Consider the following 115,343-nt stretch of genomic DNA (forward strand, 5'->3'; position numbering starts at 1 on the left):
TTTTGCTCTTTCGAAACTACATCCTTTGGTAAAGATTCTAGTATGACACCTGAGATAATTAATAATCCAATTAAGATCCAAAATGGTAATCTAAGTGGTTGAATAGGAAAATATTGTAACATGAAAGCCGCAATTGCTGGTCCAAGACCAAAGCCAACTAGTACAGTAACTCCTGAATATTTAATGGCTTTACCAATTTTTTTGGGATCTGATTGTCTAATTAGAAAAGCCACAGACGTACCAGTAAACGAACCATACGCAATTCCCTCTAAACTTCTTCCAACATATATCATCCACGCTTCAGTACTACCAATCATGAGTAAAGTTGAAACTATTGAAATCAAAATACTAATGTTAAGAACTTTTTTCAGTCCCCAAGCACTTCCTTTAGCCCCCACAACAAGTAGAGTCGGTAAGAGGAATGCAGCATAGATTGCAAACAAAATCGTAATTTGCAAACTGTTTAATTGATAATATTCGCTATACAGCGGAAATAATGGTGTTACAAAAGTTGCCCCGCAAGACATTAATAATATAATTAATAACATTCTTTTCACATTCATTTTCCTTTCTAAGACATAATTTTAATTCTTATCTTTTATAACCTTATTAACAATTTACCCTATAATTGCCATTCGTTTCTCTTTCGGGAATGTTCATTCTTAAATATACAAACTTATACAACTCCGCGATTAATAGAAAGGATATATTTACTTTTCCACAATATCACGATTTGTGAAGAATCGCAGTTAGGTAACTTGATTAATATAAAAATTTCAGTCTGAATACTTGCTCCAATAATTGTATTTTTAATTAACGCTTGTTTCGAAATTTTGTTATATAAAACTATAATTATATTAATTTTCGATACTTTTATTGTTTACTAGTTCTAATCTTCAGTACAATTATTAACCTCCATCGACCTTTATATTTATAACATATCGAGAACGAACGGTAAAGAATTATTTTTTACCGTTCGTTCTCGATAGTTCATAATCAATAAGTAGGAATAAAAAAAGTTAACTGCTTTTAGTTAACTCGTTTTCTTTCACAAAAAGATTGTAGAAATCTGTTGGAATTTAATAATTTTTTTTTTCAATTGTATGTAACCCTTTTCAGTCATTTTTTCAAAAAGACTTTAAAAGTAATGTCATCAAACTAAAAATAATTAATCTAATACTGAGAGTGTCGTATCAATCACATTTTTTAGTTTATTTTTATCGTTAGTTGTTTTGACTAATACTCGTAAACCTACAAAAGAATTATGAAAAAACTGAGATAGTTTTTCTATATCATGGTGATTAGAAATTTCTCCTGATTTTTGTCCACCTAACAGTATTTCAAGGATCATTTTTTCTGTTTTAGAAAAATTTTGTTCAATTTTTTCTGCTACTTCTTGATCATGTAAAGTCAACTCAACCGCACTATTCACAGTCAAACAACCAATTGACTTTTCGTTATCTTTTGAAATGGCCATTTCTAATAAACCTCTAATAGCATCTTTCGCAGTTGGTGATTTCTTAACTTCTATATCCATTTTTTTCTTCATATTGTTATCATAATGTTCCAATGCTTTAATAAATAAGGTATGTTTGTCACCAAATGTATCATATAAACTTCTTCGGTGAATCCCCATATGAGTAACAAGATCTTGCAATGAGGTTTTTTCGTAACCTTGATACCTAAATAGTTCAGTTGCTTTTTGTAAAACTTCTTTTTCATCATATTCTTTATGTCTGGCCACGCTAGTACCTCCTTTTGAAAGATTATAGCATATTTAAAATTAAACAATGAATAATCAGTATTTGTTCTTTTGCTAAGCGGTATATTTGTTTATTTGTTTTGCCCTTTTCGATCAATCCTATAAACCCGTATAAAAAGACACTACCGGAGTGTCTTTTTTCCTAAGTATTTCTCTTCTTTCTAAATACTTATTCAACCGGCTTTATCATATTTTCTGGTCTTACAATTCGGTCGAAATCTTCTTCTGATAAATAACCTGTTTTTAATGCAGCTTCTTTGAGTGTAGTGCCTTCTTTATATGCTAACTTAGCAATCGCAGCTGCTTTTTCATAACCAATATGAGGGTTTAATGAAGTTACTAGCATAAGTGATCGATTTAAGTTTTGTTCAATAACTTCTATATTTGCTTCGATCCCCTTCACGCAATGATCATCAAATGAGGTAATTGCGTCTGAAAGTAATCGCACCGACTGTAAAAAATTATAGATAATCACTGGTTTAAAAACGTTCAATTCGAAGTTCCCTTGACTCGCAGCAAATCCAATTGTCACATCATTTCCCATAATTTGTGTAACAACCATCGTCAGTGCTTCTGATTGAGTTGGATTCACTTTCCCTGGCATAATTGAACTTCCAGGTTCATTTGAAGGGATTGTTATTTCACCTATACCACTTCTTGGACCACTCGCCATCCATCGTACATCATTAGCAATTTTCATTAAATCTGCTGCCAATCCTTTTAAAGCTCCATGAGTATAAACGATTTCATCATGACTTGTTAATGCTTGAAATTTATTTTCTGCAGAAGTGAAACAGAATCCGGTTAACGAACTAATTTCCTCAGCCATCATCTTACCAAAACTAGGATGTGCATTGATCCCTGTTCCTACCGCTGTACCACCAATAGCAAGCTCAGCAATAAATTTCATACTATCCACTATCATTTGCTCATTTTTTTCAAGCATTCGATGCCAACCACTAATTTCTTGACCTAAAGTTAACGGGGTTGCATCCTGTAAATGTGTTCGACCTATTTTAATTGTATTTTTATATTTATCCACTTTTTCTTTAAAAGTATTTTTCAATTTACTTAAAGCAGGTAACAATTGCTCATTTAATGAAAGGGTGCACGCAATATGCATTGCAGTCGGAAATGTATCATTAGAACTCTGAGACATATTGACATCATCATTAGGATGAATTATCTTTTCACTACTATTCACTTCTAAGATTTGATTCCCACGATGAGCGATCACTTCATTAACATTCATATTAGTTTGTGTACCACTTCCAGTTTGCCAAACAACAAGTGGAAAATGATGGTCATGTTTTCTTTCTAAAATTTCATTTACGGCCTCTACAATTGCGTCTGCTTTTTCACTATCCAATTTACCTAGTTTTTTATTTGTTATTGCTGCACTTTTCTTAATTAATGCCAAAGCATAAATTAATTGAATGGGCATTTTCTCTGAGCCAATTTTAAAATTTTCAAAGCTTCGTTGTGTTTGTGCTCCCCAAAGTTTATCTACTAGTACTTTTATCTCGCCAATTGAATCTTTTTCAATACGATAATTCAATTTTCCGCCTCCTAATTTGTATACACTAGTAAAAGATAATAATATTTAAAAGTATATTATGAAAGTAAATACTATTTTTATGTCTTCCATATTCCGAAAATCAGTATCTTACTACACTTATTCTGCATTTTAATCAAACTTTTACTTAAGTTATTTTAAGTGATAACTACGATGAATAAGAATCTCTTAAGTTTGAATACCTCCTATACCTTTTAAAGTATAAAAATTTTTTTATTAATTAAACTTCACAAAATATATCATTTGCTAAATTTGAACATTTTACTTTATGCTATTTAACCAGTTACATTAGATTATTGATATTACCAAAATCGTTCCCTTAATCTGCACGATCAATCAAGCCTCCACATCGAATCTCACAATTGGGTTCTAAGATGTCTCGTTATTTCATAAGAGTCTCCCTAATCTTATTTTCAAAACTGTTATAAAAAAAATTTAAAATTTTATAGAGTGTGAGTGTTTTTTGAGAATAGTTGGAGTGTGTATAATCCATACTAACGTTATGAAAAATGTACATTTAATTATTAGATGAGGTGATTAAGAATGGTCGTATTATTTACGTCGAAAGCTACTACTTCTGGTGGTCGCGAAGGAAGTGTTAAATCAGATGATGGCTTGATAGATTTACAATTAACTACGCCAAATGCAAATACTAATAAGGTTGGATCTAATCCTGAACAACTATTTGCAGCTGGATATTCAGCATGTTTTGATGGTGCATTAAACTTTATTGCTAAGAAAAACAAGCAAAAAATTGAGTCATCTATTACAGCAGAAGTTAGCTTATTAAAAGATGAAACAGATAACCCTTTTTCATTAGCAGTTACGCTAAATGCACAAATTAAAGGTGTTCCACAAGATGTTGCAGTAGAACTTGTGAAAGAAGCGCATGGTTTTTGTCCTTATTCGAAAGCATTAAAAGGCAATGTTGATGTTAAGTTGAAAGTTAAAGTTATCGAATAGTTTCAATAGGAACAAGAAATTTCCCGAAAACTTGTTACAAATTAATTAACAATCTGAAATTGACTAAAAAATTTTAATTCATTGCCTATAAAAAATTCCTATTAATTTTTAAAGGTAAATAAAAGAGCTAATCGACATATGTCGATTGGCTCTTTTATAATTATTTATTCTCTTTCCGAAAAGATATCTGGATCCAATGAAAGTAAAGTATTCAAACCAGTTCTTTCTTATCAGTCAAGTTCTCTTACTTGTATTGGTAGCAAAATTTGCTCTATTTTTGCTCTATGGGGTTCATACTGTGATGGCAACATCAATTTTTCACCCATAGTTTTTTGGGATTCATCATGAGCAAATCCTGGAGGATCAGTCGCAATTTCGAATAGAATTTCACCATGTTCTCTAAAGTAAATGGCATTAAAATAATTTCTGTCTTGAACAGGTGTGACACCATATCCATTGGATGAAATGTATTTTTGCCAATCCAATTGATCCTTGTCATCACTTGCTCGCCATGCAATGTGGTGTACTGTTCCAACACCCATTTGCCCACTTCCACTACTAGTTAATTTTACGTCGATAATATTTCCAATATCCGCAGTTGAACGATATCGCGCAAAATCTCCCTCTATACCAACTATTTCAAGTCCCATTACTTTTTCTAACAATTCAGCTGTTTTGTTAGGCTGGGTAGAAAATAAAGTTGCACCACCAAAACCTTTGATAGCAACTTCAGGTGTAACTTCACGGAATGTCCAAGTATTGATTTCACCTTCTTCCCTTTCAACAATTTCTAAGTGAAGACCATGAGGATCATCAAATTGCAAATATTGTTCTCCAAAGCGATTCATGATTGTAAAAGGAACATTGAATTTTTCTAGTCTTTTTTTCCAAAATTCCATAGCCCCATTTGGAACTACATATGAAGTAACTCCTACCTGACCATCTCCAATTCTTCCCTTGTGAGCTCTTGCCCAAGGGAAGAACGTAATAATTGTTCCTGGTTTTCCACCTTCATTTCCAAAATAAAGGTGATAAGTACCTGGATCATCAAAATTGACTGTTTGCTTAACCATACGCAACCCTAAAATTCCTGCATAAAAATCTACATTTTCCTGAGGAGCTCCTACGATTGCTGTGATATGGTGAATACCCATTGTTTTCTTACTCATTTTTCGACACCCCTTTTAAATTAAAGTTCTAGTTATTAAAAGAAACTTGATAACTTTATTTGTGCCTAGACTATAAATAAAAACGATTTAAATTATTTTGCATTTAAGAATTATTAATTCGATATACTTTAGAATAAAAATGTATCTAAAGCATATTTACCAGGACCGGTTAAAACTACACTAATTGCAACTACTAGTAAAGTTAGGTTATATTCATATCCATTTGATGTTGCCCATATTCCGTTTGGCGCATGAACCTTAATAATTGCCATTGCCATAGTTCCTGCAATCAAAATTCCTGCTACAGGTGTTAAAAGTCCAAAAGCAAACAGTATTCCGCCAATTAATTCTGCTAGCCCCGCGATTAGCGCTATTGTTACTCCTGGTTTCATGCCAATCGATTCAAACCATCCACCAGTACCTTTCAATCCGTATCCACTGAACCAACCAAATAATTTTTGAGCACCGTGCCCAATGAATAATAAACCAATTACTAAACGAATCATTAATAAACCAACATTTATCACGTTAAATCCTCCTAAAATATATTTATCTCGAATTCGAGATAATGTAGTAAAAAAAATTAAAATTTAAACTTTATTTCTTACTTTTTTCATAAGCTTCACAAAAGTATAAGTCTCATCTAAATCTAATGAATCAAACATGCTATTAATTAAATCGTGGTATTTCGGCATAATTTGGTTCATCAATTCATTTCCATCATCAGTTAATTCCACATGTATTACTCGGCGATCATCCGGACATGGAATTCTGCATAATAAACTTCTTTGTTCTAGCTTATCTATTACATAAGTCATCGAACCACTTGAGACCAATATGGAATTTCCAATTTGTTGTATTGTTTGTTTCTCTTTTTGATATAGTACCTCTAAAACAGAAAACTCAGTTATACCTAAGTTGAATTTTGCGATTTCGTCTTTTATTTGGTCATGAATTGCTTTAGATGTTTGCATTAAGAGTAGAAATGGTTGATTTTTACATTTCTTCTCCATTAATTTCAACCCTCCTAAAAATTATTTCGAATTAAAATATCTTGAATACGAGATAATATTAATACTTATTATTTTTTTTGTCAATAGCCTTTTATATTTTGTGTTAAATAAAAATTTTTAAGCTAGCTCACAACTTTATGTTTAAAACACCACCTATTAAGATAAATGGTAGAGAGTTCACTATTTGAAAAGAAGTATGCGATTTTCACAAGTAAAATTCTATAGTATCTAAATGTATCGCAATAGAAGTTGGTAAGAATTACTAAGATTACTATTAGTACTCCTGAGTTGTTGTATCTGTATTAAATCGTTTATTATGGGAATGAGCGGTTTTTTATTCGGTTTTCTCTCTTATATAATTGAGTAAAAGCAATAAGCTATTTTGGGATGTTTTTGATACCATCCTCTTTAAGTAAAAATAAATTAGTACATTAAATAATATCATCTAGAATAGAGAGAAGTGAAATGATGGAATTAAGAGAATTGGAATACTTTATAGCTATTTGTGAGGAATTACATTTTACAAAGGCTGCAGAGAAATTAGGAATTTCACAACCTGCTTTAAGCCGTCAAGTGAGAGCCCTAGAAGATAGATTAGGGGTTCGTTTATTTGATCGATTAGGTAAAAAAATTGCCATTACTGAGGCAGGTAAGATTCTAAAAGAAGAATCCGAAAAAATATTCACTAATATAAAATATATCTATGAACAAATTGGAGAGCTTCAAAAAGTAAAAAGGGGTAAACTGATCATTGGTGCAATGTCGGAAGAGTTAAGTCAGCTTGCGTCTGTAATTTTCCTAGAGCTTCATCGAATGCATCCCTATTTACAAATGAAGATCATTATGTCTGATAATATTGAGGATAGAGTTATTCAAAATGAAATCGACATAGCATTGACACACATGTCTTTAGAGAATGAACTGTTATCAAATATCCCTTTATATAATGAAGAATTTTATTTAGTTGTTCCTTTTGACCATCTTTTAGCTGAAAGAGAAAAAGTTGATTTTGAAGAGATTAAGGACATTCAACTTGTCCTAAGTCCTATAAACCACAATTGCCGAAAATTAATTGATGATGCCGCGACATCTATGGGATTTGTCTTCAAGCCAATCATAGAATTAACTGATGTTAATTCCATTTTGAGTATAGTAAAAGCAGGAATTGGAGCTACCATACTTCCCAATACTCTTCTCACTTCGGAGAATTCTGAAGCCCTTAAAGTAATTAAAATAGTGAATCCTGTAATTACTAAGGAAATTGCCATTGTACATCATAAAGAAAAGTATATTGGATCTGCTGCTAGAAATTTTATGGACTTGTTGGTTGCATATGTGAAATTGACAAGTCTTGAAGTAGGAGGAACTGATAATATTTTGATTAATTCATAAAAGTTCATCTAAAAAACTCCCCTTCCATTAAGCGAAAGGGGAGTTTTTTTCAACGTTATTATTTTTAACGTTTATTAGACAATTTTATTCTGTGAACACTGCCACCTTGAGTTCCGACAAACAAATATTCTTCGTCTGGAGAAAGTTCAATTGCTGTAGCATTTCTATTCTCGAGGCCCTCGGATAAATTAGACCAAGTTTTTCCTCCATCCACACTTTTTAACAGACCGCGACCTCCCTTAAGCAATCCATATTCATAAAAGGAACCCGTGGCTGCATAAACGATATTATTGTTATTAGGCGAAACTATAATATCATTTACATATATGTTGAGCTCATCAACACCCGCACCTTTTGCTTTTTCTATTGTTTTCCCCCCGTCATTGCTTAGATATAAATGGTTTCCACCGATCACTAAATGGCTCGGATTGTGTGAGTCAATAGCAATACTGCTTACCGGTATGTTTTGAATTTTTTGGAATGATTGACCCATATCATTGGACAAGAATAGACCGTCATTTCCACCTGCCCAAATCCGGTTAGGATTGTTAGGATCAGCGGATACTAAAGCTGTAAATTTGTGTTCATGCTTAATTTTTTTCCAATTCTCCCCAGCATCTTTACTGATATATATACCTGTTTCTCCGCTCGCTGGGATAACATATGAGATCATGATTTGTTTCGAGTCAGCTGGGTTAATCAGCATGGCAATTGGGACTCCGCTATCTTCAAATTTCAAATCCCATTTTTCTCCACCATCATTACTTCGGTATACGTTCATAGTCCCAAATGCACTAAAGCGTATCTTGTAAACGACATTAGCCTCTGTTGGAGAAGTAGCGATTTGATACACTTGTTCTCCTACTCTTCCTTCACCTTCCGCCGCTCCCCATTCTAATGTTGCGGAATCAACCTTGCTTTGAATTGGTAACGCTGTCATGTACGTGTTGGAGTCAGTCCCGGCAAGTAACTGATATCCTTTAGAGTTCCGAGTAATAGCCAGGCCGTAAACCGTTGCTCCAGGAATACCGATTCGTTTATATGATTCACTTTTATCCTGAGTTCCATATATCCCTGCCTGTTCAGAAGATACATATATTGGTCGAATCCCTTTAGGAGAAGATTTTGGCCCAATGGCGAAATCGACTTCATAGGAGTTAGACCCAGGAAGCGGTTTTTTCCAAGTTTCCCATGTTTTTCCTTTGTCGCGACTCACCATTATTCCATCATAACCAGTCCCTACATAAATATCGCCTTCCAGAATCTCTAAGTGAGATACATTATTAAATGGTATTTGAGAGTGAGTAAGTTCTTTCCAATCTTTACCTTTGTTATATGAAGCGTACAATCCGCCACCAAAAGTGCTAACAATTAGCATACTTTCATTGCCTTCGATCTCTTTTGTACTTCTAAAAGGAAAAGGTGGCTGATACAATAGCTCAGATAAAGATGATCCAGAGAATACATCTTTAAATAAGTAAACGCCATCATAACCTGCTGAAATATATAGGTCGTTATTCAGAAGAATTGCATTATTAAGAAATCCCCACCATCCAGGTAGCTTCTCCCAACTCATTCCTCTGTCCAAGCTAACATAAACTTCGTTACTCGAAACAGCAACCAGTTTTTGCCCACTTTTATCAATTACTAAATCAGATATCTCGATGTTCGGAAAAGATAAAGTGTTCCATGTTTTTCCCCCGTCTTTGCTTGCTACTATTTTACCAATATAAGTTGGATCACTATTTTTAGAATTAATAGCCACATACATATTTTTTTCATCGGTAGGATCAGCCAATAGATCAGCAGCTACTCCTCCTGCTACAGGGAAATTTCTATACTCATGCCAAGTTTCTGACCTATCTTCAGTACGGAACAATGATAGAGTCGATGAAGGTAAAACTGTCATGTCCTTAGGATTTTTCAAGTCAAAATTCATCAGTCCTGCATTAGAGTAAGGGCCAATAGATTTCCAGGTTGAAGCGTGTTCATTATCTGTAGGTAATTTTTCCAGAAAACCAGAACCTATTATTGTAGATTCCTCATTAGCTGAATTTTTGACTGTGGTACTTGCATCAATCCGATATATTCCCACTTCATTTGTTTGAACTTGCAACTTCCACCAGCGATCATGATCTAAGACAGCAGTCACTTCATTTGTTTTTCCACTTGGAGTTCGTACTGTTACTTTAGGAGCTTGTGTCAGATCAACCGGGCTGAAAATATAGGCAGTTGTTTCACTCACAGTTGATCCAATTGGATCAGGTGATGCAGTAATTCGGAAATGCCTTGCAATTAATTTGTATGGCACGCGTAAATGCTGCGAATCTTTTGCAGATTGGATATTTCCTTCTACCCAACCTGAGATATCCGTATCTTGATTCGGTCGATTCATGTTAATATTCACTTCAACATTGACCTGTTTACCTGGTTCAATATGAATATGAGATGGATTCATAGTAACGGCCGCCCCGGATTTTGTATCGTCTTTAATAGTGAGATCCATATCAACTGGTACATCGCCTTTATTATTCAAAGATAATGAAGCATTTCTATGAATCTCCGAATCTTTCAAATCAGCAAATCCTAAATTTAATGCATTAGGAGAGGCTATAACCTTGGTTTCCGCTGCAGCCTTTACGTCCAGTCTTCCTGTTCCTTGTGTAAGCAAATCATATGATGCCAGCGGTTTTGCGGTTTCTTTTAAAGCGCTAGAAATTTCGCTAGCATTCCATGACGGCTTAAGTTGTTTCAGAAGTGCAGCTGCACCCGCCACATGAGGAGCAGCCATGCTTGTCCCGCTTAATTTTGTATAACCTGAATCATTACTTTCTGTCTTGATAAATGTCGAATTGATTTCAACGCCTGGAGCGACTAAATCAGGCTTTGCTCGAAATTCGGAATGACCACGCGAACTAAAGTTTGCAATTTGATCCGTTATGTCTTTTCCTGAAATCGTAATTTTAACAGGTCCTTTAGCTAAATAAGACTTTAATTCCCCAGCTTTTGATCCATTAATTTGCATAGCGACTAGCGATTCTAACTGGCTGTCTAAAGTTGAACTTGTCAGGAATTGATGTTGTGGTTGTAACTCATCAAAAGAGTTAGTTGTATATTGAGATGGAATAGTATCTCCTAATTTAAAAACAGGTCCAGTTTGCTCAGGCGTGAAAAAAATCGCAGAGACTGCCCCTTTTTCTTGTGCTGTAATCGCCTCTGTCCGTCCATCTGAACCTAATGGTAATTGAATTAGTACAATTTTTCCTTTTACATCTAACCCATTATAGCTTTCCATTCCACCTTCTCCAACATCCACCAGATCACGAGTAATTGCTGTATCAGGTAGATTAGCAGAAAACCCAAGGCGAGTAACGGATAAATTCTCTTCAAGTGGTGCAACCATCTTCGCGTCAGGTACTTTGATACCGCTTACACTTGCACCAACAGCAAGTACCCCCTCAGCAATAGCTGGAGCACCAATGGTACCATAATCAGGTCCTGCATTCCCTGCTGCAGCGACAACAACTACACCAGCATCAACGGCATTTTGGGCAGCTTGGGAGATTGGATCACTGCCATCCCCAGGTCCACTTATGCTCATATTAATGATATCAGCCGGGAATGGATTGTCCGGAGAAATAGACGCTTCAATTCCTGCAATGATATCAGATGTATTTCCTATACCGTTTTCGTTTAAGACTTTATAAGCTGTAATCGAGGCGTCTGGTGCCACACCCGTCAATTTTCCATGCGCAGCAATGATTCCCGCGACATGAGTACCATGTCCATAGTCATCCATAGGATCATTATCATTATTGACAAAATCATATCCCCCAACTACTTTATGCTCTGAACCGAACGCCCCACCGAGGTCAGGGTGGTCATAGTCCACACCAGTGTCAATGACAGCGACTGTGACTCCTTTCCCAGTAACTTCTTGATTTTCATTGTCATGCTTAGACCAGACATCAGGGGCACCGATTAAAGGAACACTGTTGACTAAGTCTGCGTGATATTCCTGATCGGGATAAATTGCCTTTACACCTGGAAGGGAACGCAGTTCATCAACTTTGTTTTTGGGTACTTGTAATGAAACTCCGTTAAATATGAACGTATATTCGTTAGATTTGTTGAATGGAATCTTCTTTTCTATTATTTCTTGTATTACTTTCCAATGAGACTGTTTCAAATTCTCAGTTTGTTCTTTTATCTTTCTTACTATTGTTTTGGAAACAGTTCCAATATGTTCTAATTGAGGCATGGTTTGAATGGCAGGAGCTCCTTCCATTTCGACCACAACACGTGTCATCGCATCATTGGGACTAGATCCTTGCGCCTCACTTATTGGAGCATCAAAAATAAATTTAGCATTAGATATTACTAGGGCTGAAGCAACTATACAAGTCGCAGTTCTTCCCTTGTACCACTTAGTTCGTTTTTTCATCTTTTGCATCACCTCTAACAAAAATTACATTTATGGACAGCGGAATTAATCCGTTAAAAAAACAGATGAATTAGACTTTTCTAAATGTTAAGGTTATTATATGGTGATATAATTTTCTGGTAAATGACATTCTTGTTATGATAATGATTCATTTTAGTTATTAATAAAAACGAATAAAATACAAAACTATATCGCGAAAATAAATATAAAATTATTTTTATAAACTTTTTTGTGAAAAACAAATTTAGTTTTTTAAATTGAAAAGTTCTCTATTTAGATGAAGAATTACTAAAATGTCATTTTGTTACAACTTTATTTAAGGATTTGTCCTCTTGGTGTCTGAAAAACTTTATCAAATCATTTTGTTCAAATTGTTAAAATCACAGTTATTAAGATGAGTATTAAAACCTTATGTTTAATAAATTCAAAGAATATTAAAAAACCTGCTCCGATTTGAGAACAGGTTTTTAATTTTCCTAGGATAGCTCAGCGTATTAATTACTCATATTATTTTTAGCAATTTCTGGATTATAAATTGAATAATGATCCAATTTTATATTTTGATTCTTTAAAGGAAAAACAAATTTAAGCAAATTGGAACCAATAGAATAAGTGATTATTTTTTCGTTATTTGAAGTAGAATACTCTGAACTTGGAGACCCAAAATAATATTTTATATCATTTATAGATAATTCTTTTAAATGAGGATCAAAAGATCGTAATTCAAATATTTTATGGCCTTTTTCATATCCAATTACTACGTATCTCTTAGGATAGGTGCTAAATGTTCCTTTAGCAGCGGCAACATAACTACTACTCGCTTCTTTTCCCCATTTTTTCCTTATTGCTTCTATATTCGTATTAAGGACATTAAATTGGGCATTTATGATTTTTCCATCTTTAGCTTTTGTTGCAATATTCATAAGAAGAGAGTTATTGATATTACTAGTCTCATTGTTATTAGCAATAGTTTGTTTAATTTGTTTATTTAAATTTGAAACATTTACAGGTGAAACCTTATTATTACTAAGTTTATACTTTTGTTTCAATGTCAAAATCTTATAGACACTTTTATTTATTGTATCCTCTGAGATTTTGTGATTCTTAACTGCTGTGTATAAACTGTTGTAAATTGTTCTAACATTTTCTTTTCCATGCCCAATTAGAATAATATTACTACCAGCATTTATTGACATTACTGCCGCATTACCTAAATTATAGTGTTTACCAATAGCTCCCATTGACATATCGTCAGTTATAACTACACCATTAAATCCATATTGCTTTCGTAATAGATCAGTTATCACAGTTTTTGACATTGAAGCAGGATACTTAGAGTCTACTTTCTTTACTAATATATGCGCTACCATCACCATATCCGCATGATTCTTGATTGCATTATTGAAAGGAATTAATTCAAATTTTTTTAAACTTGATAAATTTTTATTTACTATAGGTAGTTCTAAATGCGAATCTACGGAAGTATCTCCGTGCCCAGGGAAATGTTTAATGACAGGAATAGTATTGCCTTTACGTATTCCCTCCATCATACTCTCACCCATTTTAGAAACTACACTTGAATTTGAACCAAATGAACGATCTCCAATTACTGTGTTTTTAGGATTACTTTGTATATCTAATACTGGTGAAAAGTCAGTATTGAATCCAAATGAAGATAACTCTTTAGAGATCATATTCCCAATATTAAATGCGTATTTTGCATTATTTTTATTTCCAATTGTTCTTGCAGAAGGAGTATTTAAAACTGTTGAAGGCATTCGATTTACCCTACCGCCTTCCTGATCGACAGAGATAAATAAAGGAACCTTGTTAGTTTTATTAAGTGTTTTTATATCATTTGTTAGATTTACCAATTGACTAGGACTTTTTATATTAGTACCAAAAAATATAAAGCCTCCTAATTTATAATTTTTAATCAGATCACTTGCATTAATTGATGTTGTTCCATCAAAGCCAGCAATAATCATTTGTCCTATTTTTTCTTTTAGTGTTAATTTATTAACTTCATCTTGTATTGAGTCTGATTTTGAAACGATTATACTGTTTTTAGCATTTGCTGAGGCATTCAAAAGTTTTTCATTATCTTTAATATGTTTGTTTTCGGCGCGAACTTCTGAACAGCCTGATAATAATAGGAAACTGCTAATCGCAATCATCGATATTTTTCTAATATTTCTTTTCATAATTTCACCTCTTTGAATTCCTAATAAACTAATTGATGTCCCTTTGACTTTGCTTTCGAGTAAATAATAGCAAATGGATGTTTCGAAAATATAAACATTTTGTATTTTTTAATTTACATTTGTTAGAAAAGTCAATTACAAGAAAATAATCATTCATTTCAGAGATTTCTTGGATGCGGATATGAAACCCTGCTAATACTAGGTGAAATTACTATTTTTTTGAATACTTTTTTATGACGATAAAATACAAAAGTTGCAAGTATAATACTGATGATCGCAATTATAAAGTCTAACCAAAATACAGCAGTCACATCGATATTTTTTGCTAATTGTCCTGTAATAAATGGGATTACTATGAATGCAGAACTTGATGCGGTACTTACATAAGCCGATATTGTTGCTTTGTTTTTAGGGAAGAATTCTACTATTACTGTAATACACAATTGAAATAAACCTGCCGTTGTAAAACCGATAAGAAAAGAACATATTACTACCAAAATAGGTTGGTGGCTAAATAATAATATCAATAAAGATAAAGAAGTTAAGAAAGGATACAAAATTAAAATTACGATTGGACTTACAAACCGATTGATAACTATTGCAATTATTAAAACGGAAATAAGAGATCCAATGTTGAAATAACTCAATAACTGAATAGATTCAGTTCTAGTCATATCAAGAATACTAAGACCATATGTGGGGAGCCAAACTTGTACAACCATAAATAATGTTGTAGTTGTAAATCCCATAAAAATGGTAGCTAGGCCTTCCTTCCAAATAGTTGGTTTTATTTTGATTCGATTTTCTTCATTGATGTAATCTTCATCACTTTTAATAGTATTCTTAGGAAAACGAACTGAAGATAAGAAACTTCCGTTAATAAAAAAGATAAAAGCAAGTACAAAAAATGAATATCCGTAATAAATATTATGATTAATAATATATGAAATTATGATTGGCAGAATCATAGCCCCAATTGATATAAATGCTTTAATTAATACTGTAGATAATCCTGAATTTTTTGGAAATGCTTCAATAAGTGCAGGATATGCTCCTGAGTCTAATATCGAATTACTTACCCCAGCAATCATGGCAATAATAAAAGCTATTTCATAAGTAGGTGCTAGTGGTATTCCAATTAAAAATATTAAATATAGAAATGAAGCTGTTACAACAAGTGGCTTTCTGCCGAATTTGTCTGAGAGCCTACCTGATACACTTAAAGTGATTAATTTACCTATTCCAATACCTGAAACTAAGATACTTATTCCAGAATTATCCGTATTTAATTGTGTTGTTAGAAAACTCATATTAGATGAAAAAATGATATTAATCATACCTAATAGGAAGTAATCCATATATAACCCTATAGTCATACCTACATGTTGAGTTTTCATTGGATCCCCCAATTAAATGTTATACTTTCGATTTTTAGTATTTCTAGTTAAAAACTAGCTAAACTTTTTTTATTAGGTCAAGAAAATACTTTTGTTTGGCAAATTTGTCCATTCTAGGTCAATTAGCTATGATTCTTGAATATTGTTAATGGTCTATAAACAGAATAATGAATCAATATAGTTCTAGATGTGCAAAAAATCTTCAATTCGAGATATATTTTTAAAAAAATCCATTATTAATATTCCCATTATTACCTGTAAGGTGAATTTTTACGATTATAAATTCATTAAAAAACTTTTATATTTATTGTATTAATGCCTTATTCTATTGTAAAAATGATTTCTTTTGGAAAAATATCTCGAATTCGAGATAATGATAATACTTATCAATCTTGTTGTCAATAACAAGTAATATTATAAATTTATAGATCTATTTCTAAGTGAAATAAAGGTTTACAGCTTTTCAACTTATATCATTTTAATCCTTGTTTTATTTTATTAAATTTTTACGCTTATTTTTAACTATCCCTTCACCTAACTATAATTTTCCTTTTAAGAGTTTTTAGATATCATTTTAATAATCAAAATAGTTACTGTGAAGGGATTTTATTAATACTGGGTTCAATTCTTTATTAAATAGGTTTAAAAATTATCTTTATTCTATTTCTTCTCTATCAGTGACTGTAACCTTTACTTTAATACTGCCAAGAGATTTCGATGTTAGTGGAAATTCATTTTTTTTTGTCATTAATTTCCATGATTTATAGTTATTTCTAAACATTTCTTCTTCTAAATGAAATACATCCAACTTTTTACTTATTCCTTTTGAAAAAGTCGTACGGATTTCCTTTTTGATTTCTTTTTCAGCTTCATTTTGTAAAACTTTATTGCTGACTTTGGCGTTTAACTGAGTTACAGTTGCATGTACTTTAATATTCATATTAAATTTTGGAACACCTGATTTGTTAACCTTAGAATGAATCTTAATAATTGGGTCTTCAATTGGAAGCAATGCTTTTATTTTTGGATTCTTTTTGTTAAGAGATAGAGGTGTACGTTCTGTATTCCGATCAACCCACCGTAATCCTTTTAAATCATCTTTGGATAACCATTGTGGTTTTTTTGCTTTATAAAACAAAAAAGCTCCATTTACATTCATCATTGGCATATTTTTGTCATCTTTTTTCCACAGTTGATCATTTAAACCAAGTGTTGGTATGATAATTGACGCACTAGGTTCATTTATAAGTGAAGCGAATTCAACTAATTTCATCGGTGATATTAAAGAATGTTGTTCATAATTTCCATTCGGTAAATGTAATAAAGTCATAATTGGTGAATTAGGTAACATAGGTTCAACTGCAAAAATTTTATCTATTGGTTCTTTTGTAGTATAAATCCAAGGGGTAAGTCTTGCATCTACAAATCGCTCAAAAGTATCCAAGGATTCCTTTACATGTTTTTTACCTAAGGCTGATTCTTTAAACACTATCGAACTAATCTGACCAAATATTGTCCTTTGTTGAGTGCTATTGTATAAGTCGTTCCAAGCCATTGCAAATGTTGTTCCTTTTCCTTTACCAATCCAAATATTAGGACCTTCAGCTCCACTACTTGCTTGTTCTGATTTACCAATCGTTGCAAAATCCAAAACTTGGACATATATAACGAATTCATTATTTACATAATCTACTCCAAGAGCTGAAACATATGTTATTTGACTTAATTGTTTTAGATCCCAACATCCGGTTAAAAGTAAAATAGGAGCAATTAGTAGTATTAACCTCCGTTTCAATTTGACTTATCCCCCTGTTGACGGCCAAGTTTCGTATATAAAAATTTTGGACTCTTTCTCATAAATGTTTTTGGAAGCTGAATTAAACCTTTTATGTAGTCACTGTCACTTGGATTATTAAATGAAGACATGTACGGCACTCCAAAGGATTTTAACGTCGAGACATATACTAATATTAGAAAAAGAGCAAGCACTAAACCTGGCAAACCTAAAATACAGGCCATTAAAATACTTATAGCTCTCATTAAAATAACAGCACTTCCAAAAGATTGGTTTACAATTAGAAACTGAGATATCAATGTAATTGCAACAATTACAACTACATTCGGAGAAGTAAGTCCTGATCGAATCATAGTTTCTCCTACAATTAACGCTCCTACCACAGTCACAGTTTGACCTGTTGATTTCGGCAAACGCAAACCTGCCTCGTACAGAATTTCAAAAAGAATAGTCATTATAATTACCTCCATCCCTGGAGAAAATGGTATCCCTTTACAATTAATTGAAATTGTTGCAAGTGCTGGAAACGGTATCTGATCTTGATGAAAAGATACCATTGCAATGTAAAAACCAGGAAGTAAGACTGAAATTAATAATCCTAAATATCTTAATAATCTTTCAAGTGTCACAAAATAATAAGGCATGTACAAATCTTCAGCGGATTTTAGTAAAAATTGTAAATTAATTGGTGCGATTAATGCCGCTGGAGCACCATCTATTAATATACAAAAGCGGCCTCGTTGCAGTGACTCCACTATCATATCTGGCCTAGTATTATAAGATAATGACGGGATAATCGAATATGGTGAATCTGATAGTAACTCCTCAAGAGGAGAAACCCCATTTAGAATGTCTACTTCTATTGAATTAAGTCTGTTTCTTGCTTCCGCTATAATATTTTCATTTATTACATCTGAAAGATAGAGTAATGAAACGCTAGTTTGACTTCTTTTACCGATCGTAAATATTTCATTGCATAAAGTAGTACTACGAACTCGTTTTCGAAGTAATGCCACATTTGTTTCTAGAGATTCTGTAAATCCGTCACGAGCACCTTTTATTGAAACCTCATATGTGGATTCCTCAGGTTGACGTTGTGGAATTTTTGAAATATTTAATGAACATAGCTCACCAGTTTCTTCAAATAATAAAATTAATTCACCAGAAAAAACTTTCAATGTAATTTGGTGATTAGTATCTTTTTCACTACAAATGATGGGAATTAATTGTAAAGTATTATTTTGGAGATTAGGTAAAACAAACTGGTTCATATGTATGGTATCAATCATTCCACTAGAATAGACAAAAAGCACACGTTCACTTTTAGAAATATTATTTAAGGTATGAACTTTTATTTGAACATCTGCACAGTTGCTGAATAGCTTTCTTATTTTTTGTTCATTTATTTTTGAAATGGGACTCACCCACCTTTTGGTTTTACTTTAAATTTTAAAACAAAGAGTACTAATAAAATTGACATGAAAAAGATAACAGGTACAAAAATAGGGATATAATTATATTTAAAAAATGAATGAAGATTTAAATCCGTAATTGGAATACAGATGACAGCTAATAAAGCAAAACTTAAAGTCCATAACAATTTTTTTTGCGTACGTTTTGATCTAATATTTAAAATATCTATACATAAGTACAAGGTTAAGGCAATTCTAATAAAGGAAACTGACATAAATTGATAAACAGCGATAAAGTCTACATGTTGAATAAATTGACCTATTCCTAGAAGTCGCCATTGCTCATAAACAGGGTAGCGCATTTTTTCTGATAATTGAGGACCAAATAATGAGATGGAATAAAATAATGGAAAAAGTGTTGATAGTAATATTAAAAATCCTAAAATAAATAATTGCCAGAATTTTACTCGCTTTTTGATGTGATGTTGGACTAGTAATAAAAACAAGATTTCAATATATCCTCCTGCAATAAAGAAGCTCCCTTTAAAAATAGGATTCCAACCATTTTGCAAAATCGGTTTCATCCAATTTATGTGCATAAATTGGATATTTGCTCCATCAAGAAAAAGTTCAAACAATAGAATAAAAGGAAAAAGAAATACTGATATAACAGCAATGGATGTTATACCCGCTTGAGCACAATATGTGCAGATAATTAATAAACATACTTCGATGACAATTATTGGTGTTTTCGGTAAATATATTATCGTGATCCAATCTGAGATGTTTTTTAAAGCAATGTATGAATTTATCAATAGAAAAGCTAATAATGGGATTACAATGATAGAATAGGCTAAATTTCCATATCGTTGTTTGATCAGTAAGGTGATGGATTTTTGTTCTGTTTTTATCATGATGTAATATAAAATGCAAAGCCAGACTATTAGAGCTGGAAATGCAATAACTACAGATATCCACGAATCTCGACCTGCTGTGTCAAGTAAGACTGGAATCAACAAAAAATGGTGCATAAGTATACTGGAAAATAGTACGAGGATTAATGCTCCACTAATGAAAATTTTTTCATTATTCATGAGCAATACCTCCTTTTTCTACTTGTAATTTATTTCATGAACATGTATATATTTTCCATTGATACAATAAACTATGCATCAAAAAACTGCAGCCTTACCATCCAAGAAAAGTGGTAAAAGCTGCAGTTTATTTTTATAGTTATCAGAATTAAAATCATCTACTTTATTAATTTATATAATTAGCTTTTACTTTCGTGTGCTTCAAACAATTCAAGCATGTATTGAATGCATAATCAATATGCTCCACCGTGCTCACTTGCAATTTATAATACGTAATATACACTTACTTCTGCCAGAAATAATAGACGCTATTTCATTTAGATGCTATTGGTATTCCAATTTTAAAAATTAGATATAGAAATGAAGTTGATACCATAAGTTGATTCCTGCCTATATATTTGAAAGCCTACCTGACACACTTAATGACATTAATTCCCAATTCCAATATCTGAAGCCAAAATACATATTCCTATATTTTCAATATTTAATTGTGTTGTTAGAAAACTCATCTTTAATCAATATATATAGAGGTCATAGCAATCGCCTAATGTAAAGAGGCTATTAGTAAAAATTGAATTTACCGATAGCCTCTAAGTCCACATTAATTCTGTTGTTCTATTTTAATTCGTTTTGAAAGTAGCAGTTAAATTGATCATTTTTTCCTTTTTTTTATTATTTTAATACCTTAATCATGCTTGTTATGACACCTATGTGTTCAGATACATGTGATACATTATAAAAAAGTAACTCACCAATTGTATTTCCATTTAGAAAATTTTCATTTACAGGAGTATCAAGCTTATCTTTCAAAGTCTGGTTGATATATTCAAGCTGTTCCTCTAACTGTTCAATTATTAAATCCAATGTAGGCGGTTCTTCTTTCCAATCAATTGGTTTTGTACCATAAGCAAAAAATGTTTGATAGTTTTCTGGAAGAAGTTTTTGTTGATTAGTAAGGTGCAGAACAAAGTTTTCTGACGAATAAAGAATATGACCAATCTGCCAATGTATACTATTATTAAAACCTTTAGGTACATCATCTCTTTTGTTTTCAGGACATTTTTTAATTAAATCAAATAATTTTTTATATTTTTTATTTAATAAATGAAATACAAAAGAATTACTCATTTTATGCCTCCAGAAATTTAGTAGAATTTTACTAAGGTACAGCAACCTTGTACTTACCACCACTATGCTCGGTCAGAGTGAATCGTTTTCCCTTCATGGAATAGTCGGTCTAATATTACTTCTTTCTCTTTGGCTGACACGGTGTCCGCAACTAATTTATAAATTCCTGTTTTGCCACCTAGAGGGGAAACATATCGCTCCACATGACTTTTCCCTAAAGGGCGGTCGTAATAGCCTGGTACATATTTGTCCAGCATGACCTGCATGGCTTCTGTTGCCTCAGTTAAATCGGTTACTGGATATATTGTTCCTTCAATTATTACACTCATATAAGCGGTATCAGTACCAGCGGGTATAGGACTAGTAATTGTCCCATAACTCTCTCCTATTGTGAAACAAGCAAGTGGGTTCTTCTCAATGTAAGTGATTTTTCTTCCTTCTGCTGCCCCATGAAAATAGATGGCATTATTCAACCAAACGAAATTGAGAGGAATGACATATGGGACGTCTTCTAAGGATAAGCCGAGAAATGCAGTTTGAGCATGTTCTAAAAAGTGATGAATTTTACCACTATCAGTACACTTTCGTTCTTGATTGCGAAGTTGAAACATCAATACCATCTCCTTTAATGTTGTTTTCAAGTACTTGTAGCAAATAGTGCGAAGTTTAAAACCCGAGAAATTTTCAACTTCAGTCGTCGTAGTTAACTGTCCTCTAAGTTCTGGACCTACAATCACAAGGTGACTCATATTGCACGAGTTAAGTAAATTGCTTCAGTTAACCTGGCAGGGCATATACCAACTAAAACTGGTTATACATTTTTGTTCCACCTATTATGGATACACATATATAATCCTCCTTCATTAACTTGAAGTTAATTGTAAAAAAAATGACCAATTTGAACCATAGAATTTAAATAGTTAAAACTAGAAAAATTTCATGGAATTTGTAATTTGTACTATATGTATCCCAACGTTCCAATAGTAACTATTTATTGAGCACTATTCGGTCAAAGTATGATGCCGACTATCGAAAAGCCTGGTATAACTTCACTTCACGTCAAAAAAGCGACATTCCCGATGGGATGCCGCTCTTCAATTTAGGCTTACAGAAGCTGGAATTGTACTACTGTCCTTTCCACCAGTAAAAACTTCTAAGTCATAGCTCATTAACTTATCGAATAATTTTACTAAACATTATTTATATAAATCATTTAATAGACTTTCTATACGATTATATTTTTCTATGTATGAATTCAATAAATCTTTAAAAATATTAGCTGCAGCTCCGATATGCTTTTCCTTATGATGGATAATGGTTACTTTTCTTTGAAGAGCTGGTTTGATCCGTATTGCTCTTAATTGACCATTATCCTCTAAATTAAAAAGTGTTTTTGATAGGATCGTAGCTCCTCTACCTTCCTTAACTAGACTTACAATCGATTTTGTATCTGTCGATTCAATAATTGGTTCTATCATTATCTCTTGTTTTCCACATATACCATCAAACCATTTTCTAAAACTATGATCTTTTGGGTTTAATATTAAAGGTATATCTTCAATATCTTTTAATTCTAGATAGTTCCTGTTAGCAAATAAATGACCTGAAGGTACTACTAGATAAAATTCCTCATCATATAAAGGAATAATATTTAATCGGTCATCCTCTTTAGGCATGATTGTTAATGCCAGGTCAAACTCGTTTTGCTTTATTTTTTCAACAACATCATCTAATACAAAAAACTGCAATTGTATTTGTGGATACATGGAATGAAACTCTAGTAATGCCATTGAGGCTATATGACTTAAATCACCTGAAAGTGCACCAACTATTAACTTACCTCTATTTAGTTTTTGTAACTCCATTAGTTGATCATTAGCGCTTTTGATCGTATTGAAAATTTTTTGCGAGTGTTCTAGTAAAACCTTGCCTGCTTCAGTAAGTGCTATTTTTTTACCTAATCTATCAAAGAGTCGAATACCAAGTTCATCTTCTAAGGCTCTGATTTGATAGCTTAAGGTAGGTTGGCCAATTCCTAACTTATATGCTGTCTTTGTAAAATGCATTTCCTCACAAATTGCCATAAAATATTCTAATTGTTTCAACTCCATGTTTTTCACCAACTTTGTCTTATTCATCATCTGTTTAGTCGACTGACTTTCATTGTTTTTGTGAATAAAAAAACTCCCCACTAATAATAAATTTAATTAGAACCATATGAAGTTACCGAATATACCTTGTTTTCCAATAGCAAGCCTCCTTAAACATTAATGATAGACTAGGCTTAATATTAGGAGTTTTCTGAATTTATAACAATACAAGATTTTCGATTAGAATGATTTATATTTTTGATGAAACAAAATTCATAGATTCTTGTACAAAATTCAGTGTCATTTGATTTAGTGGTCATATTCATGTGGTAATTAGACAAAAACATTAAATTGTGGGTTACAAAAAAAATTACATTATTTGAAAATGTGATAAATCTAGTAAATCATTTGTCTTTTTGTATTGTGAAGTTATTCTATTTCTTATAAATAATTAGATAGATAAAAAAAATTATAAACCTTTTGAATTAAAGATATTTCGAATAAAATAGGATAAAAGAAATAGAGCTTAGTTCAGGGTGGAAAGTGTCACATTCATACCATGATCTATAAAAGACATAATGCAAGACCTTTGAAACTATCATCCATGTATGCAACTTGCCGGTATACCCATAATATACCTACAGCTTGGTAAACAACTCTTACCAGCTAAACAATTCAAGAAAAACTCAGGGATTGAATCTTGATTATGAAAAGTCTTCTAATCGGAACAAAATCTGCTAGTTTACTATAATGAAATGAAGCAAATTTTTCTGACAAAAGTGAAAAGTTCTTCGTTTAATTTACAAAAAAGAGCTTACAATAAATGCTTCGAAAAAAAATTCATGGCAGGCCAAAGCTAATCCTAAGGCATTGATAGCAGTATTCAACGATCTATTTTTTTTTCGATTAAACCGTCTATAAAATAAAAATGCAGCCCAAATTATTACAAGGCTGCATTACTTTCTATATTTTTTTGTAATCTACCGTGTGAGACGAGAATAAGCGTCCAATCGGATTCGTTATCGAAGTCGGATGATGTAGAAATCGCCATCCCTACTATTTTAAAAGCCATTGTACCTTCACTATTTGACGAACACTTTCAAAAGAGGGGCTTTTTTATTCACTTTGTTACTAAGACAATAATTTTTTGTATACGGTGATGATTCCGAAATGTAATCCTTCATGATATAAGTTATAACGGATCATCTCCTCAGGAGTATTCAAATCGAGTCCCGTTGACGTTGTAAGGGTCGGTGCCCTTTCGTTCAAGCGGCCAGTCAACGCCTCTCGAACTCTCTCATGTTGTCCTTTCAAAAGGCTCTCCAGTTCCGCTAAAGTAGGCAATGGGACCGAATCATCAATATCGTCCAGCGGCGACTTTCCGTTTGGAAAGCGTTCCAAAAACCCTTCAGGGAGATTCATAGAAAGATTTAATTTTAAAAACGCTAAAAATTCAGTAACAGTATAAATGTGACCTAGCTGCCAACGGATAGTATTGCGGAAACCTAGTGGTATTCGATCTGCTAACTCCTCAGTTACGCCCTCCATAGCTTCTAACGTTTGGCTTCTAATGAATTCTAGTTGGTCAAAAAGATTTTGTTTCATTTCTATCTCTCCTTTACTTTTAAATATTGCTCATTTTGAGGCTAATTATATGGTTTAAACTCTTACAGGAAATTTGATCATCACTTGAAATTGTGCATTACTCTGTTACGCACGTTCATTTTGAATGGTCCGCCCTTCATGAAACATACGATCAAGGATTATATCTTTTTCTTTAGCCGACACGGAGCTTGCGTTTAATTTATAAATTCCGGTCTTACTACCTAATGGGGAAACATATCGTTCCAAATGGGGTCGCCCCAGCGGTCGATCATAATAGCCAGGCACATATTTGTCCAGCATGACTTGCATAGCTTGCGTTGCCTCGTTTATATCAGTTAAGCGAACCAAGGATCCTTCGATGATAACACTCATATAGGCTGTGTCAGTTTTTGCTGGTATCGGACTGGTAATTGTCCCATAATTCTCGCTAACGGTGAAGCATGCCAGAGGGTTATTTTCGATGTAAGTGACTTTTCTCCCTTCTTCTGCTCCATGAAAATAGATTGCGTCGTTCAGCCAAACGAAATTGAGTGGAATGACATATGGGACGTCTTCTGAAGATAAGCCAAGGAATCCAGTCTGGGCATGTTCGAGAAAGTGCTGGATTTTAACGGTATCAGTACAAGTACGTTTCTCATTACGAATGGGAAACATCAAAATCATCTCCTTTTATCTATTTTTAATCGTTCCATGGCGTTTCATAAGAATAATCCAATACAGTGGTCATATTTTTCGTTACGGTCCAATGCGAAGTATTCCAAATAGATTTCTTATTACTGAAATATAAAATTTGTTGTGAGGGATTCTAGATGCCAATATCTTAAGCATTCTAGAAGGATAGTACGCTATTCAATGACTTTAACTATGTAATAGTCAACGTCGCTACTTGGATTATCATTTCGAATTTCCAGTATTAATCAGGTCTACTTTTACTTTTATTTTAAAATTCATGTTAGAGTAAGTTTCGTTCCAGTTCAAATTGTTCCAGTTTTCATATGATAATCGATTACGAACTAACGATCCGATTCCGATAGGATCTGTCTGATATTTTTGCAATTTGATTAACAGCTTTTTGGAATTGGTTTTTATATAATTTTCAACCTGTTTTTCCAATTGTCTTTGATTCTTATCATTACTTATATCCATTGTACCTGTGTATTCAAGGACGCTTCCTTTAATATCTAGATTTACTTCACCCGTCATATTCTTTCTATTGCTTGTTTTCACTTTTTTATTATTTTTTGAATTGATATCACTTAAAAAAAGCTGAACATTATTTCCTGATTCTTCATCATTCATACTAATCATTAGACTCCCATTTTTTATGTCCCCGCTTAATAAATTAAGGATCTGTGTTTCAATTAAAGTTAGTCGTGTAACATATTGATCTCCTTTAAAAGTACCCAAGCCCTTCAATTCAATGTTCTCGCCTTCATATGAAAAAACTGGTAAAACCGGGTCAATTCCATCGTCGTAATAATCTCTTAAAAAACGGTATTTATTAGTATTTAAAACTTTATTTTGAGTGCCCAATTTTTCGAAGAAGCTATAAAGGTATTCGGCATTATCTGGAACAGAGGGGATTTTTTTTTTAAGAAGTTCTTCACCTTTTCCCTCGACAATCGCAAATTTAACACGAGTTCCGAATTCTGGATCCCTTGTAAACGTCTCAATAATATTTATAAGTCCTTTTTTTGACAGTTCCTCCCCAAAGAGTATCGCACTTTGTCCTCCAACTATCTTTAAATTTGTTAAATTTTGAAGTTTGATGAAGGTGTCATGAGATGATTTCCCATCAGCAGTTAGAGTCTGAGTACCAGCCTTTCCTTCTTTAGAAACAGTAGGAAATAGGACAGTTGTTTTAATTGGATTTTCTTTATTATCAGACATATCGAAAGCAACAGATTCAAGAATTGCTAATTCTTCAATAATTTTACTTCCTCCGCACCCTGTTAGAAACAAACAACATATTGCGATCATTACAATCATTTTATTTTGCATGTTCTGTCTCCCTATTAATCCGATTTTTAATAATTTGAGTAAAAAGGATGCATAACACAAAGATCGGTAATGCCCAAGCTATACCAATTGCACAATAACCAAGCCACATTAACCACTTTTCGACATTCACCAAGGAATCTGGGATCAATGCGAGGATAAAACCACTTGCTAGTATTATGAATATCCAGAAATTTGGCTTTATACTTTTAATCATATTTCCAAAAATTTGCTGAGCTCCCCAGAAATAGATAACAATTATTGCTAATAACTTGAAAGCAAAAACGGAAAAGCAAAGATTTTCTGCTCGTGAAAGGAAAGCAACTTCTGTATATTCAAACAAAGTCATAACAGGGAATATATCATTTAATATTTGTTTGAAGCTAAAAAAGCCAAAGCATATAAAAGTGATAAGTAAATAAGTTACGGTGGACAGAAAATTTCCAATAAAAAGAGCCTTTGTCCATTTTTTTTCTACCATTGGGAAAAAAAGGATGGAAACTTCAATCCCCAAAAATGCTGTATAAACATGAACTGCCCCCTTAAAAAAATCTGTATCTCCTTTAAAAAAGAAAGTCGTATAACGTGCAAAATCAAATTCAGGAATCAGATAAAATAGCAAAAAAAGCATGGGTTGCACGAAGGCGCATAAAACCACAATTGCCTTAGTCATCTTGTAGATTCCACCTCTTAATAATTGAAAACTAATCAATATAAAGAAGGCGATAAAAAGTGAGACAGGTAAAGCTGGAAAAAACATCATTTTGAATATGAAGATATAAAGCCTCATAATCATGCTTGCAATTCCAATCCAAACACCAATGATAAACAAATAGAAAGGCACCATGACCCATTTAGGAACCGTAGCCTCAATGATTTCAAAAATTGACCTACCATTACCTAGCTTATAAATTATAGCAATCATCGAAATATTAATATTAACAAGTATGGCAATGAAAATAATACTTATCCAGCCATTTGTTCCGAAATATTCGGCAACTAATCGAGGTAAACTATACAAGACAAGACCATTTTGAATCGTATAAATTAGTATTGATAATTGAAGTGGATGGAGTCGTTCCTTCATATGATCACCATTAATTCCTCTCTTTTTCACCATCGTTTTGCATCATAGATTGTGTAGCTTGCCCCTTCTTTATTTTATAAAAGGGCCCTCTCACAATACTATCCATCCAATCTTTGAAAAAGGTTGGAGAAATCGGCATAAAATAAGGTGATGATAAATTTGTTAACCCAGTTAAGTGGATGATTAATATTCCTAAAGCGAAAAAAATCCCAATATTCCCTAACAGTCCTGCCATTAAAATAAAAAAGAATCGAACCATTCTAATGGAAGCACTCATAATATAACTTGGTACAATGAATGATGCAATGGCCGATACAGCTACAACAATTATCAAGATATTACTAGTAATCCCAGCTTCAACTGCTGCTTGGCCAATCACAATACCGCCTACAATTCCTATTGTTTGACCAATTTTTGTAGGAAGTCTCGCACCCGCCTCCCGTAGTAGTTCAATTACTATTTCTAAAAATATAGCTTCAACGATTGGGGGAAAAGGTACTCTACTCCTTGACTGCATAATGCTTTGAAGTAGGGAAAGTGGAATCATTTCGTAATGGTAAGTACATATAGAGACATAAAAAGCTGTGAGTATTAATGTAATAAATAAAGCCATGTATCGCAGAATCCTAACCCCTGTTCCTATGATCCAAGGCTGATTATAGTCATCTGCTGATTCAAAAAAATCGAAGAAACTAGATGGGGTACAAAAAATATTAGGACTATCATCTACAAGTCCAATTACTTTTCCCGCATATAATTTTGTGACAGCTATATCTGGTCTTTCTGTGGTATAAAATTGTGGGAATGGCGAATTTTGATGATCATCAATTATTTGAATTAAAACATTGGAGTCTGTTATGGAATCAATTTTAACTGATTGAATCCTCTCTTTTAGGTTTTTCACGACATCCGCATTTGCAATACCCTCTATATAAATGATAAGCACTTTTGTTTTTGAAATTTCACCAACAGATAACTTAATCATTTTTAAGCGAGGACTTCTGACTCTTCTTCTAATCAGCGAAACGTTCGTATTTAATACTTCATTAAAAGAATCATGTGGCCCATTTATGACAGTTTCTGATTCAGATTGTGAAATGGAACGTTCCTCAAAGCCTGATACATTTATTAAATATGTATTGCCCCTAGTGAACAATGACACATTACCTTCTAATATTCCATTTATTACTTTTTCTTGATTGTCTTCACGTTTAAAGAGTGACTGTTGAAAAGTTTTATCGAAATTACTGAATGACATTTCTCTTAAGGGTGAGAGTATTTCCCACTCTAATGTTTGTGAATCTACTAATGAGCTAAAATAAATAATGTGAATTTCATCCTGATTAAATGAGCGATGAACAAGGTCAAAACAATTCTCTAATTCTTTAAGTGTCTTTTCGTAAGTAGCTACTTTAAGAGTCTTTTCAACAGTATCTGAAATTGTTTTTTCATAAGAAGCTACTTGTTTATTACTATCCAAACGACGCGTATTATGTAGATTAATAAAACCTGTAGCCTTTTGTAAGAGAATCTTAATCTTTTTGATTATTGTTCGAAACCGACCCATTAAAGTACCATCCTTTTAACAAAATATAATTTGTATTATTTACCATCAACACTACAAATATGTATTTATGCCCTTTCAAAATACATAGAAAAATAGTTCATTAATATAATGATTTTCAGATTTGCTCATCACTTCTTGAAGGATCAGTGCAAATAAGTACATGAGGTTTACTCTAATTTAACAAATAAAAAAAGACTGCTTGACGCAGTCTCTTTGATTTTCAACTAACACATCGTGAGTCAAAATGTAGTTGATATGTATGGTTCAAATTTGAATATTTTTTGAAAATCTAGTGAAAATTAGTTTTCATATTCAACTTGAACTTCTATATTAAAAAAGATCCTAATCATATCACTTTTTAGGATTTTATTCGAATCGTAACTTTAGTACCTTTACCTATAATAGACTGAATAGTTATCCCATAACTTTCACCATAGTAAAGTTTAATTCGTTTATCTACATTATTAATTCCTACACCGCCAAGTTTTGATATTTTCATTTTGTTAATCGAATTCAATTTATTTGTATCAAAACCAATTCCATTATCTTGAATGAAAAATAAAATGTGCTCAGCATCTTTTTCTATGTGTATCGTTATTTCACCATTATCATCGGATTCTCGTATTCCATGATAAATAGCATTTTCGACAATAGGCTGTAATAAAATTTTGGGAATCTTCACATCATTTAAAATAGGGTTATAGTTAATAGAATATGATAATTTTTCTCCATATCTTTCTTTTTGAATAAATAAATACTGTTCAACATGCTCTATTTCATTTTGAATTGTTGTAAATTCATTTCCACCACTCAAAGAAAGTTGAAAAAATTTAGCGAGTGCTTTTGTTATAGATATTACACGTTCTTTTTCTTCAAATTCTGTCATCCAGACAATTGTATCAAGTGTATTATATAAAAAATGTGGGTTAATTTGACTATGTAATACACTTAATTCGTGTAGTCTGATATTTTTTTCTTTTTCCTCTATTTCAACTAATAAATTCTTTATTTCTAAAACCATCTTATGAAAATGTTTCGATAAACTAAAAACTTCAACACTTGCATTTGAACTTTCGGTGAAATCTATATTAAAATCACCTTTTTCTACAACCTTCATTAATTGCTCAAGTTGATAAATTGGTTTAGTAATTCGTTTGGCGAGCAAAGTAGAACTCATTATAATAATTAAAAGCATTATAATTCCAACTACAATTATCGTAATAAATAACTGGTTTCTAAATTTGGATAACTCATCCAAGAAACTTATTCCTATTATTATCCAATCTGCATTTTTTACCTTATAATGTTCAGTTAAAACGTTTTTGCTCCTGGTATAGCCTTCTTTCATTTCTTTGATTTTTACAAGGTATTCTCTTTTTTGTTTATTCCCAAAATAAGAGGGATCTTTATGATAAATAACTTCTTCTTTTGAATTTAAGATAAATGCAAACCCTTTTTTACCTAAATATATTTCCTTTAAATAATCTTCAAGGACCTTATATTCAATATCAATTAATAAAACGCCTAAACTTCGATTATCTTCCCCTATTACTTGACGGGTCATTGAAATTACCCAATTATTTTTTTTCGATGGAAATTTTTGCAATCGAAGCGAAGAATGGAATGGAATATTATCACTCTTTATTGTCGAAACATACCAAGATTCTTTCATTATATTGGTATTTATATCATTTAATAAATCCCCTTCATTTGAAAGAACTTTGCCATCTTTACTTACAATTAAGATCGATTTTATATATGAATCTGACGATTTAACAACTTTTAGAAAGCGCAAGGCATTTCTTTCGCTTTTCTTATTTCCATTTTTAATAAAGTTTTTCACTTCATTATTCTCTATTATTAAATCAGAAACATTCTTTAGTTTATCTAAATACATTTCGATATAAGTGCCACTTTTTTTTACTGATGATTTCGTAGTTTGAATGGATTCTTTTAATATTAAATTTGAAACAACATAATACAATAAACTACCAATAACCAACAATGTAAGTAGACTAATGATTACATAGGTAAGAGCAATTTGTACTTTCAATCTTTTTCTTTTCATTTATCCTTTATTCTTTCTTTAAATTGATTGGGTGAAACTTCATATCTCTTTTTGAATGAAGTACTAAAATAATTTGGGTCATCAAATCCGACTTTTTCACTAATTTCATATATTTTTAAATCGGAACTTAATAATAATATTTTTGCTTTTTCTAACCGAGTACTAATTACAAATTCTTTAAAAGAAATTCCAAATAATTGTTTAAATAAACTACTACAATATCCAGTACTTATATTTAATTCAGATGCTAAATATGGTAATGAAAATGAAGGATCTGAAGCATTTTCTTCTATTAATTGAATAATTTTATCTTTATAATTATCTTCCCCACTTATAGCGTTTTTTTCCATTATTCCTTCTACAAGTAAATTCACTTCTTCTTTTTTTAATCTTAATTTTAACTTGTCTACTAATTTAGATAAAAGTTCTTGAATATCATTTTTTGAAACTGGCTTTAAGATATAATCATCAATTCCAATTTTCAATGCAGTTACCGCATACTCATAGTAATCATAACCAGTAATAACCGCTATCAATACATTTTCATTTATGTACTTTATTTTTCTTGCAAACTCTAAGCCATTAAGTTTAGGCATATTAATATCCAATAGGACTATATCAGGCGTATATTTATCAAATTGCTTTAATGCTTCATTTCCATTTGAAGCTTCATATACTTCCGTTATTGATAATTCTTCAAAATTAACAAACTTTTGAATACCTTGTCGGATAATTGGTTCATCGTCTACAATTAACAATTTATACATGCTTTCCTCCTTTTTATGAAAAGGGATTATTTGCATTTCGAATAGTTCAAATCATAAAATAATCTAACTTTATTAGTTTTTAACAAAATCGATTAAATATCCGTCACCTTTTTCTTCTAATTGATCAGTTGGAATAAATCACAAAAAAATAAAGGTATGTTGAATTAGATTAAAAAATGGTTTTGTTTTGAGAGACAACAAAAAGAAGCTATGATTAAAATTCATAGCCTCTTTTTGTTATCATTTTTAGCAAGCATTTTTTTAGTACTACAAGTTCATCGGATTAGATTCATCCATATTACTCGAATTCATTTCCATTACAAAGTCCAATTCATTTGAAATGGCTCTATCCCTTATTGTTTCTTTAAATTTATTTGGAGAAACTCCATATCTTTTTTTGAATGAAGTACTAAAATAATATGGGTCTTCAAATCCGATTTTTTCACTTATTTCATATATTTTCAAATCTGAACTTAGTAATAATATTTTTGCTTTTTCTAATCGATTACATATTACGAATTCTTTAAAAGAAATTCCAAATATCTTTTTAAATAAACTACTACAATATCCAATACTTATATTTAATTCATTCGCTAAAAATGATAAAGAAAACGAAGAATCCGAAACATTTTCATCTATTAATTTAATAATTTTATCTTTATAATTATTTTCTCTTATTATAGGATTCTTTTGCATTATTCCTTCTAAAAGGCAATTTACTTCTTCTTTTTTTAATCTTAATTTTAACTTGGACACTAATTTAGATAAAAGTTCTTGAATATCATTTTTTGAAACTGGTTTTAAAATATAATCATCAATTCCAATTTTTAATGCAGTTACCACATATTCATAATAATCATAACCTGTAATTATTGCTATTAATACATTTTCATTCATGTTCTTTATCTTTTTTGCAAACTCTAAGCCATTGAGTTTAGGCATTCTAATATCCAATAGAACAATATCAGGTATATATTCACAATATTGCTTTAACGCTTCATTTCCATTAGAAGCTTCATATACTTCTGTTATAGATAATTCTTTAAAGTTAATAAACCTTTGAATACCTTGTCTTATTATTGGCTCATCGTCAACAATTAGCAATTTATACATGCTTTACTCCTTTTTATGAAATAGGAATATTTGCATTTCGAATTTCACATAACTTAGTTGTTTAGTAATTAATTTTTATCATTTTTTTTAATAATAAATTGGTTAAGATTAATAATTATTTCTTAGAGGCTAAACACACCGTTTTCTTCTTAATGTCAAAATAAAAACCCCTAAAGCTGTAGTAGCATTAGGGGTTAATTTTTGAAACTAATGTTTACTTAATGATGTCTAGACTTCGCCTTTAAGATTTTCTTACCTTTATGTTCGGTCTAACATCGTGAATGTAAAAACGAATGTGCTCACTATAAGGTCAATCATAATCATTCTCCGGACAGCCCCCACAGAGTTGAACGCGCCGCTGAATGACATTTATTAGTGAGCTTTGAGGCTTGCATTAGTCTAATCTTTAATCCAATATATACTGCGGAAACCGCCAATAATTTATCATTTTTTTTTCATTGAATTAATCAATGTCAATCGTGTTGTGGAATGACGAGCAACCGGGTGCGCATTTTCCACCGACTTCCTTTATCGCAACGTCTTTAATGCCGTGCGGAGTTCAGAAATCAGATATTCTGGTTGTTCCCATGCTGCGAAGTGTCCGCCTTTAGGAAGTCTGTTGTAGTGGATAAGATTCGGGTATGCTTTCTCTGTCCAGCTTTTCGGTGCAACATAAAGCTCATCCGGAAATACACTGACTGCAACTGGGATCTTGACACCTTTGACGCCGAAGAAGGAGATTCCGGCAACCGTGTTCTCCCAATATAGACGAGATGCAGAAACAGCTGTGTTCGTTAACCAGAATAGTGTGATATTGTCAAGAACATCGTCGCGCGTAAGTCCTTCATCTACTCCGGCAAAAGATCTTGAGATTAAAGCAAGGCTCTTCCAATCGTGGTCAAGCATAAAGGCTGCCAAACCGACCGGAGAATCGACTAGCCCTGTCAATGTTTGCGGGCGAGTTCCCATCAATGACGCGTACGCGAATTTATTTTCAAGCACTTGCTCAGCCGCTTTTTTCTCTTCATCTGAGAGTCCAGACGGTAGCGGGTTTCCTGACCAAATTGCCGCATCAACATCAGGCGGAATCACGGCGGCCATGTTAGTGTGAATGCCTATAAGTCCTTCTAGTTCCTGAACACCCATGAAATCAACGACAATCGCACCCCAGTCACCGCCCTGAGCCGCATACTTTGTATATCCAAGGCGAGTCATCAACTCTCCATACGCACGGGCAATGTGTTTAGGATCCCAGCCTGTTGTAGTCGGTTTTCCTGAGAACCCGTACCCAGGCATCGATGGAATCACCAGATGGAATGCATCTGATGCACTTCCACCATATTCCGTAGGATTAGTTAGAGGTTCAATAAGCTTCATCTGCTCAATAATAGAACCTGGCCATCCGTGCGCAACAAGTAGTGGCATAGCATTTTCGTGCTTTGAACGAACATGAATGAAATGAATGTCCAGACCATCGATCTCAGTAATGAAATGCGGCAAGGCGTTCAACTTCTTCTCGATCTTGCGCCAGTCATAATCAGTCGCCCAATAGCGTGCTAGTTCCTGCATCGTCGAAAGTTGAGTACCTTGGGATTGATCCAAGACCGTTTCCTTCTCAGGCCATCTAGTAGCGTTAATGCGTCTTCGCAATTCGATAATTTCCTCTTCTGGAATATTAACATGAAACGGACGAATGGTGTTTTTGACTTGTTGTTGTGTCATTTTTAAATCTCCTTTTAATTGGTATTGGATTTTGATTTTGTGTTGGCCGAACCAACAATAACGGCGATTTGAACGCCTTGGAGTTATGCAACGAAAAGTTCTGTTGGCCCTCCATAATAAGTTCACGTATTAACTATTCTTTAAAGGTTCAATTTAGGTGAATCCAAACTATGGTTTTTAGGATCATGTTTTGCCAACTAAATCACGGTATTAGCTACATAACTTACCTCAGGAAGCGCTCCTCAATTGGATTTCCATTTTCAATCAACAATCAAAGGATTCCTCAGCAGAATGAGTATAAGACATACGACGATTAACCGATTGCTCGAACATTTCACTAAAGCGTTTTAATTATCCAAAGGAACATAAATATTCCCTTTAATCTTGAGTAGTTTCTCGTGATGATTATCATGTCTTACCGACGGAATTCTTTCCGAAATATAAGCTCTTAGTTAATTCTAAAAGAAATAGCTTTTATGAAACATGGAATTTAAATAGATAAAACTGGAATAAAATCATGTAACATATGTATTCCAATTATCTAACGGATAAATATTGGGTTTACTTTAGTGATGATAAGTTATTGTTCGATATGGAGGAGAATTTACAAATGATAAGATTTCGTTTATTTTTACGATTATTTTTTATGTACATTGAAATATCTTTTTAGCTTTTTTACTACATAATTAATGTGAAGTTATGGAACAGCAAAGAAGAGGCTGTGGTATGAATTCATACCACAGCCTCTTCTTTAAACCATCTTAAAAGTCATTTTTTAATTACCAAACCTTCATTTATCTCAAATAGTTGGAAATCTTCTTATGTTGGAATATTTATATTATTCATTTACTCTATTTTCAAAAGTATGAATATGATTATTATCTAAACGATAATATTTGAAGTGCATTCTTGTGTTTTGAACGGACGGATATAATGAATGTTCAGCCCAGCTATCTCGCTGAAGAATTGAGGTAGCGCGTTAATTTTTGCTGCGGCTATTGGCCAATTGTAATCAGTAGCCTAATAGAATGCTAGTTTGTTCATTGTTGATACCTGTATGCCTTGCGATGCAACTGGCACTGTTTCATTGTCTCTAAATTTCAACTTGTGAAAAGAATAAATAAAAATCCTATATTTATTTTCAAGTTTGTAAATCATTTATTTCAAAAGCTACTCGAATACCAGCTTCAATTGCACCTTGCATCCATCCAGGCATTGTTGATGTATGCTCTCCTGAAAAATGTACTCTACCTTCGGGTGTAGCAATATAAGGCCCAAGTTCCTTCAATTGATCTGGTTTTAACATCGAAACTGCCCCAGCCGCATAAGGATCCAGTGTCCAACTATAAGTGAATCCTGAAACAAAAGCTGAATATACTTGATTACCAAATAAATATGAAAGATCTTGTAAAGCTTGCTGAATCTGTTCATTTTCAGACAGACTGTCCCAATATAAAGCATCGTCCTCCCAGGTATAGCTAGCTACGATTGTTCCAGGGCCATCGGAACCTAAACAACTGCTAGGATAATAAGTAAATCTTATTGGGAGATCAGTAATTGACATGCCTCCATATAAGCCGTCTTTTTCCCAAAATCTTGAATTAAATTGCAAACCTATCTTTGTTGATGCCATATAATGAATTGTTCTAATAGCTCTCCATTTGTTATATGAAAAAGAACTATGAGGTATGACATCTACAAAATTAAGAACAGAGAAAGGTACAGTAATAATAGCCAAATCTGAAGAAGTTTGAAATGTTTCATTACTTTTTATATTTAATGTATGAATCACTACTTGATCTTTATCTTGAACTATTTTTGTCATCTTTTGCCCATAAAAAATATTACTCTTTAATTGAGTAAGAAATGACTTTGGTAGCTGATCATTACCACCTGTAATTTCATAAAAAGTAGGGTTGGAAAAAAATATCATAAATTCTCTAAATATTGCTGTAAATGCCAATTCCGGAAAACCCCTTGTACCCAAATTAACTTTAATTGATTCAACTGCACCTTGTGATAACGAAACGCCAATGGGGTTATATTTTAAAAATTGTTCCATAGAATATTGATCATAATTATTTATTATTTTTTCCCAATTTACTCCAGGGTTTTGATTAATAAAGTCTATAATCGGGGTAATAACTAAATTTAAAAGTTGATCAGAATTTAGACCTCTTTCCGAAGCAGCTACCGGAAAACCTAATATATCTGGATTTTGATCATATTTCTCCTTTGTCGTTTTAACACCATTCACATAAAACAAATCATTAGATGTAGTATTAATAAATTTATTTGTCGGTAAATTAAATTTATTAATATATTCAATAACAAGTTGATGTGTTTCAGGGATGCGCATTGCTCCATAATCCATGTATTGATCATTAGTAAATGCTTTACGCTCTGTATATACTCTCCCACCTACACGATTATTTGCCTCTAGTATTATAACTTGATGACCTGATTCCTTTAATAAAGAAGCAGCTACCAATCCAGACAAGCCAGCACCAACAATTGTAATTCGTTTTGGAGAAGTTGCTTTTTGTAATCCATTACGTATTATTGAAATCAACTGATCATTAGATAGACTATTGATTGAACTCATAAGAACCCACTCTTTCTTTGTATTTGGTATATAAAATTTTATTCTCGCCTAAACATAATTAGAATGTTTAAGGGTTCTCAGGTGTTTTTTTAGCTATGCTAGTCTCCAAAACGGCAGGCCGAATCTTTCATTCAAAAAAAAAACACCAATATTTAAGTTAACGATGTTACAACAAACAATATATGCCATCTCATATATTCTACGATTGCTCCACCAACAACAGGTCATTTTGCTAGACCTAGCAATACTGAAGACAAAATCAAAGCAATGTCTTTATCTTGTAGCTTTATAGGAATATAACCGTTGATTAGTATGAATAACTTGGCTAGTACTTCTGCACTTAGCTTGTTTGTTTACCAAAAGATGCAATTTCCTAAATAATAAAAATCTATTAAAATTTCAAATCCTTCATCAAGTTCGTATGTACTTTACGGTTTTACTTTAAATGCTTTCACTTGCTTATTCTGAACCAAAAATATTAAAGTAAGAAAAGAAGTAGGGAGGCGATACAATGCTTAAAAAAGGAAAATGCATGTATTGTGCTGAAGAAACACACTTAGCTCCTGTAGAAATTTGGAACATACCAGGTAAGTTCAAATACTATTGCCAAACTCATTACTTCCAAGTACTAATTTCCGATGAACGAGATAAGCAGGCATTTATTGATTACTATAGGAATGAAGCGACAAGAAGTTGGCTTTGTACCGATGGCTTAAAATTATATAATCGATTAACACAAAATAACCCTGCATCCACTTAAGGATACAGGGTTTTATGACTTTATTGGTTGTCTAAAAAATAATATTACTGAACGCTTTCTTTTAATTTTTTTCGAAGTTCCTTCATTATTTTTTCATTTTTCTTTTCAATCTTTAGCTCGATTTCAGCTAATGCATATCGATCACTTGATATAATTTTTTTATTTTCTTCTACTAATTCATAAAAATTTCTTCTTTTAATTCTTCCCATATATTTCTCATCCCTTGATTACCATTTTTTTAATTAATCATTAACTATTCCATCTATCAGGGTCTCTTTAAGACCAACTTTATCTATATATGAATTCAATAAATTAATAAAAATATGACCGGCAGCTCCGATACGCTTTTCCTTATGATGAATTATTGTTATATTTCTTTGAAGTGCTGGGTCAAGCCTTATTGCTCTTAATTGGTCATTATCTTCTAGATTATAAAGTGTTCTAGATAGAATTGTAGCTCCTCTACCTTCCTTAACTAATCTAATGATCAAGCTTGTATCGGTCGATTCAATAAATGGTTCTATCATTATTCCATTATTTCTACATAAAGAATCAAACCATTTTCTAAAACAATGGTCTCTAGGGTTTAATATTAGTGTTATATCTTCAATATCCCTTAACTCTATATAATTTCTGTTAGCTAATCTATGCTCGCAATGTACGACTAAATAAAATTCCTCATTATATAATGGAATAAGATTTAACCCGTCACTTTCAGAAGGCATGATTGTCAATGCTAGATCATATTCGTTTTGTTTTATTTTTTCAACAACATCATCTAATACAAAAAACTGCAATTGTATTTGTGGATACATAGAATGAAACTCTAGTAATGTCATAAAGGCAACATGACCTAACTCGCCTGATAGTGCACCAATTATTAACTTCCCTCTACTAAGTTTTTGTAATTCCTGTAATTGATTATTAGCACTTTTGATTGTGTTAAAAATTTTATGTGAGTGTTCAAGTAAAATCATTCCTGCTTCAGTTAGTGCTATTTTCTTTCCTAATCTATCAAAAATTCGTATACCAAGTTCGTCTTCTAAGGCTTTGATTTGATAGCTTAAGGTGGGCTGGGCAATTCCTAATTTATCTGCTGTCTTTGTAAAATGCATTTCCTCACAAATTGCCATAAAATATTCTAATTGTTTCAACTCCATGTTATTCACCCACTTTGTCTTGTTCATTATCAGTTAGTATGTAATCGACTACTTTTCTAATAATAAGATGTCCACCATACAGTCAAATATGGCGAACACCTTTCAACTTTTTATTGTATTCTCTAGTTTAAAAAAGTACTTTATTAATCGAACTTTCCCAAAAAAATATATAGTTGATAAAGAAAATTTCCATTTTATTTATTTCTTCTTCCTTTAAATTAATTTGTTGAGTTACATTTTGCAAAGGTAATGTAGTTTAAAGTGTTTACTTTCCAAAATATAAACTCTTTGTTAATTGTAAAAGAAATAGCCAACATCCAACATATAATTTGAATAGGTAAAACTATAATAAAATCATGTGTTTTGAAATGATTATCCGATTGTTATGATTAAAGTAGTTACATTGTGCTAATAAATGTGCAAGGTTTACGTGAAACCTTAGTAGACTAAGACAACAAGTTGGCGCATGGAATAGAGAGTTCATTAGATTGCCGGCACTGGTTTAGGGGCCTTTCAATGCAAGCCTAGTACATTAATAATCTAATGTCTCAAAAAGGATGCCGCTCTTTTGGTTTAGAGCCTAGGTTATATCGATTCAGTTACTTCTTAAGGAGCCTGGTTACTCTGGCTCAAATCCTGCTCAGCATCTCATTGGTAATAGTGCCGGTCATAGCAGTTTTGTCTTTAGCCTTTATAGTTGCGTGTCCTTCTTGTCCGATATTCTTGAGACCAGTGTATTCTACGTTGATTCAATCTATAAAGATTTTCCCGATGATCGCGGCTCGTCGGCTACAGATGCTTTGCTAGATAAAATAAACCCTATAAAAAAAGAACATATTCTAAATTAATGAATATGTTCCTTACAAATAATATCTTTTTCATGAACTTCCATTTAATAAGTAAAATGTTAACTAAAACTTTTTTAATCTATTTATAAACAACTACATTTTTTTCTTCAAACTTATATTTCTTTTCAATAAATACTTGGTGCCATAACATAAATTGCAAGACAGTCCATATTTTTCTACTATTATCCTTCTTATTTAAACGGTGCTCTTCTAGTAATTTGTAGAGATAAAATTTATCAAATATATATTCTGTTTGACTTTCATGCAAAAGATTATTTGCCCAATCATATAATTCGTCTTTAAGCCATTGATTAATCGGAACAGGAAAACCAAGTTTCTTTCGATCTATTACATGATTAGGTACTATTCCTCTCATTGCTTCTCTAAATAGATATTTTGTTGTTCCGTTGAAAATTTTTGAAGAGACAGGTAATTTAGACGCAACTTCAAATACTTCCTTATCCAAAAATGGTACTCTTAACTCTATAGAGTTTGCCATTGTCATTTTATCCGCTTTTACTAAAATATCTCCTCTTAGCCAAGTATGAAGATCAATAAACTGCATTTGATTGACGAGAGGTTCTTTTTTAACAAAGTTATAGTGTGGTTCTAAAATTGAACTATATTTCACTGAGCCATCATGATTTAAATAAATCTTTTTCTTTTCAGCCTCTTCAAATATCTTTGCATTCCCAATATACCTTTCTTCTAACGGAGTGCATCCTCTTTCAATAAAACTTTTCCCTTTCATTCCATCAGGCATAATTGTGGAGAAATATTTTAGCACGGTTTTTAATTTAGTTGGTACATTTTCAAACATTTTTAAAGAACTAGGTTCTTTATAAATATTATAACCACCAAATAATTCATCGGCTCCTTCGCCTGATAATACTACTGTTACATGTTTTCTTGCTTCTTTCGCTACAAAATATAATGGAATCGCTGAAGGATCGGCTAATGGGTCATCTAGATGCCAAATAATCTTTGGTAATTCCTCGATATATTCATTTGGAGTTATAAACCGATGTATATTCTCAACATCTAGAGCTAAAGCTGTCTCTTTTGCAACATCGATTTCACTATAACCTTTATTTTCAAATCCAACTGAAAATGTTTTTAGATTAGGATTAATTTGACGAGCAAGTGCAACAATTGCCGTTGAATCAATACCACCTGATAAAAATGAACCTGCAGGAACATCACTTCTCATGTGCATAGCTACAGAATTAGTCAGTACATCTCTAATATCTTTCATTACTTTCTCTTTGGAATGATTCACTGGTGAAAATGATGGTGCCCAGTAAGTTTTTAAACTTATTTGTTGATTTAGTTTTTTTATGAAATAAGTACCCGGTTCTATTTTTTTTATTTCACTATAGATTGTATTTGGTTCAGGTACATATTGAAAAGATAAATAATGTTGTAATGCTTCGTCATTTAATATTAATGAACGTCCTTCGATATTTTCTACAACTTTATTAATAACTTTACTTTCAGAAGCAAATACAATATCATCATCTGTTTCATAATAGTATAAAGGTTTTATTCCGAACTGATCACGTGCGCCAAATAAGGTCTTTGTCATTGAATCCCATATTAAAAATGAGAACATTCCACGCAGTTTATTTAAAACTTTTTCATTCCATTCGATAAAACCGTATAGTAATACCTCAGTATCTGAATTAGTTTCAAAATGATATCCTAATGTTTCAAGTTCTTTCTTTAACTGTTTATGATTATATATTTCTCCGTTAAATACGATCCAAAATCTTTCATTTTCCGAATTTAAAGGTTGATGCCCATTTTCAACATCTATAATGCTTAATCGTTTAAATCCAAGTGATAGATAATCGTCATGATAATATCCTTCATCATCTGGTCCTCTATGAGTAAGTATATTATTATATTCTTTGAATAATTTTTTATTTACTTCGTATTTCTTCTTTGATGATAATATTCCTACGAATCCACACATTTTATCTACCTCTATTTTTATATTTATCACTTGCTTAACTACTTTATAAGAATAGTGTTTAGATGTTTCAAAACAATAAACAAATGAGGTAAAGATGTAAACTTTTTGAAACATGCTGTTATATCTATTTAATGGTATTATTTATAACTTTTTATTATTCAAATTAAAAAACTATTTTTTAATAGTTAGTATGTACGTCACGAAATTATTTTTATTATTCATAACTTTTACTTTTGTAACAAGTAATTTTTTTCCAGTTGGACTCCAAGATATCGGACCTGATATTTCATCTAAATCTGTTGAAAGCTGTGTAATCTTTTTTGAATCAACATCTACCATAAATAATCCTCTTTCACCTTTACCCGTAAAAACAATCGGGAATGCTACTTTTTTTGAATTCGGCGACCAGCTTAAACCAAAAATTTGTGTACCTTTTGCCAATGTCGTTGTTTTTCTACCTTTTGCATCGGTAATAAATAATTCTCTTTTCGTTTGAGAAATTTTACGAACAATCGCAAACTTCTTTTGATTTGGTGACGGAATCACCCATTCAACATTTGATCCACCAAATTTTTTCTTTAACGAATATTCAATATCTGAGTTTGGATTTACTTTTGTTATCTTACCATTAAGGTTTGCGTTATAGATTTGATGATCAATTGTTTGATAATTAATCTCTTTGTTATTTAGCCAGCGACCTTCTGTAGAAAATGCAAAAAGTTTATCAACATCAGAAACCTTTATCTTTTTCTCATTCATTAAATCAATAATATAACCAGTTCCAGTTGTACCATCGCTCGATTGTTTGTAAAAAATATGTTTTTTATCTGGTGAAACGATTGGTCCTATCTGTCCATTCTCTTCACCAGATATAATTTTTGATACTTTTGTATTTAAATCAAACGAGTAAAGATTAATGTGGTATGTATATTGACCATTAAATGTCATTGCTGTTTTCGGGAGTTCTGTATTTTTCTGTTCGACTAATATGGTGTCTTTATTTAACCAATCTGTGCCTTGAATACCCTCATAACGGACGATATTTTTTAAAGCTAATTCATTAGTCACCACATCTTCTTTCCCAGTTAGCACGGTTATTTTTTTATTATTTTTCTCGATGATCACATTTTTATTTTGCTGCTGTAACCAACAACCCGATAATATAAAGACAGAAGTTACAGTCAAAATCATCCAAAGGGATAGCTTCTTTTTTTTCATCAAGTCATTCACCTACTACTTACACAACTCAAATTTTGTATTCTAAATATTTCATTAAGATATCCATTTTATAAAGTTATATGCTTTTTGCAGATAGTCATTTTGAATATATGAAGTTGCCATTTTGGTGTTAATTTGTCATAAATTGTACGTTGTTTTGACATTTTTATTGAATTAATCCAGTCCCTTTTATTTCTACTTTGGATTGAATAGTAAAACTCAGTTTAGGATATTTCTTGTCCCATAAATCCATGTTTCTATTTTCACTATCCCTTGACATATATCTTAGTCCAAAACCTATTGGATCTATTTCTTTTTTCTTTATTTTAGAAAGCAAGTTAGTAGCTTCAGCTTCAATTTTATCTTCTACTTGCTTTCTTAGATCAGCTATTTCACTTTCACTAATTGTTGCCAAACCAGTAATTTTTTCTTCAATATCAGCTTTAATCTTAATCATATACTTTGCTTTTATACCTCTATCCTTATCTATTAGTTTGTATTTTGACTTGCCGTTTTCCAAATTGATAACGTATATTCCATTCTTATTTCTTAAATTTAGGTTACCGTTATAGATTCCAGTTGTTAAGAGTCGAAATGTTTCTGATTCGTTTGAACTGAGCTCCATTAACATTTTATATTTATTAAATAGTGCAATTTGATCAACCGCTAATTGAGTTTTTTTCTTTTCTACAATTGGCATTGCAATATTTATACCTTCTTCAGTTTCTCTTCTATATGCATCAAAAAGAAACAAAGAATCAATATATGGAGATTCAGTTTTACTAAAATCAAAAAATGATTTCAAAAAATTTCCAGATACCATTTCTTCTGCAGGCTTAAAATTTAGCACTTCAAATGCATTTGGTTTAGCCATACTTAAATACGATGTCATTTGGATATCCGGTCTTCTTACAAAGAATTCCAATAATGGTTGTATATTACTTTTGGCTAAGTTTTCACCAATTAAAATCGAATTATTATGGCCGTATACTAATTCTTTATCGATTTGTGACTTCATTAAACTAAGACCTTCTGTGATTGAATCTGAATTTGATGAAAGAATAACAAAATCTGATTCTGGTTCTTTCGGATCCCCCTTGGGAATTGCTACTTTTATCATAACTTTATATTTTTTGTCGGATGTATCAGATTGATCGATACCTATCGAAGTTACAAATGCTCTTTTATCAATATCCTTAAAAGTACAGCCAGATAATATAAAAGTTGTAAGGATAATTAAAAAGTTAAATACTAAGAAGCGTGTCTTTTTTTTATGGAAACATATATCAATAAGATAACTAATAAAAAATTTGAGATAGCAGAGTAATTGAAAAATATTATAAAATATTTTATTATTTCTTGTTCTTTTATTAGAAGCTGTATGATTGTTGTTAAACAAATAAAGAAGGAAATTAATATCCATTTATACATTCCTCGATAATTTAAATTTAGTGTTTTAAAAAGCTCTAACGAAGTATGCCAGCAAAGTATGATATATATTAAGGAACAGAAAATTTGTACATAAAGTATTATGTAAATCACTCTTTCAACAAATAGATATTCAAATTGCATACTGTCGACTGTTGTTAGCCAAACAAAAACTTCTTTACTGACACCTTTTAATCCCAAGTATCCAATTGGTATAAAATAACTACTCAATAGTATAAATATGCCAAATAAAAAGATCCCTATGATATATCTTTTTTTTATAAAATTGATGTTTATTTTCTCATTAAAAATAATTAAGTTTGAAAAACCAGTAAATATAAAGAGGGCAGCAGTAAATGAGTTGAATTTAGGAAGATGCTTAATGTAAGTAACTGATTGATAGATAGAATCTTTGAAAATATAAGGATCACTCAAAAATCTGGCAGTAATAAATAATATTATTGGGATATGTAATAATACGATTACTTCAGTGACGTATAATAAAGATTCTGTTTTAAGTAGTATTGTAAAAATGATCAATGCTAGAAATATAAAATAAGTTACCATTAAAGGGGTTTGTGGGTTAATAAATAATTTGACAACTTGAATTAATGCGATAATATACAGTGCTCCCGTCAAATACCAAAAAATTAAACTATAAATTACATACCACTTTCTAACCCAATTAGGTACCACATATTTCAATATTTGATTAATATTTTGTTCAGGAAATTCAACAAAAATCTTTTTTAAAATATAAATAAAAAGTCCACCAACTATAATTGCTAGACCAATACTCAAAATACTACCGTTTAAACTATTCTTATACATTATTTGAGGCACAAAGATCGTTATACTTAAAATCGCATTTAAATAAAAAAGATATGTAATATATCGTTTTCCTAGCAAAAATAAAACACCTCGTTACTCAACTATTATTAAAAAGTGAAAAATATGGCTTACCCAAGGATCTTAAATTACTTAAATAACAAAGAATGCCTAATACACTTACTATGACTCCAACCATTCCAAATAAGGATGCAAAAATTATAATTGGATATCTAACAATCCTAATTGCTTGGTGCATAGCATTAATTGGAATACTAAATAGAGATATTGCTACAAGTGAAACAACTATAATCATTATGTCCCCTACTAAACCAGCCTGTGAAGCAGTTTGACCTAATATTAATCCCCCTACAGTTGTGGCAGAAGAACTTATTGATTTGGGTAGTCTTAAACATGCTTCGATTAAAAACTCTGACATTAGCATTAAAAAAAGTATCTCAATATATGAAGGCAGTGGTACTGACATTCTACTTCCTGCAATAAGTAAAGCGAATTGAACTGGAAGAACCTCCGGAGAATAAGAGATAACAGCAACATAAATTGCTGGTAGTAATAAAGTAATTAAAAATGCCACATATCGTATGAAAATAAGGAACTTTGCTACTATAGAAAGCTCAACTACATCATCCATTGATTTAAAAAAATCCAAAAAAGATGCTGGACCAATAAGAGCCCATGGTGTCCCCTCAACAAAGATGATAATTTTTCCAGTTGAAATACTTTTTACAACTCGATCTGGACGTTCAGTTGTTAGAAAAAGCGGAAATAACGTCCACTTTTTATTAATTAGTAATTTTTGTAGCTGCCCACATGACTGTAAGACATCAACATTTATCCTTTTTATTTTTTCTTTGAGGTTTTTGTATACGCTTATATCAATTAAGTCCATATCGTATAAAATAAGTATATTTGTCTTTGATTGATTGCCTATAATATGGTTCTCAACCTGTAAAGTACTCTTTCTATATCGATTTCGAATCATATTTAAAGAGATATCAATTTTCGCATTTAAGCCGTCTTTTGGACCCTGTAATACATTTTCCTCGGTAGATTCACTTACTGTACTTGAACTGAAATTACTTAATGTAACAGAATAATTTAGTTCATCTAAATTTATGATTACGTTGCCATTTAGAATCTTTTCAACCATAATGGCCTCATCTGAAACTATTTCCCAACCCTTTAATGTTTCAAGGTAATTTTTATATAAACTAAATGAATCATCTTCATAAAAAGGTGTAATAAGTAATTCAGTAATCTTATTTTCATCGCAAACGGAAAGTAAGTAATAAAAAGTTATAATTCTATCATACTTTTTAAGACTACGTTTTTGAAAATCACTATTATTTTGAATTGACCTAAACTTCATCTTTTTCACCTCATAATTAATTTGTACTAATATCGATTTTGATATTCTAAGTAAAGGAATATTAGCTTTGTAACTTATTATCATCAACTCTAAAGCAATAGGTTGAATATTGCCCGCCAACTACTGTGAAGGATGACACAAAATACCAGACAATATTGAAAAAGATACTGACACCGATCATAATTACACTTAAGACAAAAAAGCGACTGTTCATTTAGAACAATCGCTTTTTGTTTTTTAGTATGTTATTTCAAATATGATTAAGATAATACTGGAGATGCATCGCTTAAATTACTAAAATTATGATTTATAATTTCTACAAGTTTAAATTCTTTGTTCTCATATTCAAATTTCAATATACAACAATTGCCAATTCTGTCTTGTTGTGTAATGGAACTAGTATGTTCCCAACATCTCATGAAATTTCTACAAGCTGCTCCATGTGATACAGCTAATACCACTTCATTATCTTCTTCCATTATATTTTGGCAAGTAGTTGCAATTCTTTTTTGCAATTCTATTTGATCCTCTCCACCAAACTTAACAAAGAAGTCACCATAAGGCAGTTGTGGATTTAAATCTTCACTTTCACCTTCAAAAGTTCCAAAATTCCATTCCTTTAATCCTTTTAATCTTGAATAAGGCAAATCAGTCACAATTTCTAACGTATCACTTGCTCTTTCAGATGTGGAACAATAGGCATGGTCGAAAACAATATTGTGATCTTTAAAATATTTTGCAGCAGTTTCTGCTTGTTTAATACCTAATTCCGTTAGTGGTGAATCACACCAACCTTGTACTTTTCTTCTTTTATTAAATAATGTTTGTCCATGTCTCATTAGATATAACGTCTTTTTCATTTCTTTTCCCCCTCATTGATTCTTAAAAGAACATTTAAATATCAAACTTTCGGGTATACTACAATTTGACCATTGCAAGTTCGATTCCATTATATATCATCTTACTTTCTTATATTATCAATATATTATTTATAAACGTTATCATATTCCTCTTAAATATTTGCCTATTACTCTTATTTAACGTACAAAATGACAAGTAATTCCTAAAAGTAACTACTTAGTATACTAAGAAATAAAAAACAACCATACTTCTAATAAGAAATAGGTTGTTCTTTATAATGTGAGCTTCTTGAACGAAACACTAATAATTTGGTAATAATATATATTAAGTTAGTTAATTTTTATCCTTCAAAAAATCAATTATCCCATCAACAATTGAATTTGTTGTGTTTGTTTGAAATTCTTCTGAAGTCATGCGTGCCTCATCAGTAGAATTTGAAATGTATCCAAGTTCAAGTAAGATAGCTGGCCTTGTGTTCTCTCTTAATACATAGTAATCGCCAAAACTTACACCACGATCTCGTGCATCCAAACCATTTTTAAATAGTTGATCGTGTATTAACGCTGCTATAGGCTCGTCCGATTTTTTATTATAATAACTTGTTATCCCTTCAACTTCATTTGTAAAAAAGGCATCAAAGTGGATACTAACAAATAAGTCTGCATTGTTGTCCTCAGATATTTTCACACGATCTGCAAGAGAAACTTTCACATCATCATTACGGGTTAATATAATATTTGCACCCGTTTTTTTTTCTAATTCATTTTCAAGATTTTTGACCATTGCTAAAGTTACATCTTTTTCATTTGTTCCATTCTGACCACTTGCACCTATATCTTTTCCACCATGACCGGCATCAATTACAATTGTTTTACCTGTCAATATCTTTTCAGTAGTGCTATTATCTTTATTTCCTGTCGATGCTTGTGCGGAATTTTCTTTATTTATAGATATTCCATTATCTTTAAGTTTAAAGATTAAAATTACCATTATAATTGATATCATTACTAATAATAAATTTCTTCTCCTCTTTTTTTCCTTTCGTCTCATCGAATTTCCCCCCTAAAATTACTATCTATCATTCAGATATTTAATAGTTTAATTCTTAATAATGAAGACAAAATCAACTTTAAATAAAGTTGAAATGAAGATTGATCAATTTCAAAGACGTCGATCATTCCAAAAATTTAATTGAAAATGTTCGTTCGGGTTATATACCTTAAGTGCATACCCTTTTGCTTTTAAAAAGCTAATTATTTCAGGAAGTGCTTCCAATGTTGTTTGCTTTTCATGTAATAAAATGACTTCTTTATTTTTGGTTGTTTGCTTCTTCACTTCATTTAAAATGTTGGAAGGATTCGCAGTATTCTTCCAATCATTTGTATCTACATTCCAGTCCCATATTTTTAATCCTGCGTTAACTGAATCATTGCGAAGTTTTTGGCTCATGCTCGGTCTAGATCCATATGGAGCACGGACCAATCGAGTATTTTCACCAGTCAATTTATTAATAATTGATAAAGTTTGTTGCATTTCTGAAACAAAAAGACCTTGTTTGTATAATCGATCATAGTTATGAGTCATACTGTGAGCCCCAATATAATTACCGTCTTGAACTGCCCTTTTTACAACATCTCGGTGTTCATTCAAGTTTTTTCCTATCATAAAGAAAGTCGCATGTACTTTTTCATTCTTTAATACTTCTAGAATTTGGTTTGTCAGCGCACTCGGTCCATCATCGAATGTCAGATAGACTACTTTCTGATCTTGTTTAATTTGTTGTTTGATATTTGGTTGAATTAAATTATTTACTTTCTTCTGTTCATTAGGTTCGTTTTGACTAGTTTCTTTTGGTTTACCTGGTTTCTCATTTGTTGAGTTAATAGCATTACCAGCTGTGTTATGCTTGGCTCTGTTTTTAGAAGTCTTTATTTGTACCTGTTCGCTTTCGGCACTTTTTGCTACATTTTCAACAGCAAATCCCTTCAATTTACCAATTAAATAGTAAATAAGCGAGAGTAGAAGAAAGACTGCACATAAACTTAAAAATGCTCTTTTTAACACCCTTTTTTTCTTTCTTTTACGAGATTTCATCTCTCCTTCACCGTACTCTCCACTCCTTGAATATCTTTATAAATCCTCTTATTAATAAAGATAAAGGTTCCAAATAAAGATGAGATAAAGATGAAATGAAGATTGATGAAGATTGATAAAAATTAACAAAAAAGACCAAAATTCCGTTTGTTACTGTTTCTAAAGATTGAAAAATCGTAATTTGGATATGAAAAAGAGACCACTTTAATGGTCTCCTAGAAATTTCTATATTCTTCTACTCGTTTAGGTAGGTCATTACTCTGTTTTGTATAATATCCGCCACACTTTCCGCGGATTTTTGCCCCTTAAAATAGCTATTGGCTTCTTCCTCTATGATTGTTCTGATTTTCTCATTCCATCGAACTTGTGTATTCGCCTCAGAAATCATTTGTTTCAAAGGTTCAAGTGAAGCTTCTGAAACTGTTACAGTGCTGCCCTTTCCTCCATTACCTTTTATATTATCTACTTTTCCTTCTATTACATCGCTAAATTCCTTCTCATTTGCCGCGATATTCACAGGAAACATACCACTTATAGATTGAGTTTGAACCTCATAAGAAAGTAAGAATTTCAGGTAATCCCATGCTTCCATTTTGACAGTTGAATTTGCATTCATCGCATACTGATCGTAACCAGAGAAGGTAACACCCATCTCTTTTTCAGAAGAATGCGGAAAATCGTAAATGGTCGCACCATTCTGATAGTAAATAGCTGAACGCATCGCATAATCTTTTGCAGAATAGATTGGTGAGCTTGTAAAATACGTTGTTTTCTGCACACCGAGCTGGTAATCCGATAAAACGCCGTCGTCATACATTTTTTTTACTCGTTTGAGTAAATCAATAAATAACGGAGAATCAAATCTGGCTTCCTTTTTCTCGGTATCAACAAGTTTGTCGTAGTTTTCATTTGAGAATACCAAGGGATTTAAGATACCTTCAGGTGTAACTTGCATCACAGTATCAAGTGTCCCTTTTGACTTTAGCTCCTTGCTTATTTCTGTAAATCGACTCCATGTCCAGTTTTGGTGGTCATCTATTTGGAGACCTGTTTTTGAAATCGCTTCCTGATTCGCAATTAATGCACCTAATGAAAAATGCGTGGGCAAAACGTAAAGACCACCGTTTATTTTAGAATGTTCAAGAATGTTCATGTAATATTGACTTTTCTCAAAAGACGTATCTTTTTCAATGTATTGATTGAGATCAACAAAGGCATTTTTAGCAATGTATCGATCGATTGGCAAACTTTGATCGTTCAAGATGAATAAATCTGCACCTTTTCCAGATAACACTTCTGTCGTCGTCTGTGAAACGTATTTCTCAAGTTGAAGAAGAGATATCCCTCCACCGCCAGAAGCAAAGCTTTTCAGTTCGATTGTAATATTTGGATGTTTTTTTTCGTATTCCTTCGCTGCCAATACAAAGTCTGGGTGTTTCCCTAAGACTGAGATGGTTATCGTTTTTTTCTCATCCTTACTTACCTTTAACGAAAGATCTTCTCTATTCACAATATTATTACTATTTTTCGAATGATTTTGTTCTGAGATATTGTTATCATCTTTTTGTGTTACGCCACTACTACAAGCGAAAAGACTAAACATAGTTATTAAACTCATCATTAAAGACATTATTCTTTTCATTTACTCATCTCACTTTCTTTTTTTCACTTATTGTAAGAATACCCGCCTTAAATAAAGATGAAATGAAGATGAAATGAATTTTTTTAAAAGATTAATAAAAACTTTATCATAATAACTGATCGGCTAATTTTATGAACATTAGCCTAAAATAAAAAATCGCCCTTTTTAAAAGGCGATTCAACAGAAGAAAAATATACTTAATTTTTCCAAACACGTTTTCACTTATTTTTATTTAAGCAAAAGTAAAATAATACGCCATCCGATGTATTCATGACACCATACTTCGCATCATGTAGTTCTAATATATTTTTTGAAATGGCAAGACCTAGCCCAGTACTACCTTCTGTTCGTTGCCTTGAGGTATCTCCGCGATAGAAACGGTCCCAAACCCTATCTAATTGGTCTTTGGGAATATGTGACCCTTTATTTTCAACGTATACTTTCACTTGCTCATCCTCTATTTTCGTTGAAATATAGATATGTTCATGATCAGGGGTATAGCGGATGGCATTTGTCATATAGTTCGTAATGACTTGTTCAATTCGATGTTCATTTGCGAATACTTCGATTGATACTAAATCTTTATGAATCGTTAGTTTCTTTTTCTCAATTTCTAAAGATAATTGACTACAAATCTGTTCAATCACTTTATCAATAAAAAATGATTCCATTTTCATTTTATACGTTCCAGATTCGTATTTTGCAAGTTCAAGCATATCAACGATTAATAAGTCCATCTTGTCTACTTCTTTTTCCATCGCTTCAAAATAGTAGTCCTTCTTATGACTAGCAACACCGTCTTTTAAGATTGAAATACAACTTTTCATAATACTGAGTGGGGTCTTCAATTCATGAGAAACACCTGAAATGAATTCTTTTCTTGTATTTTCTAATTGTTTTTCTTTCTCAATATCTTGTTGTAGTTGTGTAATATGTGAATGTAGCGTATTCGAAAGTAAATTTATATTCTGAGATAAGTCGCCAATTTCATCTTTCGAACGATATTCTATTCGTTCTGAAAAATCTAAGTGAGCAATTTTTTTAGTTGAATCGTTAATTCTTAATAATGGTCTTGCAATTTTTATTGAATAGTAAACGGATGCTAAAATTGTAAGTAGTAAAACAAATGCAATTATATAGACAAAATAGTCTTTTACCATTTGTACTGCTTCATCTACTGGTTGTAAGGAGGCCATTGCATAAATATAATTTATTTCACCCTTTTCATCCTTAAGTGGATCAATAAACAATTTATACTTTATGCCATTTTGTTCATAATCAAGCGTTTTGAACGTTTCGTACTTATTTTGTTCATCAAACAATAAATTGGTCTGAAATTCATTGATACGATCCATAAATAAACTATTACTATATATGATGCTCGAAACGTCATTCCGATTAGGAATTCGTACGTCTCGCACGACTCCCTTTAATCGATTGATATGAAAATTAGTATTATATTTTTGAGTTAAATCAACTATCTCTTTTAATTTATAATTTTTATTATCAGGTTGAATCTCTTTATCGATGTTAGTCCAAATAAATTGATTTACCCAGTATGTGTTATTCTGTAACGAATATAGATAAAATGGGATAATTCTATTATTTTTTTCAATCGTAAAAAGATCAACAGAATCGCCTTTTGAAATAGTAGGAGGATTTTTCAACACATCTTCGGTTTTTATTAATTGATACAGTGGTATCTTTAATATTTGTTTTGTATTCTTTTTATTTGCTTCTATCTTAATTTCCGCATAAAAATCATTAGCTGACTTTATATTCCCATTTTGATCTAATGTTGTTATCCATGTATTTTGAGTGCGATAAAAGTCTTGCTCTAATTGCTGGATTGTTTGAAGGTTGCCGCCCTTTTTTTGGTATTGTTTCTCAAAAGATTCGATACTTGATTTCAGATCATTTACTTTTCGATTTGCATAGTATTGTTTAAAAAAGATTGTTTGACCAATATAAATGGATCCTGTGATTAGTAAGCACAAAGTTGTTGTTAATAAAAACAGTTTTAAGACAATCCCAAATTTCATACAGTTTCCTCAAACTTATATCCTGTTCGAATGATCGTTGAAATCAGCTTTGATTTACTGCCTAATTTCGTCCGTAAATTACGTATGTGTGTATTAATAGTTCGATCATCACCATTGTAGTCATAGCCCCAAACCTTTTGAACGAGTTGTTCCCTTGTAATAACGATCCCCTGATTTTGCATTAAATAAGTTAATATTTCAAATTCTGTATGGGTTAAATTGATATTTTCACGATCAACTTGGACTTTCCGTGAAGAAAAATCGACCGAAATACCATGTTTGGACAATGTATCCTTCGAGGTATCATTCGTTTTATATCTACTTTCAAGCAATCGTTTAACTCTAGCCAGCAAAATTGGAGGACTATAAGGTTTTGTCACATAGTCATCGGCACCTAACTCAAACCCTAGCAGTGTATCATCCTCATCAGCACGTGCAGTTAACATGATAATTGGTACATTTGAAGTTTTACGTATTCTTCTACAAACTGCCCATCCATCGACTTTCGGCAACATAATATCAAGAATAATGAGATGAAAATCTATTTCTTGATACAATTCCAATGCTTGTTCACCATCGATTGCTTCAATTACTTCATGACCTTCACTTACTAAATAATCTTTCACTATTTCACGTAAAATCGTTTCATCTTCTACGATTAAGATTTTGTACTGCATGATCTTTCCTCGCTCTCTTTCTATACTCTCCCATACTTATATTTTAACCAACATGGAATTTTATTAATTCTCAATGGATCCTTTAATCCTTCGCACCTGATAGCTGAATTCCTTTGATTAAATATTTTTTTGCGATTCCAAATATAAATAACATTGGTGCCATATATAGAATGGATGCTGCGAATCCAATCCCTCTTGTATCTTGGATGATTTGAGATAAATAAAGTGACAATGGGAATTTTGAAGGATCATCTAAAAAAATAAGAGGTTGTTCTACCATGTTCCAATAATCTGCAAATAATAAAACGACTAGCGCTGCAAGTCCTGGGCGAATTAGCGGCAATATGATTTTTTTAAAGATCGTAAAGTGACCAGCTCCATCTATTTTTGCAGCTTCAATATATGAATATGGAATCGTCATGACGAATTGTCTGAGCATAAACACGCCAAACGCACCAAATACTCCAGGAAAGATGATAGCACCAAAGCTATTTAAAAGTCCTAATTTATCAGCAATAATATAATTTGGTACAAGTGTTACTTGAAAAGGCATCAGCATGGTTACCATATAAATTAAAAATAATGTGTCCCTTCCTTTGAACTTTAGTTTTCCAAACACATATGCTGCAAGTGATGCAACAATTAGTTGACCTAGTATGATTGGGAATACCATTAATACTGAATTTCCATAAAATTTCATATTTGATTGTTCTTTGTCAATAAATGATTGTTTCTTATTAAAGAATGCTTTATATTGCTGAAATGAAAACCTATCAGGAAGCAACTTCAGATTGACGAACTGATCATTTTTTGCTGCATTATTATCTTGTTGAATATCATTTTCTGAAGGATAATGACGGCTAATTTCATTTTCCGTCATAAAAGAATTGGATAACGTAAAAACGACTGGGAAAACCATTACAGCTGCCATTATTAATAAAAAAGAAGTTAAAATCCATTTGGGAATTACACGATTACTTTTCATCCTCTTCACCTCTCATTCTTAATTCATAAACTTACGATATCGACGTTCAATTGCGAAGAAAACAAACACTAGAATTAAAATACATAAAACCATTAACGACGCAGCAGCGGTTAGTTTTTGTACATTTAATGACGCAAACATATTGTTCATATAGTGTTGAATCATATAAATTCGATCAAACGGATAATCTCCTGCGATTAGATAGGTTTCACGGAATACTTTGAATGAGTTAATAATGCTCATTAAAACAACAAAAAACATCGTAGGTGTTAAGTAAACCAAAGTAATCTGTCTAAATTTAAATAAACGACCTGCGCCTTCCATATCGGCTATCTCATAGTAATCTTTAGGAATATTTTGAAGTCCTGCTAAAAATAGAATCATGTTATAACCAATGTTTTTCCATAAATAAACAACAGACACAACAGCGATCGACCAATCCGATTTCATCCAATCGATTTGGGCAAACCCCATATTTACCAACCATGAATTAAATGTACCGTTCCAATCAAATAATAATTGCCATAGCATTACAATCGAAGCGACTGGTACAACAATTGGTAAGATAAATGAACTGATAATGACATTTTTAAATAATACTTTTTGATGCAAGCAAAGTGCGAGTACTAAAGAAATGCCGATTACTAGCGGGACATTGATCGCCGTAAACCAAAATGTATTTGAAGCTGCTTTCAAAAATGAAGCACTTGCTAATAGCTCTTTATAATTGAAAAGACCAACAAAAGAACCACCAACCGCTCCATCTTTAAATGAATAAATCGTACCCATTACAAAAGGGATTAGATAGAAAAGGGAAAAACCTATCAAACTAGGCAATAAGAAAAATGTTGCAACTCTTCCATCGTTATTTAATTGTTTACGAATGTTCATGCACCCACTACTTTCTATAATTGAGATTTACAAAACGCCTAATATATTCTGCTCGGAAAGAAGTATAGCCTACTGAGATAAAGATGAGATAAAGATGAAATAAAGATTTAGCGAAAAAGTAATTGTTTTAGTTGTTTGTTAACTTAAAATAGTCAGAATACATTTTGGCTGCGTTGAAAGGGTTAAATATCTTTCAAATTATTCAAAAAGAGCAATGTAAAAAACCTTTTAAAAATTAGCAAAAAAAAAAGACCACATATATGTGGTCTATAAAAAATAACTAATTACAGTAGATTTCTTTCTAATTAATTAAGTGAATAATACAAGCCAGGCTCTTTAAAAAGCTGTCTTATATCAAAAAAATTAACGTTTGACTGTAACTTCTTCCGCTGTAGTTGTTACTTTGAACCCATCCTTTGTAATTACATCTGCAGAAATAGTATACGTACCATCCGGAACATTTGCTTCAGGAGTCCATTTCATACGTAAAGTATGTTCATTAGTTACATCTTTCGTTTCAATTATGTTACCTTTTGAATCTTTAATATTAATCTTCCAATCTACGCGATTATTTGCATAACCTGTAATTTGAGCTGGATTATTTTCGTTTACATTATATCCAGATACGTAAAACCAACTAAGAACCATGCCATAATCAATGTAAGATGTGTCACCCCAAACTCCGTAGCTTTGATTGTATGCATAATCATAACCCAATACAACGACACTTTTCGGCTCAGATGACACAGTGATCGATGTTTCTCCTACCTTTGTTTCATAATAATCACCATTTACAAACACGATGGCACCTTTGTATCCGGTACTATTTGGAGTGTCTGCAGCATCAAATGAAATTTCGTATTTCCCATTTTTTGGTTGCACTTGAATATTTGAAATTTTTACTGCAGTCGAATCCACCTTAACCGGAAGCTTTACATATTGTGGCTTCGCATTTTTATAATCCATCACAGTTTTAATTACATAATTGTAATTACCATCAGGAACTAGCTCACCTTTCTCGTTTGTCTCGTTCCATGTATATTGTGGTGCAGAGTATTCATCAAACTTATAGTAGAAATCACCGCTAAACATGCTATTTTTTGTAAATTTATATGGAGTACCATCAGCAGTAAATTCACTAAAGTTCCCTAACCATTTAACTTTACGTCCAGATGCATCTTCAATGTACATGTCAGTTTCTTTTAAATTTCGAAATACTTGAAACGATGGGAATACACCTGGTGCAAACGTATTTGGTGAAATAGTCATATGATCAACGTTAAATCCATTTCCATCAAATCCTAATGGACCATCTGACACATCATCCCAAAGTACAGTATATCCTAAATAAACCCCGTCATTCCATGGAGCAGGATCTATATTTTTTGGCTTTGTCCAGTCACCTAAAAAGCCCATATAAGGCATTGTTAGAGGGACAGCTTTATCTTTATTCACCCCAGATGGTACAAGACGAACAAAACCTTCCAAAAATTCTTCTTCTTTCATGTTAGATGGAAGATCTATTTTAACGTCAATCGATTCATTTTCTCCTGGCTTTACTGTTACAACAGTACCCTTCGTATCTGTTACAACTTTATTGTTAACTTTGATATTTGCTCCGTTTACGCGTTTACTTTTTAATGCTAGGTATTCATGTGATTCATCTACTTTTCCATCATTGTTATAATCAAACGTTTTGTTCTCTGTTTCATCAGTTAAAAGATCAACATAAACTGTATATTCTATGTCATTTACACTACTCTTCTTATTATCTTTATTTGCTTCTAGTAATGATTCTAAATTTAAGCTAAAGTCCACATTTTTATTATTTATTTCTTTAAGCGCTACTGCACCAGCTTGCTCGAGTGGTGTTTTTTTCCTAGTAATGATTGCAGGAGTATTAATTGCATTTTGAATTTGCATTAAACCAGAACCTTGAATACGTGGAGAATAAGGTATGGCATTATTCGTATTAGGGTCCATTAAAACATTTGAAGTATTCATTAAGGCAATTTTTGATTTTAATACAGTTTCCTCTGAATGTTTTAGTCCTTTTTTATATAATGACTGTAATAAAAGAGCAGCTCCACCGGCTACATGAGGTGTTGCCATTGATGTACCACTATACACATCATATTTGTTTCCAGTTACTGTCGAATATATATTTCCACCTGGTGCAGTAATTTCTGGTTTGAAATCTAATGTATAAGGTGCGCCATAAGATGAGAAGTAGGACATATTATTTTTAAATTCATTATCAACATATGTACCACTTGAAATTTGCATACTTACTTTTTCTCCACTAGATAGTTTAGATATTAAGGCATTACCTACAGATTTAGAAGTTGTAACTGACGTCAAGAAGTATGGTGAAAAGTCAATATCAGCAAAGTCGGGTAAGCTTGAACCTGGTACTTGGATCAGTGCAACTGCCCCATTTCTCGATGCCTGTTGTTGAAATTCAACATTTCCAACATAGCCGTATGGAGGAATCGGTTTCGTTACAACTATTTTTCCATTTACATCTTTTCCTTTGTAATCAATAGACCGTCCTTCACCAACGTAAACAAATTCATAATTTTTCCCTTTTTCTAAAACATTAGTTAGACTGTTACCAGCTTGATTTTTATATGGGAAAATATCACCGGATGTTGATTTCAAAGCATCCATATGAACTTTTGAATTTTCAAAAGATGATACAGATAATGCATAAGGACTGACACCGGGTGACCCTACAGTTCCAATATCTGGGTTCTCTGCATATGGTTTCAATGACCTTTCTATTAGATTATTTTTCGTACTATAAGCTGCATTTCCACCTGCAACCACAACTAAAGTACCCTGTTCAGTTGCTTGTCGAATCGCTTTTTGTACTGGGTCATCTTCTTCGCTTACCCATCCTGAATCACTACCTAAACTCATATTAATAACATCAGCACCCATCGTAACTGCGTGCTGGATTCCAGCGATTATATCATCCTCGTATGCCCCACCACCGTTATCCGAAAATACTTTTTCCGCTAACAGTTGGACACCTGGAGCAATACCTTTCACACCATCATTCGTTTCGTCACCATTTGCACCGATTGTTCCTGAAACGTGAGTACCGTGTGCACTTCCATATGATCCAGGAATAACATCTGTATCATTATCAGCCCAATCGTATCCTGTCGGAACTTTGTCACTATACCAAATTTCGTTCACATTTGTTTCTGTAAATTTTCCTTGTATCTTATCTTTTGTCCACTTTTCTTGTTGTTTCCCTTTATCAGTAATTGTCAAATCCTTATGTGTCCAATCAATACCTGAGTCGACAACTCCAACTACTAATCCTTCTCCTTGATATCCGTATGATTCCCAAACTTTTTGAGCTTGTACTAATTCTTTGCTCGCTGCCATTGAAGGTTGGAAAACTCTAGCAATATGTATATTCTTTACGCCTTCAACCGATTTGATTTCATTCACATTTTTATATTCTGTTTCAGTACTAAATCCATTGAAACCAGTAAAGAAACGATGTTTAACATGGATATTTTCTTTTGTTTTGTTAAGTTTAGTAATGACTTGATCTTGCATGATTTTAAACTCTTTCTCTTTCGTTTGCTCAGACATTGATGTCGAATCTACTGGACTATCAACCTCAACTATTAATCTTACTTTCTCATCTGGTTTAAACTTATTTACTTGTTTCTGGTTTGACTCATACAAGTCTTTATAAGCAACGTGATCGTTATCACTAGATTCATTTTTACTTTGACCAACTAATAATCCTTTTTTTATATAATCACTGATATTTCGATTTGTGTTTGTTTCATTAGATGAATCAGGTTGATTCATTCCTCCTTCTGCGAAAACAGTTGTTGAAAATAGTAAAACTGATAGACCAACAGAAGAAATCACTTTGTAAGGAAATACTTTTCTTTTTTTCAAACTCTCCACCCTTTCAAACGATTAATTGATAAGCGGGTAGTCTTTACAAGAAAACTAGAGGATTATTTAGAGAGAATAAGTCTAAAGTATTTGAAGTTTATTACGAGAGGGACATCCCCATAAAAGTTACAAATAACAAAGAATTTAAGATTTTTTTAAGTAAATAAACCAAAATTATGTAGTACATAATTTCAACTTCCTTACGATCCCTTTATATAATCGCCCCTTTCGACTTCTACATTCCCTATTTCAAACTTAATCAAAATATTACAAAGTCTATTAAAATTTTCCACTTATTTTTCAATCAATCTTTGAAAATAGATCGGGAACTATATACATATTGTAGTTGTACTGGGAAACACTGTAAATTGGGGGAATTATTAGTTGTTTCATAGTAAAAATAGACAATTTTCTTACTATGTAATGCCGAAATTCGGAGAAATAAATAGAAACATAGAAAATATTCTGTAAGTAGTTTATTAATATAAATATAAAGAATAGGAAGGTACGTATAACTTGGGGGAAACAGTAAATTAGTACTAAATACTTTACGGTTTTTTTGAGTAAATTGTCTACTTTTATACATTAATTATGACTTCAAACATAGTAGATTTAACTAGTGAAGCTGATTGCTATTAAACTCAACTATAAATTAATACTATTAAAACACTCTTGTAACTATCAGTTAAAACCATTGCTCCAGGAGCCTGAAATTACTAGTATTCTCTTAAACCCTGGCAAGTTTTGCTAGTTACACGTAGTAATGGTTGGTTTCAAGTAGATGGAAAACTAGCACCATTCATCAAAACGTGTGAAGTAATAACTATTACGCATAATGTCAAACATAGAAATCGAGCACCAAAAGACAGTTGATTTGTTCTCTTGGCAAACAAAGGAAAAACTAAATGGTATGTTCTTGTAATTGATGAATGGTTAATAAATTAAAAACTAGAGTATCGAGTCAATCGATTTGATGCCCTATTTTTAATTTTTAAACCAATGGATTAATCAACAAAAATATATTGTAATTTGAAAGAACTTTTTTTAATTAAATATTTTATAGTAGTAAGTTTTAACTTTTCCTGAATCTTCCCATCACTTCAAGTGTTTGTGAGATGTTCACAAAAGCATTTGGGTCAATCGTCTTAATAGTATGTTTTGTTTCATTCAGCTCGAATCTTGTAATGACAGTTATCAGAACTTTTTTAGGATTATGTGAGTATGCGCCTTCTGCGTTATGTACTGTAATTCCCCTATAATGTAAATGAAAAAGGGCATCTATTAATTCGTCTCCTTTTTCAGTAACAATTCTTAAAGTTAATTTGTTTTGTGTTGTATAAACCATATCGACAGCACGACCTGCTACATAAATGGCGATAATGGTATATAAAGTAATATTCCATCCAAATACAAAGCCGGAAGTACCGACAACCAGTAGATTCATACAAGCACTCAAAAAACCAACCTGCATATTCTTCTTTTGTGATAGGATTAGGCTGACAATGTCTGTTCCACCTGTTGATCCCCCACTTCTAATAACAACTCCGACAGTAATTCCATAAAGTGCCCCACCGATCATTGAAGAAAGAAGAATATCATTGCTTAACGCATGGATGGGGAAAAATTTCAAACTAAAAGATAAAACGACAACTGAATAGATCGTTAATAAGATAAATTTTTTTCCTAGATACTTAATTCCCAAAAGGAACAATGGAATATTGATTATGATAACAATCCAACCAGTATTGACATTTAAAAAATGGTGAATAAAAAAAGCAATCCCAGTAACTCCTCCAGATGCCAATTTATGTGGGATAAGAAAAGTATTATAAGCAAATCCAAAAAGCATACTGCATAAACCTATCAAGACGATTTGATATATTAATCGCAACAAAATAAGCACCTCTAATAGTTTCTATCTTTTTGATAGTATGCATAAATAAACTACTTTTATTAAACTTCATTTTGATTAAAACAGAAACAAAAAAAGAACAGACCCTTTGTCTGTCTTCTGAATGATTCTCTTTTAGAACTTCTATAATTCTTCAAAAATAAAACTTATTTTTTATTACTTATAGCCTATTATTGTATGAGGTACATAAGGTTCTTCGAGGAACGTCACTTCTTCATCTGTTAATTTTATAGTAAGAGCAGCTACTGAATCTTCCAGATGTGACAATTTAGTTGCACCTATAATTGGAGCTGTTATAGGGTTCTTTTGAAGCAACCAAGCAAGTGCGATTTGAACTCTCAGTACACCACGTTTTTCTGCGATTGTGGCAACCCGTTCGATGATTAATCGATCAGTTTCCGCTGTTGCGTCATATTTATCCTTCGCAATTTGATCCGTTTCGGAACGATATGTAGTTTCCTTCCAATCACGGGTCAATCTCCCACCAGCAAGAGGACTATATGGAATGACTCCGATTTTTTCTTCCTTACAAAGAGGCAGCATTTCCCTTTCTTCTTCTCTATAGATTAGGTTTAAATGGTTCTGCATCGATACAAAACGTGTCCATCGGTTTTTCTCAGCTACATGTAACGCTTTCAGAAATTGCCAAGAATGCATTGCAGAAGCACCTATATATCTTGCCTTCCCTGCCTTCACAACGTCATGTAATGCTTCCATTGTCTCTTCTATTGGGGTATTGTAATCCCATCGGTGAATTTGATATAGATCTATATAATCTGTTCCTAGTCTTTTAAGGCTCTTATCAATTTCACTCATGATAACCTTTCGGGAAAGTCCGCCACCATTTGGTCCTTTTTCCATAGGGAAATATACTTTTGTTGCGAGAACAATCTCGTCTCGATTTGCATAATCCTTTAGAATACTTCCAACGATTTCTTCACTAGTACCGTCCGAATAAACATTTGCTGTATCAAAAAAATTCACACCTAAATCAAGAGCTTTTTTAATTATTGGACGACTGCGGTCTTCATTAAGTACCCATGGATGAATCCACCTTTCTGCTACTCCAAAGCCCATACAGCCAAGACAAATCCGTGATACATCCAAACCGGTTTTTCCAAGTTTCACATATTCCATTTCATTGCTCCTCACTTTCAAGAAATGTAAAAGAACTACTTAATATCTTTAAGTATGAATAGAAATACAGTACTTTCAATTGTCAAATGACAGCGAACTGTTAATTAATGAACAAATCATTTAACTTTGTTAATTTTGCTTTCATATCGCCTCCGTTCATTCGCTACATTCATTAATATAAATGAATACGAATAAATAGAACGGTGGTATCACTATTCAACGTTGGATTTGTTTACAAAAAAAATACCCTGTCTAAGAGTGTCAGGGTATTATCTATGAGTGCTCCCTAATTGTATGATGATTAGGGATACTGGGGTCTGTTAGAGAACCGTACGCGTTCTCTGTATTTATCTTATCATTTTAATCGGTAAACAATTTGAGTAATTGTTACAATTTTATAAAATGTGTAATTACATTGCTTTAAGCATTTTCATTTTTCCAACCAAAATTATAACTATTTCTTAAAAGATTTTGATTTATTGTCTATCTATTTTAGACGAGATATATTTTTTGAAACTTGAAATAACATTAAGAAAGAGATGTTAAATATTAGGGAGGCAATTCAATGCCTAGTTGGAAAAACCAAATTGTACCTATTAATAAATATATAAGACCAGGAAAATTGCTAAATGGTATTAAAAAAATTGTCATACATTGGACTTCAAATCCTGGAGGTTCTGCAGCAGGTCATCAATTATATTTTAGTGAAATACTTCCAGCACAAAATACTCAAGCCGTAGCTGAAGGAAGAAAACCAACATATGCCTCGGCTCATCTTTTCGTTGATCCACTAGAAGCTATTTGTATTATCCCATTAAATGAAGTCGCATTTCATGCTAACGAAAATTATACTTACGTAAATGGTGTGCCATACCGTGGAGTTGATGCACTTAAACCAAATGCAAATTTATTATCTGTTTCAGTAGAAATGTGCGTTGAAAAGGATAATACAATTTCAGTTAAAACAATTAATAGATCAATGATTGTTATCAAAGATCTATGTACTATGTTCAAATTAACTGAAAAAGATATTGTACGGCACTTTGATGTGACAAGAAAACCTTGCCCTTACCCATTTGTTAAAGATCGTGCACTATTTGAAAATTTTAAACATCGCGTTGGATTCTTGTTAAGAAAGAAGGACAAATATCCGGGTTATTTAATAAAAAAGGGATCAAGAGGTGATTATGTCATAATGATTCAAGAAAAACTAAATGTTTCTTTAACTGGATATTTTGGGGCATTGACCGAACTTGCTGTTAGAAATTTTCAAAAGAATCAAGGCTTGAAAAGTGATGGTATTGTCGGGGAGAAAACATGGAATCAATTATTTAAATAATTTTATTTAAGATTAATATATTTGTGTGATTCTTGTTGGCTACTAGTATTGAAGTTAGTAACCATTTTTTTATTTTCGTTATTCACACCTTATTAAAAATTAGATTACACATTGTAATCTTTGCATTCTTTGATTATTCACCTGAATACCAACCATAAAACGACGATCCAAATTGGAATACTAAACATTGCTCCATATAAACAACCTTTAAATAATTTCATGTCAATCACCTTTATATTATGTCTTTATATTACCATCGACAGTTTTATTCAAATTTTAATCTACTATATTCTTACATTTATGTAAATAATAGTTAAATTTAATAAAAAAGGATAGTGACTGTTAAGCCCTCTGTCCACTATTTAATAATCATTTATGAATAGTTGAAATCAGTTGGAAATATTGGTAAATCAATAAAAAATGGCAAGTAATTAACAGGTTAATTACTTGCCATTTCGTAAGTTTTTTAATTGATTTCTCCACTTGAAGTGAAACTGTTATTCCAATAATGCATACTCTTTTTTGAAATAAAGTTTATGTTATTTCGCTTCCTAATCACTCTTCTGTTTTGGAAGAAAAAGTGTTAATCAAGTTCTTAAACTCTAGAATGAATATGTATGTAATGATTCTCACCTAAAAAATCGTCGTTTTTCATTAAAATTCTAAAAGTTTTCTCGATTGAATCCCGTGAATTTAACCACCAAGAAAGAGCTACTGTACTCCTTATAAACTATATTCTTCTGTAGGCATCTTTCCTGTTAGTATGTCATATTCAGCCTTCATCTCACCAAATTTCTGCGGATTTCCATCATTCGGTGCATAATCGGGGTGCCACTGCCTTGTATATTGCCTCATTTGCTTTTTCCAAATTTCAGAACCATCAGTAGCATTGAAGTATTTAAATTGAAAACTTTTATCTTCCCTTATAGAAAATGAATAATCTCTAAAATATTTTTGCCAAGCCTTGGCCCAATCATCTAATTTTCTCTTAAACTCTTCAGCTTGTTTTTTGTTTTTTCGTTTTTCCTCCTTCTTCCAATCTTCCATCCTTTGGTTGAATTCGTTTAATCCTTGATTAGAATGCTTCCATCTTTGCACAGCCTCATCTAGTTCTTGATCAAAAACACTTTCTGGAGGGGTTGGATTCGTTTCATTATTTTCATTTGTTTTTTTTAGTTTATTAGATTCAAAATAATTACTATGCATCTCATCAATCATATCTTCTATTAGTTCTGCCTGAGATTTTCCAGTAACTTGGGATAAATTCGCTAACTTAATAGTGCATTCTGATTTGATCCTGTGTGTAACATACACGTTTTTACTTTTGTTTTCCAAGTTCCTCAACTCCTTATATAAATGTTACTATACAAGCATGTTGCTTTACATTAAATAATTGAGACAATAGTGTAACAAATTCTAAATACTGTTTGACATAACACCTTTTGGTGTTATAATTAAAAACAACACCAAAAGGTGTTATATTTCTAAAATTTTTAGGAGGCATAATGATGGACAAGCAAGGACAAGAAATGTTTTTAAATTTTATTTTGGAAAGAGTTCAAGAAGGAAAAGAAGATGAAGCAAAAGAAATCCTTATAGAAAACTTTAGGAAACAAGATGAAGGTACTTTTTCAATAGATGATATTACACAGTTTATCCCTAAGATGATTAGCATTATAAAACCAGATAAAATAGAGGAAATACAAGCAGTTGTTAAACAATTTTCTGGAAGTTTCGGCAATAATTAAGTACATCTAATTTAAACAAGTCCTAATTTTTGAATTAGTATTGTAAATACGGCATAAATTTTCTGCAGTAATACAATACATACTTAGCATATCAATTATAAAAATAATAATGATATTCATTTATAGACCAATAAAAAGGAGATGATAATTCCTATGGGAATTACATCTCCAAAATATAGTCAATTTATTGTGTTTAGTCCTGAGATGATTCGAATAATATTTTTGATTAGTTTTTTATGATTTTGATAGATTAAAAGTCAATTAATGAACCTTTTTCAAGTCTTTTAACTTGTTGTTCGCCAGTTTTAGCTAATTCACTGAATTGATTTATTGTATCCTTCATTTTTGGCAAAGCTTCTTGTTTGAATAGACTAATAGAATCAAGGGCAGATAAAACGTCTGTAAATGCTAATTTAAGAGTGTCTACTGATACACCTGTTTCCATTGCTTGCTTTTGTATAGAAACCCCCTGATCTTTTAACATTTTAGAGGTGCTTGCAATGATATTATTTGTCGTTTGATTTAAGGCTTCTATCTTTTTTAAAACGATTTTTTGATTATATAATGCACTAGCAACAATTACAGCGTTTTTTAGAGCTGAAATCGTTACCGTTTTTGCCCGCTCAACCCCACGAATTAACTCTTTGTTGTTTCGAATTACGACTTCATAAGCCATTATACCTTGTTGGTTCACAACTAACATTTGTTGCAAATCCATCACTCTTTGTCGTAGCGGGAACAACACTTCTTCTGTGATGAAACGAATCTTTTCATCGTCTTCATTTTGATTTTTTGCCACTTCAATTTGCCCTTCTATAGACTGATCCATCATCGACCCGAGCTGTATTTCTTTTTGCAATGTTTTCGTCAGTTCACGAAGTGATTGTTGTTCGATCTCCAATGTGGTGTTGTCATTTTTTAATGTGTTTTTTCCTTTATCAAGTGATACCACAATATCTGAGATGACAGCGTCAGCTTTTTCGTATTTTTGAAAGTAAGCTCGTAGTGGATTAAATAATCTCCCAAGAAATCCTGTTTTAGCAAAATCGATCATGCTAGGATCTAAATCCTTTAATTGAATCTGAAGTTCAGATAAATCCTTGGCAACTTGCCCTCCCTCATCTCCTGTTTTAGATAAATTTCCTACGGACACTTTTAACAATGAATTTTTGTTGGACGAAGATTTCATTGTTGATAATCCAAATGTATCGATGGATTGAAGGATTTCTTTTCGTTTTCCAAAAGACTCTGTTGAGTTTGTTTCTAATGACATAATCATTGCAACATTTGCTTCCGCTGTTACTTTCAATTTTATTAACTCTTCAGGAACAGGTTTCACTTGTTCCTCGATGACTACCTTAACTTCTTCTTCGTTCACGACTTGCATCGAAAATGACATTTTCTTTCCTCCTATGACATTTAAAATCTACATCTGTACATTTAGTAAATTACGAATCTTATAAATAACATCATCCGTGTCGGCATTAATATTTGCTGCTTCATTAATACTCGAAATACTCTCAAGTGCCTTGATATTCGCATTGTACCCAATCGTATAAATCGGAATTTTATAAGCTTTGATCAAACCTTTAATATCCTTAAATGAATGTCCTTGGTTCGTTTCACCATCAGTTAAAACAAAAATTAATGGCCTTATATTAGGGTTATTTTTCTCTTCATTTTGAAGCATTTTCAATGCAACGATTATTCCGTCGTAAGTTGCCGTGCCTCCATCTGCTTGAAGACTTTCAACTGCTCCGACAAATTTAGATTGTTGATTAACATCGTATTTCGCAATCGGAAGATTTATTGTTACGTCATCGGAATAAGTGACAAGTCCGATACTGTTATCTCTGCCAAGGTATTTTTGACCCTTCAATAATGATTCTTTTAAATGCTTTAAACGGTCGCCATCCATACTACCAGAAACGTCGCCTACAAATACTGCGGCAATTGGTTTTGAACCGTTTTTCTTTACCTTCCACACCTTTTGTGCAGCAGATAAGGTATTACCATCAATTGCTTTTACCTCCGATGTATAATCATTTAAATTATTGAAGCCGAATTTTTTACCCAACGATTGATATTTTTCATTCCCTACAAACTCGGCAAATTTTTTGAGAATCAAATTTTTTTCATCCGAAAGATTGCCTATAGCATATAGAGGACTATCATGACGTACGCCAAATGGTGTAAATACATACGTATCTTTTAAATCTGGTGAATTTATAAACGATTGATATTCCAAAACGAATGCATCTAATGCTCCTGATTTAGCAGCATCTCGCATTTGAATGGTTGTAGAGGCAATAAATGGAACATTACTTTGGAAACTCTCAAAGCCCTTTACGGCTTTATCCCCTAATATATTTGATTGATCAAATGTATTCAGAGCTGTTACAAGGAAGTTCAATCCTGTTGAACTAGCAAATGGATCAGTATATCCCATCGATAATTCATTTTTTGATATCGCTTCGATCACCGTTTTTACATTTACCTGTCCGTACTTTTTGACTAGATTATCATATTTTGATTTTGCTATCACAATTCCGGGCACATTCCCAACAAGTCGATTTGAAACTACTTCTGTCTTTACACCATTTGACTTGATGATTTCTCCCCATAATTCATTTGAAGGTGAAAATGCATCAGGTAAGTATTTACCTGATTTAATATAATCAGTAGCTGTTCCAGAAGCAATATTTCGAATTTTAACACTAACTAACTTATTATTGATTTTGAAATTCGCGTTGTTAAAGTCTTTTGCTACTTCATTTAACCATCCGTCGTTTTCTTTTCCTGACTTTTCAGTTGAGGAAAAGATTTCAACATACGATTCCGATGAGTTATTTACTGAAACCTCAAACTTGGATATATCAGGTAATTCAGAAGCAACATCTGCGGGATTAAGATCAATTTGTCCTTTTATTGGTTTATCTTTTGTTATTTTGATGTCTGAGTAAAATGATGATAATATTTTACTTTTATTCTTATCTGTTATTTTCACATCATTAGCAAGATGAGATGACAAACTAACCCCTAAATAAACAAGAATAAAAACGAGTACAAGAACGAACAAGGAAACTAATAAAAACTTTTTGTTTTTCGTCAATTCTTTCATCCCTTCAATGTTTATAGTATTTTGTCTGTTTTATTAATGCATCCATTTCTTGCATGCAAGCCATTTTCTCAATCTCTTCGATTTCAAAACTATCCAATCGTGAAATCTCCAAAAGCAATTTATCTAAATTTAGTAAAATGCCTTCATTTAAATTCACTGAATCTTTTACGAAAGAAACATACTCATTATAGAGATTCGTCTTCTCTTGAAGTAATTGAGTAGAGAACCTAGTTGGTTCTTTATTTATAATGTTTTTATATTCTGATTCATCAAATGTACTTATTTTGTTTAAGATATTTTTAAGATTAAGATAAAACAATTTTTCTACCTCGATAATTACTGATGTGAATTTTTGATAACTAAGTTCATTTGGATCAAAACGGTCATTTAACATTGTCAATAATGTTTCTTTCTTCTTTTTCATACGGTCAACTTGCACTAATGTGAATGAAATGTCATTTTTTAAAACTTTACTATCTTGGTAACGATTTAACGCATGTACATAATCTTCACTCGTTTTCAACACCTTTATCGGTTTCACATCATTAGAGCTGAAAAAAATTTGATGAATTCCATAAAGAAGTATCAATACGCTAGCGGTAATAATTGAGACGTCTAGCGCCATTCGAATTGCACTGCTGATACTAATTTCGATGCCTATTAATCCAGGAGTTAGAACGATCACGTCTATCAGTGATACACCAACTATAAGTCCTGCTAATTTAAGACCTTTTGACATTTTCAACTCCTCCGTCTTTTGATGCCTCTTTATACTTCATTTAATTAACATTAGACATTGATTCGAACTAAATATGTAATTAGAATTTATTTCTATAAGTTTTAAAAATTACTTTTTTCTTATTACTCTAAACTACTCATTATTTGAAAAAAAAAGCACTACTTCTATTGAAGTAATGCTTATGCTTGCTAAATAATATTTATTGGCAATTATCTGTTGTCTAATTGTATCTGGTCTAATTAATACTCGAGTTTCAAATTGTATGGAATAAAGAATCTAAATAGTTATTCAGTACAACCTATTTCTAGGAGTGATGAATTATGCGATTTAGAATTTTTTTAGATACCTTATTTTCTAGTTAGCATTTCCCATAAAAAATCCCTACTTTTTAAATCAAAGCAGGGATTTTATTTATTCGTAAACAATTTTTCATTTATCATTAATCTAAGATATGTCATTCCGTTTAACTTCTTTCAGTTGAAAAGGTACGCTGAATAAATTCCACTACTTTCTGTTCATACAATGCTGACTCCTCAGAAAACGAAGTGATATGGTCATGTTCTGTGAGCCATAATGTTTTCTCACTATCATTTGGAATTTGCTCAAAAATTAATTCACTACTTCGGTAGGGTACACGTGTATCACCTTTTCCATGAATTAATAAATATTGCGTATTGTTTCCCTTTTGAACTGCGTTTATTGGTGATACCGTTTTTGGATCAATGTGTAACAAGTGTTTCATGGAACGCAATATAATTGAAGTAAACGGCTTTTTCGGTAGTTTTGACCATACACTTAAATTATCTTCCAAATAGGTTTGTAAATCATGAAAAGGACTGTCTGCGATTACACCTATTACATTCGGATGACTTCCCCCCACTTGTAAACAAGTAGCAGCTCCCATACTCCAACCTAGTAAAACCACTTCCCATTGATTTTTAATCTTTACAACAAAATCAATTGCGGATGTTAAGTCATGCTGTTCGTAATATCCAATACCAGTTCGTCGTCCACCTGATTTCCCGCTATTTCTAAAATCAAACATAAGCACATTTACACCATTTTCATGCAACGTTCGAACGAGGCGCAATGCAGTAATTGTTTTTTGACTGCGCTCATCCGTATAACCATGTGCTGTTATGACGGTGCTCGTTGTACTTGTTTTAGCAGGGATCCACCAACCTCTAAGTGTAACTGGATGAAAATCACTTTCAAATTCCACTTCCTCGTATGTTAAACCGTAATCAGCGGGCGTTTCCTCAGTTTTACGTCTTTTTGGGTGAGTAAGAATTAAACCGACTAGCACTGGTATGATGAAGAACATAAACGGTGCAAGAATTATTATCCAGAATCCGACTTTTTTGATTCTTTTCAGATCCATATTTAACACTCCCTTTAGTCTTCAACATCAAATTTTTTTCTTTCTATAGGATATGTCAAAATCACTAAAGTCACTATTTTCTTTTACATTTATTTTAGGCAATGTTAAAAAGATTGTTGATTTCATCTTATGAGTTTAATAGAAAATAAAATGTTATAACTTGTATTTAGATATGAAATGTAAAATTTCTGATTATTTTGTAAACTAGTTGACAGAGTTTTCTTATGAAGTTTTTTATACTTGATTTAATTCAAACCAAGGCAAAGTATCTCTCTCTGATAAAAGAGTATACAAACCTTGCTGTTTTTGGATCATCCCTTTTTCTTGTAAATTGTTCATAACGTATGAAACACTTACACGCGATGAACCGACTACGTAAGCGAGTTCTTGGTGAGTAAATGGAATTGTGATCGTTACCCCTTCTTCAGTTGTTGAACCGTACTCATAAGCAAGTTGGCGAAGCATTGTGATTACTCGTTGTTCTACATCTAAAAAACTTATCAGTTCTGTTTGAAGTAGTAATGAAGCTTGTTTTTGACTGAGTGTAAAGAGCATCTTTTCAATCAAATTGGGATGACTCATTACAACTTCACGAAATGAGTCCCTAGGTACGCGCAACAATTTCACGGGTGTTGAAGTTGCTGCACTATATGTGGATTTTTCATTTGTCCAAAGTGTTGATTCTCCAACAAGATGTCCGGAGCCTACAATGTACAAATGACGTTCTGTACCAGTAATAGAGATCAAAAAGATTCTTACGCGACCTTCAATAACAATGTAAACAAATGGTTGGTTTTCATCTTGCTCAAACAAAACTGTGTCTCGAGGAAGGGTAATTTGCTTTCCAGCTTCTAAGAAAGGAGTCGTGTCCCATCCCCCTCTTTCAAACCATAATGGTTGTTTCAACATGTATTTCACCTGCATTTCGAAGTTGGTACAAAAAATGAAAACGCTAACAAAATATTAATAGGAGGGTTTCTTATGACCTACCCATTCACTAAAAAACGATCTTTATTTCCTACATTATCAGAAACGTTACATTTATCTAGCTGTTCACAGAGTGCGATCTCTTTTCCAGTTAAAGAAAGTATTGAGTCATACCTGACAAGTTGGTCTGAGGAAGGTATGGACTGGACTGGATGGATGACAAAAGTTTACGACGCTAAAGTTGCTTTTGCGAACCTTATTAACGCATCTCCCGATGAAATTGCGGTTTTATCCAGTGTATCAGATGCAGTGTCAACTTTTGCTGGAGCATTAGATTTTAGTGGGAAAAGGAATAAAGTCGTTACAACGGATATTGATTTTCCTTGTATTGGACATGTATGGCTTTCGCAACAACGTCGTGGAGCAGACGTAACATTTTTACCTGAAAAAGATCACATGCTTTCAATCGAACAATACGAAGAATATATTAATACACAAACACTTATTACCTCGATCCCTCACGTTTCTTATTATAACGGGTTCATACAAGATATCAAAGCCATTTCACGTATCACTAAAGCTAATGGATCTCTACTTTTCGTCGATGCGTATCAATCTGCAGGAAGTATTCCAATTGATGTAAAAGAAATGGGTATCGATGCACTCGCAACAGGTGCACAAAAATTTTTACTTGGGATACCCGGCATTTCATTTTTATATGTGAATAAAGAATTGGCTAATTCTTTACATCCGCAAACAACAGGTTGGTTTAGCCGTGTACATCCATTTGAATTTAATCATAGGTTACTTGATTATGCAGAAGGGACAAGACGTTTTGATACTGGCACACCAATGATGATTAACGCCTATGCTGCCCATGCAGGTATTTCACTTTTGAACGAGATTGGAGTTTCATCCATTCAATCTTACATTGAAGAATTGTCACAGGTTGCGATAGATACTGCTCTGAAGCATGGATTAAGTATCGCTAGCCCACTCGATGTATCAGTAAAAGGTAGTAATACTGCCATTCGAGTAGAAAACGCTTCCGAAGTAGAACAGTTCTTAAAAAGGAAGAAGATTATCGTGTCAGCTCGAAACGACGTATTGCGTATCGCACCTCATTTTTACAATACAGCCGAAGAAGTTGAACGAGCAATTAATGAAATCGCCCATGTACTCATATCCAACTAAGTCTCAACAACTGATGAAGAATTGTTTTAAAATCATAATAGGAACAATACTTGTTGCTACTTCTTATTATTTATTCCAAAAACCAAATGGGATAATCGCTCCAGGACTTGGTGGAATTGCCATCTTATTAGCAAATATTTTTCCATACTCTCTTGGACTCATTTATTTTGTACTTAATATTCCCTTGTTTTTAATTGGTTACCGTGCGGTCGGTATACGGTTTGCGCTATATAGCTTACTCGGAATGATTAGTTTATCCTTTTTCTTAATCATCCTATCAAGTCTTCCCGGTCTTCATTTACCTATTATAGGATGCATTCTCAGCGGCCTATTATCCGGTATTGGCATCGGTTTTGTAATTCGTGCTGGTGGAACAACTGGAGGACTTGATATTGCAAGTGTCGTGATAAGTAAAATGTCTTCTCGTTTCACAATTGGAAAGACGATGATTTTCGTAAACGCCATTGTCCTATTATTCACTTTTATACATGATGGGTTTGAATACGCTTTGTTTACATTTATCAGCATGTTCATTGCTGGGAAAAGTGTAGACTGGATGCTCTCCTATCCAAAACAAAACATGAAGGGTGAGGTAGAAATATGAGAAATGAAAAAGTTCTTGAACGTGAAGAAGGTTTAAATCGTTCCCTTACAAGTAAACAGCTGACGATGATTGGAATTGGTGGCGCAATTGGGACCGGGCTCTTCATGGGAAGTGGCATCGCAATAGGCTATGCAGGTCCAAGTGTAATTTTTAGTTTTATCATTGCCGCTTTTATTGCAGTGATCATGATGTTTAGTTTATCGGAAATGGCAGTTGTTCACCCTACTGCGGGTTCGTTTGGAACATATGCAGAAATGTATTTAAATCCTTGGGCTGGATTTCTGATTCGATATACATACTGGGCTGCACAAGTTATTGCTATTGGTGGTGAGGCTGTAGCTGTTGGACTTTATATGCAGTACTGGTTCCCAGAAATTCCGGTTTGGCTTTGGACTCTCGGTTTTGGTGCAGCGATCGTTCTGATCAACAGTCGTTCGGTTTCTAAATTTGGACAAATCGAATATTGGTTCGCAATGATTAAAGTAATCGCTATTATTCTATTTATCATTTTTGGGATTTCAGCCGTGTTTGGGATATTTCATTCCGATGCTGTTGGTTTTCATAACTACACAGATAATAAAGGTTTTATACCGAATGGATTTAAAGGCATATGGATGGCAGTTTTAATGGCGATTTTTAGTTTTTATGGAGTTGAAATCGTTGCTGTAACTGCAGGAGAATCAAAAGATCCTCAAAAAGCCGTTCCAAAAGCAATGAAAACAATGGTACTTCGTTTATTCTTATTTTATATATTATCGCTTGCGATTATTGTTGCGGTTGTTCCTTGGACAGCAGCTGGTGCACATGAAGTTGCTGGTTCACCATTTGTAAAAGTATTTGAAAGTTCAGGTATTCATTACGCAGCAGGAATCATGAATTTTGTCATTCTAACAGCTGCATTGTCTAGTATGAATACAAATCTTTATTTAACATCACGTATGCTGTTTTCCCTTTCAAGAGGAAACTATGCTCCAAAGTCCTTAGGAAAACTATCAAAAAATGGTACACCAGTAACGGCAATTCTTATATCAAGCGTAGGTGTAATCATAGCTAGTATCCTATCACTATACTATCCTGATACATTTAATAAATTATTCGGTATAGCAATCTTTGGCGGAATCTTAGTTTGGATTATTATTCTCGTAAGTCATTTACGCTTCCGAAAAACGGTTCATCTTCACTTTGAAGGTCCACTACCTATAAAAGCACCACTATTTCCAATTTTACAGTGGGTAGGGATTCTATTACTTAGTGGTATTTTACTTACGATGGCATTTTCGCCAGACTGGAATTCTGCATGGAAAATTGGAATTCCATGGGTCATTCTAGTAAGCCTTGGATACTTAATTCAGAAAAAGAATAAAAAAGTTCCTCAAAATAAAGATCCTTTTTTTAATTCAAACTGAGTTAAAGATTCGTTTAAAAAGTAAGATAGGTATTACTAAGTGATTCTAAGAAGATCTCACTCTATTGATAAATAATAGAAATTATGACCTTGGGCCATTTGGTTCAAGGTTTTTATTCGTTCGAAAAACTAGACTGTTTTCAAAATAATAAAAAAAGAGAAACCGCAAGTTTCGGCTTCTCTTTCAAACAACACTTATTTTAGTCCTAACTGACTTAAAATACTGTCTAATGTTGCACCTTTATAAATAGTTTTTGCTTTTGGTGCATTTGATACTGTTGTGTTTTGTAATCCAAAGTTTTTAATAATGTAATCCATATCTTTTTTATCGACTACTTTATCAAAGTTAAAGTCTGAAGAAGCTTTATTGGTACCCCAATATGTTTGGACAGCTAATGCATCTAAAATATCGATTACATTATCTTTATTTGAATCACCTGCTGCAGCTATTGGTAAATAAGTAAGTAAATCTTTCCCTACAAACTCTCCACGCACTTCATCTGATAAATTTATTTGTTTGTACATTGTAAAATGCCCTGGAACATCTACTTTCACTGTGTAATCATTTTTATCAGCTTTAAATCCATCTGCTTCGTATTCACCATTTTTATTTATTATTGGTGCGTCAACAATCGTTTTATCGTCGTATGAACTAACAGAAACTTTTGCACCTAACGACCTTTGATCTAAATCATAATTTGTTTGACTAGTTGAAGGATCAATCGTACCCTCTAATCGTAAAGAACCTTCTATTTTTGATCTTGTTGTTTTAGTTTTAAATCCTTCCATATAAGTATAAACATTTCCCGTCTCGACATTCGATTGATCAATAGTTGTAGAATTAATGATATGCCATGAGAACGGGGTGCTTACCATATATTTATTTAATGTTTTTAAATCGAAATTAAATAGTTGTAAATCCTCAGGAAGTGTTTTATTACCTAGATAAGTAAATGTAAATGTGTATTGAAGTACATCTGGCCAATTTGTTGGTGCCGTTGTTACTGTAACATTCGCATCACCGTATTGCTTAACAGCATCATTTACAGCCACATTTTCTATTACAGCTTGATCTGAAAAGACTGGTAACGAAATTTTTGTAGTTTTTAAGTTTTTAATATTATTCGATCGAACGCTGTAATTAACAGTATCACCCGTTGTAATACTTTGTTTATTTGCCTTTAAATAATAATATGGGTACGTATCTTTCACAAAGACAACTTTGAGCATATTTGACGCGTCTGCAGAAGGGTTTTTCGCAGCATCCATACCATAAAATTGAACTTGTAATGGTTGGAATTGACTGTTAACTAAAATTTGATCAGTGTAATTTCCGTTTTTATCAGTATTTATTGGATTTGCTGGAAATCCTCCAAAAAACGATACAACTGAATTACTAGATTGATCAACAGGAATACCAAAACGATTTGCTTCTTCAACTTCAGGATCTTTTACATTAATGTTAAAATCATATAAAAATTCTCCGTTTGAATCTAATTGACTTTCATCAAATTCAATTACTTTTTGTTCTAAACTATCAAAACTACTAGTAAGAGATGGTGCTCCAAGTTCGTATAAGAAATCTGAAGCCGCCGAAAATGTTTTGCCACTTTGATTAGTACCAACTAACCTTAATTTAAAGTGACCAGTTTTTATTGTTTCGGTATCACTACTAATAGGATTATTTGGATCCCCAGTAAATGGAAAGTAATCAGTACTAAACCCTCTCGGAATAAAATAAGATTGGTTCTCATTTAATTGTAAAGTATCAAATGATCCTACTAATCCAATGTCTTGACCAGTAAGCGGATCTTGTATTACTACATCTAAAGTTTTCATATGTGACTTTAACTTAAATGTGAAACCAAGAAATGGGACCATTGTTTCTGGCCATGAATAGCCAGTTGAAAATAGCGGATTCTCTACTTTAAACGACTCAATTCCCTCGTTGACTATTCTCACTCCAAATGGAATTTGATATTGTTCCATTGAATCCTCATTATTTGTGAATAGTACATATCCTTCATAAGTTCCTTTTTCCGCAGTTTTTGGAATGTTCAAACTAAATTTAATAGACTTTTGACTGATTCCGTTTAATTTTATTGAATTAGGTCCTGACAATGTTACATTATTTAATGCTGCATCTTTTGATCCTCTTTGACCAATTTGAAATTTAACATTAATACTAAATGTTTTAGCTTTTTCACTTCGATTTTTTAGTGTAATATTTCGAGCATCAGAAATGTCTTGGTCATTAAATCCAAATGATCCAAAGCTCATACCGCCTGTTGGTTCGTCAATTAGTTTTTGTTTACCATTAATTATGCTTAGAGTCTTATCCTTCACTACTAATTCAACATTTGAATGGATTGCTTCATACGCATCTACTCTCCCACTTCCAACTTCGAAAACACTGTAAGATTTTGATAATGGGTCAGCAGTATTCATAAGAATAGACTTCACATCAGCTGGAGTGAGATCTTTATTAGATTGTAGTAATAACGCCGAAACTCCTGCTACATAAGGTGTTGCCATTGATGTACCGGATAAGCGTTCATAAGCATATTGATAATCCTGAGTTGATGTTCCATCTACTGTTTTATCATTAATATAGAATGGAACTGTCGACAGAATCGATACACCTGGACCAGTTACTTCAGGCTTAATATCGTAATTAATTCGAGAAGGACCTCTTGAACTAAATGAAGCTAATTCATCTGATGCTGTTTGTAGTTTGGAATAGTCACCAAATGTAAAATCTATTTTACCTTCTTTAATTGATGAAGAGATTGCTACCCCATCTTCATACGAAACTGAAAATGCTGGAATCGCATCAAGAGATTCACCTAATAAATCTTTTATGGTACCTTCTGATTTATTTGTTTCATCATTATACATAATCACGCCAATTGCTCCATTTGCTTTTGCATTTTTAATTTTATCTATGAATGGAATCGATCCTCGCTTAATAAAGGCAATCTTTCCTCTTACATCTTTACCAGTAAAATTATAAGAATTAGCCAGTCCCACATCGATAAGTTGATAAGTTTTTCCTTTAAGTGATGTTAGGTCATCATGATAATTTTGTGCTAATTGTCTTAAAGAATAATTATTACCGTTATTTTCTCCAGTATATTGGTATAAGTCAATCGCAACCGACGAAGCACCAACCGTTAGTGCTAATGCGGCAGTACCTGGAGCTCCAAGAGAGTACATGCTATCACCGCTATTGCCTGCAGCTACTACTGTCGTCACACCACTAATTACAGCATTATTTACAGCGACTGATGTAGGGAAAAGCGGATCATTAATTGTTGCCCCTAAAGACATATTGATTACATCCATTCCGTCCTTGACCGCTCTATCAAGTGCTGCTATGATACCATCGCTTTCACCACCGCCATATGGTCCAAGTACTCGATATGCATAGATATCAGCATCTGGCGCAGCGCCAACTTTTTTATATTCTCCTTCAGCTTCTCCTCTTCCAGCAATTATTCCAGCAACATGTGTACCGTGCTCAGTATAATAGGATGATGTTCCACTAAATTCTGATTCCCCTGAATTCTTCCAATCCTCATAAGTTGTTTCCATTGGATCGTTATCATTATCAACGAAATCATAGCCACCTTTATATGCATCTTTCAAATCTGGATGATTATAATCGATACCCGTATCTAGTATCCCGATTTTGATTCCTTTGCCTGTAAACCCTTCAGCGTGTAAGCGATCTAAACCATCATAAGGAGAGTAATTCGCAACTTTTAACTCGTCCGCTTTTAATGGATCATTTTTGTCATCTTGAGCAGGAGGATCAATTGAGAACTTTACATTACTCCAAACCCTCTTGACTACTTTAGATTTTAATAGGTTACTAATTTGATTAGCAGGTAAACTCATTGATACACCATTAAATGCATATTTATATGTACGTTTAATTTTATAAGTTACTTTGTTATTTTCATCTGATAATTCTTGTATATCTTGTTTAAACGTTTCATGGTCCTTATCAACTAAATTTGAAGCCTCGGTATCAGTTAACTGTTGACCTTCTATTCCTGCTTCAATTTGAGCAATTTTAGCTGGTTTATTATTGAACTCAACAATGATAGGAGTTTGTTTTGTAGTCGATAAATCTATAGCTGAAGAAATTTTGAGTCCTGATTCTTCATTTGTAGATAATTGATGTAAAGCCTGCCGCTGCTGTGATGTTAAATTTGCAAGTAAATCGTCAACATTTGAAAAACTGACTGCTTTGGAAGTACTTGTTACTTGAGTAAGCGAGCCCATAAATAAACTTGATGATAGAGCTAATACCGTTATTCCTTTTACAATCCTTTGCCGTTGGCTTTTAGTACTCATCTTCTTCCCCCTATTTAATTGTTGATTACACTTTCTTAATTTTCAAAAAAGTATCATCAGAATTATCTTAAGTGCTTTGTTTATTCACATCAATGGGGGTTTTGGTTTCTAGAATACTCCTACTTTTGCTTCAATAAAGAGAAATAATACATACTATTTTTATCAAAAAAAGTCGATGAAACACGAATGTGTATTTGAAAATGGGGTTCTTATCCTTTTTATATTTTCTTGGAACAGTTGAAATCGATGCAATTTTGAAGAGAGGTTCAATATTTTTAGGGCAGCAAAAAAAGCCTAATAAATTAATTACAAGGCTTTTTGTATTATTTAGACTAGTTCATTATTATTTCGAAATCTATTTACAATCGATGTTGTAAATAGATTAGCGTATTCTATTTCACCTTTTTTCATATAATAATCAAATAATTTAATCTCATAAGTCTCTGTAGCAAGACCATAACCCATTTTTTTAAAATACGGATAAGCTTCTGTTTCTAAATAAACGTAATACTGATCGTCTAAATTTTGAATCTTATAAATATGTAACTGAAAATAGTGCACATACATCCGATCATTTAATTTATTAGCAAGAGAATAACCTTCCAAAGCTTCTTGAAGTAATGCCTTTTTAGATTTAGTGCCAAGTTTTGTAGCAGAATTTAAATAACCTTCCAAAGTAACTAGATATTGAGGATGGGATGGTTGTCTTATTTTTAAAGCTTGAGTATAGTATTTAAACGCCTTGTCATAGCATCCATAACGAAATTGTTGATAGGCATAATTATGAAGTAATTTAGCTTTTTGATCCTCTAACCCTAAGTTCTCAGCCATTTCGATCAATCTAGGGTAACCTGATTCTTTTGTATCAAAATATTCTTCTTGTTCAACTTGAATCAACATTAACATTTCTGTTTCTAGTATTCTTGTAAAACTGCGAGCATCTGTAAAATACTGTAGTGCTTTATTTGCATAATGATAAGCTAGAACCCTGGAATTCACGCAAAGATATGCACAAGCCAAGTCATAATAATATTCTGGATTATTATAATGTGATAAATTAATTTTTTTAAAATAAGAAATTGCTTTATTAAATTCATTTTGATAATCAAGATAGTATTTACCTTTAATATGTAATAACATGTTTTCATCGTATTGAGTAAGCTCATGCCAACAATCCATGTCGTCAATTAGGGATTTTGCAAGGGTGCTTTTTCCAATCAATAAATAATATCTAGTAAGAATCAATGTATAAGATCGGTGAAAATCAGGTATTTTTAAAAGCACAATGTTCTCCAATTGCTTTTTTATACTTTCTGCTTTTCCGTTTAATTTTAAAATAATGGATTCATGCCATTCTTTTAATAATGAGTCTAAACTCAAGTATGTATTGATCTCTATTTGCATTTCGATTCGGAGCTTTTTCGCTAACAACTCAATTGTTTCAGATGATACCTCAGTAAGACCCCGTTCAATTTTACTTACATGTGTACTTGAACAAATTTCATTTCCTAAATCTGCTTGTCTCAAGCCTTGAAGTTCACGGTAAAATTTAATGATTTTCCCTTGAATCATGTTGTCCTCCTTCTCGCATTTTCCAAATAATATGAGTAATGGATTCTGTGTGTGAAAAAAAAAGATATGCCATTTGTATATAATAATATCATTAATAACAAAATAACTTTTTGTTTTTTAACTTAATTCGACAATATACTTAAATTAATCCTCTTTTTGATAATTGTAATTCTTTCCACTTGCTCGCTTACCGTGGGGCGTGCGATGAGCCTCCACGGCTCGCCGAAGGGATCTCACCTGTGAAGCTACTCACAAAGAGTCTCGCATATTTGATACAATCCTCTTCTTTATTTACAGTTTGGTTTAAAACCGTATTAAAAATCAACAATCTTTTAGAAATGAGCCTAAAAAAAACTCCCATCTACTTACAGAGTAGATGGGTTTATTATTATCTTTACAAAATATTTAATTGTGATTTTTAATATTATACTATCAGTTAGTTATTTTATTTGTGACCATATTTGTTACGTCTACGATTTTTCGATCTTGTAAGCCCTGTCTAAAAGTTAAAACTACCAATGTAGTGATAGCTACTAGATAAAATAAAAGCATAGTGCAGAATCCAATTATTAAGAACATATGATTACCACCTTTTACTTTTAATTGTTTTTACACTTATAACTTAACATAAAAATAAAAGGTAATTATTATACTATGTGAATAATTTGTGACACATTTCACAAATCGATTTAATAAATATATCCTGTTTCAAAACTTTAATTTGAAATAAAAAAAAGCTAATTTTATTAGCTTTTTTTACTAATTCTGTATTTTAATTTTAAAAAATTCTTAATGATGCAGTTCATGATTAGTAAGTTCCGCTGAATTACTTGTACCAGTGAGTTCAGCCTCAAACAAATCAATGATATGCATAAATCGGTCAGCTTCTCTAAATACATGATCTGCTAGTAACGGGTGAATAATACTTTTAATTTTACATGCTTCTATTAGGTCACGCGCTGTTTTTTTGAAGTCTCGCAGTGATTTAACAGAAACTCTATTTTCATCTAGGAATTGATCTAGCAAGGGAATCGTTTCAGATTGTGGTCTCATAGATTCTAAATCAACTGCTTGGAAAAGTAATTGATCGAAATCATGGCTAAATTCTCTAGCCTGATCTACTAGTTTTCTTTCTGAAGGATCCAATAAATGACCAATAAACTTTGCGTGGTCTGCCATAATTCTAAGAAAGAAAACATTTTCCTTTATGATAGTTGCAGGTTTTGGTTTCAGTTTCCCTTCATTCAATTCCTTTAAGCGATTAGCAAAATATGCTGCTTCTCGACTTGTATGATCGACTAGTAACGGGAAATTATTACCACTAATTTTGCATGTAATAATTAATCCTAAAATTTTTCTCTTAAATGCCCAAATCATTGAAGCAGCATTATGAACCTCAATATTAAATTGTTTAATTTGTTGGGGATCTGTTTGAATACTAAATGTTTGAGCTTTCGTTTCAATCGACTCAAATAACTTATAAAATTGGTCTGCTTCTTGAATAAGTTCACTGTCATCATGATTAAAACCAAGTTTAAGAAATAAGGAATGTTCTTTCATAATTCTTGACCAAAAAAGGATTTCATCTAATGAACGACCTACGAATAATTCAGTCATTATTTCATCCCTCCTGCTGAATTTTTCCTATACTTCTTACTATACTAATTCTAATTTTGTAATATTACATTTCTGATTGAATCTTATATTAAATACAGTACCTGACGAGCTTGTACAATAATCTACTGTTGCATTATTACGTTTTGCTATTGCATAAGAAATGGCTAAACCTAATCCAGTCCCATTTTCTTTTGATGTGACAAAGGGTGTTGAAACTCTATCGAGTATCTCTAAAGGAATACCTTTCCCTTCATCTCGTATAGATAGAACTACTTGATCTTCTTCCATAAAAGTATGTATAAAAACTGATTTACTTGAATCCATTGCATCTAACGAATTATTGACCATGTTTAAAAGTAGTTGTTTAATTTCGTTTTGATCAATTATCAAATTAGGTATGTTATTTAACGCTAACTTGATGAGTTTATCTTCTTTTAAAGATCTTGTTTCAAGTAATGGAAATAAAGAATTAATTATAGTATTTAAATTCTGTTGTGCAAGTTTATTCGGCTTTTTCTTAGCAAGATCTAGAAATTCAGAAATCATCGAATTAACGCGATTAATCTCATCAATCATTATGTGAAAAATATCTTTGTAACCATCAAATTTTTTATATTGTAACCCTAACTGTAAAAAACCTTTAACAGTTGTCAACGGGTTTCTTATTTCATGAGCGAAACCGGCTGCCATTTCACCGATAATTCTAAGCTTTTCATAATATCTTTGTTCATCTTCATGTTCCTTTTTCTCTGTAATATCACTAAAAATAGCAAGTATTCCATTTTTATCTGGAACTACTCTTATTTCAAACGACTTTTTGGAGTACTCGGTAATAACTTCAAAAGATTGTATTTTTTGTTCATCAAATGCCTTGTTATAATACTTATAAACATCGGTATCTATGTAATTTGGTAAAGTATCCCACATACAGACACCTAATAATTCATCCTTAGGCTTTTCAATCATTGCCTCAGCTGCTTTATTTATAAAAACAAATTCCATATTTGAATTTAAGTAATAACACCCTTCAGACATATTATTAAAGACCTCATGCATATCTACATGTTTAATTAATTTTCGTTCGTCTTTAGCTATTAGTTTTCTTTTTGAATCCATTTAAATAAAACTCCTCTTCTTAATTGGTTCTGGCCATATGTAATAATCATTTTTTTGATTTTATATAATTAAAGATTACCATATTTCAGAAATTTCGGAAAACAGATATTTAATAAATAGGCTCTGTTAAAAATGGGTGTTGAATCCCACTTCAGTATGCCCGCTTTCCATGGTGCAAATGTTGAGACTCCACGGCACACTGCCCCTTGCGTGAGACTCAAATTCTCCGCATCTCCCACAGGAGTAGAGCACCTTAATTTCCAATCAACTTCTTATCTTTATCAATCTTTTAAAGGAAGGCTTTGTTTAAATATCAACAATATAGATTTACAGAGCCAATAAAAAAAGCTAACCAATTTGGTTAGCTTCTTTAAACGAGAAAATAGTATAATTTTATATTTCAACAACCTTAGATGGATTATTTAGCTTATATTTGACTTCTTTATTTAGTTTTTTATCCACTACTTTACCATCAAATTCGTAAGATTTCCCTAATTCTAATTCTGCAGTTTTTAATGATTTACTTAGTGAACACCAAGCATTTCCAATCTCTAATTCTTCTTCGGTTTTTACAACGACATTTTCCCATATGACGATTTCTTCTTCGCTATCATTAAAATGATTGTATTTTGTACTAAATTCTTTAACAGTTCCATTAAAATGTGATTTATCGGTAGGTAGTACAATTGATTTAGCTTCCTTTTTTTCAGCCTTTTCTTTAGTTGAAGCGGAAGGTTTAGACGCTTTCGGTTTGCTTTCACTTTTTTCTTCAACGATTGTTGATGAATTTTCATCAACAATATAAACCTTTTTGAAACTAGGAGATTGCATTTCTTTTAGATAAGCAGGATGGATACACGATAAATTGCCGTTTTCAAATTCTATGATGATCGTGTGGTATTCATCAGTTACACCATAAGTTTCATATCCAATTAATGTAACCTTCTGTTGAACATCTTGTCCTTTATATAGAAACTCATGTTTTGCATTTTTATTAAATAGACCCCATAACCTACCTTTTTCTAAGTAATCATCTTCTGATAAAAATCGGGTGAATTCTTCTTTAGGTGGGATATATTTAATAAATTCTTTTTTTTGATTTTGTACTATTTCATTTGTCATCTCTTTGCTCCTTAAGTGAAAGTATCTATCTAGAAACTTATATAATTTGTAAAACGTTTTATGTATTATGATGAAATTATAGTGTATTTCTAAACAACTTGTCTATTTCTAAAAAAAAGATTGAAGGATTTCCCTTTAACAAATGGAAAATTAGTTTCTCTTATGACTTAATTTTAAAAGTTTAATGAATTAAAGAAATATAAGAATTGAAAAATTAAATAGAAAAAATCAATTAAAAAACCATCTAAATAAGATGGCAAGATACGATTGTTAAATTAATATGGTTCATCTATGAATGTGAACAGTCGTACCAATCGGGACCATTGAAGATAATTCCAAAACATCATGGTTAAACATTCTTATGCAACCGTGTGATACATCATGACCGATTGAAGATGGGTTATTTGTTCCATGTATACCGTAATGAGGCTGTGATAATCCCATCCATAACACTCCGAAAGGTCCGCCTGTTTCTGGATCTTTATTAATAACTGTATATGTTCCAGCTGGAGTTGGAGTTAACATTTTACCAACGCCAATTGGGTATGTTTTTATTAGTATATTATCGTTAAACAGTTTTAACTGATGGTGTGATGTCGATATATCTATCCAATTTGTCATAAAAATCAACTCCATTCCTTTATAGTATATGAAGTAAATTAGGCACTTGTTAATTAACTGTGCTTATGAGTATAAAATAGTTTCAAAAACGAAAATCAATTCGTTCCTTTCTATCAACTGATTTCATAAGCTTAGTTACATTATAAAACGAAAAAACCATCTTCAATTAGATGGTTTTTAGTTTTCATCATTCAATATTAAGAAGAAGAATATGAACGTGAGGATGAATGAAAGAATCGTGAATGAGAATGAGAGTTTGAGTGCTTTCGTCGATGGTGTTTATTGGATGAGGAATGATGGTGATGATTACGTTTTTGTTTACGACGACGAGAACTACTAAACCATGAACCAAAAAGTCCAAGGTGCATCATTTCTTGTTCATTGCCAAATCGTCCAACATCGACTATTCGCACTTCACCTTCGTTTGTAAGTATTATATTGTGATTATGTAAGTCAAAGGCAGATAATCCTGCTTGATGTGCGTCAATCACTGCTTGTTGAATTTCGCTTGCGTACTTTTCTCTCAAGTATTCATCATGCCCAGTTAGATTGTAAAATGTTTCTCCTTTGATCAGATCGCATACCATATATTCATCTGTGTATACATGTACTGTTGGATAATAGATACTATTTTCAAGTAGTTGAAGCTTCTTACCATCATCGCGACTTTTACCGTCGGCTTTGAAAATTTTGATAGCATAATCGTTACAAGTATATACATCCCCATCTTTCCCACTTGCTAGGTATTCGAAATGATCGGCATGTTCTCCCCACAAGGAAAACGCATGAATTTCTTGAAATAATTCTTGTTTCATATGATTACCCCTTTCAACTTTCTACAATATAATCTTATCGCATTGGAAATAGAACGAAAAGTATTAGTAATTAAGTAGATAGCTAACGTTCAAATTTACTATAGTTACCAATGAGAAAAAATAAAACAGATACCTCTTATTCAAGGTATCTGTTTCATTTTTAAGACTGAATGCCTAAGGCTTTTAAAATATTTTCAAGTGAATTACCTTTATACTTTTTAAGTGGTTTTGGTGCATTATCAGCATACTGATTTTGTAATAAGTAATTTTGTTGAACGAATTTCATATCATTTGAATCAACTTTACCATCAAAGTTAATATCTGTGCTTCGTTTGTTTGTTCCCCAATAGGTTTGAATCATGATCGCATCTAGAATATCAATGACGTCGTCTTGGTTTACATCACCGGCTTTAATATCAAGTGCAGTAATATATTGATTTTTACCAAAAATAGTCCCATTATATTCATAACCAATTTCAACTTTCTCTTTTGTAATGAAATGTCCTGGTATATTGAATTCAATTGTGAATGGTTCCTTACTTAATGGGAGTTTATCAAAAGAGTAATTTCCATAAGTCGTCATTGTCGAATTAAACTTTGTTCCTTTACTATCGTAAATATTAATTGCAGCACCTATTTTTGTCCAATCTTCCGTATAAGGATAACCACCAGTTTCAGGATCTCCTACATAAAATCCTTGTGGAGTCAAATAACCATCTGCTACAGAGAACTGAGGGTACGTTTTAAAGCTATATCCAGCGTTTGCAACTTCAATATTTTCATTTTTAGCATCCGTAACTGTAATGCTTGGATCAATTCTTGCACCAGTGTAAAATTCATTTTCAAGTACTTTTAACGTAACTTCTGCAATTACTTTATGGTCAAAATTTCCTGTTGTTTGCTTAAACTGTACCGTAACATCATCACCACTGACTCCTAGAGTAGCATTTTCTACAAGATCATTTGATAGTTTAGCGCTTACGAGTTGAACAGACTTCATTCCATAATAGTCCCCAAAAGTCCATTTTGCATCTTTAATATCGTTTAAATTATCTAAAACTAGTTTAGCTTTTACAGTTTCACCAGATTTTGCAGTTCTAACGTCACTCGTAACATAAGTAACTGGTGTACCTTCTTTTACGAAGTAATATTCCTTAGTCTCTTTGTTCCCTGCATTATCATATCCATCGAAACGTAATGGAAGAACAGATAAGCTTTCATCCATAGCAATTTCATCTTTATACTTTCCATCCGAATCCATTGCAATTGGTGTAGATGGGAATGCCCATAGACCATAATAATAAACTAACCAATTGGAAGATTGATCAACATTTACTCCAAATTTTTTCATTTCATCAACTTTTGAATCAGTAATTTGAATGTCAAATGGGTATGTTTTTTGTCCAGGTTGATATTCAATAAATGGAGATTCTCCATCAAGTGAGCTTTTAAAGCTTGGTGAATCTAAATCAGTAAACAAATGTTGTGTCTCGGTAAATACTTTACCTGAAATACTTGTACCAATAAATTTTAATTTATAATGTCCAGGACGAATATTACTTATTTTATCTGAAATAGGTTGTTTGTTATCCCCTGTAAATGAATAATACTGCCCATTAAAGCCAACAAGCCCGTAATCAACATTATCGTAACTACCCTCTAAATTAACAGTGCCAACAAACCCAATGTCTTTTCCTGTTTCAGCATCTTGTAAAATGATATCCATACTTTTCATAGGGGCACGCAAGTTAAAATTAACATATACCCATTGATAGCGCATAAAGTCCCATCCACCTTGATTTAATTGATCTGGGGAGTATGCGGGATTTAGAACTTTTACACTGTTAAAACCTTCTTCTGATGATCTGAAACTATATGGAATTCTATATACTTCTAAATTATTTTTATTATTTGTAAGTGTAATATATCCTTCGTAAATTCCTTTTTTAGCTTCTTTTGGGACAACCAAACTCGCATTGATTGTTTTTGTTGTTTTGCTATTGATGTCAATTTTGGTAGGAATATTTAGCTCTACTCCGTTTTCCTTTAAATTATTTGAACTTTTTGATTCGGTTATCGAAACGCTAAATGATTTTTTTTCATTTTTATAGTTTGCAATTTTAATTGTTTTTGTAACATTAACCTTTCCACTTTCATAATGGTTATCGAAACTAAGACCACCAGTTAATTCTTTTACTTTCATTAGTCGCTCTGCTCCAGGTACAAAAGCTTTATCTTTTATTTGTATACTAAGTTCGGTATTTACAGCTTGGTAAGGATCGATTCTTCCCGCACCTACCTCAAATACGCTATAGTCACCCTTTAAAGGATCAGCAGTATTCATAAGAATTGATTTTATTTCTTCAGGTTGAAGCTCAGGATTTGCCTGTAGCATTAGAGCAGCGATACCTGCTGTAAAAGGAGTTGCCATTGAGGTTCCAGAGTATCTAGAATATGCAAAATCGTAATTATCTTGATGCTCTGGGTCAATCATATAAGAGGGTACTGATGAAAGTACACTCACTCCTGGTGCAGTTACTTCTGGTTTCATGTCATAAGTTTGTCTCGCGGGACCTCGTGAGCTAAAATCAGCTAATTGATCGCCACCTGATTGTCTTTCTGAAAAATTTGAGAATGTAATATTAGTAGTGCCTTTTTCTAATAATGCCTTTACCTTCTCTCCATCAGCTTTTGTTAAAGCAAATGTCGGAACATAATTGATAGACTCTCCAATATTAATACCTATTTGACCATCGATATTATTATAAAGAAGAACGCCTACAGCTCCGTTTTGCTTCGCATTGATTACTTTTTCGTCAAGCGTAGAATCACCACGAGAAACAAGAGCAATTTTCCCTTTTAAATCTTTATCGGTATAGTCCCATGTATAGCCTAAGCCTACATCAACTATATCGTAGGATTTACTTTCCCAGTTTTGTAATTGGTCGGTATAGTGGCGGGCCATTCCAATTAATTCAAGATTTTCATTTCCAATTTTCCCGTTTAAGGTTGCTTCTGCCATTGGAACATCACTAGCACCAACGGTTAATGCTAATGCAGCCGAACCAGGTGATCCTAATGAATATTCATTCGGTCCGTCATTTCCTGCTGCAACAACTGCAGTAACACCATTTAAAACCGCATAATTGATTGCAGTACTTGTTGGGAAGTAGGGATCATTGACCGATGCTCCTAAAGAAAGGTTGATAACATCCATCCCATCTTCTACAGCTTTTTCAATCCCCTCAATTACAGCTTCCGAACTTCCTGAACCATAAGGACCAAGTACACGATATGCATATAAATCAACGTCTGGAGCAACTCCCTCAACAGTTATATTCTTATTCGTGGCTTGTCCAGCAATTGTGCCTGCTACATGAGTTCCATGCGAAGTATAGTAAGCAGATCCGTTGTACTCCGGATAACCAGATGCTTGCCAATCTTTATATGTTGTTTCCATTGGATCATTGTCATTGTCTACAAAGTCGTACCCACCTTTATAGGCATCTTTCAAATCAGGATGATTGTAATCAATACCTGTATCGATTACGCCGACTTTAATTCCCTTTCCAGTTATACCTTCTTTATGTAATTTATCGACCTTTAGGTAGGAAAGTCCCTCTACCGAAGTACCAAGACTTGTATTCGTTTCATTGTTAGCATCAGTTTTGATTGGATCAATCTTAAATTCTTCGTCTTTATACACAGCCTTTACAACTTTAGACGTTAATAATTGTTTTACTTCATTTGCTGGGAGTGTCATTGCTACGCCATTATATACTGTTTTAAATTCTGATGTGATACGGTGATTTGATTTTTTATTTTTGATTTTTGTGGATGGTAGAATGGAAATGACATCTTTACTAAATTGATCGTGATCTTTTTGAACTTGTTCATCTGCTTGTTTTTTTGAAAGATTCTTTCCTTGTAAGGTTGCATCAAGTATTGCAACTTTGGATGGTTTAGATTGAAATTGGACGATGACAGAAATTTCATTGTCATTTTTTAATTCTTCTTGATTAAACCCAATCGCTCCAAAACGATCAGTCACTTCTAATTGTTTCAGAGCATTCCTTTGTTCAGTTGTTAAAGATGAAAGTAAATCGTCAGTTTTAATATCAGCAGCACTTGCAAGTGTATTAAATGGCCTTCCCGTAGTCGGTAAAATCAAACCCACTGTTAGTGTGAAAACTGCTAATTTTTTACTAAAAGTACTATTTTTCATTCGACACCCACTTTCTGAATTTTTAAAGAAGTACTATAGAAAGAATATCCTATCTGAATTATCAGAATAATCTTATGATTAAATGTTAATGGCTTGACACTATTGCAGCAATGGGGGTTTTAAAATCAAAAATTCCCAACTTTTTACCTATGAGAAGTTAAAATTCAACAATTTTCGCTAGAGTTAAATGACAAATAAACACGAAAAAGTTCATTCAACTGGGGTTATTATAAAAATGAGTGTAAATAATTATATTTTGTTATCTTTGAAACGATTAAATGAAATGATTTTATGGTGCATACACACTATGTCAATTTCTTCATACGCTATTAAATACGAGTTAAAGGAGGTGTTTTAATGGATTTTGATGCGTATTATAGGATTTTCCCTTCACAACCTGGATTTCCTGGACAACCGGGACAACAAGGTTCACAAGGACCAACTGCCCCTCCACCATCATTTACTCCTCAACAACCAGCTACTGCCTTTGCAATCGATCCTGGATCAATTCGGATGTGCATACGTAGGAATACATTTGTATGGCTGAACAATGGTGAAAGTTTTTGGTTTTTCCCAACTTTTGTAGGTCGTACTTCAGTTTCAGGATTCAGATGGACTGGAAGATTTTGGATTATTTTCGGAATCGATTTAAGAAGAATTAGTTCATTTACGTGTTTTTAAAAACTATAGTAAAAAGCCTTGTATAAAATACAAGGCTTTTTACTATAGTTTCAATAGATGACTTGAACACTATGTTCAAGTCACACCAATCAGAAGTATCATTCATCACATAATAAATTACTTAGTCATTTCAAATTAGGTTGGAAAAATAAAAGAAAAAAAGCACTTCCAATACGTTTGGAAGTGCTTTTAAGTTACCTTTCTGAGAGAGAACGAATTCGTCTTAATGATGGGAATAAGTACATCCAAAGTCCGGCAACTATAATTGTTCCGAGACCACCGACAAATGCCGCTGGTACAGTTCCTATTAGTCCTGCCATCGTTCCAGATTCAAACTCACCAAGTTGATTAGAAGTACCAATAAATAGCGAGTTGACTGCATTTACCCTACCTCTCATTTCGTCAGGAGTTTGTAATTGAACAAGTGATGATCTAATTACTACACTAACAACATCGGATGCTCCTATTAAAACTAAAGCAAATAATGAAACAAAAAGATTTGTAGAAACTGCAAATAACATTGTTGCTAGTCCAAAAATACAAAGTGCTCCGAAAAGTTTAGGACCAATCGATTTTTTTAGTGGAAATGAAGCTAATATAATCGACATCGATAATGCACCAATTGCGGGAGCAGTCCTCATTAAACCTAAACCCCATGGACCTGTTTGTAAAATATCTTGTGCAAATATCGGTAATAATGCTGTCGCTCCACCAAGTAGTACTGCAAAAAGGTCTAACGAGATCGTCCCTAATATAATTGGATGTCGATAGACAAATTCCAAACCAGAAAATATTGACCGTATAGAAACCGGTTCCGATTTTCTAACTGTTCTTCGTTCGGTTTTAATTAAATATGTAAGAATTGCTGAAACAAATAATGCGATTGTTACTGTACAATATACATATGTTTGCCCTAACGAAAAAAGTAATCCACCTAGTGATGGGCCAATGATTTGAGCAGTTTGCCCTGCGGAAGTACTCCAAGCAATGGCCTGCTGCAAAATATTATTTGGCACCAGTTGTGGAAGTAATGCTGAAGAAGACGGTCCCTCAAATGCACGACATGCACCGAGGACTGAAGCGGCGATCAATATTTGTTCACGACCTAGCCAATTGGCAATATTACCATATAATAGAAGTCCTGCAATAAGAGCCTCAATAATTTGGCACAAAAAAACAATTCTTTTTCTGTCAAAACGATCTGCTACCTGGCCAACAACCAATGTGAGCAGTACCATCGGAATAAATTGAGCAAGTCCAACTAAACCAAGACTAAATGCATCATGAGTTATATCATACATTTGCCATCCAATTGCAACTGAAAGCATTTGGAAGGATGTCGACGACAACATTCGTGATGCCCAATACTTGGCAAAAGAAGGTTGCTTTAAAAGAATACCCTTAATACCCTTCAAAACTAATTTCACACCCTTTTTCTAAAACACTTTAGAGAAGTTCACTTATTTTTTATCCAAACATATTATACTATTTTTACATAATAATGAGTAAAAAATGAGATTAATTATTGTTGTTATTTACAAATAGTCTACTAATTTTATTAAGAATAATCACAGATTTTTGATTTATAATAACCTCTACTTTACTATTTGTGTCATTTAATCCTCCATTGTAAAAGTTAAATCACTTAGCTTCATTAGCAACTCCCTCAGTAGTTTCGAATCTACCGTTCCAAGTATCTTCTTTAGCAACAGTTTACTTTAACATAACCTTTTAAAAAAAATCTTTTAGATAAGGGCCCTGAAATGAAATGATTTTATACGGTTTTTTTAGAAATTGAGTAATGACTAAAAAAGAGTTTATTAATTAAGTGAGTGTATAATTTATGAATACATACTAGCTGTAAATTTAAAAAGCCGTTTTGCCATCCTATAATGGTAAAACAGCCTTGTTTTATTTTACTACAATCATTTATTTGGAAAAATTTCTTTCATTGCATTTTTCATTTCAGAATTAAATTTAATAGTTGGACGAATTAATTTAACCTTTTCTTCAGCTTCTTCAATTGTTTTCGCTTCATCGAGTGCAAGTAAAGTACCTATTGCTAATGTACCGGCACGAGTATTACCGCCTCCACAATGAAAATAAACATTTTGATCATTTTTGAAAGCATTCACTACATTGTCAATAGCATCCTTTAACGATTCACTTTGATGTTCTTTTTCATCCACGATTGGACTATGTACTCGATTATATTCTTCGTCTACTTCGTATTTTTTAGCACGTAAATCAAAAACAATGTCTACGTTTTCATTTGATAACATTTCACTAACCTCGTCTACGCCACCAAAATAAATTCGATTTTTAATTAATTCCTGATAATTCTTATTAGACATGTTAATTTGCCCCCAAAATTTTATAATTGCGATTCAAATGTATGGTTTGTTCAACATCCATCTTATCATGTTTGAAATAAAATATTCATTATAAAAAAATAAGACGGATACCGTTAAATTTGACGGACTGCTTTTTTATTGTTAAATGTTTAATTCATCTTACTAGTTATTTGTCGATGAAGCGTCATAATTACATTTCTCATATTCTCATAAATAAAAAGCTGGTTCTACCAATTTGATAGTACCAGCATATTTAACATTTATATAATACTGATTTATTTGTTCAAAACTTCTTATAGACTACTAAACTTATAAAGGCATATTACCATGTTTTTTCTTTGGTCTTGTCTCACTTTTTGTTCGTAACATTTCTAATGACTGAATGAGTACTTTTCGAGTTTCTCTTGGATCAATAACATCATCGACCATACCGTGAGAAGCCGCAACATAAGGGTTGGCAAACATGTCTCTGTATTCTGAAATTTTTTCATTTCTCGTCGTAGTTGGATCTATACTTTGATTAATTTCTTTTGCGAAAATGATATTCGCCGCACCTTCTGGCCCCATTACAGCTATTTCAGCATTTGGCCAAGCATACACTACATCAGCACCAATCGCTTTTGAATTCATAGCCACATATGCTCCACCATAAGCTTTTCTTAAAATTACTGTAATTTTTGGCACAGTTGCCTCAGAGTATGCATAAAGAATTTTTGCACCATGCCGAATAATTCCACCATGTTCTTGATTCACTCCTGGGAAAAATCCCGTCACATCTTCAAATGTGATCAAAGGGATATTAAATGAATCACAGAAACGAATGAATCTCGAAAGTTTATCAGAAGAATTAATATCTAGTCCCCCTGCCATTACTTTAGGCTGGTTTGCAATAATACCAATACTATGGCCATCTATTCGTGCAAACCCAACTACGATATTTTTAGCAAAACTCGATTGAACTTCCATAAAGTCCCTGTGATCGACTATTTCTTCGATTACTTTTCTTACATCGTAGACTTTTGTTGCTTGAATCGGTACGATATCGATTAATTCTTCACGCCAATCATCATTTTCAAAATAAGGAACACTTTGAGGGCTCTCATTATTATTTTGTGGCAAGAAACTTATTAATCTTCTTACTTGCTCTAGAATTTCAGGTTCTGATTCTTCAGTGAAATGTGCGCATCCGCTTATTGAAGAATGGACTTTTGCTCCACCAAGATTTTCAGTCGAGATCTTTTCTCCAGTTATCGTTTCAATTACTTTTGGACCAGTAATAAACATTTGACTAGTTTTTTCAACCATAAACACAAAGTCTGTAATTGCTGGAGAATAAACTGCTCCCCCTGCACATGGACCCATAATTACTGAAATTTGAGGAATTACACCTGAATAAATCGAATTTCGGTAGAATATATGTCCATAACCATCTAGAGAAACGACACCTTCTTGAATTCTTGCACCGCCTGAATCATTTAATCCAATGATTGGAGCACCGACTTTTGCAGCTAAATCCATAATTTTTGAAATTTTAATCGCATGCATCTCTCCCAATGCCCCACCAAATACGGTGAAATCTTGAGCAAAAACATAAATTAATCGACCGTGAACTTTACCGTAACCAGTAACAACTCCTTCGCCTGGACTCTCTAGTTTATCCATCCCAAAATTCGTGGCACGATGTTTAATAAATGGATTCAATTCCACAAATGAGTCTTCATCTAACAGTAAATCAATACGTTCCCTTGCTGTTAATTTCCCACGATTATGCTGAGAGTCAATTCGATCATCTCCACCGCCAAGTTCGATTTTTCGTTTTCGATCCATTAACTCATTTATTTTCTCGTATGCAGTTGTCATATTATTCAACATCCTCTCTATCTATATTCGATGCTGGTTGGCATAATTCAAATAGAACTTTATTCGTTGAGCTCGGGTGTAGAAATGCAACTAAACTTCCATGTGCACCCTCTTTAGGAACTTCATTTATTAGTTTAATGCCTTGTTTTCGAATGACGTCCAACTGCTTTTCACAATTATCAGTTTGAAGTGCTATGTGATGGATACCTTCACCCTTTTTCTCAATAAATCGGGCAATTGGACTATCAGGGCTAGTTGCTTCTAAAAGTTCGATTGTAATTTCACCTATTTCAATAAAAGCGACACGAACACTCTCGCTTTCTACCGTTTCAATTCCAACTAATTTTAAACCAAGTATATCTGTATAAAATGGGATAGAAGAGTCTAAATCTTTTACTGCAATACCAATATGATTAATTTGATTAGGCTTTATCTCTTGCATCAATATTTCTCCTTCCATTGCTTTCGAAAATAGTTAATAAATGTTTTGCAGCCAGTGTGGCAGTTAATGTACCATTCATGACAGACTTTTCAATATCTGGAATCGATTGATTGACTTCAGAGTGATTTAAAAAACTAAATCTCAAATGCTCCTCAACCATGTTATACATCCAATCTAGCATTTGTTTTTGTCTTCGTTGGTGAAAATAACCTGAATGGATTGTTTTATCTTGAAAAGATTTTATTTCTAACCAAATTTCTTCGATACCTTCACCTGTCAATGAAGAAGCTGTATAGGCTTGACTGATCCAACCAGGTGTTGAAGGCTGCAGTAAATGTAATATACGGTTAAATTCTGCCTTTGCAGCAAGTGCTTTTATTTTGTTATCACCGTCTGCCTTGTTTATGATTATGGAATCTGCCAACTCCATAATTCCTTTTTTAATGCCTTGTAATTCATCTCCTGCACCCGTAAGCATAACTAATAAGAAGAAATCAACCATCGATCGAACAGTTACCTCACTTTGCCCAACACCTACTGTTTCAATCAGAATGACATCATATCCGGCTGCTTCACAAATTAACATTGACTCTCGGCTTTTTCGAGCAATTCCACCTAGAGAACCTCCAGAAGCAGATGGTCGGATATACGCATTTGGATTTCGTGATAAAGAATCCATCCTCGTTTTATCTCCTAAAATACTTCCTTTCGTAATCGTGCTACTCGGATCCACCGTTAAAACTGCTACCCGGTGGCCTCGTTCGCATAATAAACTACCGAAGCTTTCAATTAACGTACTTTTACCTGCTCCCGGTACTCCAGTAATCCCAATTCGAATTGAACGACCTGTATAAGGTAGTAGTCTCGTTAATACATTTTGTGCAGTTTGCATATGAGCGGGTGAATTACTTTCGATTAAAGTAATTGCTTGTGCAAGAATCGTCCGGTTTCCTTCAATAACACCATTAACGTAGTCATCTTCAGAAAGTATTTTCTTGCGTTTTCTTTCTTCTTTCATTTAATTTACATCTCCAAGTCGTTGAATGATTTCTTCAATAACTTTTTGTGCTGCTACTGGAATAACAGTGCCCGGACCAAATATGGCTGCTGCACCATTTTTTAATAAAAAGTCATAATCCTGAGGAGGGATTACACCACCAGCTACGATTACGATATCATCACGATCTAATTTCCTTAGTTCTTCCATTAGTTGAGGTAATAGTGTCTTATGACCTCCTGCAAGTGAACTCATCCCTATTACATGGACATCATTCTCTACTGCTTGAAGTGCAGTTTCTTCAGGTGTTTGGAATAATGGTCCGATGTCCACGTCAAAGCCTAAATCTGCAAATGCAGTAGCAATTACTTTTGCTCCACGATCATGGCCATCTTGTCCTAATTTAGCAATCATTATTCGTGGACGACGACCCTCACGAAGTTCAAAATCATCTGCCATTTTTCGAACGATATCAATTTCTTCTTTTTCACCGTATTCAGCACTATAAATACCAATTATTGAACGAATTACAGCTTTATGTCGACCTACGACTTTTTCATATGCGTCAGAAATTTCACCAAGAGTAGCTCTAGCTCTAGCCGCTTCAATTGCAAGCGCTAACATATTACTTTCGCCTGATTCTGCGGCTTCAGTAATAGCTGATAAGGTAGCTTTTACTTTTTCTTCATCCCTATTTGCTCGTAATTCTCTCAGTCTTGCAATTTGTGCTTCACGAACAGCAGTATTATCAACTTCAAGAACTTCTAGAGGATCTTCTTTCTCAAGTCGATATTTATTTACACCAATAATCGTTTCTTTACCAGAATCAATATGAGCTTGCCGTCTAGCAGCAGCCTCTTCAATACGCATTTTTGGCAACCCTGTCTCAATAGCTTTTGCCATTCCACCTAATGATTCAACTTCTTGAATATGGGCCCACGCTTTACGAACTAATTCATTTGTTAAAGATTCGACGTAATATGAACCACCCCAAGGGTCAACAACATTACAGATGCCAGTTTCTTTTTGTAAATAAAGCTGAGTATTCCTTGCAATTCGCGCTGAAAAATCTGTTGGAAGTGCAATTGCTTCATCTAAAGCATTTGTATGTAATGATTGTGTATGACCTAAAACTGCAGCCATTGCCTCAATACATGTTCGAGTGACATTATTAAAAGGATCCTGCTCCGTTAAACTCCAACCAGAGGTTTGAGAATGTGTTCGTAATGCCATTGATTTTTCTTTTTGAGGATTAAAGGTTTTAATCATTTTTGCCCATAAAAGGCGAGCAGCTCTCATTTTGGCAATTTCCATAAAGTAATTCATACCTATACCCCAGAAAAACGACAAGCGGGGTGCAAATGAGTCGATATCTATACCAGCTTTTAGTCCAGTCCGAACATACTCTAGTCCATTTGCTAATGTATATCCTAATTCAATGTCCGCAGTCGCCCCAGCTTCCTGCATATGATATCCGGAAATACTTATACTGTTAAATTTAGGCATGTTTTTTGACGTATAAGAAAAAATATCAGCGATTATCCTCATTGATGACTCAGGCGGATAAATATATGTATTTCTAACCATATATTCTTTAAGAATATCGTTCTGAATCGTTCCAGTTAATTGTGACTGATGAACTCCTTGTTCCTCAGCTGCAACAATGTAAAACGCTAATACAGGAAGTACAGCTCCATTCATTGTCATTGATACTGACATTTTATCTAAAGGAATTCCATCAAATAAGATTTTCATGTCTAAAATTGAATCAATCGCAACTCCTGCTTTACCAACATCTCCTTCTACTCTTGGATGATCAGAATCGTAGCCACGGTGAGTTGCCAAATCAAATGCAATTGATAAACCCTTTTGACCTGCAGCTAAATTTCTGCGATAAAATGCATTACTTTCCTCAGCAGTAGAAAAACCTGCATATTGGCGAATCGTCCAAGGCTGATTTATGTACATTGCTGGGTATGGTCCTCTTAAAAATGGCGCAATACCGGAAACGAATTCTAAATGCTCTAATCCATTTGTATCCTTCGAATCATATAGTGGCTTTACATCGATTTGCTCTAAAGTCTTCCAGTCATGTTTTTCCAAGTCTACTAGATTTGGAGGAATTGTAGGTGCTGTGAAAGCTTCATTAAAGGGCATTTTTGTAAAATCAATTTGTTTTTTCATTTTTAAATTCCTCCTTTCAATAGCAGTTCTACTAATTTTTCATAATTATTTATTTTAGAGTGGATAAAATCATTTACACCAAGATTTTTATATAGATTCATTTCTTCTACAGTAGGATTTCCAGTTATTAGTATCGTAGTATTCAAGTCAATTTTCTGGATTTCTCTTACTAAAGCAGGTATATATTCTGCATAATGGTCATCTGTCGAACAAATGACGACAATTTTAGATTTTGAAAGTTTATAAGTTTCTACTATTTCTTCAATTGTAGAAAAACCTGAATTTTGAATGACTTGAAAACCACCTACCTCAAAGAAATCTGTGACAAAGTCTACACGTTGTTTATAGCTTGATATAGGTCCAATATTTGCTGCGAAAACAGTTAAAGAATTCCCAGTTCTATTTTTATATTCCTCTGATTTTTCACGTAAATATTCAAACGGTTCTGCACCTCGGTGAATTCGCAGAGGTCGAACGGTTGGTTTTCCAGTTTTTAAAAGATACATTGATTTGTCCAAATCATCTATTGATGCTCCATTATTTATTGCTATTAATGCATTCTCAAAAGATTGTATTTCCGAAAAATTTTTTAGAGATTGCTCAAGTTCATATGATTTATGATTAGATGAATTTTGAACATTTGGTTTTGAACAATTGGAATTTTCTCTTTTAATTAATTTTTTTTCTTGTAAGTTCGGGAAAATATTTGTCCCAACGAAAACATCTTTTTTGAGTTTAATATTTTCAGCTCTTTTTTCAGCCGTTATTCCAATTAACTCTTGAGGAAATCCTGCCTGTATTGCATTATACATTCCGCCTAATTCTTCGATTTTTTGGAAAAGTTCCCAAACCTTTTCTGCCAAAGTATAAGTAAGTGATTCGACATACCAAGAACCACCTGCAGGATCAACAACCTTAGATAAATTTGCTTCCTTATCTAGAATCATATGGGTATTTCTAGCAATACGACGTGAAAATTCATCTGGAGCACCCAATGGTTCATCAAAAGGAGATACATGAAGACTATCTACACCTCCAATTACTCCTGCAAAAGCCTCTACCGTTCCTCGTAATATGTTTACATAAGGATCATAAATCGTTTTTGACCACGCTGATGTCCTAGAATGAATAAACATTTTCTGAGAGGCCTCGTTACCTCCAAGTTCTTTTACGATTCTAGCCCAAATCATTCTTGCTGCTCTTAACTTAGCTATTTCCATAAAGAAATTAGATCCTATTGAAAAAGAAAAACGTATACGTTGAGCAATATCATCAATTGAAACCTGATGCTTTTCTAATCCACGTAGATATTCGACACCAGAAGAAATCGTAAACGCCAATTCATGAATTGCGTTTCCTCCCGCATCGTGATAAGGATTTCCTTGAATATTAATCGTTTCGACATTTGGTGCATTTGAAACAGACCATTTTGTTATGTCAGCCATTATTTCTAATGCCTCTTCCATCGAATACGGAATTGTACCGAATTTAACAAGGTCGCCTAAAGGATCCATCCCTACGAAACTTTTAATTTTCTTTAAGTCATAATTTTGTTGATTTAAATAAGAAATAAAAGTCGCAAAAAAACCAAGACCTCCATGTACAATTTCAATAAATAAAGGTACTTCTTCTAAGTCGATTCCTTTAAATGCAATCTCAAAATCTTTAATTGATGAAAGTAAAAGTCCTTTCCTCATATGGTTATCCTCAATGGTACTTTCAGAGTAAAGACTTAAATAATTGGATTCTATTAGAATATGAAGCATCGTTTGTCCTTTTTGAAGATCATTTAACGCTACTTGATTGAACTCTTCTGGTGAGGATATCGATAATTCCTGACAAATTGCCCAAGGTTCTTCAATATAACCTAATTGATTCGTTCCACGTAAATATGGAAATTCACCTGATTTTGAATCAAGGTATCTGAAATTTTTAAGATCTTCGCTTCTATACATAGGTTGCAATGAGATTTCTTCATATGTTTTTGTAACAAGCTTTTCTTCAATAGTGGCTCCTTTTAAGGATTTTTCTACGACATCTCTCCACTCATTTACTGTCGGCTTTGGAAATTCATTAAACAAGTTCATTTCATCTAATTCATGGTTTGAATTATTTTTATATTCTGACATAATTAAAGCCACTCCCTTCTATTTTTTTAGTAAAGTTTTAAATAAATCTGTCTAAAATAATAATTTATGGACTTATATAGTATTTATAAACTCTTAATAGAAATCCTATAAAGAGGTTGACCGAAGTCGATTAGTTCTCCAACTTCAGCTAGAACTTCAACAATCACACCATTTAAATTTGAAATAATTTCATGATGAATATTTAGTCCTGCAACTGAACATCTAGCGATAAGGACGTTTTCTTCAACATGATCACCTGTTTTTAGAAACGGTTCAAAAATGCCAATTACATTAGAATATAAGGTCGTTTCTTTTACTTCACTTACTTTCACTTCTAATAAATCTTCATTAACAGACTTGCTAACTATATTTCTCTCAGGAAGTATCTCTGATTGAATGATGATTTGATTTTGTTTGTTTTTTTTTATGTAGAGTCTATTTTCCTCGTACTTAACTTCTAATTCATCAATAGTAGAATGATTAACTAATTTTAAAATCTCTCTAATTTCTAACATATTCATTATTGGACACACCTCAACTATGATTTGGCGATGAATTCGTTATAAATTCATTTATTTACATTGCAAGGAATTACTCAAAATAAAATAATAATACATAAAATTTCGACAAATTCATTTAAAAATCCTTTAAAATTATGAATCTTATGTTTTTTAAAAATAATCTAAATCCTCATTAAGCCAGATTAAGCGTAAATTAAATATCTAACCGTTATTTAACTAGTATCACTATTAATCAGGAATAAAAAAACGACTATCGTATCGATAATCGTTTTTTTATAGTTATATTCGAGAAAGTTCAATCAACTTCTCCTTCCCATGAAAGCATTCCGCCACTCATATTTATCACATTAAATCCGTAACTTTCAAGGAATTGTACTGCTCGACTACTTCTACCACCAGCATGACATACTACAATATACTCTTTCGTTTTATCTAGATCAGCCATACGAAACTCAATTAATCCAAGTGGGATATGAATTGAACCTGGGATTTTCCCATTTACAACTTCATCAGCTTCTCGAACGTCTATTATATTCACTTCTTTACCTAAGGATAACAAGTTTTCTAACTCTACTGCTGCTATTTCTTTCATATATTTTCTCCCTCGTTTAGTTTACCAAGTACTCATTCCGCCTTTAACATTCGTTAAGCTTATAAATCCCATTTTTTTTAATATTTTACATGCTTTTTTACTTCTTACACCACTTTGACAAATTACAATGGTCTTTTTATCTGTTGATAAATCACTTACGTTTTTCAATTGATTTAGTGGTATATTCCTGAATTGCTTTATATGTCTGCCTTTATATTCCTCAGGAGTTCGAACATCGATCAATTGAATTGAATTAGTTTTTAACTCATTTTTCAATTCTGATGAAGTGATTTATTTTACTCCATTTGTAGGCATAACGTTTTTAAGAAAGAAGTAGATAATAAATATAAGTATTATCATATTAAAATATTTCATGAATGGTACTCCTTTTTAGATGTCTAAATCATTACTAAAATATAATTATGGGTATATAATAAGTTAAAAAAATTGAGGTTCTATTCATTTAACTTATCTACTTTTTACAAGCAAATTTACTGCTTCTTTAACAAGATCTTCTGCATTTTGTCCATTTTCTTCAGCAGTTCGAACACAATCAATTAGATTAGTACTTACGATTACACCTATTGTACGATCCATAGCAGTTCTAACTGCTGATAGTTGTGTGATTACTTCCTTACAGTCTTTGTTTTCTTCCATCATTTTTAAAATACCTCTAACTTGACCTTCAATTCGTTTCACCCTATTTTTTACTTGATTATCATAGTTCATTGTAGTTCTCCTTCTTCTAATTTAAGTTTACAAGATATTTATTTTATATACGAAATATATACCCTATTGGGTATAATGTCAATGATTACGTTTAATTAATTCGCAGAAGCAATAAAATCAACTTCAAAGGTGGGATTCTCCTGTGGGCAGGTGTGACCCCGAAGGCGTTAATGCGCGGGGGCGAGGGGGCGTTTAGCGACCGCCACACGAAAAACAAGCATCCTAGAGTAGAAATCGAAGAAGGGATTTTTTTATATAAATACTAAGTTTTCGATATTAGCCAATAATTAAAAGGCTGTCGACTTTTCGACAGCCTGACTACTTCTAATTGAAGTAGTTACTTTCTTCATAATATTTAAGTTAGATTAGATTGTTTAGCATTTTCGATTGCTTTTTCTCTCAATAAATATTTTTGTATTTTTCCAGACGCAGTCATCGGGTATTCTTTGACAAATTCAATGTACCTAGGGATTTTATGCTTTGAAATCTTTCCAGTACAGTATGTTCGTAATTCATCAGGATTAATCGTTACACCTTCTTTTAAAATAATCCATGCCATTACCTCTTCACCATAAACTTGATCAGGGACTCCAACTACTTGTACATCAATTACATCTGGATGAGAGTAAAAGAACTCTTCTATTTCACGGGGGTAAATATTTTCTCCACCACGAATAATCATATCTTTTAGTCTACCTGTAATTTTGCAATAACCATTCACGTCCATAATTGCTAAATCTCCTGTATGTAACCATCCATCCTTATCGATCGCTTCAATGGTAGCTTCTTCATTTTTATAATAGCCTTTCATGACATGATATCCCCTAGTGCAAAGTTCCCCCTGCTCTCCTATTGGCACTTCAAATGATGTACCAGGTTGAACAATTTTAACTTCAACATTTGGTAAAGCTTTACCTACAGATTCAACCCTTAACTCAATTGGATCATTTGTCCGAGTTTGAGTAATAACAGGTGATGCTTCTGTTTGACCATACGCAATTGTAATTTCATTTATTCCCATTTTATCAATAACAGCCTTCATAACTTCGATTGGACAATTTGATCCTGCCATAATTCCTGTACGTAGGCTTGATAAATCGTAATTTGAAAAATCGGAATCATTTAACTCTGCAATAAACATAGTTGGTACACCATGGAGACCTGTACATTTTTCATCTTGAACAGTTTGTAAAACTCTTTTAGGGTTAAATTCTTGGACAGGAACCATCGTTGCCCCTACACTAACACAAGCCATTGTCCCTAATACACAACCGAAGCAATGAAAAAATGGTACTGGGATACATAGACGATCATTTTTTGTTAACTCCATACAATTTGCAATATTAAACCCATTATTTACAATATTTGAATGCGTAAGCATGACACCTTTAGGGAATCCAGTAGTACCTGAGGTGTATTGCATATTTATCACATCAAACGGATGAGTAGAATTCATTCGTTGATCCAATTCGACATCAGATATTCTACCTGCCTTTCCCATCAACTCATTCCAAGAAAAAGTACCAGGATATTTATGATCGCTCATTACAATCACATTTTTAAGGCATGGTAAATGAAGACTATTAAGTTCACCAGGTAATGAATCTCTTAGTTCAGGAACAATTTCATAAAGCATGTCTATATAGGAAGAATCTTTAAATTTATCCATTAAAATTATCGTTGTAGAGTCAGACTGTTTAAGCAAATATTCAAGTTCAGAAGTACGATAATTTGTATTAACAGTTACTAAAACTGCACCCATTTTACCAGTTGCGAACTGTGTAGTCAGCCATTCTGGCGTATTTGAAGACCATACTGCAATATGTTCACCTTTTTGGATATTCAGACTCATTAACGCTTTAGCAAGATCACGACAATTTTGATCGAATTGCGCATAATTTAATCTTAAACCTCTATCGGCATATACAACCGCTTCATGCATTGGATGCAACTTAGCTTTTTCTTCTAATAGTTTACCAATGGTTACCTCTAATAGATTAGTCATTATACCCTCCTTAAATGTGCTTTTTTACAGAAAATCACATTTAGAATATTCTATATTTTTAATCTTTTACCTTTTTTTAGTTTGATTTTCCGAGAATTCCTTCTAAAGATTTAATAATCCTGTGCATTTCAGTGAGTTCTAAAGTGAATACTGCAACATTTTTGGTGGCAAATTCCATTGGGTTTTAATAATTCGCAAAAAAAAGAAGCCAAATGGCTTCTTCCTTCTTTTCATTCAATAATTTTATGAAATTTACATTGCAATATTATTTTCCTGTTTAGTTACAGGTTTGAATTCGCCTTCCCACTTCGCAATGACTACTGCGGCTAATGAGTTACCAACAACATTTACTGCAGTTCTTGCCATATCAAGAATTCGATCGATACCTGCAATGAAAGCTAGTCCCTCAACAGGGATACCAACAGTTCCTAAAGTAGCTAATAATACTACGAAGGACACACCTGGTACTCCAGCAATCCCTTTTGATGTCACCATTAATACTAACATAAGTGAAATCTGCTCTGTTATCGATAAATGAATACCATACATTTGAGCAATGAATATTGCTGCTAGTGCTTGATATAATGTTGATCCATCAAGATTAAATGAATAACCAGTTGGAATAACAAATGACGATATTGATTTAGGAACACCAAACTTTTCAACTTTTTCCATGATTTTTGGTAAAACTGTCTCAGAGCTCGCAGTAGAATAGGCTAATATTAATTCATCTTTTAATAGTTTAATAAAGTTGAAAATATTAACTCCAACCATTTTAGCAATTAAACCTAAAACAAGAACGATGAATAAAGCCATCGTAATATACACCGTTATGACTAATTTACCAAGTGGAATTAACGATTCTAGTCCAAATTTTGAGACTGTCACACCAATTAATGCGAACACGCCTAATGGAGCAAATTTCATTATCTGGTTTGTCATGTGAAACATCGTATCAGCAGTTCCTTGGAAGAATGCTAACACAGGCTTACCTCTTTCTCCAATTGCTGTTAAGCCTAATCCAAATAAAACTGAGAAGAAAATAATCGCTAGCATATTCCCATCGACAAATGCTTGGAAAATATTACTTGGTACGATATTAACAAACGTATCAGCAAAACCATGACTCTTTACTTCTGCTGCGGTTTCAACATAACTATTAATATCAGTTTTTTGCAAGACACTCATATCCACACCTGCACCAGGTTTAAATACATTTGCCACAAATAGACCAATAAAAATCGCAACAGTCGTTATGATTTCAAAATAAATAATTGTTTTACCACCAAGTCTTCCAAGCTTCTTTGTATCTCCTACACTTGCAACTCCGATAATGATACTTGAAATAACAATCGGTATAACAATCATTTTAATGAGACGTAAGAAAATATCACCTATCGGTTGTAAATAAGTTGCTACATTCGGATTACCAAAAAAAACAGCACCCACGATAATACCAATAACAAGTCCGATCAGAATTTGCCATGCTAAACCTATTTTTTTCATTTGTAAAGTCCCCCTTTTAAAAGATTTTAATCAGAGTAAAATCTACTAAAATCAACAAACATACTAGAAGCATCTTTTGCATTTTAGTAAATTACTCAGCTTATTTCAGTTAACGATGGAACTTTAAATTAACCCATCACTTACATCAATTTTTTATAATGTAATTTTAATAAAAATATAAAGTTACAATTTAAAAAATTATATAAAAATTATTATAACAGAATTAGATTTCATTTCAACTCAGTTTAACTTTCCAATTAAATGGTAATTATCATTACATTTTCCCTTGTAAATAAACAAAATAATTAATTTTACTCAAAATTCATTCTGCATTTTCATGACATGCTTAATTTTTGAAAACGTTTTATCTAGATAATAAATTTAATTATTTTTCAATAAAAATGAACACTATTTTCATTTCATTAAAGTGTTTTAATAAATTTAGCTAAGATTAAGATGATTTTATTTTGTGGGATGTTTACGCTTTCAACGACTTTGTAATATGATAAAATTATACTGTTTGATATTTTTATTATTTGTTTATAATCGATAAAAATATATTGAATGATTAATCTAATCGTTTTTATAAAAGGATTAAATGTTCATTGTATAATCAGTCCTGATTATTAGAAAAATAAGTAAGTAATTTATGTTTAAGAAGTGAGGTATTATCATTGGAAAATATGGAAAAACGTCCAAAAGCAGTAATTGTTATTTTTGGTGCAACAGGTGATCTAGCAAAGCGAAAATTATTTATATCTATTTACAGACTATTTTTAAGTCATAAAATCGGAGAAGATTTTGCTGTAGTTGGAGTTGGTCGTAGATCATGGTCAAATCATGAATTTCGTGAAGCTGTAAAAAAATCTATTTTATCCTCAGATCAAAACCAATCTGAAGTAGAACATTTTTTAGCACATTTTTACTATCATCAATTTGATGTATTAGAATCTTCTTCTTACATAGAACTAGGCAACAAATTAACCGAACTGGATACTCATTATTCAATTCCAGGAAATCGAATTTTTTACTTAGCGATGGCACCTGAATTCTTTGGTACAATTGCAAAACAATTAAAAACAAATGGTTTAACAGAAACAAGTGGATGGAGTAGGCTCGTTATTGAAAAACCATTCGGACATGATTTACCAAGTGCGAAGGAACTAAATGATGAGATTCGCGAAGCATTTTCGGAAAGCCAAATCTATCGAATTGACCACTACTTAGGAAAAGAAATGGTACAAAATATTGAAGTAATTCGATTTGCAAATGCAATGTTTGAACCACTTTGGAATAACCGATTTATTTCAAATATACAAATTACTTCTAGTGAAGTATTAGGTGTAGAGGATCGTGGGAAATATTACGAGAACTCAGGTGCATTAAAGGATATGGTGCAAAACCATATGCTTCAAATGGCAGCCCTACTTGCAATGGAACCACCTATTAAATTAACGACAGAGGAAATTAGAAGTGAAAAAGTAAAAGTGTTTAAGGCGCTTCGAAAAATAGATGAAAATGAGGTAAAGAATTACTTTGTTCGAGGTCAATATGATGAAGGACAAATAAATAATGAAGAATTACCAGCCTATCGTAACGAAAATAATGTAGATCCCGAATCTCAAACAGAAACATTTGTAGCTGGAAAGCTATACATTGATAATTTCCGTTGGGCAGGTGTCCCTTTCTATATTCGTACTGGTAAGAGAATGGCTACTAAATCAACTAAAATTATCGTTCAATTTTCCGATATCCCAATGAACTTGTACTATAATACGAAAGAACAAATGTCACCAAATTTACTAATTATACATATTCAGCCTGATGAAGGAATTACACTTCAATTAAATGCAAAAAGATCAGATTCTGAGAGCTATACGAAGCCGATTCAGCTTACATTTAATAATAATTGTGTTGATTGTATCAATACACCTGAAGCATACGAACGTTTAATTTATGATTGTATGTTAGGTGACGGTACAAACTTTACACATTGGGATGAAGTAAAGTATTCTTGGAGTTTTGTCGATGTAATATCAAAGGCGTGGGATAACAATCTTGCACCACTTACAACATATAAATCGGGTTCAATGGGTCCAGATGAAGCTGATACTTTATTATCAGAAGATGGGCATAAATGGTGGCCTGTTACTGGTCGATTAAATGAACATTAATAAAAATAAAAGAATGTAAACTTAAGTACAAAAAAACCCTTGTTTAATAACAAGGGTTTTTATCATTTCATTTTATTTTAAGTCCACTGCGTATGGAATTTTCCTTCTTTATCTGTTCGCTCATACGTATGTGCTCCAAAGTAATCCCTTTGAGCTTGAATTAAGTTTGCTGGTAGTGTTGCAGTTCGATAACTATCAAAATATGCTAAGGCTGCAGAAAAGCAAGGAATTGGAACCCCAGCTTCTATTGCAACAATACTTATTTTACGTAGCGCACCTTGATAACTTTCAACTATTTCTTTGAAGTAAGGGTCAAGTAAAAGATTAGCAAGTTTAGCATCAAGATCATATGCTTCTTTTATCTTTTGTAGAAAAGCAGCTCGAATAATACAACCACCTCTAAATATCATCGCAATATCGCCATAATTCAAGTCCCAATTATACTCATCAGATGCAGCTCGTAATTGAGCAAATCCTTGAGCGTAAGAACAAATTTTACTCATATATAAAGCTTTTCTGACATCTTCTATTAATTCTTCTTTATTTCCGTTAAACGAATAATCATGTGGTCCTGATAAAATTTTACTTGCTTTCACACGCTCTTCTTTCATTGCTGATATAAACCTTGCAAAAACAGATTCAGTAATAATTGATAATGGTACGCCTAAATCTAAAGTACTTTGACTAGTCCATTTACCTGTTCCTTTTTGACCAGCCTTATCTAATATAACATCAACTAATGGTTTTCCTGATTCTTCATCTGTTTTTGTGAAAATATCAGCAGTAATTTCGATTAAATAACTATCTAACTCACCTTTATTCCAATCACTAAAGACATTATGTAGCTCATCAGCAGTAAGTCCTAGTACATTTTTTAGTAAAAAGTAAGCTTCTGAGATTAATTGCATATCACCATATTCAATTCCGTTATGCACCATCTTGACATAATGTCCTGCACCATCTGGTCCGATATAAGTTGTACAAGGTTCGCCATCAACTTTTGCTGAAATAGCTTCAAATATTGGTTTTACAAGCTCAAATGCCTCCGCTTGTCCACCAGGCATAATAGAAGGTCCTTTTAAAGCCCCTTCTTCACCACCAGACACTCCTGTTCCAATAAAATGAATTCCACTATCAGATAATGTTTTATTTCTTCTTTGTGTATCTTTATAATATGTATTTCCACCGTCAATTAAAATATCACCTTTATCTAGATAAGGAAGTAATGCTTCAATTGTTGAATCAGTCGGTGCGCCTGCTTTTACCATGATTAATATTTTTCTAGGGGTTTCTAACGAATTTACAAAATCTTCAATAGAAAAAGCTCCAACGACATTTTTTCCTTCTGCTTCTTTTAAAAATTCTACCGTTTTTTCTACAGATCGATTATAAACAGAAATTGAGAAACCTCTACTTTCTATGTTTAAAGCAAGGTTTTTACCCATTACTGCTAAACCAATTACACCTATTTGTTGTTTAGCCATTGCAATTAGTCCTTTCTAAATTAAATTTATGCAAGGGTTATGTAAAATTAATTTGCAAAATAATTACTATCATTAATATAACCTAGGTTAAGTCTTGCTATCCTTTATTAGTATACGCACTTACTAAGCAAATTCCTTGCAAACCGTGATATTCAGGTTAATAATGATATTATCATAAGTAAATAATTGTATAAACGTTTAATTAAATTTGTTCATTTAATTTATATTTATAAAATTGAAAAGAAGTGAATTTATGCATTCTACACACCAAAACAAATTTGAATGGAAACAACTTCTACTTACATTGGTTATTGCAATAATAGGAGGATTACTTTTTAAAGTTATTCATCTTCCTATCCCTTGGCTCCTTGGTCCAATGTTTTTTGTCCTTATTTTTTCAAAATTTAAAAAAATAAAGTTATTTTGGCCGAGTAAAATTCGTGATACGGCAATGATAATTATTGGGTATACAATAGGACTTTCGTTTACAAGTGCGACTTTGATTCAAATTGGGGAACAATTACCTTCAATGATTTTAATGACTTTATTACTATTACTTTTCACTTTAGCTATATCAATTTTTATATCAAAGGTTTTCGATATTCCATTTCCAACTGCTTTATTAGGGAGTATACCTGGTGGTCTTAGCCAAATGATTACATTAGCAGAAGAAATTAAAGATGTTGATTTTACGATAGTAACCTTCCTTCAAATCTCAAGACTAATGATGATTATCTTCGTTGTTCCAATACTTATTTTTAGTCCCATATTTGATTTTCAGAGGAGTACGGCGATATCTGACTCAATACATAATATTAGCCCTAGCTGGGTCGGACTTTTTCCAAATATATTCGTTTTCGCTGTTGTTTGTACACTTTTTGGTGTATTAGGAAAGAAAATTAATTTTCCAACAGCACTACTCTTAGGACCAATGTTCGGTACCATAATTTTAAATTTATCGGGATTTCATGGTCCTGCCCTACCATCTGTTCTACTTGATTGTTCTCAACTAATGATGGGTAGTTATATCGGACTTTTATTAAAACCTGAAAATTTAAAAAACAAAATAAAAATTATTTTAATTGCCATTTTAAGTGGAGTAATTTTACTTACTTTCTCTTTTGGAACAAGTCTATTTTTAACACATATTCATTCTATTTCTAAAATTACCGCTTTGTTAAGTCTTGCACCAGGTGGAATGGATCAAATGGCAATCATAGCAAAAGAAGTGAATGCAGATATTTCAGTCATTATGTGTTATCAACTTTTTAGAACATTGTTTATATTTATTGCTGTACCTTATTTAATAAGATTTTTCTTTAAGCGAATAAAATTAAAAGCTGAACATTCTTAGACTTTTAAATCGATTTGAAAAGCTGAGTTCCAAAATTGAAACTCAGCTTTTTTTAGAATAAATATCTATTCTTCATAAATCATTTTTCGCGTCATCCCACCGTCTACAATGATATTTTGACCGTTCATAAAATTATTCTCAGGATCTGCTAAATATAGACAGGCCATTGATATATCAATAGGATGCCCTACTCGATTTGACCAGTGCTGTTTATGATCATTTTCTGTTAATCCATCATAATTATTTGTTTGAATCCAGCCTGGGCTAATACTGTTTACAGTTATTCCTTTTGATTGTAAAGAAGCAGCCAATGCATGTGTCAGTGAAAGAATACCGCCTTTTGAGGCAGCGTAGGCCTCAGAATTCGGTTCAGACATTAATGCTCTTGTCGAAGCCATATTAATGATTCTTCCACCTTCTGGCATGATTTTGGATGCTTCTCTAGAAGCGATGAATACACTACTTAAATTTGTTTGAATCACTTTTTCCCACTCTAAGGTAGATAATTCTAATAAGGGCTTAAATACAGCTATCCCAGCATTATTAATTAATACATCTAATTTTCCACACTTTACTTTCACATTTTGAAATAGATCGATGATGTTTTTTTCATTACTAACATTAGTTTTATGAAAATAAGCTATTCCACCACTTGCTTCAATTTGGTTTTTAACAGATAAACTTTTTTCTTCATCTAGATCTGCAATCCAAACAATTGCTCCTTGATCAGCAAATGCAAATGCAATATTTTCACCTATTCCATTAGCGCCACCTGTAATTACAATGCATTTATCCTTAAATTTCTCACTCATATTTATATTCCTCTCGTATTTAATCTACCTAAAATTAAATAATTTAAAGAGTAATTTTCCACAATTGTTGATTAAATATTAGTCTAAATGAAAAGGCTCTGTTAGAGTAAATTATTGGAATTTTAATAAAGGTCAACATAAATAACACAATCGAAAAAATTTAGAAGTTGTTGTTTGACTTCTGCGGAAGTTGCGGGTCAGTTCAGACTCTCGCAAGGTTTATAGAACCTAAGAGAATCAGCACACTCACTAAGGAAAGAGAGCAATCAGAAGTAGAAATCAACGAGCTTTTTTTAACAGAGTTAAATAAAAAAGGAATAGAGCAAAGAAATTTTGTTAACTAAGCCCCACTTTTTTTAATAAAAAAATCAATAGTTCTTTTTCATTTTTCTCAATATGTCTAAATAAGTCTTCAATCATTTCTTCGTGTTTAGGAAATACACTTTGGATGAGTGCATTGCCTTCTTCGGTAATAACTGCATAAATGACTCTTCTATCTTTTGGACAAGGTAAGCGTTTTATCATTTTTTTACATTCTAATTTGTCTAAAACATATGTCATATTTCCACTTGAGATTAATATTTTTTTACCAATATGTTGAATTGGCTGATCTCCTTTATGAAAAAGTAATTCTAATACTGCAAATTCAGTTAAGTTCAGTCCAAATGATTTTACATTTTCAACTGCAGCATCAGTTAATATTCGATTGGATTTACTAATTTGTGAATACAAATGAATAGATAAACTAGGTTCATAATTTAGTTTCAAAGAGTTTCACCCCCTCTAAAAATCTTGATTTCGAGATAATAGTAATTTAGAAAATTATGATAGTCAATACTTTGATGGATTTTAGTCAAAAAATACACCTAAAGCCTAAATTTATACTCATTTTAGTTTACATAATATGATTATTAAAAAGATTAACAATTAAGTTCATCTTTTCAGACTGTAGAAAAAACCAGGAGGCTTAGCATCCGCTCCAAGGAAGGACAGCAACCTAGAGTGGAAATCGACGAAGTACTTTTTTAATTGAAACAAAGTTTACGAAATTAAAGAATAATAAAAGGCTGTCGACTTTTACGACAGCCTTAAAAGATGAATAATTAAGTTCATCTTCTAGTTTTATTTAACATATGTAATTCCTATTTTATTATTAAAAATCTGGTTTTTGTTTTTAAATACAAATGAACCGTTCACATAATCTATGACTAATTGATTTTCATATACATCTTCAAAATTTTTGTTAACAAGGAAATCGAATCCGTCACCCTTGATAAGCTTTTCATTTGGACCGAATTCCCTATTATTTATGACTTTTATTTCATAGATATTATTAACGACATCACAACTACCTCTATCGAATTCTAATTGTAGCAATAGTTGGCTATCGATTTTACTTAATTCTTTTTTTGCTGTTTCAGTAATTTTAAAATCCATCATATTCTCCTATTTTATAATTTTAAGCATTTAAAAATTTTACACATACCGCTTCAGGTACAATGATATTTGATTGGATTAATGAAAGCTCTCCAGTTGCTTTATTTCTTGCGAATAAAACTAAATTACCAGACATTTCATTCGAAGCAATTAGATAATTTTCTGTTGGATCAAGAACGAAATCTCTTGGCCAATTTCCTTCACTTGACTTGATTTCAACTAATTTAAGTTCTCCAGTATCTTGATTAACATTAAATACAGCTATACTATTATGACCTCGATTTCCAGCATATACATGCTGACCATCATTAGAAATATGAATAGCACTTCCTTGATTATTTTCTGTAAAATCATTCGGTATTGTTGAGATATATTGAAGCTCCTTGAAACTTCCGTCTTCACTATTATATTTAAGTGCGATAACT

87 protein-coding genes and 1 pseudogene (1 of these 88 running past the window's edge) are annotated in these 115,343 nt (G+C 32.5%); 11 read left to right on the forward strand and 77 right to left on the reverse strand.

The features are described from left to right. The 3 genes from B7R65_RS00005 to fumC all read right to left on the reverse strand — a co-directional run. Positions 1-548: MFS transporter (locus B7R65_RS00005; protein ID WP_256941094.1), on the reverse strand; the 548-nt coding region annotated here is incomplete at its 3' end. Positions 549-1,168: 620 nt separating this feature from the next. Beyond that, entirely contained in the window at positions 1,169-1,744 is a 576-nt protein-coding gene (locus B7R65_RS00010) for a TetR/AcrR family transcriptional regulator (protein WP_088040548.1), read from the reverse strand. Between the two features lie 187 nt (positions 1,745-1,931). Next, the gene (gene fumC / locus B7R65_RS00015) at positions 1,932-3,320 is read right to left on the reverse strand and encodes a class II fumarate hydratase (RefSeq protein ID WP_088040550.1); all 1,389 of its coding nucleotides are present in this window, start codon (positions 3,318-3,320) and stop codon (positions 1,932-1,934) included. A 561-nt stretch (positions 3,321-3,881) separates the two neighbouring features. Between fumC and B7R65_RS00020 the strand changes: the two genes are divergently transcribed. Then, positions 3,882-4,301, forward strand: a complete 420-nt coding sequence (locus tag B7R65_RS00020) for an organic hydroperoxide resistance protein (RefSeq protein ID WP_088040551.1) — start codon at positions 3,882-3,884, stop codon at positions 4,299-4,301. A gap of 230 nt (positions 4,302-4,531) precedes the next feature. Here B7R65_RS00020 and B7R65_RS00025 read toward each other — a convergent pair whose 3' ends face one another. From B7R65_RS00025 to B7R65_RS00035, 3 genes are all read right to left on the reverse strand, one after another. Beyond that, positions 4,532-5,470: a ring-cleaving dioxygenase gene (locus B7R65_RS00025; protein WP_088040553.1), complete on the reverse strand. Its 939-nt coding sequence runs from the start codon at positions 5,468-5,470 to the stop codon at positions 4,532-4,534. 128 nt (positions 5,471-5,598) lie between these two features. Beyond that, positions 5,599-5,997 (reverse strand): DoxX family protein, encoded by a 399-nt coding sequence (locus B7R65_RS00030; protein WP_088040554.1) that lies wholly within the window; start codon positions 5,995-5,997, stop codon positions 5,599-5,601. 63 nt (positions 5,998-6,060) lie between these two features. Next, on the reverse strand, positions 6,061-6,483 hold the full coding sequence (locus tag B7R65_RS00035; RefSeq protein ID WP_088040556.1) for a MarR family winged helix-turn-helix transcriptional regulator: 423 nt from the start codon (positions 6,481-6,483) through the stop codon (positions 6,061-6,063). A 465-nt stretch (positions 6,484-6,948) separates the two neighbouring features. Between B7R65_RS00035 and B7R65_RS00040 the strand changes: the two genes are divergently transcribed. Next, entirely contained in the window at positions 6,949-7,875 is a 927-nt protein-coding gene (locus B7R65_RS00040) for a LysR family transcriptional regulator (RefSeq protein WP_256941095.1), read from the forward strand. Positions 7,876-7,939: 64 nt separating this feature from the next. Here the strand turns inward: B7R65_RS00040 and B7R65_RS00045 are convergent, their stop codons facing one another. The 20 genes and pseudogenes from B7R65_RS00045 to B7R65_RS00135 form a co-directional block, all read right to left on the reverse strand. Then, the gene (locus B7R65_RS00045) at positions 7,940-12,319 is read right to left on the reverse strand and encodes a S8 family serine peptidase (protein WP_179194712.1); all 4,380 of its coding nucleotides are present in this window, start codon (positions 12,317-12,319) and stop codon (positions 7,940-7,942) included. 494 nt (positions 12,320-12,813) lie between these two features. After that, the gene (gene nagZ / locus B7R65_RS00050; RefSeq protein ID WP_088040562.1) at positions 12,814-14,523 is read right to left on the reverse strand and encodes a beta-N-acetylhexosaminidase; all 1,710 of its coding nucleotides are present in this window, start codon (positions 14,521-14,523) and stop codon (positions 12,814-12,816) included. Between the two features lie 158 nt (positions 14,524-14,681). Then, positions 14,682-15,920 (reverse strand): MFS transporter, encoded by a 1,239-nt coding sequence (locus B7R65_RS00055; protein ID WP_088040564.1) that lies wholly within the window; start codon positions 15,918-15,920, stop codon positions 14,682-14,684. 655 nt (positions 15,921-16,575) lie between these two features. Further along, complete coding sequence (locus B7R65_RS00060; RefSeq protein WP_088040566.1) at positions 16,576-17,715, reverse strand: Ger(x)C family spore germination protein; 1,140 nt, start codon at positions 17,713-17,715, stop codon at positions 16,576-16,578. Further along, positions 17,712-19,139, reverse strand: coding sequence for a spore germination protein (locus B7R65_RS00065; protein WP_088040567.1), 1,428 nt, complete (start codon positions 19,137-19,139; stop codon positions 17,712-17,714). The genes B7R65_RS00060 and B7R65_RS00065 overlap by 4 nt, the downstream gene beginning before the upstream one ends. Continuing rightward, positions 19,136-20,221: a GerAB/ArcD/ProY family transporter gene (locus B7R65_RS00070; RefSeq protein ID WP_088040569.1), complete on the reverse strand. Its 1,086-nt coding sequence runs from the start codon at positions 20,219-20,221 to the stop codon at positions 19,136-19,138. Before B7R65_RS00070 ends, B7R65_RS00065 begins: the two co-directional genes overlap by 4 nt. 672 nt (positions 20,222-20,893) lie before the next feature. After that, positions 20,894-21,349: a DinB family protein gene (locus B7R65_RS00075; protein WP_088040571.1), complete on the reverse strand. Its 456-nt coding sequence runs from the start codon at positions 21,347-21,349 to the stop codon at positions 20,894-20,896. A gap of 62 nt (positions 21,350-21,411) precedes the next feature. Further along, positions 21,412-22,098, reverse strand: coding sequence for a pyridoxamine 5'-phosphate oxidase family protein (locus B7R65_RS00080; protein WP_256941096.1), 687 nt, complete (start codon positions 22,096-22,098; stop codon positions 21,412-21,414). Positions 22,099-22,545: 447 nt separating this feature from the next. Beyond that, positions 22,546-23,460, reverse strand: a complete 915-nt coding sequence (locus tag B7R65_RS00085; protein ID WP_088040575.1) for a LysR family transcriptional regulator — start codon at positions 23,458-23,460, stop codon at positions 22,546-22,548. 1,110 nt (positions 23,461-24,570) lie between these two features. Further along, positions 24,571-25,044, reverse strand: coding sequence for a DinB family protein (locus B7R65_RS00090; protein WP_088040576.1), 474 nt, complete (start codon positions 25,042-25,044; stop codon positions 24,571-24,573). Positions 25,045-25,149: 105 nt separating this feature from the next. Further along, positions 25,150-25,698 carry a pyridoxamine 5'-phosphate oxidase family protein gene (locus tag B7R65_RS00095; protein WP_088040578.1) on the reverse strand — a complete coding sequence of 183 codons (549 nt, stop codon included), beginning with the start codon at positions 25,696-25,698 and terminating at the stop codon, positions 25,150-25,152. 240 nt (positions 25,699-25,938) lie between these two features. After that, positions 25,939-27,045, reverse strand: coding sequence for a Ger(x)C family spore germination protein (locus B7R65_RS00100; RefSeq protein WP_088040580.1), 1,107 nt, complete (start codon positions 27,043-27,045; stop codon positions 25,939-25,941). Next, positions 27,035-28,162, reverse strand: a complete 1,128-nt coding sequence (locus B7R65_RS00105; RefSeq protein WP_088040582.1) for a GerAB/ArcD/ProY family transporter — start codon at positions 28,160-28,162, stop codon at positions 27,035-27,037. The genes B7R65_RS00100 and B7R65_RS00105 overlap by 11 nt, the downstream gene beginning before the upstream one ends. Then, complete coding sequence (locus B7R65_RS00110; RefSeq protein WP_088040584.1) at positions 28,140-29,696, reverse strand: spore germination protein; 1,557 nt, start codon at positions 29,694-29,696, stop codon at positions 28,140-28,142. Before B7R65_RS00110 ends, B7R65_RS00105 begins: the two co-directional genes overlap by 23 nt. Before the next feature lie 358 nt (positions 29,697-30,054). Next, complete coding sequence (locus B7R65_RS00115; protein WP_088040586.1) at positions 30,055-31,764, reverse strand: sensor histidine kinase; 1,710 nt, start codon at positions 31,762-31,764, stop codon at positions 30,055-30,057. Next, positions 31,761-32,531 carry a response regulator transcription factor gene (locus tag B7R65_RS00120; protein ID WP_088040588.1) on the reverse strand — a complete coding sequence of 257 codons (771 nt, stop codon included), beginning with the start codon at positions 32,529-32,531 and terminating at the stop codon, positions 31,761-31,763. Before B7R65_RS00120 ends, B7R65_RS00115 begins: the two co-directional genes overlap by 4 nt. A 267-nt stretch (positions 32,532-32,798) precedes the next feature. After that, positions 32,799-33,644 (reverse strand): response regulator transcription factor, encoded by an 846-nt coding sequence (locus B7R65_RS00125; protein WP_088040589.1) that lies wholly within the window; start codon positions 33,642-33,644, stop codon positions 32,799-32,801. A 528-nt stretch (positions 33,645-34,172) separates the two neighbouring features. Then, positions 34,173-35,366, reverse strand: a complete 1,194-nt coding sequence (locus B7R65_RS00130) for an epoxide hydrolase family protein (protein ID WP_088040591.1) — start codon at positions 35,364-35,366, stop codon at positions 34,173-34,175. An 882-nt stretch (positions 35,367-36,248) separates the two neighbouring features. Further along, a pseudogene (locus B7R65_RS21950) lies at positions 36,249-36,371 on the reverse strand (hypothetical protein); the annotation flags it as partial. Positions 36,372-36,507: 136 nt separating this feature from the next. Next, positions 36,508-37,971, reverse strand: coding sequence for a flavin monoamine oxidase family protein (locus B7R65_RS00135; RefSeq protein ID WP_088040593.1), 1,464 nt, complete (start codon positions 37,969-37,971; stop codon positions 36,508-36,510). A gap of 511 nt (positions 37,972-38,482) precedes the next feature. Here B7R65_RS00135 and B7R65_RS00140 point away from each other — a divergent pair. Continuing rightward, positions 38,483-38,731, forward strand: a complete 249-nt coding sequence (locus B7R65_RS00140; RefSeq protein ID WP_088040595.1) for a hypothetical protein — start codon at positions 38,483-38,485, stop codon at positions 38,729-38,731. Between the two features lie 44 nt (positions 38,732-38,775). Here B7R65_RS00140 and B7R65_RS00145 read toward each other — a convergent pair whose 3' ends face one another. The 18 genes from B7R65_RS00145 to B7R65_RS00225 all read right to left on the reverse strand — a co-directional run bounded on the left by B7R65_RS00145 (position 38,776) and on the right by B7R65_RS00225 (position 63,749). Beyond that, positions 38,776-38,940, reverse strand: coding sequence for an FbpB family small basic protein (locus B7R65_RS00145; RefSeq protein ID WP_088040596.1), 165 nt, complete (start codon positions 38,938-38,940; stop codon positions 38,776-38,778). A 33-nt stretch (positions 38,941-38,973) separates the two neighbouring features. Further along, the gene (locus tag B7R65_RS00150) at positions 38,974-39,918 is read right to left on the reverse strand and encodes a LysR family transcriptional regulator (protein ID WP_088040598.1); all 945 of its coding nucleotides are present in this window, start codon (positions 39,916-39,918) and stop codon (positions 38,974-38,976) included. 900 nt (positions 39,919-40,818) lie between these two features. Further along, positions 40,819-42,714, reverse strand: coding sequence for an asparagine synthase (glutamine-hydrolyzing) (gene asnB / locus B7R65_RS00155; protein ID WP_088040600.1), 1,896 nt, complete (start codon positions 42,712-42,714; stop codon positions 40,819-40,821). A gap of 171 nt (positions 42,715-42,885) precedes the next feature. After that, positions 42,886-43,932, reverse strand: a complete 1,047-nt coding sequence (locus B7R65_RS00160) for a hypothetical protein (protein ID WP_088040601.1) — start codon at positions 43,930-43,932, stop codon at positions 42,886-42,888. Between the two features lie 166 nt (positions 43,933-44,098). Beyond that, the gene (locus tag B7R65_RS00165; RefSeq protein WP_256941132.1) at positions 44,099-45,280 is read right to left on the reverse strand and encodes a Ger(x)C family spore germination protein; all 1,182 of its coding nucleotides are present in this window, start codon (positions 45,278-45,280) and stop codon (positions 44,099-44,101) included. Further along, entirely contained in the window at positions 45,184-46,269 is a 1,086-nt protein-coding gene (locus tag B7R65_RS20995; protein ID WP_142288175.1) for a GerAB/ArcD/ProY family transporter, read from the reverse strand. The genes B7R65_RS00165 and B7R65_RS20995 overlap by 97 nt, the downstream gene beginning before the upstream one ends. A 19-nt stretch (positions 46,270-46,288) precedes the next feature. Continuing rightward, complete coding sequence (locus tag B7R65_RS00170) at positions 46,289-47,578, reverse strand: spore germination protein (RefSeq protein WP_179194714.1); 1,290 nt, start codon at positions 47,576-47,578, stop codon at positions 46,289-46,291. 260 nt (positions 47,579-47,838) lie between these two features. Further along, positions 47,839-48,438, reverse strand: coding sequence for a histidine phosphatase family protein (locus B7R65_RS00175; RefSeq protein ID WP_088040608.1), 600 nt, complete (start codon positions 48,436-48,438; stop codon positions 47,839-47,841). A gap of 334 nt (positions 48,439-48,772) precedes the next feature. Further along, positions 48,773-49,489: an N-acetylmuramoyl-L-alanine amidase family protein gene (locus B7R65_RS00180; RefSeq protein WP_256941098.1), complete on the reverse strand. Its 717-nt coding sequence runs from the start codon at positions 49,487-49,489 to the stop codon at positions 48,773-48,775. 111 nt (positions 49,490-49,600) lie between these two features. Then, the gene (locus B7R65_RS00185) at positions 49,601-50,533 is read right to left on the reverse strand and encodes a polysaccharide deacetylase family protein (protein ID WP_088040610.1); all 933 of its coding nucleotides are present in this window, start codon (positions 50,531-50,533) and stop codon (positions 49,601-49,603) included. A 235-nt stretch (positions 50,534-50,768) separates the two neighbouring features. Next, on the reverse strand, positions 50,769-52,175 hold the full coding sequence (locus tag B7R65_RS00190) for an ABC transporter substrate-binding protein (protein ID WP_088040612.1): 1,407 nt from the start codon (positions 52,173-52,175) through the stop codon (positions 50,769-50,771). A gap of 218 nt (positions 52,176-52,393) precedes the next feature. Continuing rightward, complete coding sequence (locus B7R65_RS00195; protein ID WP_088040614.1) at positions 52,394-54,217, reverse strand: sensor histidine kinase; 1,824 nt, start codon at positions 54,215-54,217, stop codon at positions 52,394-52,396. Continuing rightward, entirely contained in the window at positions 54,214-54,894 is a 681-nt protein-coding gene (locus B7R65_RS00200) for a response regulator transcription factor (RefSeq protein WP_088040616.1), read from the reverse strand. The genes B7R65_RS00195 and B7R65_RS00200 overlap by 4 nt, the downstream gene beginning before the upstream one ends. Before the next feature lie 82 nt (positions 54,895-54,976). Then, the gene (locus tag B7R65_RS00205) at positions 54,977-55,879 is read right to left on the reverse strand and encodes a carbohydrate ABC transporter permease (RefSeq protein ID WP_088040620.1); all 903 of its coding nucleotides are present in this window, start codon (positions 55,877-55,879) and stop codon (positions 54,977-54,979) included. 18 nt (positions 55,880-55,897) lie between these two features. After that, positions 55,898-56,770 carry a carbohydrate ABC transporter permease gene (locus B7R65_RS00210; protein ID WP_088040622.1) on the reverse strand — a complete coding sequence of 291 codons (873 nt, stop codon included), beginning with the start codon at positions 56,768-56,770 and terminating at the stop codon, positions 55,898-55,900. 363 nt (positions 56,771-57,133) lie between these two features. Next, the gene (locus B7R65_RS21875) at positions 57,134-60,700 is read right to left on the reverse strand and encodes a S8 family serine peptidase (protein WP_088040624.1); all 3,567 of its coding nucleotides are present in this window, start codon (positions 60,698-60,700) and stop codon (positions 57,134-57,136) included. 1,072 nt (positions 60,701-61,772) lie between these two features. After that, entirely contained in the window at positions 61,773-62,594 is an 822-nt protein-coding gene (locus B7R65_RS00220; protein ID WP_142288176.1) for a YitT family protein, read from the reverse strand. A gap of 174 nt (positions 62,595-62,768) precedes the next feature. Next, positions 62,769-63,749, reverse strand: a complete 981-nt coding sequence (locus tag B7R65_RS00225) for an aldo/keto reductase (protein ID WP_088040628.1) — start codon at positions 63,747-63,749, stop codon at positions 62,769-62,771. 565 nt (positions 63,750-64,314) lie between these two features. Between B7R65_RS00225 and B7R65_RS00230 the strand changes: the two genes are divergently transcribed. Next, the gene (locus B7R65_RS00230) at positions 64,315-65,088 is read left to right on the forward strand and encodes a peptidoglycan recognition protein family protein (protein WP_088040630.1); all 774 of its coding nucleotides are present in this window, start codon (positions 64,315-64,317) and stop codon (positions 65,086-65,088) included. Between the two features lie 723 nt (positions 65,089-65,811). On the opposite strand, the gene B7R65_RS00235 is transcribed toward B7R65_RS00230, so the two are convergent. Next, on the reverse strand, positions 65,812-66,423 hold the full coding sequence (locus B7R65_RS00235; protein WP_088040632.1) for a hypothetical protein: 612 nt from the start codon (positions 66,421-66,423) through the stop codon (positions 65,812-65,814). Between the two features lie 173 nt (positions 66,424-66,596). On the opposite strand from B7R65_RS00235, the gene B7R65_RS00240 reads away from it, so the two are divergent. Further along, positions 66,597-66,836, forward strand: a complete 240-nt coding sequence (locus tag B7R65_RS00240; protein ID WP_179194715.1) for a hypothetical protein — start codon at positions 66,597-66,599, stop codon at positions 66,834-66,836. Between the two features lie 250 nt (positions 66,837-67,086). On the opposite strand, the gene B7R65_RS00245 is transcribed toward B7R65_RS00240, so the two are convergent. The 5 genes from B7R65_RS00245 to B7R65_RS00265 form a co-directional block, all read right to left on the reverse strand. Then, positions 67,087-68,235 (reverse strand): toxic anion resistance protein, encoded by a 1,149-nt coding sequence (locus B7R65_RS00245; protein WP_088040635.1) that lies wholly within the window; start codon positions 68,233-68,235, stop codon positions 67,087-67,089. A 27-nt stretch (positions 68,236-68,262) separates the two neighbouring features. Beyond that, positions 68,263-69,948, reverse strand: coding sequence for a vWA domain-containing protein (locus tag B7R65_RS00250; protein WP_256941099.1), 1,686 nt, complete (start codon positions 69,946-69,948; stop codon positions 68,263-68,265). A gap of 13 nt (positions 69,949-69,961) precedes the next feature. After that, positions 69,962-70,696, reverse strand: coding sequence for a hypothetical protein (locus tag B7R65_RS00255; protein WP_256941100.1), 735 nt, complete (start codon positions 70,694-70,696; stop codon positions 69,962-69,964). A 463-nt stretch (positions 70,697-71,159) separates the two neighbouring features. Further along, the gene (locus B7R65_RS00260; protein ID WP_088040641.1) at positions 71,160-72,077 is read right to left on the reverse strand and encodes an alpha/beta hydrolase; all 918 of its coding nucleotides are present in this window, start codon (positions 72,075-72,077) and stop codon (positions 71,160-71,162) included. Between the two features lie 234 nt (positions 72,078-72,311). Beyond that, on the reverse strand, positions 72,312-72,983 hold the full coding sequence (locus B7R65_RS00265) for a Crp/Fnr family transcriptional regulator (protein ID WP_179194716.1): 672 nt from the start codon (positions 72,981-72,983) through the stop codon (positions 72,312-72,314). A gap of 75 nt (positions 72,984-73,058) precedes the next feature. On the opposite strand from B7R65_RS00265, the gene B7R65_RS00270 reads away from it, so the two are divergent. Genes B7R65_RS00270 through B7R65_RS00280 form a run of 3 tightly spaced genes read left to right on the forward strand, consistent with a single transcriptional unit; the run spans position 73,059 to position 76,208 of the window. Beyond that, a complete protein-coding gene (locus tag B7R65_RS00270; protein WP_088040645.1) occupies positions 73,059-74,198 on the forward strand; it encodes an aminotransferase class V-fold PLP-dependent enzyme in 1,140 nt (379 codons plus the stop codon). Continuing rightward, complete coding sequence (locus B7R65_RS00275) at positions 74,179-74,802, forward strand: YitT family protein (protein ID WP_218780377.1); 624 nt, start codon at positions 74,179-74,181, stop codon at positions 74,800-74,802. The genes B7R65_RS00270 and B7R65_RS00275 overlap by 20 nt, the downstream gene beginning before the upstream one ends. Beyond that, positions 74,799-76,208 (forward strand): amino acid permease, encoded by a 1,410-nt coding sequence (locus tag B7R65_RS00280; protein WP_088040649.1) that lies wholly within the window; start codon positions 74,799-74,801, stop codon positions 76,206-76,208. Before B7R65_RS00275 ends, B7R65_RS00280 begins: the two co-directional genes overlap by 4 nt. A gap of 194 nt (positions 76,209-76,402) precedes the next feature. Here B7R65_RS00280 and B7R65_RS00285 read toward each other — a convergent pair whose 3' ends face one another. The 9 genes from B7R65_RS00285 to B7R65_RS00320 all read right to left on the reverse strand — a co-directional run bounded on the left by B7R65_RS00285 (position 76,403) and on the right by B7R65_RS00320 (position 91,657). After that, on the reverse strand, positions 76,403-80,569 hold the full coding sequence (locus B7R65_RS00285) for a S8 family serine peptidase (RefSeq protein ID WP_088040652.1): 4,167 nt from the start codon (positions 80,567-80,569) through the stop codon (positions 76,403-76,405). Between the two features lie 327 nt (positions 80,570-80,896). Beyond that, the gene (locus B7R65_RS00290; protein WP_088040654.1) at positions 80,897-82,141 is read right to left on the reverse strand and encodes a helix-turn-helix domain-containing protein; all 1,245 of its coding nucleotides are present in this window, start codon (positions 82,139-82,141) and stop codon (positions 80,897-80,899) included. 432 nt (positions 82,142-82,573) lie between these two features. After that, the gene (locus tag B7R65_RS21165; RefSeq protein ID WP_179194717.1) at positions 82,574-82,720 is read right to left on the reverse strand and encodes a hypothetical protein; all 147 of its coding nucleotides are present in this window, start codon (positions 82,718-82,720) and stop codon (positions 82,574-82,576) included. Positions 82,721-82,930: 210 nt separating this feature from the next. Continuing rightward, positions 82,931-83,758, reverse strand: a complete 828-nt coding sequence (locus tag B7R65_RS00295; RefSeq protein WP_088040655.1) for a DUF2935 domain-containing protein — start codon at positions 83,756-83,758, stop codon at positions 82,931-82,933. Positions 83,759-83,797: 39 nt separating this feature from the next. After that, positions 83,798-84,874, reverse strand: coding sequence for an ATP-binding protein (locus tag B7R65_RS00300; RefSeq protein WP_088040657.1), 1,077 nt, complete (start codon positions 84,872-84,874; stop codon positions 83,798-83,800). Between the two features lie 393 nt (positions 84,875-85,267). Beyond that, a complete protein-coding gene (locus tag B7R65_RS00305; RefSeq protein ID WP_088040659.1) occupies positions 85,268-85,996 on the reverse strand; it encodes a hypothetical protein in 729 nt (242 codons plus the stop codon). Positions 85,997-86,281: 285 nt separating this feature from the next. Beyond that, positions 86,282-86,617: a L,D-transpeptidase gene (locus B7R65_RS00310; protein WP_088040661.1), complete on the reverse strand. Its 336-nt coding sequence runs from the start codon at positions 86,615-86,617 to the stop codon at positions 86,282-86,284. A gap of 197 nt (positions 86,618-86,814) precedes the next feature. Then, positions 86,815-87,432, reverse strand: a complete 618-nt coding sequence (locus B7R65_RS00315; RefSeq protein ID WP_088040663.1) for a protein kinase family protein — start codon at positions 87,430-87,432, stop codon at positions 86,815-86,817. Positions 87,433-87,592: 160 nt separating this feature from the next. Further along, positions 87,593-91,657 (reverse strand): S8 family serine peptidase, encoded by a 4,065-nt coding sequence (locus tag B7R65_RS00320; protein ID WP_088040665.1) that lies wholly within the window; start codon positions 91,655-91,657, stop codon positions 87,593-87,595. Between the two features lie 357 nt (positions 91,658-92,014). Between B7R65_RS00320 and B7R65_RS00325 the strand changes: the two genes are divergently transcribed. Then, the gene (locus B7R65_RS00325; RefSeq protein ID WP_088040667.1) at positions 92,015-92,338 is read left to right on the forward strand and encodes a transporter; all 324 of its coding nucleotides are present in this window, start codon (positions 92,015-92,017) and stop codon (positions 92,336-92,338) included. 194 nt (positions 92,339-92,532) lie between these two features. Here the strand turns inward: B7R65_RS00325 and B7R65_RS00330 are convergent, their stop codons facing one another. The 13 genes from B7R65_RS00330 to B7R65_RS00390 form a co-directional block, all read right to left on the reverse strand. Beyond that, positions 92,533-93,753 carry an MFS transporter gene (locus B7R65_RS00330; RefSeq protein ID WP_218780378.1) on the reverse strand — a complete coding sequence of 407 codons (1,221 nt, stop codon included), beginning with the start codon at positions 93,751-93,753 and terminating at the stop codon, positions 92,533-92,535. 510 nt (positions 93,754-94,263) lie between these two features. Continuing rightward, positions 94,264-94,692: a protein-tyrosine phosphatase family protein gene (locus B7R65_RS00335; RefSeq protein WP_088040669.1), complete on the reverse strand. Its 429-nt coding sequence runs from the start codon at positions 94,690-94,692 to the stop codon at positions 94,264-94,266. Positions 94,693-95,001: 309 nt separating this feature from the next. Continuing rightward, positions 95,002-96,552, reverse strand: a complete 1,551-nt coding sequence (locus B7R65_RS00340) for an acyl-CoA carboxylase subunit beta (protein ID WP_373419533.1) — start codon at positions 96,550-96,552, stop codon at positions 95,002-95,004. A gap of 1 nt (position 96,553) precedes the next feature. Next, complete coding sequence (gene mce, locus B7R65_RS00345) at positions 96,554-96,994, reverse strand: methylmalonyl-CoA epimerase (RefSeq protein WP_088040672.1); 441 nt, start codon at positions 96,992-96,994, stop codon at positions 96,554-96,556. Beyond that, positions 96,975-98,012 carry a methylmalonyl Co-A mutase-associated GTPase MeaB gene (meaB, locus tag B7R65_RS00350; RefSeq protein ID WP_088040674.1) on the reverse strand — a complete coding sequence of 346 codons (1,038 nt, stop codon included), beginning with the start codon at positions 98,010-98,012 and terminating at the stop codon, positions 96,975-96,977. Before meaB ends, mce begins: the two co-directional genes overlap by 20 nt. Further along, positions 98,013-100,175, reverse strand: a complete 2,163-nt coding sequence (gene scpA, locus B7R65_RS00355) for a methylmalonyl-CoA mutase (RefSeq protein ID WP_088040676.1) — start codon at positions 100,173-100,175, stop codon at positions 98,013-98,015. A gap of 2 nt (positions 100,176-100,177) precedes the next feature. Then, positions 100,178-102,304: a methylmalonyl-CoA mutase family protein gene (locus B7R65_RS00360; RefSeq protein ID WP_088040677.1), complete on the reverse strand. Its 2,127-nt coding sequence runs from the start codon at positions 102,302-102,304 to the stop codon at positions 100,178-100,180. A gap of 83 nt (positions 102,305-102,387) precedes the next feature. After that, a complete protein-coding gene (locus B7R65_RS00365) occupies positions 102,388-102,825 on the reverse strand; it encodes a biotin/lipoyl-containing protein (RefSeq protein ID WP_088040679.1) in 438 nt (145 codons plus the stop codon). Positions 102,826-103,120: 295 nt separating this feature from the next. Then, positions 103,121-103,417 carry a rhodanese-like domain-containing protein gene (locus B7R65_RS00370; protein ID WP_088040680.1) on the reverse strand — a complete coding sequence of 99 codons (297 nt, stop codon included), beginning with the start codon at positions 103,415-103,417 and terminating at the stop codon, positions 103,121-103,123. Positions 103,418-103,438: 21 nt separating this feature from the next. Then, entirely contained in the window at positions 103,439-103,693 is a 255-nt protein-coding gene (locus B7R65_RS00375) for a rhodanese-like domain-containing protein (protein ID WP_306298422.1), read from the reverse strand. Between the two features lie 192 nt (positions 103,694-103,885). Beyond that, positions 103,886-104,146, reverse strand: coding sequence for a metal-sensitive transcriptional regulator (locus B7R65_RS00380; RefSeq protein WP_088040682.1), 261 nt, complete (start codon positions 104,144-104,146; stop codon positions 103,886-103,888). Between the two features lie 355 nt (positions 104,147-104,501). Then, positions 104,502-106,151 (reverse strand): AMP-binding protein, encoded by a 1,650-nt coding sequence (locus B7R65_RS00385; protein ID WP_088040683.1) that lies wholly within the window; start codon positions 106,149-106,151, stop codon positions 104,502-104,504. A 252-nt stretch (positions 106,152-106,403) separates the two neighbouring features. Beyond that, positions 106,404-107,657, reverse strand: a complete 1,254-nt coding sequence (locus tag B7R65_RS00390) for a cation:dicarboxylate symporter family transporter (protein ID WP_088040684.1) — start codon at positions 107,655-107,657, stop codon at positions 106,404-106,406. A 683-nt stretch (positions 107,658-108,340) separates the two neighbouring features. Between B7R65_RS00390 and zwf the strand changes: the two genes are divergently transcribed. Then, positions 108,341-109,831, forward strand: a complete 1,491-nt coding sequence (zwf, locus tag B7R65_RS00395) for a glucose-6-phosphate dehydrogenase (RefSeq protein WP_088041270.1) — start codon at positions 108,341-108,343, stop codon at positions 109,829-109,831. Positions 109,832-109,908: 77 nt separating this feature from the next. Here zwf and gndA read toward each other — a convergent pair whose 3' ends face one another. Next, positions 109,909-111,315, reverse strand: coding sequence for an NADP-dependent phosphogluconate dehydrogenase (gndA, locus tag B7R65_RS00400; protein WP_088040685.1), 1,407 nt, complete (start codon positions 111,313-111,315; stop codon positions 109,909-109,911). 253 nt (positions 111,316-111,568) lie between these two features. On the opposite strand from gndA, the gene B7R65_RS00405 reads away from it, so the two are divergent. Beyond that, a complete protein-coding gene (locus B7R65_RS00405) occupies positions 111,569-112,669 on the forward strand; it encodes an AbrB family transcriptional regulator (RefSeq protein ID WP_088040686.1) in 1,101 nt (366 codons plus the stop codon). Between the two features lie 65 nt (positions 112,670-112,734). On the opposite strand, the gene B7R65_RS00410 is transcribed toward B7R65_RS00405, so the two are convergent. The 4 genes from B7R65_RS00410 to B7R65_RS00425 all read right to left on the reverse strand — a co-directional run. Next, positions 112,735-113,481: an SDR family NAD(P)-dependent oxidoreductase gene (locus tag B7R65_RS00410; protein ID WP_088040687.1), complete on the reverse strand. Its 747-nt coding sequence runs from the start codon at positions 113,479-113,481 to the stop codon at positions 112,735-112,737. Positions 113,482-113,817: 336 nt separating this feature from the next. Beyond that, positions 113,818-114,249, reverse strand: coding sequence for a MarR family winged helix-turn-helix transcriptional regulator (locus B7R65_RS00415; protein ID WP_088040688.1), 432 nt, complete (start codon positions 114,247-114,249; stop codon positions 113,818-113,820). A 354-nt stretch (positions 114,250-114,603) separates the two neighbouring features. Beyond that, a complete protein-coding gene (locus B7R65_RS00420) occupies positions 114,604-114,918 on the reverse strand; it encodes an iron-sulfur cluster biosynthesis family protein (RefSeq protein ID WP_179194718.1) in 315 nt (104 codons plus the stop codon). 22 nt (positions 114,919-114,940) lie between these two features. After that, on the reverse strand, positions 114,941-115,343 hold the 3' end of the coding sequence (locus B7R65_RS00425; RefSeq protein WP_088040690.1) for a lactonase family protein. Its footprint extends 662 nt past the window's final position; the window shows 403 of its 1,065 coding nt (coding positions 663-1,065); its start codon lies off the right edge, out of view; the stop codon is at positions 114,941-114,943.

The organism is Bacillus sp. EAC (assembly GCF_002156875.1).
Lineage (GTDB): Bacteria > Bacillota > Bacilli > Bacillales > Bacillaceae_G > Gottfriedia.

Bases quoted from the DNA above. Each gene is read 5' to 3' on its own strand.
- B7R65_RS00020 (WP_088040551.1), top strand. From the start codon at position 3,882: ATGGTCGTATTATTTACGTCGAAAGCTACTACTTCTGGTGGTCGCGAA.
- B7R65_RS00025 (WP_088040553.1), bottom strand. From the start codon at position 5,470: ATGAGTAAGAAAACAATGGGTATTCACCATATCACAGCAATCGTAGGA.
- B7R65_RS00035 (WP_088040556.1), bottom strand. From the start codon at position 6,483: ATGGAGAAGAAATGTAAAAATCAACCATTTCTACTCTTAATGCAAACA.
- B7R65_RS00040 (WP_256941095.1), top strand. From the start codon at position 6,949: ATGATGGAATTAAGAGAATTGGAATACTTTATAGCTATTTGTGAGGAA.
- B7R65_RS00045 (WP_179194712.1), bottom strand. From the start codon at position 12,319: ATGAAAAAACGAACTAAGTGGTACAAGGGAAGAACTGCGACTTGTATA.
- nagZ (WP_088040562.1), bottom strand. From the start codon at position 14,523: ATGAAAAGAAATATTAGAAAAATATCGATGATTGCGATTAGCAGTTTC.
- B7R65_RS00055 (WP_088040564.1), bottom strand. From the start codon at position 15,920: ATGAAAACTCAACATGTAGGTATGACTATAGGGTTATATATGGATTAC.
- B7R65_RS00070 (WP_088040569.1), bottom strand. From the start codon at position 20,221: ATGAATAATGAAAAAATTTTCATTAGTGGAGCATTAATCCTCGTACTA.
- B7R65_RS00075 (WP_088040571.1), bottom strand. From the start codon at position 21,349: ATGAGTAATTCTTTTGTATTTCATTTATTAAATAAAAAATATAAAAAA.
- B7R65_RS00080 (WP_256941096.1), bottom strand. From the start codon at position 22,098: ATGAGTCACCTTGTGATTGTAGGTCCAGAACTTAGAGGACAGTTAACT.
- B7R65_RS00085 (WP_088040575.1), bottom strand. From the start codon at position 23,460: ATGGAGTTGAAACAATTAGAATATTTTATGGCAATTTGTGAGGAAATG.
- B7R65_RS00090 (WP_088040576.1), bottom strand. From the start codon at position 25,044: ATGAAACAAAATCTTTTTGACCAACTAGAATTCATTAGAAGCCAAACG.
- B7R65_RS00095 (WP_088040578.1), bottom strand. From the start codon at position 25,698: ATGTTTCCCATTCGTAATGAGAAACGTACTTGTACTGATACCGTTAAA.
- B7R65_RS00100 (WP_088040580.1), bottom strand. From the start codon at position 27,045: ATGCAAAATAAAATGATTGTAATGATCGCAATATGTTGTTTGTTTCTA.
- B7R65_RS00105 (WP_088040582.1), bottom strand. From the start codon at position 28,162: ATGGTGAAAAAGAGAGGAATTAATGGTGATCATATGAAGGAACGACTC.
- B7R65_RS00110 (WP_088040584.1), bottom strand. From the start codon at position 29,696: ATGGGTCGGTTTCGAACAATAATCAAAAAGATTAAGATTCTCTTACAA.
- B7R65_RS00115 (WP_088040586.1), bottom strand. From the start codon at position 31,764: ATGAAAAGAAAAAGATTGAAAGTACAAATTGCTCTTACCTATGTAATC.
- B7R65_RS00120 (WP_088040588.1), bottom strand. From the start codon at position 32,531: ATGTATAAATTGTTAATTGTAGACGATGAACCAATTATCCGACAAGGT.
- B7R65_RS00125 (WP_088040589.1), bottom strand. From the start codon at position 33,644: ATGTATAAATTGCTAATTGTTGACGATGAGCCAATAATAAGACAAGGT.
- B7R65_RS00130 (WP_088040591.1), bottom strand. From the start codon at position 35,366: ATGACACAACAACAAGTCAAAAACACCATTCGTCCGTTTCATGTTAAT.
- B7R65_RS00135 (WP_088040593.1), bottom strand. From the start codon at position 37,971: ATGAGTTCAATCAATAGTCTATCTAATGATCAGTTGATTTCAATAATA.
- B7R65_RS00140 (WP_088040595.1), top strand. From the start codon at position 38,483: ATGCTTAAAAAAGGAAAATGCATGTATTGTGCTGAAGAAACACACTTA.
- B7R65_RS00145 (WP_088040596.1), bottom strand. From the start codon at position 38,940: ATGGGAAGAATTAAAAGAAGAAATTTTTATGAATTAGTAGAAGAAAAT.
- B7R65_RS00150 (WP_088040598.1), bottom strand. From the start codon at position 39,918: ATGAACAAGACAAAGTGGGTGAATAACATGGAGTTGAAACAATTAGAA.
- asnB (WP_088040600.1), bottom strand. From the start codon at position 42,714: ATGTGTGGATTCGTAGGAATATTATCATCAAAGAAGAAATACGAAGTA.
- B7R65_RS00160 (WP_088040601.1), bottom strand. From the start codon at position 43,932: ATGAAAAAAAAGAAGCTATCCCTTTGGATGATTTTGACTGTAACTTCT.
- B7R65_RS00170 (WP_179194714.1), bottom strand. From the start codon at position 47,578: ATGAAGTTTAGGTCAATTCAAAATAATAGTGATTTTCAAAAACGTAGT.
- B7R65_RS00175 (WP_088040608.1), bottom strand. From the start codon at position 48,438: ATGAAAAAGACGTTATATCTAATGAGACATGGACAAACATTATTTAAT.
- B7R65_RS00180 (WP_256941098.1), bottom strand. From the start codon at position 49,489: ATGAGACGAAAGGAAAAAAAGAGGAGAAGAAATTTATTATTAGTAATG.
- B7R65_RS00185 (WP_088040610.1), bottom strand. From the start codon at position 50,533: ATGAAATCTCGTAAAAGAAAGAAAAAAAGGGTGTTAAAAAGAGCATTT.
- B7R65_RS00190 (WP_088040612.1), bottom strand. From the start codon at position 52,175: ATGAAAAGAATAATGTCTTTAATGATGAGTTTAATAACTATGTTTAGT.
- B7R65_RS00195 (WP_088040614.1), bottom strand. From the start codon at position 54,217: ATGAAATTTGGGATTGTCTTAAAACTGTTTTTATTAACAACAACTTTG.
- B7R65_RS00200 (WP_088040616.1), bottom strand. From the start codon at position 54,894: ATGCAGTACAAAATCTTAATCGTAGAAGATGAAACGATTTTACGTGAA.
- B7R65_RS00205 (WP_088040620.1), bottom strand. From the start codon at position 55,879: ATGAAAAGTAATCGTGTAATTCCCAAATGGATTTTAACTTCTTTTTTA.
- B7R65_RS00210 (WP_088040622.1), bottom strand. From the start codon at position 56,770: ATGAACATTCGTAAACAATTAAATAACGATGGAAGAGTTGCAACATTT.
- B7R65_RS00225 (WP_088040628.1), bottom strand. From the start codon at position 63,749: ATGGAATATGTGAAACTTGGAAAAACCGGTTTGGATGTATCACGGATT.
- B7R65_RS00230 (WP_088040630.1), top strand. From the start codon at position 64,315: ATGCCTAGTTGGAAAAACCAAATTGTACCTATTAATAAATATATAAGA.
- B7R65_RS00240 (WP_179194715.1), top strand. From the start codon at position 66,597: ATGGACAAGCAAGGACAAGAAATGTTTTTAAATTTTATTTTGGAAAGA.
- B7R65_RS00245 (WP_088040635.1), bottom strand. From the start codon at position 68,235: ATGTCATTTTCGATGCAAGTCGTGAACGAAGAAGAAGTTAAGGTAGTC.
- B7R65_RS00255 (WP_256941100.1), bottom strand. From the start codon at position 70,696: ATGTCAAAAGGTCTTAAATTAGCAGGACTTATAGTTGGTGTATCACTG.
- B7R65_RS00260 (WP_088040641.1), bottom strand. From the start codon at position 72,077: ATGGATCTGAAAAGAATCAAAAAAGTCGGATTCTGGATAATAATTCTT.
- B7R65_RS00270 (WP_088040645.1), top strand. From the start codon at position 73,059: ATGACCTACCCATTCACTAAAAAACGATCTTTATTTCCTACATTATCA.
- B7R65_RS00275 (WP_218780377.1), top strand. From the start codon at position 74,179: ATGTACTCATATCCAACTAAGTCTCAACAACTGATGAAGAATTGTTTT.
- B7R65_RS00280 (WP_088040649.1), top strand. From the start codon at position 74,799: ATGAGAAATGAAAAAGTTCTTGAACGTGAAGAAGGTTTAAATCGTTCC.
- B7R65_RS00285 (WP_088040652.1), bottom strand. From the start codon at position 80,569: ATGAGTACTAAAAGCCAACGGCAAAGGATTGTAAAAGGAATAACGGTA.
- B7R65_RS00290 (WP_088040654.1), bottom strand. From the start codon at position 82,141: ATGATTCAAGGGAAAATCATTAAATTTTACCGTGAACTTCAAGGCTTG.
- B7R65_RS21165 (WP_179194717.1), bottom strand. From the start codon at position 82,720: ATGTTCTTAATAATTGGATTCTGCACTATGCTTTTATTTTATCTAGTA.
- B7R65_RS00295 (WP_088040655.1), bottom strand. From the start codon at position 83,758: ATGACTGAATTATTCGTAGGTCGTTCATTAGATGAAATCCTTTTTTGG.
- B7R65_RS00300 (WP_088040657.1), bottom strand. From the start codon at position 84,874: ATGGATTCAAAAAGAAAACTAATAGCTAAAGACGAACGAAAATTAATT.
- B7R65_RS00305 (WP_088040659.1), bottom strand. From the start codon at position 85,996: ATGACAAATGAAATAGTACAAAATCAAAAAAAAGAATTTATTAAATAT.
- B7R65_RS00310 (WP_088040661.1), bottom strand. From the start codon at position 86,617: ATGACAAATTGGATAGATATATCGACATCACACCATCAGTTAAAACTG.
- B7R65_RS00315 (WP_088040663.1), bottom strand. From the start codon at position 87,432: ATGAAACAAGAATTATTTCAAGAAATTCATGCGTTTTCCTTGTGGGGA.
- B7R65_RS00320 (WP_088040665.1), bottom strand. From the start codon at position 91,657: ATGAAAAATAGTACTTTTAGTAAAAAATTAGCAGTTTTCACACTAACA.
- B7R65_RS00325 (WP_088040667.1), top strand. From the start codon at position 92,015: ATGGATTTTGATGCGTATTATAGGATTTTCCCTTCACAACCTGGATTT.
- B7R65_RS00335 (WP_088040669.1), bottom strand. From the start codon at position 94,692: ATGTCTAATAAGAATTATCAGGAATTAATTAAAAATCGAATTTATTTT.
- B7R65_RS00340 (WP_373419533.1), bottom strand. From the start codon at position 96,552: ATGACAACTGCATACGAGAAAATAAATGAGTTAATGGATCGAAAACGA.
- mce (WP_088040672.1), bottom strand. From the start codon at position 96,994: ATGCAAGAGATAAAGCCTAATCAAATTAATCATATTGGTATTGCAGTA.
- meaB (WP_088040674.1), bottom strand. From the start codon at position 98,012: ATGAAAGAAGAAAGAAAACGCAAGAAAATACTTTCTGAAGATGACTAC.
- scpA (WP_088040676.1), bottom strand. From the start codon at position 100,175: ATGAAAAAACAAATTGATTTTACAAAAATGCCCTTTAATGAAGCTTTC.
- B7R65_RS00360 (WP_088040677.1), bottom strand. From the start codon at position 102,304: ATGTCAGAATATAAAAATAATTCAAACCATGAATTAGATGAAATGAAC.
- B7R65_RS00365 (WP_088040679.1), bottom strand. From the start codon at position 102,825: ATGAATATGTTAGAAATTAGAGAGATTTTAAAATTAGTTAATCATTCT.
- B7R65_RS00370 (WP_088040680.1), bottom strand. From the start codon at position 103,417: ATGAAAGAAATAGCAGCAGTAGAGTTAGAAAACTTGTTATCCTTAGGT.
- B7R65_RS00380 (WP_088040682.1), bottom strand. From the start codon at position 104,146: ATGAACTATGATAATCAAGTAAAAAATAGGGTGAAACGAATTGAAGGT.
- B7R65_RS00385 (WP_088040683.1), bottom strand. From the start codon at position 106,151: ATGACTAATCTATTAGAGGTAACCATTGGTAAACTATTAGAAGAAAAA.
- B7R65_RS00390 (WP_088040684.1), bottom strand. From the start codon at position 107,657: ATGAAAAAAATAGGTTTAGCATGGCAAATTCTGATCGGACTTGTTATT.
- zwf (WP_088041270.1), top strand. From the start codon at position 108,341: ATGGAAAAACGTCCAAAAGCAGTAATTGTTATTTTTGGTGCAACAGGT.
- gndA (WP_088040685.1), bottom strand. From the start codon at position 111,315: ATGGCTAAACAACAAATAGGTGTAATTGGTTTAGCAGTAATGGGTAAA.
- B7R65_RS00405 (WP_088040686.1), top strand. From the start codon at position 111,569: ATGCATTCTACACACCAAAACAAATTTGAATGGAAACAACTTCTACTT.
- B7R65_RS00410 (WP_088040687.1), bottom strand. From the start codon at position 113,481: ATGAGTGAGAAATTTAAGGATAAATGCATTGTAATTACAGGTGGCGCT.
- B7R65_RS00420 (WP_179194718.1), bottom strand. From the start codon at position 114,918: ATGGATTTTAAAATTACTGAAACAGCAAAAAAAGAATTAAGTAAAATC.